This is a genomic window from Serratia sp. GW822-FHT06D09 (genome assembly GCF_058799515.1).
On the sequence record NZ_JBXALO010000007.1, the window covers coordinates 1 to 115,343 of the forward strand.

The 115,343-nt window shown below is 56.3% G+C and carries 103 protein-coding genes (1 of these 103 running past the window's edge); 57 read left to right on the forward strand and 46 right to left on the reverse strand.

The window, feature by feature from the left end:
• Positions 1 to 152 precede the first annotated feature (152 nt).
• Both AC1RKG_RS16925 and mdtD read left to right on the forward strand, forming a co-directional pair.
• Positions 153 to 842 (forward strand): FadR/GntR family transcriptional regulator, encoded by a 690-nt coding sequence (locus tag AC1RKG_RS16925; protein WP_020837687.1) that lies wholly within the window; start codon positions 153 to 155, stop codon positions 840 to 842.
• A 66-nt stretch (positions 843 to 908) separates the two neighbouring features.
• Complete coding sequence (gene mdtD / locus AC1RKG_RS16930; protein ID WP_041415120.1) at positions 909 to 2,324, forward strand: multidrug transporter subunit MdtD; 1,416 nt, start codon at positions 909 to 911, stop codon at positions 2,322 to 2,324.
• Here the strand turns inward: mdtD and rbsR are convergent.
• The 7 genes from rbsR to kup form a co-directional block, all read right to left on the reverse strand.
• Positions 2,321 to 3,322 carry a ribose operon transcriptional repressor RbsR gene (gene rbsR / locus AC1RKG_RS16935; protein WP_020837691.1) on the reverse strand — a complete coding sequence of 334 codons (1,002 nt, stop codon included), beginning with the start codon at positions 3,320 to 3,322 and terminating at the stop codon, positions 2,321 to 2,323. The genes mdtD and rbsR overlap by 4 nt on opposite strands.
• 5 nt (positions 3,323 to 3,327) lie before the next feature.
• Positions 3,328 to 4,254: a ribokinase gene (gene rbsK, locus AC1RKG_RS16940; protein ID WP_048759295.1), complete on the reverse strand. Its 927-nt coding sequence runs from the start codon at positions 4,252 to 4,254 to the stop codon at positions 3,328 to 3,330.
• A gap of 61 nt (positions 4,255 to 4,315) precedes the next feature.
• Positions 4,316 to 5,203 carry a ribose ABC transporter substrate-binding protein RbsB gene (gene rbsB, locus AC1RKG_RS16945; protein WP_041415747.1) on the reverse strand — a complete coding sequence of 296 codons (888 nt, stop codon included), beginning with the start codon at positions 5,201 to 5,203 and terminating at the stop codon, positions 4,316 to 4,318.
• Positions 5,204 to 5,227: 24 nt separating this feature from the next.
• The gene (rbsC, locus tag AC1RKG_RS16950) at positions 5,228 to 6,193 is read right to left on the reverse strand and encodes a ribose ABC transporter permease (RefSeq protein ID WP_020837695.1); all 966 of its coding nucleotides are present in this window, start codon (positions 6,191 to 6,193) and stop codon (positions 5,228 to 5,230) included.
• Between the two features lie 6 nt (positions 6,194 to 6,199).
• A complete protein-coding gene (gene rbsA, locus AC1RKG_RS16955; RefSeq protein ID WP_046374849.1) occupies positions 6,200 to 7,705 on the reverse strand; it encodes a ribose ABC transporter ATP-binding protein RbsA in 1,506 nt (501 codons plus the stop codon).
• 7 nt (positions 7,706 to 7,712) lie between these two features.
• Entirely contained in the window at positions 7,713 to 8,132 is a 420-nt protein-coding gene (rbsD, locus tag AC1RKG_RS16960) for a D-ribose pyranase (protein ID WP_493183509.1), read from the reverse strand.
• Positions 8,133 to 8,432: 300 nt separating this feature from the next.
• Positions 8,433 to 10,301, reverse strand: coding sequence for a low affinity potassium transporter Kup (kup, locus tag AC1RKG_RS16965; protein WP_020837698.1), 1,869 nt, complete (start codon positions 10,299 to 10,301; stop codon positions 8,433 to 8,435).
• A 283-nt stretch (positions 10,302 to 10,584) separates the two neighbouring features.
• On the opposite strand from kup, the gene ravA reads away from it, so the two are divergent.
• Both ravA and viaA read left to right on the forward strand, forming a co-directional pair.
• Entirely contained in the window at positions 10,585 to 12,093 is a 1,509-nt protein-coding gene (gene ravA / locus AC1RKG_RS16970; RefSeq protein WP_493183510.1) for an ATPase RavA, read from the forward strand.
• A 2-nt stretch (positions 12,094 to 12,095) separates the two neighbouring features.
• A complete protein-coding gene (gene viaA / locus AC1RKG_RS16975) occupies positions 12,096 to 13,559 on the forward strand; it encodes an ATPase RavA stimulator ViaA (protein ID WP_493183511.1) in 1,464 nt (487 codons plus the stop codon).
• Positions 13,560 to 13,562: 3 nt separating this feature from the next.
• Here viaA and asnA read toward each other — a convergent pair whose 3' ends face one another.
• Positions 13,563 to 14,555: an aspartate--ammonia ligase gene (asnA, locus tag AC1RKG_RS16980; RefSeq protein WP_020837701.1), complete on the reverse strand. Its 993-nt coding sequence runs from the start codon at positions 14,553 to 14,555 to the stop codon at positions 13,563 to 13,565.
• A gap of 155 nt (positions 14,556 to 14,710) precedes the next feature.
• On the opposite strand from asnA, the gene asnC reads away from it, so the two are divergent.
• The 23 genes from asnC to AC1RKG_RS17095 all read left to right on the forward strand — a co-directional run bounded on the left by asnC (position 14,711) and on the right by AC1RKG_RS17095 (position 37,485).
• Positions 14,711 to 15,172 carry a transcriptional regulator AsnC gene (asnC, locus tag AC1RKG_RS16985; protein ID WP_004950461.1) on the forward strand — a complete coding sequence of 154 codons (462 nt, stop codon included), beginning with the start codon at positions 14,711 to 14,713 and terminating at the stop codon, positions 15,170 to 15,172.
• A 97-nt stretch (positions 15,173 to 15,269) separates the two neighbouring features.
• Positions 15,270 to 15,710, forward strand: a complete 441-nt coding sequence (gene mioC / locus AC1RKG_RS16990; RefSeq protein WP_012147574.1) for an FMN-binding protein MioC — start codon at positions 15,270 to 15,272, stop codon at positions 15,708 to 15,710.
• Positions 15,711 to 16,091: 381 nt separating this feature from the next.
• On the forward strand, positions 16,092 to 17,981 hold the full coding sequence (gene mnmG, locus AC1RKG_RS16995) for a tRNA uridine-5-carboxymethylaminomethyl(34) synthesis enzyme MnmG (protein ID WP_020837702.1): 1,890 nt from the start codon (positions 16,092 to 16,094) through the stop codon (positions 17,979 to 17,981).
• A gap of 137 nt (positions 17,982 to 18,118) precedes the next feature.
• Positions 18,119 to 18,739 (forward strand): 16S rRNA (guanine(527)-N(7))-methyltransferase RsmG, encoded by a 621-nt coding sequence (gene rsmG / locus AC1RKG_RS17000; RefSeq protein ID WP_020837703.1) that lies wholly within the window; start codon positions 18,119 to 18,121, stop codon positions 18,737 to 18,739.
• A 638-nt stretch (positions 18,740 to 19,377) separates the two neighbouring features.
• Positions 19,378 to 19,761 (forward strand): F0F1 ATP synthase subunit I, encoded by a 384-nt coding sequence (gene atpI, locus AC1RKG_RS17005; protein WP_020837704.1) that lies wholly within the window; start codon positions 19,378 to 19,380, stop codon positions 19,759 to 19,761.
• Between the two features lie 21 nt (positions 19,762 to 19,782).
• Positions 19,783 to 20,559 (forward strand): F0F1 ATP synthase subunit A, encoded by a 777-nt coding sequence (gene atpB / locus AC1RKG_RS17010; RefSeq protein ID WP_020837705.1) that lies wholly within the window; start codon positions 19,783 to 19,785, stop codon positions 20,557 to 20,559.
• Between the two features lie 49 nt (positions 20,560 to 20,608).
• A complete protein-coding gene (gene atpE / locus AC1RKG_RS17015; protein WP_004093904.1) occupies positions 20,609 to 20,848 on the forward strand; it encodes a F0F1 ATP synthase subunit C in 240 nt (79 codons plus the stop codon).
• Between the two features lie 57 nt (positions 20,849 to 20,905).
• Positions 20,906 to 21,376, forward strand: a complete 471-nt coding sequence (atpF, locus tag AC1RKG_RS17020; RefSeq protein WP_004950476.1) for a F0F1 ATP synthase subunit B — start codon at positions 20,906 to 20,908, stop codon at positions 21,374 to 21,376.
• A 14-nt stretch (positions 21,377 to 21,390) separates the two neighbouring features.
• Positions 21,391 to 21,924, forward strand: coding sequence for a F0F1 ATP synthase subunit delta (gene atpH, locus AC1RKG_RS17025; RefSeq protein WP_020837709.1), 534 nt, complete (start codon positions 21,391 to 21,393; stop codon positions 21,922 to 21,924).
• 12 nt (positions 21,925 to 21,936) lie between these two features.
• A complete protein-coding gene (gene atpA / locus AC1RKG_RS17030) occupies positions 21,937 to 23,478 on the forward strand; it encodes a F0F1 ATP synthase subunit alpha (protein ID WP_020837710.1) in 1,542 nt (513 codons plus the stop codon).
• 58 nt (positions 23,479 to 23,536) lie between these two features.
• Positions 23,537 to 24,400 carry a F0F1 ATP synthase subunit gamma gene (gene atpG / locus AC1RKG_RS17035; protein ID WP_020837711.1) on the forward strand — a complete coding sequence of 288 codons (864 nt, stop codon included), beginning with the start codon at positions 23,537 to 23,539 and terminating at the stop codon, positions 24,398 to 24,400.
• 32 nt (positions 24,401 to 24,432) lie between these two features.
• On the forward strand, positions 24,433 to 25,815 hold the full coding sequence (gene atpD, locus AC1RKG_RS17040) for a F0F1 ATP synthase subunit beta (protein ID WP_020837712.1): 1,383 nt from the start codon (positions 24,433 to 24,435) through the stop codon (positions 25,813 to 25,815).
• A 20-nt stretch (positions 25,816 to 25,835) separates the two neighbouring features.
• On the forward strand, positions 25,836 to 26,255 hold the full coding sequence (locus AC1RKG_RS17045) for a F0F1 ATP synthase subunit epsilon (RefSeq protein ID WP_020837715.1): 420 nt from the start codon (positions 25,836 to 25,838) through the stop codon (positions 26,253 to 26,255).
• 296 nt (positions 26,256 to 26,551) lie between these two features.
• The gene (gene glmU, locus AC1RKG_RS17050; RefSeq protein ID WP_493183512.1) at positions 26,552 to 27,922 is read left to right on the forward strand and encodes a bifunctional UDP-N-acetylglucosamine diphosphorylase/glucosamine-1-phosphate N-acetyltransferase GlmU; all 1,371 of its coding nucleotides are present in this window, start codon (positions 26,552 to 26,554) and stop codon (positions 27,920 to 27,922) included.
• A 291-nt stretch (positions 27,923 to 28,213) separates the two neighbouring features.
• Positions 28,214 to 30,043 (forward strand): glutamine--fructose-6-phosphate transaminase (isomerizing), encoded by a 1,830-nt coding sequence (glmS, locus tag AC1RKG_RS17055; protein ID WP_493183513.1) that lies wholly within the window; start codon positions 28,214 to 28,216, stop codon positions 30,041 to 30,043.
• Positions 30,044 to 30,379: 336 nt separating this feature from the next.
• Entirely contained in the window at positions 30,380 to 31,420 is a 1,041-nt protein-coding gene (gene pstS, locus AC1RKG_RS17060) for a phosphate ABC transporter substrate-binding protein PstS (RefSeq protein WP_020837719.1), read from the forward strand.
• Between the two features lie 92 nt (positions 31,421 to 31,512).
• The gene (gene pstC / locus AC1RKG_RS17065) at positions 31,513 to 32,469 is read left to right on the forward strand and encodes a phosphate ABC transporter permease PstC (protein WP_044554283.1); all 957 of its coding nucleotides are present in this window, start codon (positions 31,513 to 31,515) and stop codon (positions 32,467 to 32,469) included.
• A 1-nt stretch (position 32,470) separates the two neighbouring features.
• Complete coding sequence (gene pstA, locus AC1RKG_RS17070; RefSeq protein ID WP_041415128.1) at positions 32,471 to 33,361, forward strand: phosphate ABC transporter permease PstA; 891 nt, start codon at positions 32,471 to 32,473, stop codon at positions 33,359 to 33,361.
• A 54-nt stretch (positions 33,362 to 33,415) separates the two neighbouring features.
• A complete protein-coding gene (pstB, locus tag AC1RKG_RS17075) occupies positions 33,416 to 34,186 on the forward strand; it encodes a phosphate ABC transporter ATP-binding protein PstB (RefSeq protein WP_369982368.1) in 771 nt (256 codons plus the stop codon).
• 11 nt (positions 34,187 to 34,197) lie between these two features.
• Positions 34,198 to 34,932 (forward strand): phosphate signaling complex protein PhoU, encoded by a 735-nt coding sequence (gene phoU, locus AC1RKG_RS17080; RefSeq protein ID WP_020837725.1) that lies wholly within the window; start codon positions 34,198 to 34,200, stop codon positions 34,930 to 34,932.
• A gap of 166 nt (positions 34,933 to 35,098) precedes the next feature.
• The gene (locus AC1RKG_RS17085; RefSeq protein ID WP_044554285.1) at positions 35,099 to 35,938 is read left to right on the forward strand and encodes an ABC transporter substrate-binding protein; all 840 of its coding nucleotides are present in this window, start codon (positions 35,099 to 35,101) and stop codon (positions 35,936 to 35,938) included.
• A 79-nt stretch (positions 35,939 to 36,017) separates the two neighbouring features.
• Complete coding sequence (locus AC1RKG_RS17090) at positions 36,018 to 36,743, forward strand: amino acid ABC transporter permease (protein WP_020837727.1); 726 nt, start codon at positions 36,018 to 36,020, stop codon at positions 36,741 to 36,743.
• A 1-nt stretch (position 36,744) separates the two neighbouring features.
• Positions 36,745 to 37,485, forward strand: coding sequence for an amino acid ABC transporter permease (locus tag AC1RKG_RS17095; RefSeq protein WP_116691523.1), 741 nt, complete (start codon positions 36,745 to 36,747; stop codon positions 37,483 to 37,485).
• Here AC1RKG_RS17095 and yieH read toward each other — a convergent pair.
• On the reverse strand, positions 37,478 to 38,143 hold the full coding sequence (gene yieH / locus AC1RKG_RS17100) for a 6-phosphogluconate phosphatase (RefSeq protein ID WP_116691522.1): 666 nt from the start codon (positions 38,141 to 38,143) through the stop codon (positions 37,478 to 37,480). The two genes, AC1RKG_RS17095 and yieH, sit on opposite strands and share 8 nt — an antisense overlap.
• Positions 38,144 to 38,492: 349 nt before the next feature.
• Between yieH and AC1RKG_RS17105 the strand changes: the two genes are divergently transcribed.
• Positions 38,493 to 39,830: an NCS2 family permease gene (locus AC1RKG_RS17105; protein WP_020837732.1), complete on the forward strand. Its 1,338-nt coding sequence runs from the start codon at positions 38,493 to 38,495 to the stop codon at positions 39,828 to 39,830.
• 37 nt (positions 39,831 to 39,867) lie between these two features.
• Here AC1RKG_RS17105 and AC1RKG_RS17110 read toward each other — a convergent pair whose 3' ends face one another.
• From AC1RKG_RS17110 to rpmH, 10 genes are all read right to left on the reverse strand, one after another.
• A complete protein-coding gene (locus tag AC1RKG_RS17110) occupies positions 39,868 to 40,917 on the reverse strand; it encodes an alpha/beta hydrolase (RefSeq protein WP_041415130.1) in 1,050 nt (349 codons plus the stop codon).
• Positions 40,918 to 41,013: 96 nt separating this feature from the next.
• On the reverse strand, positions 41,014 to 41,580 hold the full coding sequence (locus AC1RKG_RS17115; RefSeq protein ID WP_020837735.1) for an NADPH-dependent FMN reductase: 567 nt from the start codon (positions 41,578 to 41,580) through the stop codon (positions 41,014 to 41,016).
• 179 nt (positions 41,581 to 41,759) lie between these two features.
• On the reverse strand, positions 41,760 to 42,485 hold the full coding sequence (locus tag AC1RKG_RS17120; protein WP_122080492.1) for a 4'-phosphopantetheinyl transferase family protein: 726 nt from the start codon (positions 42,483 to 42,485) through the stop codon (positions 41,760 to 41,762).
• 96 nt (positions 42,486 to 42,581) lie between these two features.
• Positions 42,582 to 43,895, reverse strand: coding sequence for a lysine N(6)-hydroxylase/L-ornithine N(5)-oxygenase family protein (locus tag AC1RKG_RS17125; protein WP_128864785.1), 1,314 nt, complete (start codon positions 43,893 to 43,895; stop codon positions 42,582 to 42,584).
• A gap of 142 nt (positions 43,896 to 44,037) precedes the next feature.
• On the reverse strand, positions 44,038 to 44,838 hold the full coding sequence (locus tag AC1RKG_RS17130) for an MBL fold metallo-hydrolase (RefSeq protein WP_410529066.1): 801 nt from the start codon (positions 44,836 to 44,838) through the stop codon (positions 44,038 to 44,040).
• A gap of 154 nt (positions 44,839 to 44,992) precedes the next feature.
• Positions 44,993 to 46,357 carry a tRNA uridine-5-carboxymethylaminomethyl(34) synthesis GTPase MnmE gene (gene mnmE, locus AC1RKG_RS17135; protein WP_493183514.1) on the reverse strand — a complete coding sequence of 455 codons (1,365 nt, stop codon included), beginning with the start codon at positions 46,355 to 46,357 and terminating at the stop codon, positions 44,993 to 44,995.
• Between the two features lie 101 nt (positions 46,358 to 46,458).
• A complete protein-coding gene (yidC, locus tag AC1RKG_RS17140) occupies positions 46,459 to 48,096 on the reverse strand; it encodes a membrane protein insertase YidC (protein ID WP_020837770.1) in 1,638 nt (545 codons plus the stop codon).
• A 2-nt stretch (positions 48,097 to 48,098) separates the two neighbouring features.
• Entirely contained in the window at positions 48,099 to 48,356 is a 258-nt protein-coding gene (gene yidD / locus AC1RKG_RS17145) for a membrane protein insertion efficiency factor YidD (protein WP_012004505.1), read from the reverse strand.
• A complete protein-coding gene (rnpA, locus tag AC1RKG_RS17150) occupies positions 48,320 to 48,679 on the reverse strand; it encodes a ribonuclease P protein component (RefSeq protein ID WP_004950547.1) in 360 nt (119 codons plus the stop codon). Before rnpA ends, yidD begins: the two co-directional genes overlap by 37 nt.
• An 18-nt stretch (positions 48,680 to 48,697) precedes the next feature.
• The gene (gene rpmH, locus AC1RKG_RS17155) at positions 48,698 to 48,838 is read right to left on the reverse strand and encodes a 50S ribosomal protein L34 (RefSeq protein WP_003849659.1); all 141 of its coding nucleotides are present in this window, start codon (positions 48,836 to 48,838) and stop codon (positions 48,698 to 48,700) included.
• Positions 48,839 to 49,519: 681 nt separating this feature from the next.
• Between rpmH and dnaA the strand changes: the two genes are divergently transcribed.
• The 5 genes from dnaA to yidA all read left to right on the forward strand — a co-directional run bounded on the left by dnaA (position 49,520) and on the right by yidA (position 56,625).
• Positions 49,520 to 50,917 (forward strand): chromosomal replication initiator protein DnaA, encoded by a 1,398-nt coding sequence (gene dnaA, locus AC1RKG_RS17160; protein ID WP_041414068.1) that lies wholly within the window; start codon positions 49,520 to 49,522, stop codon positions 50,915 to 50,917.
• Between the two features lie 4 nt (positions 50,918 to 50,921).
• Complete coding sequence (dnaN, locus tag AC1RKG_RS17165) at positions 50,922 to 52,022, forward strand: DNA polymerase III subunit beta (RefSeq protein WP_020824632.1); 1,101 nt, start codon at positions 50,922 to 50,924, stop codon at positions 52,020 to 52,022.
• Positions 52,023 to 52,167: 145 nt separating this feature from the next.
• Positions 52,168 to 53,253, forward strand: coding sequence for a DNA replication/repair protein RecF (recF, locus tag AC1RKG_RS17170; RefSeq protein WP_046374834.1), 1,086 nt, complete (start codon positions 52,168 to 52,170; stop codon positions 53,251 to 53,253).
• A gap of 18 nt (positions 53,254 to 53,271) precedes the next feature.
• Positions 53,272 to 55,686, forward strand: coding sequence for a DNA topoisomerase (ATP-hydrolyzing) subunit B (gene gyrB, locus AC1RKG_RS17175; protein WP_020824633.1), 2,415 nt, complete (start codon positions 53,272 to 53,274; stop codon positions 55,684 to 55,686).
• A gap of 123 nt (positions 55,687 to 55,809) precedes the next feature.
• Positions 55,810 to 56,625: a sugar-phosphatase gene (gene yidA, locus AC1RKG_RS17180; protein WP_046374833.1), complete on the forward strand. Its 816-nt coding sequence runs from the start codon at positions 55,810 to 55,812 to the stop codon at positions 56,623 to 56,625.
• Between the two features lie 43 nt (positions 56,626 to 56,668).
• Here the strand turns inward: yidA and AC1RKG_RS17185 are convergent, their stop codons facing one another.
• Together AC1RKG_RS17185 and AC1RKG_RS17190 are read right to left on the reverse strand one after the other, a co-directional pair.
• A complete protein-coding gene (locus AC1RKG_RS17185) occupies positions 56,669 to 57,610 on the reverse strand; it encodes an ornithine cyclodeaminase family protein (protein WP_122080497.1) in 942 nt (313 codons plus the stop codon).
• On the reverse strand, positions 57,597 to 58,565 hold the full coding sequence (locus AC1RKG_RS17190; RefSeq protein ID WP_493183515.1) for a threonine/serine dehydratase: 969 nt from the start codon (positions 58,563 to 58,565) through the stop codon (positions 57,597 to 57,599). Before AC1RKG_RS17190 ends, AC1RKG_RS17185 begins: the two co-directional genes overlap by 14 nt.
• 171 nt (positions 58,566 to 58,736) lie before the next feature.
• Here AC1RKG_RS17190 and AC1RKG_RS17195 point away from each other — a divergent pair, with 171 nt between their 5' ends.
• A complete protein-coding gene (locus AC1RKG_RS17195) occupies positions 58,737 to 60,017 on the forward strand; it encodes a YidR family protein (protein WP_130016562.1) in 1,281 nt (426 codons plus the stop codon).
• Positions 60,018 to 60,053: 36 nt separating this feature from the next.
• On the opposite strand, the gene AC1RKG_RS17200 is transcribed toward AC1RKG_RS17195, so the two are convergent.
• Positions 60,054 to 60,398 carry a YceK/YidQ family lipoprotein gene (locus AC1RKG_RS17200; RefSeq protein WP_041414075.1) on the reverse strand — a complete coding sequence of 115 codons (345 nt, stop codon included), beginning with the start codon at positions 60,396 to 60,398 and terminating at the stop codon, positions 60,054 to 60,056.
• 303 nt (positions 60,399 to 60,701) lie between these two features.
• Here AC1RKG_RS17200 and ibpA point away from each other — a divergent pair, with 303 nt between their 5' ends.
• From ibpA to AC1RKG_RS17215, 3 genes are all read left to right on the forward strand, one after another.
• Positions 60,702 to 61,115 (forward strand): small heat shock chaperone IbpA, encoded by a 414-nt coding sequence (gene ibpA, locus AC1RKG_RS17205; protein ID WP_046374826.1) that lies wholly within the window; start codon positions 60,702 to 60,704, stop codon positions 61,113 to 61,115.
• 128 nt (positions 61,116 to 61,243) lie between these two features.
• The gene (gene ibpB / locus AC1RKG_RS17210) at positions 61,244 to 61,672 is read left to right on the forward strand and encodes a small heat shock chaperone IbpB (protein WP_020824647.1); all 429 of its coding nucleotides are present in this window, start codon (positions 61,244 to 61,246) and stop codon (positions 61,670 to 61,672) included.
• 224 nt (positions 61,673 to 61,896) lie between these two features.
• Entirely contained in the window at positions 61,897 to 63,555 is a 1,659-nt protein-coding gene (locus AC1RKG_RS17215; RefSeq protein WP_020824648.1) for a putative transporter, read from the forward strand.
• Positions 63,556 to 63,591: 36 nt separating this feature from the next.
• Here the strand turns inward: AC1RKG_RS17215 and AC1RKG_RS17220 are convergent, their stop codons facing one another.
• Together AC1RKG_RS17220 and AC1RKG_RS17225 are read right to left on the reverse strand one after the other, a co-directional pair.
• The gene (locus AC1RKG_RS17220) at positions 63,592 to 64,845 is read right to left on the reverse strand and encodes a valine--pyruvate transaminase (RefSeq protein WP_041415136.1); all 1,254 of its coding nucleotides are present in this window, start codon (positions 64,843 to 64,845) and stop codon (positions 63,592 to 63,594) included.
• Between the two features lie 134 nt (positions 64,846 to 64,979).
• A complete protein-coding gene (locus AC1RKG_RS17225) occupies positions 64,980 to 67,049 on the reverse strand; it encodes an alpha-amylase (RefSeq protein ID WP_493183516.1) in 2,070 nt (689 codons plus the stop codon).
• Positions 67,050 to 67,235: 186 nt separating this feature from the next.
• On the opposite strand from AC1RKG_RS17225, the gene AC1RKG_RS17230 reads away from it, so the two are divergent.
• Both AC1RKG_RS17230 and AC1RKG_RS17235 read left to right on the forward strand, forming a co-directional pair.
• The gene (locus AC1RKG_RS17230; protein WP_012004528.1) at positions 67,236 to 67,484 is read left to right on the forward strand and encodes a CopG family ribbon-helix-helix protein; all 249 of its coding nucleotides are present in this window, start codon (positions 67,236 to 67,238) and stop codon (positions 67,482 to 67,484) included.
• The gene (locus AC1RKG_RS17235; protein WP_493183517.1) at positions 67,474 to 67,761 is read left to right on the forward strand and encodes a type II toxin-antitoxin system RelE/ParE family toxin; all 288 of its coding nucleotides are present in this window, start codon (positions 67,474 to 67,476) and stop codon (positions 67,759 to 67,761) included. Before AC1RKG_RS17230 ends, AC1RKG_RS17235 begins: the two co-directional genes overlap by 11 nt.
• 47 nt (positions 67,762 to 67,808) lie before the next feature.
• On the opposite strand, the gene ghrB is transcribed toward AC1RKG_RS17235, so the two are convergent.
• From ghrB to AC1RKG_RS17275, 8 genes are all read right to left on the reverse strand, one after another.
• Positions 67,809 to 68,783, reverse strand: a complete 975-nt coding sequence (gene ghrB, locus AC1RKG_RS17240) for a glyoxylate/hydroxypyruvate reductase GhrB (RefSeq protein WP_128864791.1) — start codon at positions 68,781 to 68,783, stop codon at positions 67,809 to 67,811.
• Positions 68,784 to 68,949: 166 nt separating this feature from the next.
• Entirely contained in the window at positions 68,950 to 70,218 is a 1,269-nt protein-coding gene (locus tag AC1RKG_RS17245) for an MFS transporter (protein WP_020824654.1), read from the reverse strand.
• A gap of 109 nt (positions 70,219 to 70,327) precedes the next feature.
• Positions 70,328 to 71,287: a sugar kinase gene (locus AC1RKG_RS17250; RefSeq protein ID WP_046374822.1), complete on the reverse strand. Its 960-nt coding sequence runs from the start codon at positions 71,285 to 71,287 to the stop codon at positions 70,328 to 70,330.
• A 5-nt stretch (positions 71,288 to 71,292) separates the two neighbouring features.
• A complete protein-coding gene (locus tag AC1RKG_RS17255; RefSeq protein ID WP_493183518.1) occupies positions 71,293 to 72,045 on the reverse strand; it encodes a sugar phosphate isomerase/epimerase family protein in 753 nt (250 codons plus the stop codon).
• Positions 72,046 to 72,230: 185 nt separating this feature from the next.
• Positions 72,231 to 73,265 carry a LacI family DNA-binding transcriptional regulator gene (locus AC1RKG_RS17260; protein WP_020824657.1) on the reverse strand — a complete coding sequence of 345 codons (1,035 nt, stop codon included), beginning with the start codon at positions 73,263 to 73,265 and terminating at the stop codon, positions 72,231 to 72,233.
• Positions 73,266 to 73,393: 128 nt separating this feature from the next.
• On the reverse strand, positions 73,394 to 74,056 hold the full coding sequence (locus AC1RKG_RS17265) for an OmpA family lipoprotein (protein ID WP_020824658.1): 663 nt from the start codon (positions 74,054 to 74,056) through the stop codon (positions 73,394 to 73,396).
• Positions 74,057 to 74,322: 266 nt separating this feature from the next.
• The gene (locus tag AC1RKG_RS17270) at positions 74,323 to 74,757 is read right to left on the reverse strand and encodes an N-acetyltransferase (protein WP_170868541.1); all 435 of its coding nucleotides are present in this window, start codon (positions 74,755 to 74,757) and stop codon (positions 74,323 to 74,325) included.
• A complete protein-coding gene (locus AC1RKG_RS17275) occupies positions 74,754 to 75,320 on the reverse strand; it encodes a DNA-3-methyladenine glycosylase I (protein WP_020824660.1) in 567 nt (188 codons plus the stop codon). Before AC1RKG_RS17275 ends, AC1RKG_RS17270 begins: the two co-directional genes overlap by 4 nt.
• Positions 75,321 to 75,517: 197 nt before the next feature.
• Between AC1RKG_RS17275 and AC1RKG_RS17280 the strand changes: the two genes are divergently transcribed.
• A complete protein-coding gene (locus tag AC1RKG_RS17280) occupies positions 75,518 to 77,506 on the forward strand; it encodes an autotransporter outer membrane beta-barrel domain-containing protein (RefSeq protein ID WP_493183519.1) in 1,989 nt (662 codons plus the stop codon).
• An 18-nt stretch (positions 77,507 to 77,524) separates the two neighbouring features.
• Here the strand turns inward: AC1RKG_RS17280 and AC1RKG_RS17285 are convergent, their stop codons facing one another.
• A complete protein-coding gene (locus AC1RKG_RS17285) occupies positions 77,525 to 78,865 on the reverse strand; it encodes an MFS transporter (RefSeq protein WP_401424044.1) in 1,341 nt (446 codons plus the stop codon).
• A gap of 261 nt (positions 78,866 to 79,126) precedes the next feature.
• On the opposite strand from AC1RKG_RS17285, the gene glyQ reads away from it, so the two are divergent.
• The gene (glyQ, locus tag AC1RKG_RS17290; protein ID WP_020824663.1) at positions 79,127 to 80,041 is read left to right on the forward strand and encodes a glycine--tRNA ligase subunit alpha; all 915 of its coding nucleotides are present in this window, start codon (positions 79,127 to 79,129) and stop codon (positions 80,039 to 80,041) included.
• A 9-nt stretch (positions 80,042 to 80,050) separates the two neighbouring features.
• Positions 80,051 to 82,120: a glycine--tRNA ligase subunit beta gene (gene glyS / locus AC1RKG_RS17295; protein WP_020824664.1), complete on the forward strand. Its 2,070-nt coding sequence runs from the start codon at positions 80,051 to 80,053 to the stop codon at positions 82,118 to 82,120.
• Positions 82,121 to 82,158: 38 nt separating this feature from the next.
• On the opposite strand, the gene AC1RKG_RS17300 is transcribed toward glyS, so the two are convergent.
• Entirely contained in the window at positions 82,159 to 83,124 is a 966-nt protein-coding gene (locus AC1RKG_RS17300) for a Fic family protein (RefSeq protein WP_238387489.1), read from the reverse strand.
• A gap of 277 nt (positions 83,125 to 83,401) precedes the next feature.
• Here AC1RKG_RS17300 and AC1RKG_RS17305 point away from each other — a divergent pair, with 277 nt between their 5' ends.
• The 4 genes from AC1RKG_RS17305 (at position 83,402) to AC1RKG_RS17320 (ending at position 88,512) form a co-directional block, all read left to right on the forward strand.
• Positions 83,402 to 84,121 (forward strand): DUF3053 domain-containing protein, encoded by a 720-nt coding sequence (locus tag AC1RKG_RS17305; RefSeq protein ID WP_122080507.1) that lies wholly within the window; start codon positions 83,402 to 83,404, stop codon positions 84,119 to 84,121.
• A 533-nt stretch (positions 84,122 to 84,654) separates the two neighbouring features.
• A complete protein-coding gene (locus AC1RKG_RS17310) occupies positions 84,655 to 86,574 on the forward strand; it encodes a PTS mannitol transporter subunit IICBA (protein WP_201895875.1) in 1,920 nt (639 codons plus the stop codon).
• Between the two features lie 58 nt (positions 86,575 to 86,632).
• Positions 86,633 to 87,787 (forward strand): mannitol-1-phosphate 5-dehydrogenase, encoded by a 1,155-nt coding sequence (locus tag AC1RKG_RS17315; protein ID WP_493183520.1) that lies wholly within the window; start codon positions 86,633 to 86,635, stop codon positions 87,785 to 87,787.
• A gap of 173 nt (positions 87,788 to 87,960) precedes the next feature.
• Positions 87,961 to 88,512, forward strand: a complete 552-nt coding sequence (locus AC1RKG_RS17320; protein WP_020824669.1) for an MltR family transcriptional regulator — start codon at positions 87,961 to 87,963, stop codon at positions 88,510 to 88,512.
• Here AC1RKG_RS17320 and AC1RKG_RS17325 read toward each other — a convergent pair.
• On the reverse strand, positions 88,509 to 89,117 hold the full coding sequence (locus tag AC1RKG_RS17325) for a LysE family translocator (RefSeq protein WP_122080509.1): 609 nt from the start codon (positions 89,115 to 89,117) through the stop codon (positions 88,509 to 88,511). The genes AC1RKG_RS17320 and AC1RKG_RS17325 overlap by 4 nt on opposite strands.
• 140 nt (positions 89,118 to 89,257) lie before the next feature.
• Here AC1RKG_RS17325 and AC1RKG_RS17330 point away from each other — a divergent pair, with 140 nt between their 5' ends.
• Together AC1RKG_RS17330 and AC1RKG_RS17335 are read left to right on the forward strand one after the other, a co-directional pair.
• Positions 89,258 to 90,724, forward strand: a complete 1,467-nt coding sequence (locus AC1RKG_RS17330; RefSeq protein WP_020824671.1) for an aminotransferase-like domain-containing protein — start codon at positions 89,258 to 89,260, stop codon at positions 90,722 to 90,724.
• A 71-nt stretch (positions 90,725 to 90,795) separates the two neighbouring features.
• Positions 90,796 to 91,158 (forward strand): YibL family ribosome-associated protein, encoded by a 363-nt coding sequence (locus AC1RKG_RS17335; RefSeq protein WP_020824672.1) that lies wholly within the window; start codon positions 90,796 to 90,798, stop codon positions 91,156 to 91,158.
• 32 nt (positions 91,159 to 91,190) lie between these two features.
• Here AC1RKG_RS17335 and AC1RKG_RS17340 read toward each other — a convergent pair whose 3' ends face one another.
• From AC1RKG_RS17340 to fdhD, 5 genes are all read right to left on the reverse strand, one after another.
• The gene (locus AC1RKG_RS17340; protein WP_020824673.1) at positions 91,191 to 91,970 is read right to left on the reverse strand and encodes a methyltransferase domain-containing protein; all 780 of its coding nucleotides are present in this window, start codon (positions 91,968 to 91,970) and stop codon (positions 91,191 to 91,193) included.
• A 113-nt stretch (positions 91,971 to 92,083) separates the two neighbouring features.
• Positions 92,084 to 92,755 carry a 6-hydroxyaminopurine reductase gene (gene yiiM / locus AC1RKG_RS17345; protein ID WP_259220029.1) on the reverse strand — a complete coding sequence of 224 codons (672 nt, stop codon included), beginning with the start codon at positions 92,753 to 92,755 and terminating at the stop codon, positions 92,084 to 92,086.
• A 91-nt stretch (positions 92,756 to 92,846) separates the two neighbouring features.
• Complete coding sequence (locus tag AC1RKG_RS17350) at positions 92,847 to 94,775, reverse strand: methyl-accepting chemotaxis protein (RefSeq protein WP_122080513.1); 1,929 nt, start codon at positions 94,773 to 94,775, stop codon at positions 92,847 to 92,849.
• 124 nt (positions 94,776 to 94,899) lie between these two features.
• The gene (gene sodA / locus AC1RKG_RS17355; protein WP_041414081.1) at positions 94,900 to 95,520 is read right to left on the reverse strand and encodes a superoxide dismutase [Mn]; all 621 of its coding nucleotides are present in this window, start codon (positions 95,518 to 95,520) and stop codon (positions 94,900 to 94,902) included.
• A 110-nt stretch (positions 95,521 to 95,630) separates the two neighbouring features.
• Positions 95,631 to 96,476, reverse strand: a complete 846-nt coding sequence (gene fdhD / locus AC1RKG_RS17360) for a formate dehydrogenase accessory sulfurtransferase FdhD (RefSeq protein WP_046374813.1) — start codon at positions 96,474 to 96,476, stop codon at positions 95,631 to 95,633.
• A gap of 145 nt (positions 96,477 to 96,621) precedes the next feature.
• Here fdhD and fdnG point away from each other — a divergent pair, with 145 nt between their 5' ends.
• From fdnG to selB, 8 genes are all read left to right on the forward strand, one after another.
• On the forward strand, positions 96,622 to 99,669 hold the full coding sequence (gene fdnG / locus AC1RKG_RS17365) for a formate dehydrogenase-N subunit alpha (RefSeq protein WP_104410929.1): 3,048 nt from the start codon (positions 96,622 to 96,624) through the stop codon (positions 99,667 to 99,669).
• Positions 99,670 to 99,681: 12 nt separating this feature from the next.
• The gene (gene fdxH, locus AC1RKG_RS17370) at positions 99,682 to 100,581 is read left to right on the forward strand and encodes a formate dehydrogenase subunit beta (RefSeq protein WP_020824680.1); all 900 of its coding nucleotides are present in this window, start codon (positions 99,682 to 99,684) and stop codon (positions 100,579 to 100,581) included.
• Entirely contained in the window at positions 100,578 to 101,213 is a 636-nt protein-coding gene (fdoI, locus tag AC1RKG_RS17375; protein ID WP_013810963.1) for a formate dehydrogenase cytochrome b556 subunit, read from the forward strand. Before fdxH ends, fdoI begins: the two co-directional genes overlap by 4 nt.
• A complete protein-coding gene (gene fdhE, locus AC1RKG_RS17380) occupies positions 101,213 to 102,142 on the forward strand; it encodes a formate dehydrogenase accessory protein FdhE (RefSeq protein WP_020824681.1) in 930 nt (309 codons plus the stop codon). The genes fdoI and fdhE overlap by 1 nt, the downstream gene beginning before the upstream one ends.
• Positions 102,143 to 102,370: 228 nt before the next feature.
• On the forward strand, positions 102,371 to 103,018 hold the full coding sequence (locus tag AC1RKG_RS17385; RefSeq protein ID WP_020824682.1) for a DcrB/PsbP domain-containing protein: 648 nt from the start codon (positions 102,371 to 102,373) through the stop codon (positions 103,016 to 103,018).
• 33 nt (positions 103,019 to 103,051) lie between these two features.
• Positions 103,052 to 103,657, forward strand: a complete 606-nt coding sequence (locus AC1RKG_RS17390) for a glutathione S-transferase (RefSeq protein WP_116691495.1) — start codon at positions 103,052 to 103,054, stop codon at positions 103,655 to 103,657.
• A 66-nt stretch (positions 103,658 to 103,723) separates the two neighbouring features.
• Positions 103,724 to 105,115, forward strand: coding sequence for an L-seryl-tRNA(Sec) selenium transferase (selA, locus tag AC1RKG_RS17395; RefSeq protein WP_493183521.1), 1,392 nt, complete (start codon positions 103,724 to 103,726; stop codon positions 105,113 to 105,115).
• Positions 105,112 to 106,959, forward strand: a complete 1,848-nt coding sequence (gene selB / locus AC1RKG_RS17400) for a selenocysteine-specific translation elongation factor (RefSeq protein ID WP_493183522.1) — start codon at positions 105,112 to 105,114, stop codon at positions 106,957 to 106,959. Before selA ends, selB begins: the two co-directional genes overlap by 4 nt.
• A gap of 476 nt (positions 106,960 to 107,435) precedes the next feature.
• Here the strand turns inward: selB and AC1RKG_RS17405 are convergent, their stop codons facing one another.
• Positions 107,436 to 108,683: an MFS transporter gene (locus tag AC1RKG_RS17405; RefSeq protein WP_128864800.1), complete on the reverse strand. Its 1,248-nt coding sequence runs from the start codon at positions 108,681 to 108,683 to the stop codon at positions 107,436 to 107,438.
• Positions 108,684 to 108,902: 219 nt separating this feature from the next.
• On the opposite strand from AC1RKG_RS17405, the gene AC1RKG_RS17410 reads away from it, so the two are divergent.
• Positions 108,903 to 109,895 (forward strand): acyltransferase, encoded by a 993-nt coding sequence (locus AC1RKG_RS17410; protein ID WP_493183523.1) that lies wholly within the window; start codon positions 108,903 to 108,905, stop codon positions 109,893 to 109,895.
• Here AC1RKG_RS17410 and AC1RKG_RS17415 read toward each other — a convergent pair.
• The 5 genes from AC1RKG_RS17415 to xylA all read right to left on the reverse strand — a co-directional run.
• Positions 109,890 to 110,813 carry a GlxA family transcriptional regulator gene (locus AC1RKG_RS17415; protein ID WP_493183524.1) on the reverse strand — a complete coding sequence of 308 codons (924 nt, stop codon included), beginning with the start codon at positions 110,811 to 110,813 and terminating at the stop codon, positions 109,890 to 109,892. The genes AC1RKG_RS17410 and AC1RKG_RS17415 overlap by 6 nt on opposite strands.
• 2 nt (positions 110,814 to 110,815) lie before the next feature.
• On the reverse strand, positions 110,816 to 111,367 hold the full coding sequence (locus AC1RKG_RS17420) for a cysteine hydrolase family protein (protein WP_129982596.1): 552 nt from the start codon (positions 111,365 to 111,367) through the stop codon (positions 110,816 to 110,818).
• A 99-nt stretch (positions 111,368 to 111,466) separates the two neighbouring features.
• Positions 111,467 to 112,861: an amidohydrolase family protein gene (locus AC1RKG_RS17425; RefSeq protein ID WP_493183525.1), complete on the reverse strand. Its 1,395-nt coding sequence runs from the start codon at positions 112,859 to 112,861 to the stop codon at positions 111,467 to 111,469.
• 146 nt (positions 112,862 to 113,007) lie between these two features.
• Positions 113,008 to 114,459, reverse strand: coding sequence for a xylulokinase (gene xylB / locus AC1RKG_RS17430; RefSeq protein ID WP_493183526.1), 1,452 nt, complete (start codon positions 114,457 to 114,459; stop codon positions 113,008 to 113,010).
• A gap of 42 nt (positions 114,460 to 114,501) precedes the next feature.
• Positions 114,502 to 115,343, reverse strand: partial view of a xylose isomerase gene (gene xylA, locus AC1RKG_RS17435; protein WP_020824691.1) — the 3' portion only. Its footprint extends 478 nt past the window's final position; only the last 842 of its 1,320 coding nucleotides appear in the window; its start codon lies beyond the right edge, outside the window; the stop codon is at positions 114,502 to 114,504.

Genomic DNA, 115,343 nt, shown 5'->3' on the forward strand with positions numbered 1-115,343 from the left:
CCCCTAAATGCAAAAAACTTTTCAAGCGCGGTATTTTTCGACAAAACGCTGCACAAGCCAGCGTTTTCGTCACTTTTTCCGGAAATCAGCGACAAAAGCTGGCGATCCGTAGAGTAAAATAAGAGTAACAATGTCAGTAAGGACTCGCAGCCATGCAATTTAATGCTCAACAACAGGCCGCCCAACGCAATCTTTCTTATCTACTTGCAGAAAAACTCGGCCAACAAATTCTGGCAGGCGATTATCAGGCCGGCAGTATCCTGCCCGGGGAGATGGAACTCGGGGAACAATTTGGCGTGAGCCGCACCGCGGTACGTGAAGCGGTGAAGATGCTGGCCGCCAAAGGCATGCTGCTCCCCCGTCCGCGCATCGGCACTCGGGTCATGCCGCAAAGCCAGTGGAACTTTCTCGATCAGGATTTACTGACCTGGTGGATGACCAAAGAGAACTTCGATCAGGTGATGCAGCATTTCCTTATCCTGCGAACCTCGCTGGAACCTCAGGCCTGCTCATTGGCGGCTGCCAACGCCAGCACGCAGCAAACGGCGCGGTTGGCTGAACTGATGGCGGAAATGCGGGCACTGCATGTTCAGTTTGACCGCGAGCACTGGATCCAGGTTGATACCCAGTTCCACCAGCTTATCTATGAGGCCAGCGGTAATCCGTTTCTAACCTCATTCGCCAACCTGTTCAGCTCGGTGTATCAAAGTTACTTCCGCGCCATCACCGGTAACGAAGTGATTAAGCTCCAGAACCATCAGGCCATTGTCGATGCGATACTCGCCGGCGACGGCGCAGGGGCATTAGCCGCCTGCCAGATCTTGCTCAGAGAGAAAGACTAACTCATGCCCTACTTATATATAGAAGAACAATGAAGGGACGAATACGACAGTTAACCGGGAATCATAATGACTAAATCCGCGCGCAGTATGGCAGGGCTCCCCTGGATCGCCGCAATGGCATTCTTTATGCAGGCGCTGGACGCCACCATCCTCAACACGGCGTTGCCTGCGATAGCGCAAAGCCTGGAGCGCTCGCCACTGGCGATGCAGTCTGCCGTAATCAGCTATACGTTGACGGTTGCCATGCTGATCCCGGTCAGTGGCTGGCTGGCAGACCGTTTCGGTACCCGGCGGGTGTTTATCTTTGCGGTTTCGCTATTTACTCTCGGTTCGCTGCTGTGTGCGCTTTCCCCAACGCTAAGCGTGTTGGTGACCTCACGCGTCATTCAGGGCGTTGGTGGTGCGATGATGATGCCGGTAGCGCGTTTGGCCCTGTTGCGCGCCTACCCGCGCAGCGAGCTGTTGCCGGTTCTGAACTTCGTGACCATGCCCGGGCTGGTTGGCCCGATCATGGGGCCGATGCTGGGGGGATGGCTAGTCACCTACGCCACCTGGCACTGGATTTTCCTTATCAACATCCCGATTGGCCTGCTCGGCATCTTCTATGCGCGCAAATATATGCCGGACTTCACCACGCCCAAGCGTCGGTTCGATTTCCTCGGCTTTATGCTGTTTGGCCTGAGTCTGGTGCTGGTTTCGACCGGGCTTGAGCTGTTTGGCGAACAGGTGCTGGCCAGCTATATCTCACTGGGTATTCTGCTCAGCGGCGTGGTGATGCTGTTCGGCTATATCGCTCATGCCCGCAGGCACCCTCAGCCACTGATTGGTTTGGATTTATTCCAGACTCGCACCTTCTCCGTGGGGATCGCCGGCAATGTCGCTTCACGCCTGGGTACCGGCTGCGTGCCGTTCCTGATGCCGCTGATGCTGCAGGTCGGTTTCGGTTACTCGGCGATTATTGCGGGCTGCATGATGGCACCGACGGCCATCGGCTCACTGATGGCGAAATCCACCGTGACTCAAGTGCTGCGCTGGTTCGGCTATCGCAAAACGCTGGTTGGCATCACGTTGATTATCGGCGTGCTGATCGCCCAGTTTGCATTACAAAGCCCGGGAATGCCGCTGTGGTTGATGATCCTGCCGCTGTTCGTGCTGGGGATGGCGATGTCTACACAGTTCACCGCCATGAATACCATCAGCCTGGCGGATTTAAACGATGCCAATGCCAGCTCCGGCAACAGCGTGCTGGCGGTTACTCAGCAGCTTTCCATCAGCTTCGGCGTGGCGATCAGCGCAGCAGTGCTGCGTTTCTATGAATCTATGTCGCTCGGCACCATGGTCGATCACTTCCACTACACCTTTATCACCATGGGGATTGTCACCCTGGCCTCAGCGTTTGTCTTTATGCTGTTAAAAAGGAAGGACGGTCGAAATCTGATCAGTGGCCGTGACAGCAAGAAAGAAGCCGAAGCTACCCGCTAGCGGCGGCCAACAGAAGCGCGTTCCACCAGCTCAGGGGTCAGTACCAGAACCTGAGCTTCACGTTCCGGATTCTGCAGGCGGTTGATCAACGCATCGATCGCCAATTCGCCCAGCGAATCTTTAGGTTGATGAATGGTGCTTAGCGGCGGCGCAAGGTATTTGGCCAGTTCGATATCATCGTAACCCATCACCGCCATGTCCTGCGGTACCGATAACCCAGCCTGATACAACGCCTGGTAAGCCCCCACCGCGACCGCGTCGTTACCGGCGAACACCGCGTGGGGTGGCTCAGCCAAGGCCAACAGCTGTTTCATGGCGATGACACCACCTTCAAATTCAAAATCGCAGTGCACTTCATACCCCGGCAGGATCGCCAGCCCAGCACGCTGCATGGCACTGCGGTAACCTTCCAGTCGGTGGCGTGCCGTGGTTTTATCCTGCGGGCCGGCGATGCAGGCGATTTTGCGATACCCGCGAGCGATCAGATGATCGGTCGCCATCTCGCCACCCAACAAAGAGTTGTCCTGGATGATGTCGTTAGCCCCTTCGAACGGCGCCCAGTCCATCATCACTATTGGTAGAGACGGGTAGCGACTCAACGCATCCTGCGATGGCCGATGGTTTTCGGTACACATCAACAGCAAACCGTCGACGCGCTTTTGCAGCAGCGTCTCCATATTGCGGTTCATGCGCGCGGCATCTTCTTCGGTATTGCACAGGATCAAACTGTAGCCACGTTCATAACAACTGCGCTCGACGCCACGCACCACCTCAGCATAAAAGGGGTTGTTGCTGGAAGTGACCAGCATGCCGATGGTTCGCGTCTGATTCAGTTTGAGACTGCGCGCCAGGGCGGAAGGCGCATAGTTCAGTTGTTCTATAGCCGCCATGATTTTGGCTCGCACGCTGTCGCTGACAAAGCGATTGTTATTAATAACGTGCGAAACCGTCGAGGTTGAAACACCCGCCAGGCGGGCGACATCTTTCATGGTGGCCAAGGGGGTTACTCCTGCTGCTGCAAGAAGGCGTCAATCTCTTCGCGCCAGGGCACGGAAGGTTGGGCGCCGGGACGGGTCACCGCAATTGCCGCTGCTGCATGAGCAAAGCGCACCGCATCCGCCATGGTTTTGCCTTCCAGCAACGCCGTGACCAGCGCCCCGTTGAAGGTATCGCCAGCGGCGATAGTATCGACCGCTTTAACCTTGAAACCGGGTACCAATTTGCCGTTGCCGTTCTCACTCAGCCACACGCCACGGCTACCAAGGGTGATGATCACCGTTGCGATACCTTTATCGTGCAACGCCTGAGCGGCGCGCGCGGCATCATTATCGTCATTGACCGCAATACCGGTCAGGCGCTGAGCTTCGGTTTCGTTTGGCGTAATCATATCGATAGTCGCCAGTAGATCGTCCGGCAGCTCACGAGCAGGTGCCGGGTTAAGGATAACCTGCGTCTGATGCTGTTTCGCCAGGCTGGCGGCTGCGATAACGGTTTCCAACGGAGACTCGAGCTGCATCAGCAACGCGTCGGCGTCGATAACCTTTTGCTGATAACGTGCAAGATAATCGGGGGTCACTGCGGCATTGGCACCCGCATCGATGCCGATCACGTTCTCGCCTTCCGCATTAACGAAAATCAGCGCGACGCCCGTGGTGCTGTCGGCAATAGCTTCTATCGGTTGGGTATCAATGCGATCGCTTGCCAGTTGCTGACGTACGCGTTCACCGATGTCATCGGCACCCACGCAGGCGATAAAAGCGATATCTGCACCGCTGCGCCCAGCCGCCACCGCCTGGTTTGCGCCTTTGCCGCCAAACGCCACTTTATACTGTTTCCCGATCACCGTTTCGCCCGGGCGAGGAAACTGCTCAATATTAAGGATATGGTCGGCATTGATACTGCCCAGAACCACCAGCTTACCTGTTGCCATCGCATTGATTCCTGAATTACGCGCCATCATAAACGCCCCGTTTTGATGGCGCTGGTATGACTTATTGGGTGACCAGTTTCAAATCCACCGGAATGGTAGCCGACACTTTCTCGCCTTTCAGCACTTTATCGGCGGTTTCTACGCCGATCACGCCGATCTGATCCGGACGCTGCGCGACGGTAGCCGCCAGTTTGCCGCCTTCAACCGCTTTCACGCCGTCGGCAGTGCCGTCGAAGCCTACCACGACCACGTCGGTTTTACCGGCGGTTTGCAGCGCACGCAGGGCGCCCAGCGCCATTTCATCGTTCTGGGCAAACACTGCCTGCACATCTGGGTGAGCGGTCAGCAGGTTCTGCATCACGTTCAGGCCTTTGGTACGGTCGAAATCTGCCGGTTGGCTGGCCAACAGTTTGAATTTGTTCTGATCCAGTGATTGTTTAAAGCCTTCGCCACGCTCACGGGCAGCGGAGGTACCGGCGATCCCTTCCAGTTGGATCACTTTAGCGTCTGCGCCCACTTTTTTGGCAATGAAATCACCGGCCATTTTGCCGCCAACGCGGTTATCCGAAGCGATATGGCTGACCACTTCGCCCTTGCTCGCCACGCGGTCCAGGGTGATGACCGGGATCTTGGCCTGATTGGCCATCTTGATGGCGTTACCGACCGCATCAGAATCGGTTGGGTTAATCAGCAGCAGCTTAGGCGCCTGCACCATCAGATCCTGCACGTTAGCCAGCTCTTTCGCCGGGTTATTCTGCGAATCCAGCACCACCAGGTTGTAACCCAGCTTGTTGGCTTCCTGCTGCGCCCCCTCTTTCATTGAGACAAAGAACGGGTTGTTCAGCGTGGAAACCACCAGCGCAATGGTGTCTTTCGCCAGCGCGTTAGCGCTCAGGGTGGCGCTCAGTGCGAAGGCTGAAGCCAAAATTGCCAGTTTTTTCATTTTCATCATCGTGATTCCTGTAGGGGGAGATTATTTGTTGCTTTTGTTCTCTACCAGAACCGCCAGCAGTATCACCACTGCCTTCACGATCATTTGGTAGTAAGAAGAAACACCCAGTAAATTCAATCCGTTGTTCAGGAAGCCAAGGATCAGCGCCCCGATCAGGGTACCAACAATGCGGCCCTTGCCGCCCGCCAGGCTGGTACCGCCCAGCACCACTGCGGCAATGGCGTCCAACTCATAGCCGGTGCCGGCGGTCGGCTGCGCGGAAGACAGGCGCGCCACTTCGATCACGCCCGCCAACGCCGCCAACAAACCACAAAGCGAATAAACGATAATCTTCACTTTATCGACGCTGATACCGGACAGGCGGGTCGCCGCCTCGTTGCCGCCCAGAGCATAAATATAGCGGCCCAGACGGGTATGGTGCAGCATGTACCACGCAGCGATAAAGACGATCGCCATGATCCAGATCGGGGTTGGTACGCCCAGCGGCCGGCCGATACCGAACCAGCCGAAAGTATCGGCCACGTCGGTAAAGCCGGTGTTCACCGGGCTGCCGTTGGTGTACACCATGGTGACGCCGCGCAACAGCAGCATCATCACCAGGGTCGCAATAAATGCCTGCACCTTGCCTTTGGCAACGATCACCCCGGTACAGGCGCCGACCGCGGCCCCCAATGCCAGTGCCGCCGCCACGGCCACCACCGCGTTAACTTCAAAGCCCACGATCGATGCCGCTACCGCACCGGTCAACGCCAGTAGCGATCCCACCGACAAATCGATGCCGGAAGTGAGGATCACCAGCGTCATCCCCACCGCCATAATGGCGTTAACCGAGGTTTGCTGCAGAATATTGAACAGGTTATTTAGGGTGAAGAAATTCGGGCTCATTGAAGAGACCACGGCGATCAGCACCAGCAGAGCAATCAGTGATTTTTGCTCTAACAGCCACTCTTTACTGAACCAGCGCTTTGCCACACTCTGGGAACTCATATCTGATTACTCCTGCTTTACGCCGTATTGCTTGCCAACGGCCGCAGCCATCAACGCTTCCTGGGTGGCCTGTTCAATCGGGAACTCGCCGCTAAGGTGTCCTTCGTGCATCACCAGAATGCGGTCGCTCATGCCCATGACCTCCGGCATTTCCGACGACACCAGAATGATGCTCAGACCTTCCTGCTTGAACTGGTTAATTAACTGATAGATTTCTTTTTTGGCACCGACGTCGACACCGCGTGTCGGTTCATCGAGGATCAACACCTTTGGCCGCGTCATCAGGCCGCGGGCGATTGCCACTTTTTGCTGATTGCCGCCGGAGAGCAGGCCAATGGGCTGTTCCATCGACGGCGTCTTGATATTGAACAAGCGGATGAAATCCCCCACCGCCTGCTGTTCTTCGGCCTGTTTCAGGCTGCCGCCGGCACGGCTGAAATAGCGCAGCGCGGTCAACGACATGTTTTCCTTCACCGACATCCCCAACACCAGACCATCGCGCTTGCGGTCTTCGGAGATATACACAATGCCGTTCGCCAAACCGTCCTGTGGAGAATGAGTGACCACCTGGCGGCCATCGAGGCTGACCGTGCCGGCCTTGCGCGGTGCTGCCCCGTAGAGAATTTTCATCAGTTCGGTTCGCCCGGCGCCCATCAACCCGGCAACGCCAAGAATTTCGCCACGGTACAGCGTAAAGCTGACATCATGCACACCCGGACCGGAAACCTGACTGACCTCCAGCCGTTTTTCACCGCGCGGCTGGTTGAGGCGCGGGTATTGTTCTTCCAGCTTGCGGCCGACCATCATTTCTATCAGCGAATCTTCCTGCAGCTCACTGACCGGACGCTCGGCGATAAACTGCCCGTCACGAAACACCGTGACGTCATCGCAAATTTCAAAAATCTCTTTCAGCCGGTGGGAGATGTAAACAATCCCTCGCCCTTCGGCCTTCAGTTCATTGATCACTTTAAATAAAGAGGCCGTCTCGGTATCGGTCAACGCATCCGTCGGCTCATCCATAATGATGACTTTCGATTCGAAGCTCAGCACCTTGGCGATTTCCACCATTTGCTGATCGCCGATCGACAGTTCCCCCACCAGCCGGTGGCTGCTGTAACTCAGGTTCAGTCGTGCGAGCAGTTTGTCTGCTTCGGCATACATGCGCTTCCAGTCGATGCGGCCGATACGGTTAACGAACTCACGCCCGAGGAAGATGTTCTCCGCAATGGTCAATTGCGGGATCAGGTTCAGTTCCTGATGGATGATGCCGATGCCCGCTTCCTGCGAATCCTTTGGGCCGTTGAACGCCACCTCTTTTCCGAGAAAGTACTGACTGCCGGCGTCTTTGTTATAAATGCCGGTCAGCACCTTCATCATGGTGGATTTCCCGGCGCCGTTTTCCCCCACCAGCGCCATCACCTTGCCCGGGTACACGCTGAGCGCAGCGCCGGAAAGCGCCTTCACGCCGGGAAAGGCTTTATCGATCCCTTTCAGTTGCAGTAAAGGTTGCATAGGTGCCTCAGAAAGTTACGCCGGCGCAAAGGATCACGTTCGCGTAGGGCGAACATTCCCCGCTGCGGATCACCGCACGGCAGTGTTCCGTTTGTGCTTTAAAAGCCTGGTGGCTGATATAGCTCAGGCTGATGCTCTTTCCCTGGCGTTGGCCAAGTTCGGTCATCTGAGCCAATAACGCGCTATGAAGCTGTGGATTTTGCTTAACGATCTCTTCCGCCAGAATGGCGCTTTCGACCTGCATCTCCTGCGTCACGACCTCGAGTACCTGTAGAAAAGTCGGCACCCCCTGAGTCAGCGCCAAATCGATGCGCTGCGTGGCCGCCGGAATAGGCAGCCCGGCATCACCGATAGCTATCTGATCGGTATGCCCGAGACGGGAAACCACGGCAGAGACATCAGCATTCAGCAACACGCCTTTTTTCATCTTGTTCTTCTCATTCCGCCAGCGAAACGTTTCGCTTGTGTCTGGAGTTTAAAAAAACGTCAGTAGAAGGCAACCGGGATAATGCAGAAGTGTGATCGTCATCGAAACGTTTCGCTCGTGTTACCGAGAACAGATACCCTAAATAATTGACGTTGCATCGCGGCGGCAAGCCTGCGAATTCCCGGGAGCATAGTCCACTATGTGACCGGGATGAGCTGGTGCAGCCAACAAAGAGGCAGCTTCAAGTATGACGGGGTTAAACAGAAAGGGCCCAGCGGTGGCTGAGCCCTTGAGGGGGAGTTAAATCTCGACCTGGGTTCCCAGCTCGATCACCCTATTGGGCGGGATCTCAAACTGGTCCGGCGCGCGTAGCGCATTGCGGCTCAATGCAATAAACAGCTTGCCGCGCAGGAACAGGTACCACGGCCGTTTGGTCAGGATCAACGACTCGTGCGACATAAAGAACGAGGTTTCCGTCATCCGGCACGGCAGCCCTTCCAGCCCGCAGCGGTGGAACACTTCTTCAACGTTCGGCGTTTCACGCCAGCCATAGCTGGCCACCACCCGCCAGAAGGTCGGTGACAGCTGTTCGATGGTCACTCGCCGCACGTTGTGAACGTAAGGTGCATCCTCGGTACGCAACGTCAACAGCACCACGCGTTCGTGCAGCACCTTGTTGTGCTTTAGGTTATGCAGCAGCGCAAAAGGGATCACGTTGATGGCGCGTGACATAAAGACCGCGGTGCCAGGCACCCGCACCGGCGGCGATTTTTCCAGCGAGGCGATCATCGCCTCCAGGGAATTGCCGTGCTCGTGCATGCGGCGCAGCAGGCGGAAACGTTCGCTCTTCCAGGTGGTCATGATGATGAACATCACCAGCGCCAACATCAGCGGCAGCCAACCACCCGAGAACAGTTTCAGGGCGTTGGCGGAGAACATCGGGATGTCGATAATCAGCAGGACAACCAGAATGCCGACGGCGAAGAAGCGATTCCAGTGCCAGTTTTTAATCGCCACCGACGTCACCAGAATACTGGTCAGCACCATGGTGCCGGTCACGGCGATGCCGTAGGCCGCCGCCAGATTACTGGAGTGCTCGAAACCGACAATCACCAGCACCACCGCGATATACAGCGTCCAGTTGATCACCGGAATGTAGATTTGGCCAGATTCCATTTCAGACGTATGGATGATGCGCATTGGCGACAGGTAACCCAGGCGCACCGCCTGACGGGTCAGGGAGAACACGCCGGAGATCACCGCCTGCGAGGCGATAACCGTGGCCAGCGTCGCCAGAATTAATAGCGGGATCAGCGCCCAGTCCGGTGCCAACAGGAAGAACGGGTTCTTGATCGCCTCCGGATTTTTCAGCAACAGAGCGCCCTGGCCAAAATAGTTCAGCACCAGTGAAGGCAGCACCACGGTGAACCAGGCCAGGCGAATAGGGAATTTGCCGAAGTGGCCCATATCGGCGTACAACGCCTCAACGCCGGTAATCGACAGCACCACCGCACCCAGCGCAAAGAACGAAACCTTCTTATATTCAATAAAGAAGTTCAGCGCCCATTTCGGGTTCAACGCCTGCAACACTTCCGGGTTAGCCATAATGCTGCGCGCCCCCAGCACCGCCAGGACGATAAACCACAGCAGCATCACCGGTGCAAAGAGCTTACCGACGCTGCCGGTACCGTGTTTCTGGATGGCGAACAGCAGCGTCAGCACCAGAATCGACAGCGGAACGATATAGCCATCGAGCGACGGAGCGGCGATTTCCAACCCTTCTATCGCGGACATCACCGATATCGCCGGGGTGATCACCACCTCGCCATAGAAGAAGCTGCCGCCAATCAGGCCCAGGATCACCAACACTGCGGTAGTGCGCGCTGAAGTATTACGCCCGGCCAACGACATCAGCGTCAGGATCCCGCCTTCGCCGGCGTTATCTGCCCGCATGACATAAGTGAGGTATTTAAGGGAAACAATGATGATCAGCATCCAGAAAATCAGCGACAGGAAGCCGAAAACTACGTCTGGACGAACATCGAAGCCGTAATGGCCGGAGAAACACTCTCTGAGAGTATAGAGAGGACTGGTGCCGATATCACCGTAAACCACCCCAATTGCCGCCAGGGTTACCGCCGATAAGGACTGTTTATGCTCTGTGCTCATAATTCGTTTCTTTATTAGAACATCCGTTAGCGATGCATCCGCATCAGCCAGAGATACGGGCTCTAAGATCCGTTACGCCCACTAAAAGGCGCACAGTATGCACGATTTATACTGCTTGCCTACTCTTATATCAGACCCAAAAAATAAACAAAATGTGAACCGGCCGCTCTTTTGATAATAGAAAGATTTTACTAATCAACAAGCTATACCATTAAAAATAATGGTGGTTTATCATCGGATTATCCACCAAGATTGGCTAACTCTCGGACAACACGACAATAATATGGCGCCATCATCACTTCTTGCAGAACGGATTTCCCGCCTCAGCAGCGCGCTGGAGAGCGGTCTTTATGAACGTCAGGAAGCCATTCGCCTGTGTCTGCTGGCGGCGCTCAGCGGTGAAAGCGTGTTCCTGCTCGGTCCACCGGGCATTGCCAAAAGTCTGATTGCACGCCGGTTAAAATTCGCCTTTCGGCATGCGCGCTCCTTTGAATACCTGATGACACGCTTCTCGACGCCAGAAGAGGTGTTCGGCCCGTTATCCATCCAGGCGTTAAAAGACGAAGGCCGCTATCAGCGCCTGACCGCCGGCTACCTGCCCGAAGCGGAAATCGTATTTCTGGATGAGATCTGGAAAGCCGGCCCGGCAATCCTCAATACCCTGCTGACCGCGATCAACGAACGTCGCTTCCGTAACGGCAACGCGGAGGAACCGATCCCCCTGCGGCTGTTGGTTACCGCCTCCAATGAATTACCGGAAGCCGACAGCAGCCTGGAAGCGCTGTACGACCGCATGCTGATACGCCTGTGGCTGGACAAAGTGCAGGACAAGCAGAACTTTCGCTCGTTGCTGGTCAGCCGCCAGAACGAGAATGAAAACCCGGTGCCGGAAGCCCTGAGCATCACCGACGAGGAGTATCACCAGTGGCAATCGCAGATCGACAAAATCAAGCTGCCTGAAAGCTGCTTCGAACTGATATTCCAACTGCGTCAGCGGCTGGATGCGCTGGACCATGCTCCTTACGTTTCCGATCGCCGATGGAAAAAGGCATTGCGCCTGTTGCAGGCCTGCGCCTTTTTCAGTGGTCGCGACGCCGTGGCCCCGATCGACCTGCTGCTGCTGAAAGACTGTCTGTGGCACGATCTCACCTCGCTAAAACTGCTGCAGCAGCAAGTAGAGCAGTTGCTGAACGAGTCGGCCTACCAACAGCAAACGCTGCTGATCCAGCTGCAACAGATCCACACCCGCTGGCTGCAGCACCAACAACAGCAGAGCGACAGTCAGGCGATCACACTGGTAAAAAAAGGCGGCATGTTCAGCCGAAAGTCGCAGTTTGCCCTGGCCACGCCGCTCGGCACCGGCTCCCTGACACTGTTGCTGCAAAAACCGCTGCAGCTGCATGATATTCAGGTCAACCATCTGAGTATTGAAAACAGCGTACTGGAAAACTGGCTGCAAAAAGGCGGCGACGTACGCGCCAAACTGAACGGCATCGGCTTTGCCCAGCAGATCGATCTGGAAGTGGACGAAAAACTGCATCTGACGGTACTGGACGTCAGTCGTCAGCCTTCGCTGCTGGCCCTGCCCGGTATAAAGACCGGGGGAACGCCTCAGGCAATGCTCGACGAAATGGACCAGTTGGCTCAGCGTCTGGCGGAACAGCGTCGGTTGTTCAGTCAGCATCAGCCCTGCCTGTTTACCCCGGCCGCCAGGCTGGCAAAAATTGAGGCCAGCCTGTTGCAGGTGGCGGAACAAATCAAACAGCAGCACCAGCAGATGCGCTGTCAGTAAGCATGCTCAGCCTGGAAACGCTCGATCTGCTGCTGGCGATCACCGAAGGTGAACTGATCGAGGAGATGATCATCGGTATGCTGGCGGCCCCGCAGCTGTCGATTTTCTTCAAGAAGTTTCCGGCGATCCGCCGGGCGCTGGATCGCGACCTGCCGCGCTGGAAGCTGCAACTGAAACAGCGTCTGCATGAAGCCATGGTGCCGCCTGCGCTGGCGCAAGAATTTTACCGCTATCAACAGTGCCAGTTAGAGAACAATACCCAGTTCTTTCATAACCTCAATGACACTCTGGACCTGCTGCGCCAGCTGGTTTCTCCTTTCTATGAGCAGGCCCGCTCGCTGGTGGACGCCGCCGATCTGCCCAATAATCCGCTGGACGACAGTTTCCAGACCCTGTTTTTACAACGCTGGCGTATCAGCCTGACGCTGCAGGCCACCATGATGCACCACCAGTTGCTGGAACAGGAACGCGAACAGCTGATGGCAGAGCTGCAGGAGCGTCTGGCACTGAGTGGGGCGCTGGAACCGCTGCTGTCGGAAAACGACACCGCCGCCGGGCGACTGTGGGACATGAGCAAAGGCCATCTTCAGCGCGGCGATTATCAACGGCTGGTGGAATACGGCAACTTCCTGCAGCAACAGCCGGAACTGAAAAAGCTGGCGCAGCAGCTTGGGCGCAGCTATCAGGCCAAAGCGGTACAGCAACAAGATGCTTTGCCAGAGCCGTTTCGCGTCATGGTGCAGGTACCCGCCACGCTGCCGGAAGAGGTCAGCGGTATTCATCAGAGCGACGATATTCTGCGCCTGCTGCCGCCTGAGTTGGTCACGCTGGGTATCGAAGAATTGGAATTTGAGTTTTACCGACGCCTGCTGGAAAAGCAGTTATTGAGCTACCGCCTGCAGGGCGATGTCTGGCAGGAACAGATAACGATCCGGCAGGTCACCCACCAGCAGCAGGATCAGCAGCCACGCGGCCCGTTTATCGTCTGTGTCGATACCTCAGGCTCCATGGGTGGGTTCAATGAGCAGTGCGCCAAGGCGTTTTGTCTGGCGCTGCTGCGCATTGCGCTGGCGGATAACCGCCGCTGCTACATCATGCTGTTTGCCAACCAGATAGTGCATTACGAGCTTACGGCCGCCAGCGGAATTGAACAGGCAGTGCGTTTTCTCGGTCAGCAGTTTCGCGGCGGCACCGATCTGGCAGCCTGCCTGAACGCCACGGTGAGTAAAATGGCGGAGAGCGGCTGGTTCGACGCGGATGCGGTGATCATTTCTGACTTTATTGCCCAGCGGTTACCGGAGGAGGTCATAAAGAAGGTCAAACAGCAGCAGCAGAACCACCAGCAGCGCTTTCACGCGGTGGCAATGTCCAGCTATGGCAAACCCGGCATCATGCGCATCTTCGATCATATCTGGCGCTTTGATACCGGGTTAAAAAGCCGCTTGATGCGCCGCTGGCGGCGCTGATTTTTACAGAAGCCCTTCGACCGCGTCACGCACTTGCGGTGACCACACGCCACACTGCACCTGACCAATGTGCGACAGTTGCAGCAACAGCATCACCAGGCGTGACTGGCCGATACCGCCACCGATAGTCTGCGGCATATCGCCACGCAGCAATGACTGATGCCACTCCAGCGCCAGACGATCTTCATCGCCGGTTTGCGCCAACTGGCGCTTCAGCGCACTGGCGTCAACGCGAATCCCCATAGAAGAAAGCTCGAAGGCATCCTGCAATACCGGGTTCCAGACCAGAATATCGCCGTTCAAACCAGCCAGGCCTTCTGCCGCCGGTGTCGTCCAGTCATCATAATCCGGCGCACGGACATCGTGTGATTTGCCGTGCGACAGCTTACCGCCGATCCCGATCAGAAATACCGCGCCCAGCTCTTTGGTAATCGCCCGCTCACGGCCTTTGGCATCCAGTTCCGGGTAGCGTTGCAACAGGGTTTCACTGTGAACAAAATGAATCTGCTCCGGCAGGAACGGCGTTAAGCCATATTCGCGGCTCACTTCGACTTCAGTGGCCTTAATCGCCGCATAAATACTGCTCACGGTGCTTTTCAGGTAATCCAGGCTGCGCTCACCATCCCCCATCACCCGCTCCCAGTCCCATTGATCGACGTAGACCGAATGGATCGCGCTCAGACGATCTTCATCAGGACGCAATGCTTTCATATGGGTATACAGGCCTTCACCGGCGCCAAAATCGTAGCTGCCCAGCGTTTTACGTTTCCATTTCGCCAGTGAGTGCACCACTTCGAAAGTGGCTTCCGGCAGGGTTTTGACCTTTACCTGCACCGCTTTCTCACTGCCTGACAGGTTATCCTGGGTACCGTCACCCAGGCGGCTGAGGATCGGCGCCTGCACTTCGATCAGGCCAAGCTGCTGTTCCAGCTGGCGTGAGAAGAAGGATTTAACCAGGCTGATTTGTTGTTGTTTTTGAATAAACTGTTTTTTCATTGCCGTATCTCTTATAAACCTGTCTCTGTTGCCAACGATTAAGCAACAGAACGGCACAGTAATTCAATATCCACTAATCAATATTGCCTTTTCACTTTTAATCGTTCATTTTGAAGCGGTAATAATTCAACAATCAGCAATTAGTGGGGGATTAAATGGCTGAAAATTATCAGATCGATAATCTCGATCGCGGCATTCTTAACGCTTTGATGGAGAATGCCCGCACGCCTTACGCCGAACTGGCCAAGAACTTTGCCGTCAGTCCCGGTACCATTCATGTGCGAGTAGAAAAGATGAAGCAGGCCGGTATCATCACCGGTGCGCGGGTAGACGTGAACCCCAAACGCCTGGGTTACGATGTCTGCTGTTTTATCGGCATTATATTAAAGAGTGCTAAAGACTATCCTTCGGCACTGAAAAAGCTCGAAAGCCTGGAAGAAGTGGTTGAGGCTTACTACACCACCGGCCACTACAGCGTGTTTATCAAAGTGATGTGCCGCTCAATAGATGCGTTGCAACAGGTACTTATCAACAAGATCCAGACCATTGACGAGATCCAGTCCACCGAAACGCTGATCTCGCTGCAGAACCCCATCATGCGTACCATCACGCCCTAGCCAATTAATTACTATACCCATATTATCCACAGGTAGATCCCAGCCGATTCACAGCGTACAATGCTGCCACTTTGAGAAGGCTGGGATCATTCATTTCATGGCAGACATTACTCTGATCAGTGGCAGTACGCTTGGCAGCGCCGAGTACGTAGCCGAGCACTTGGCTGAAAAACTGGAAGCTGCGGGTTTTACGACCGAAACCCTGCACGGCCCTGAATTGGATGAACTGACCCTGTCCGGGCGCTGGCTGGTGGTGTCTTCTACCCACGGTGCCGGCGATTTACCGGATAACCTGCAACCGCTGCTGGAACAAATAGAAGAACAGCTTCCTGACTTATCCCAGGTGCAGTTCGGCGCAGTCGGTTTGGGTAGCTCGGAATACGACACTTTCTGTGGTGCGATCCAACGGATCGACGATCTTCTGATCGCTCGCGGGGCGAAAAGGATCGGCGATCGGCTCGAGATCGACGTGACTGAACACGAAATTCCTGAGGATCCGGCAGAGGAATGGGTGAAAAATTGGATTAATTTACTCTAATTTGTTCAAAGATCACCCGAACGATTGTGGATAACTATGCTTAAAAGCAGGGTAAAAGCGGTAGTTATCCCAATAACAACCTTAGGTCGCTTTTTGTCCTGTGCATAACATGCCATTTAGATCCCAGCTTATAAGCTATAGGATCACCGATCATTCACAGCTAACGATCCTCCTTAATTCGCTGATCTCAATCACGAATAATCACTTATCCACAGAAGATCGCGATCCTAATAAGAGATCTAATAAAGAGATCTTTAAATAAAAAAGATCTTCTTTTAATTACCGACGATCCTGACCACTTGGTCGATCGACTAAACTTGAGTAGAATCGCCCTCCCCAGGGCAAACAACGATCGTTCGCAATACGGCGAGGTGCAGTTCCATGTTTTATCCAGAGCAATTTGACGTCATCATCATCGGTGGTGGCCATGCCGGTACCGAAGCCGCAATGGCTGCGGCACGCATGGGGCGTCAGACTTTATTATTGACACACAATATCGATACGCTGGGGCAGATGTCTTGCAACCCGGCGATTGGCGGTATTGGTAAAGGGCATCTGGTTAAGGAAATTGATGCACTTGGCGGCCTGATGGCCACGGCGATTGACCATGCCGGCATCCAGTTTAGGATACTAAACGCCAGCAAAGGCCCGGCGGTGCGAGCCACTCGTGCCCAGGCTGACCGCGTACTGTATCGGCAGGCTGTACGCACCGCCCTGGAGAACCAGCCGAACCTGACTCTCTTCCAGCAGCCGGTCGAAGATCTGATTGTGGAAAACGATCGCGTTGTCGGTGCGGTAACCCAAATGGGGCTGAAGTTCCGTGCCAAAGCGGTGGTACTGACCGTCGGCACCTTCCTGGATGGCAAGATCCATATCGGTCTGGAAAACTACAGCGGAGGCCGCGCCGGGGATCCTCCGTCGATCTCGTTGTCACAGCGCCTGCGTGAATTGCCTTTGCGCGTTAATCGCTTGAAAACAGGTACGCCACCGCGTATCGATGCACGCACTATCGATTTCAGCGTTCTGACGCCGCAACACGGTGATACACCGATCCCGGTGTTCTCGTTTATGGGTAATGCCGGGCAACACCCGGAGCAAATGGCGTGCTACATCACCCATACCAACGAAAAAACCCATGACGTGATCCGCAATAACCTCGATCGCAGCCCGATGTATGCCGGGATCATCGAAGGGATCGGCCCACGCTATTGCCCATCGATCGAAGACAAAGTCATGCGCTTTGCCGATCGTAACGCTCACCAGATCTTCCTTGAACCGGAAGGCCTGACCAGCAACGAAATTTATCCTAACGGCATTTCCACCAGCCTGCCGTTTGACGTACAGATGCAGATCGTTCGTTCGATGGAAGGGATGCAGAATGCCCGTATCGTTCGTCCGGGTTATGCTATCGAGTATGATTTCTTCGATCCGCGCGATTTAAAACCGACGCTGGAAAGCAAATTTATCCAAGGCTTGTTCTTCGCCGGTCAGATTAACGGCACCACCGGCTACGAAGAAGCCGCTGCACAGGGCCTGCTGGCCGGTCTGAATGCCGGACGTTATGCCAACGAAGATGAAGGCTGGTCACCACGTCGCGATCAGGCTTACCTCGGCGTGCTGGTGGACGATCTCAGTACCCTGGGTACCAAAGAACCGTATCGCATGTTCACTTCACGCGCCGAATATCGCCTGATGCTGCGCGAAGACAATGCCGATCTGCGCCTGACCGAAAAAGGCCGCGAACTGGGTCTGGTGGACGATGCCCGCTGGGCGCGCTTTAGCGAAAAGCTGGAGCACATCGAACAAGAACGTCAGCGCCTGCGCGACATCTGGATGCACCCGCATGCGGAGAATGTCGATCAGGTCAACGTACTGCTGAAAGCGCCGCTGTCGCGTGAAGCGAATGGCGAAGAGTTGCTGCGTCGCCCTGAAATGGATTACCAACAGCTGACCTCCGTAGCCGCATTTGCGCCGCCGTTGGCCGATACCCAGGCCGCAGAGCAGGTTGAGATCCAGGTAAAATACGAAGGCTACATTGCTCGTCAGCAGGAAGAGATCGAAAAACAGCAGCGTAACGAAAACACCGTGCTGCCGTTGGATCTCGATTATCAGCAAGTTTCCGGCTTGTCGAATGAAGTGATTGCCAAATTGAATGACCATAAGCCGAACTCGATCGGCCAGGCTTCACGCATCTCCGGCATCACACCGGCGGCGATCTCAATTTTGCTGATCTGGCTGAAAAAGCAGGGTTTGCTGCGCCGCAGCGCATAAATCTTGTTTTTGTGCGACCGTTTGTCTACTTGATAGACAAACGGTCGCTGACATCGTCCCGTGCCTGAATTATCATGCTTGGCTTCTTGGCCAGCCCCAATTTGGCTAGTCGTTCCACGCCAGTCAGAGGACCCGTTGTGCAGAAAAAATTAGACTCGCTGCTCACTGCAGCAGGCATTGCGCTTCCCGATCAGCAAAAACAGCAATTGCTGGGCTATGTCGGCATGCTGGACAAGTGGAACAAGGCTTATAACCTCACCTCGGTGCGCGATCCTCAGCAAATGCTGGTACGCCATATTCTCGACAGCATCGTGGTAAACCCGCATTTGCAGGGCTCCCGTTTTATCGACGTAGGCACCGGCCCCGGTCTGCCGGGCATTCCGTTGGCGATCGTTCGTCCTGATTCCCATTTCACCTTGCTGGACAGCCTGGGCAAGCGCGTACGCTTCCTGCGTCAGGTGCAGCACGAACTGGGCCTGACCAACGTTGAGCCGGTACAGAGCCGCGTTGAGGAGTTCCCGGCCGAACCACCGTTTGACGGTGTGATCAGCCGTGCTTTTGCTTCGCTGCAGGACATGCTGTCCTGGTGCCACCATTTGCCGGCGAAAGGGCAGGGGCGTTTCTACGCGCTGAAAGGGGTTCGTCCTGATGAAGAGCTGACGCAACTGCCGGAAGGTATCGAACTCGAGTCGGTGGTGCGCTTGCAGGTGCCGGAACTCGAAGGCGAACGTCATTTGGTGATACTTAAAGCAAACTGAGTTTGTTTTTGATCAAATAAGCGTGAATTAAAAGATAGTGTCTAGAGTAAATGTAAGCAGGCTAATCAAATAGCGGTTTTTTTAGTTAATTTACTTTTTATTAACACAAAAATAGCCGCCAATTAGCGACAATAGAGTAATTGCAATTCGAAATAGTCACGTTAGCAACGATAAGTTAACGATTCTGCTTTGGCGCTAATGTTAATTGGCTGTTGTAATATTACGCGACAAGCTGTCAATAAAAGGTTTTTACCGAGTAGATGGATTGTTTTTGAACGGTTAACTTGTAATATTTTGATTTATAATGTTTTTTGATCACTCAATTTGCTAAAGACGGTTTACACGTCGGTGAGTTATAAATCAGAAAGAGGCATTATTGTGAGCGGTTCGACGTTTCGTACTGTAACGCTGGAATAATCAGACAATTTAATGCGCCCTATATTCCGACCGTTTTCTTGTGAAAATAGCCTGAAATGGGGGAATTTAAATAATTGTTCACCTTTTCGCTACTTATCGATTGAATTCGTTGGTATGCCCCGTATAATTTGCTCGTTTTTTGCTGCTTGACTCAGATCAGTAAAAACAGTTTTATACGTCACTCAGCATACCCCCTCTGGGGTACGGAGAGAACAAACGTCATGTCTGTGTCCCTTTACAGCGGAAAAGTTGCTCGTAAATTGCTGTTTCTGCAGTTAATGACTTTTGTTTTGATCAGCGCTGCCTTCGGTCTGAAAAGCCTGGAATGGAGCGGTTCGGCACTGGCGGGCGGTCTCGCAGCCTGGTTGCCGAGTACCATGTTTATGCTGTTTGCCTTGCGTCATCAGACGCAGACGCAGGCACCCGGTCGGGTCGCCTGGTCATTCGCCATCGGCGAGGGGTTAAAGGTCTTGATCACCATAGTTTTGTTGATCGTGGCGCTTGGGGTGTTCAAAGCGGAGTTTATACCGCTTGGCCTGACCTATTTAGCGGTGTTAGCGGTGCAAATTATCGCACCCGCCGTGATTAACAGTTACCGAAATTAACTAAATAAGGGTAGAGGCATCATGTCTGCAGAGGGATACAACAGTCCACAGGAGTATATCGGTCACCACCTGACGCAACTTCAGGTCGGGACTGGTTTTTGGTCGATTAACCTCGACTCGATGTTTTTCTCCGTTGTCCTCGGGGTTCTGTTCCTGGTGATTTTCCGCCGGGTTGCCAAAAACGCCACCAGCGGCGTACCGGGTAAGCTGCAAACCGCAGTGGAACTGGTCGTCGGGTTTGTCGACAGCAGCGTACGCGATATGTACCACGGCAAGAGCAAGGTAATTGCTCCGCTGGCGCTGACGGTGTTTGTCTGGGTATTCCTGATGAACATGATGGACCTGATCCCGGTCGACTTCCTGCCATTCATCGGTGCCCAGCTCGGTCTGCCGGCACTGCGTGTGGTGCCTACGGCTGACGTGAACGTCACCCTGTCGATGGCGTTGGGCGTATTTATCCTGATTCTGTTCTATAGCATTAAAATGAAAGGCGTTGGTGGGTTCGTTAAAGAGTTAACCATGCAGCCGTTCAACCACCCTGTATTCATTCCTATCAACCTGATCCTTGAAGGTGTCAGCCTGCTGTCCAAGCCTGTTTCACTGGGCCTGCGACTGTTCGGCAACATGTATGCGGGTGAGTTGATCTTCATCCTGATTGCCGGCCTGTTGCCGTGGTGGTCACAGTGGGTCCTGAGCTTGCCTTGGGCTATTTTCCACATCCTGATCATTACGCTTCAAGCCTTTATTTTCATGGTTCTGACGATTGTCTATCTCTCGATGGCATCTGAAGAGCACTGATTTTCTTAAAACACTTGCACTTTTAAACTGAAACAAACTGGAGACTGTCATGGAAAACCTGAGTATGGATCTGCTGTACATGGCTGCCGCTGTGATGATGGGTTTAGCGGCAATCGGTGCTGCGATCGGTATCGGCATCCTGGGTGGTAAATTCTTGGAAGGCGCTGCTCGTCAGCCTGACCTGATTCCTCTGCTGCGTACACAGTTCTTTATCGTTATGGGTCTGGTTGACGCCATCCCGATGATCGCTGTTGGTCTGGGTCTGTACGTGATGTTCGCTGTCGCGTAAGTAGAGAATTTCTCTACACTGAAACCACACTATTAACTTTTAAAGAGGCATTGTGCTGTGAATCTTAACGCAACAATCCTCGGCCAGGCCATCGCGTTCGTTCTGTTTGTCTGGTTCTGCATGAAGTATGTATGGCCGCCGATTATGGCAGCCATCGAGAAGCGTCAGGGAGAAATTGCTGACGGTCTCGCTTCTGCAGAACGTGCCAAAAAAGATTTGGACTTAGCGCAAGCCAATGCGACCGACCAGCTGAAAACTGCTAAAGCAGAAGCTCAGGTGATCATCGAGCAAGCAAACAAACGCAAAGCTCAGATCATGGATGAAGCGAAAGCCGAAGCCGAGCAGGAACGTAACAAAATCGTGGCGCAGGCTCAGGCTGAGATCGAAGCCGAACGTAAGCGCGCTCGTGAAGAGTTGCGTAAGCAAGTCGCGATGCTGGCAATTGCCGGCGCCGAGAAGATCATCGAACGTTCCGTGGATGAAGCTGCTAACAGCGACATCGTTGATAAACTGGTCGCTGAACTGTAAGGAGGGAGGGGCTGATGTCTGAATTTGTAACTGTAGCTCGCCCCTACGCCAAAGCAGCTTTTGACTTTGCCGTTGAGCATCAAAGCGTAGAGCGCTGGCAAGATATGCTGGCGTTTGCTGCTGATGTCACTCGCAATGAACAGATTTCTGAACTGCTGTCTGGCGCTATGGCGCCAGAGACGCTGTCCAAGACGTTCATCGCGGTATGTGGCGATCAACTCGACGAACATGGCCAGAACTTTATCCGTGTAATGGCCGAAAATGGACGTTTACTGGTTCTTCCTGCCGTGCTGCAGCAGTTCAACGAACTGCGCGCCTTGCTGGAATCCACCGTCGAAGTCGACGTGCTCTCTGCGAGCGCACTGAGCGACAAACAGCAGGCTAATATTGCCGCTGCGATGGAAAAACGTCTGTCACGCAAAGTTAAGCTGAATTGCAAAATTGACAAGTCTGTACTGGCCGGCGTAATTATCCGTGCTGGCGATATGGTGATTGATGGCAGCGTTCGCGGTCGTCTTGAACGCCTGACAGACGTCTTGCAGTCTTAAGGGGACTGGAGCATGCAACTGAATTCCACCGAAATCAGCGAACTGATCAAGCAGCGCATTGCTCAGTTCAATGTGGTGAGCGAAGCTCACAATGAAGGTACTATTGTTTCCGTCAGCGACGGGATCATCCGCGTACACGGTCTGGCCGAAGTTATGCAGGGCGAAATGATCGCACTGCCAGGCAACCGTTACGCAATCGCATTGAACCTGGAGCGTGACTCCGTAGGTGCCGTGGTTATGGGTCCGTACTCGGATCTGGCCGAAGGCATGAAGGTAAAATGTACCGGCCGTATTCTGGAAGTTCCGGTTGGCCGTGGCCTGCTGGGCCGTGTAGTTAACACCCTGGGTGCACCTATCGACGGTAAAGGCCCGGTTGATAACGACGGTTTCTCCCCGGTTGAAGCTATCGCCCCTGGTGTTATCGAGCGTCAGTCCGTAGATCAGCCGGTTCAAACTGGCTACAAATCTGTCGACGCCATGATCCCAATCGGCCGTGGCCAGCGTGAGCTGGTGATCGGTGACCGTCAGACCGGTAAAACCGCTCTGGCTATCGATGCGATCATCAACCAACGCGACTCCGGCATCAAATGTGTTTACGTGGCTATCGGCCAGAAAGCGTCTACCATCGCTAACGTGGTGCGCAAGCTGGAAGAGCACGGCGCACTGGCAAACACCATCGTTGTGGTTGCTACCGCGTCTGAATCCGCTGCACTGCAATACCTGGCGCCTTATGCCGGTTGTGCGATGGGCGAATACTTCCGTGACCGCGGTGAAGATGCACTGATCGTTTATGATGACCTGTCCAAACAGGCCGTTGCTTACCGTCAGATTTCCCTGCTGCTTCGTCGTCCACCAGGTCGTGAAGCTTACCCAGGCGACGTATTCTACCTCCACTCCCGTTTGCTGGAGCGTGCTGCGCGTGTTAACGCCGACTACGTTGAAGCCTTCACCAAAGGTGAAGTCAAAGGCCAAACCGGTTCACTGACCGCTCTGCCGATCATTGAAACCCAGGCAGGTGACGTTTCCGCGTTCGTTCCGACCAACGTAATCTCGATTACCGATGGTCAGATCTTCCTGGAATCCAACCTGTTTAACTCCGGTATTCGTCCGGCGGTTAACCCGGGTATCTCCGTATCCCGTGTGGGCGGTGCAGCGCAAACCAAGATCATGAAAAAACTGTCCGGTGGTATTCGTACCGCGCTGGCACAGTACCGTGAACTGGCTGCGTTCTCTCAGTTCGCTTCCGATCTGGATGATGCGACCCGCAAACAGCTGAGCCACGGTCAGAAAGTGACCGAGCTGCTGAAACAGAAACAGTATGCGCCGATGTCCGTCGCACAACAGTCTCTGGTGCTGTTTGCCGCAGAACGTGGCTACCTGAACGACGTTGAAGTCGCGAAAGTCGTGAGCTTCGAAGCCGCGCTGGTTGCTTACGCAGACCGCGAGCATGCCGAGTTGCTGAACCACATCAACCAAACTGGCAATTTCAACGATGAGATCGAGGGCAAACTGAAAGCCGTCCTCGAGACCTTCAAGAAAACCCAGTCCTGGTAACGCTCAGCGGCCTGCAGTTGAAAGACAGCAGGCCGTCTGGCAATGAGGAGAAGCAGAGATGGCCGGCGCAAAAGAGATACGTAGTAAGATCGCGAGCGTGCAAAACACGCAAAAGATCACTAAAGCGATGGAAATGGTCGCCGCCTCCAAAATGCGTAAATCGCAGGAACGCATGGCGGCCAGCCGTCCTTATGCAGAGACCATGCGCAAAGTGATTGGTCACCTTGCGTTGGGTAATCTGGAATATAAGCACCCGTACCTGGATGAGCGTGACGTTAAGCGCGTCGGGTATCTGGTGGTGTCTACTGACCGTGGTCTCTGTGGCGGCTTGAACATCAACCTGTTCAAGCGTCTGTTGGCAGAGATGAAAGGCTGGTCCGAAAAAGGCGTTGAAGTTGATTTGGCGCTGATTGGCTCTAAAGCGGCCTCTTTCTTTGGTTCCGTGGGCGGCAACGTGGTTGCCCAGGTTACCGGCATGGGGGATAAACCTTCCCTGTCGGAACTGATCGGTCCGGTGAAAGTGATGCTGCAAGCCTACGACGAAGGTCGTTTGGACAAGCTGTACATTGTCAGCAACAAATTTATCAATACGATGTCCCAGGAACCACAGATTATTCAGCTGCTGCCGTTGCCGCCTTCCGATGACGGTGAGCTGAAGAAAAAATCTTGGGATTACCTGTATGAACCCGATCCAAAAGTGCTGCTTGATACCTTGCTGCGCCGCTATGTGGAATCGCAAGTTTATCAGGGCGTCGTGGAAAACCTGGCCAGCGAGCAGGCCGCACGAATGGTAGCGATGAAAGCCGCAACCGATAACGGCGGTAGCCTGATCAAAGAGCTGCAGTTGGTATACAACAAGGCTCGTCAGGCCAGCATCACTCAGGAACTCACCGAGATCGTTTCGGGAGCCTCCGCGGTTTAAGCTAGGTTTACGAATTACGTAGAGGATTCAAGATGGCTACTGGAAAGATTATCCAGGTAATCGGCGCCGTAGTGGACGTCGAGTTCCCTCAGGATGCCGTACCAAAAGTGTACAATGCTCTTGAGGTAGAAAACGGTACCGAGAAGCTGGTGCTGGAAGTTCAGCAGCAGTTGGGCGGTGGCGTAGTTCGCTGTATCGCGATGGGGACCTCAGATGGTCTGCGCCGCGGTCTGAAAGTGAACGATCTGGAACACCCAATTGAAGTACCGGTAGGTAAAGCTACCCTGGGCCGTATCATGAACGTATTGGGTGAACCAATCGACATGAAAGGCGACATCGGCGAAGAAGAACGTTGGGCGATTCACCGTCCGGCGCCAAGCTACGAAGATTTGTCCAACTCCCAGGATCTGCTGGAAACCGGTATCAAGGTTATGGACCTGATTTGTCCGTTCGCTAAGGGCGGTAAAGTTGGTCTGTTCGGTGGTGCTGGTGTGGGTAAAACCGTAAACATGATGGAGCTGATCCGTAACATCGCGATCGAGCACTCCGGTTATTCCGTGTTTGCAGGCGTGGGTGAGCGTACTCGTGAGGGTAACGACTTCTACCACGAAATGAACGACTCCAACGTACTGGACAAAGTATCCCTGGTTTACGGCCAGATGAACGAGCCACCGGGTAACCGTCTGCGCGTTGCTCTGACCGGTCTGACCATGGCGGAGAAATTCCGTGACGAAGGCCGCGACGTTCTGCTGTTCGTTGATAACATTTACCGTTATACCCTGGCCGGTACCGAAGTGTCCGCACTTCTGGGCCGTATGCCATCTGCGGTAGGTTATCAGCCAACGCTGGCGGAAGAGATGGGCGTTCTGCAAGAACGTATCACCTCTACCAAGACCGGTTCTATCACTTCCGTACAGGCCGTTTACGTTCCTGCGGATGACTTGACTGACCCGTCACCAGCCACCACCTTTGCTCACTTGGATGCAACCGTGGTACTGAGCCGTAATATCGCTTCTCTGGGTATCTACCCGGCCGTTGACCCGCTGGATTCCACCAGCCGTCAGCTGGATCCGCTGGTAGTTGGCCAGGAGCACTACGATGTAGCGCGTGGCGTGCAGTCTATTCTGCAACGCTACCAGGAACTGAAAGATATCATCGCAATCCTGGGTATGGACGAGCTGTCAGAAGATGACAAACTGGTCGTATCCCGTGCGCGTAAAATCCAACGCTTCCTGTCTCAGCCGTTCTTCGTGGCAGAAGTCTTCACCGGTTCTCCGGGCAAGTTCGTATCGCTGAAAGACACCATTCGTGGTTTCAAAGGCATTATGGACGGCGACTATGACCACCTGCCTGAACAAGCGTTCTACATGGTTGGCGCCATTGAAGAAGCAGTGGAAAAAGCCAAGAAACTGTAACGCCTTGAGAGGAGGGTGATATGGCTATGACTTACCATCTGGATGTAGTCAGCGCGGAAAAACATATGTTTTCCGGCCTGGTGCAAAAGATCCAGGTGACAGGTAGCGAAGGCGAACTGGGGATTTTCCCTGGCCATGCGCCGCTGCTGACTGCCATCAAGCCTGGCATGGTGCGTATTGTTAAACAGCACGGTGAAGAAGAGTTCATCTACCTGTCCGGCGGTATCCTTGAGGTACAGCCGAGCGTGGTCACCGTGTTGGCGGACACTGCCATCCGTGGAACGGACCTCGACGAAGCGAGAGCGCTGGAAGCTAAGCGTAAAGCTGAAGAGCACATCCGTAGCTCTCATGGCGATGTCGACTATGCTCAGGCATCTGCGGAACTGGCGAAAGCGATCGCAAAACTGCGCGTTATCGAGCTCACCAGAAGAGCGATGTAACATTTTGGCGCGTGCATAACGCAACCAAAATTAAGAAAGCGGCCTATTTGGTCGCTTTTTTTTTGCTTTAAAATAAGCGTTTCAACCCGGTGGGCATTGTGATGTATAACCCTCGAGAGAGGCTAAAAATGTCTCCGATCGCCGACAGTTCCACCCAGACTGGGGTTATCTGAATGTTAACTGTGGCGCGCCTAGTGCCCCATGGCCTGCGCCGGGTTCGTGCAGAGAAATATGTAGTAATATCGTCACTAAAGAGTTCTACTTTCGTCTATCAAAATGGAGTTATCAGGTTGCTTATGTCGAACAGCGCAATGAGTGTGGTGATCCTCGCCGCGGGCAAGGGAACACGCATGTATTCCGATCTTCCCAAGGTGTTACATCCATTGGCCGGTAAGCCGATGGTGCAGCACGTCATTGATGCCGCGATGAAACTGGGCGCGCACAACGTCCATTTGGTCTACGGCCACGGCGGTGAGTTGCTGAAAAAGACCCTGACCGACAGTGCGCTGAACTGGGTGCTGCAGGCCGAGCAGTTGGGGACCGGCCACGCCATGCAGCAGGCTGCACCGCATTTTGCCGATGATGAAGACGTGCTGATGCTGTACGGTGACGTTCCGCTGATCTCTGTCGATACCCTGCAGCGCCTGCTGGCGGCGAAGCCACAGGGCGGTATTGGTCTGCTGACCGTAAAACTGGCTGATCCAAGCGGTTACGGTCGTATCGTGCGCGAGCAGGATACGGTGGTGGGAATTGTTGAGCACAAGGATGCCAGCGAAGCCCAGCGTCAGATCAATGAAATCAATACCGGTATCCTGGTGGCCAACGGGCGCGATCTGAAGCGCTGGCTGGGGATGTTGAACAACGACAACGCGCAGGGTGAGTTCTATATCACCGATATCATCGCGTTGGCACATGCCGACGGCAAGAAAATTGAGGCGGTCCATCCATCTCGCCTGAGTGAAGTGGAAGGCGTGAATAACCGCCTGCAGCTGTCGCGACTTGAGCGCATTTATCAGGCAGAACAATCTGAAAAGTTGCTGCTGGCCGGCGTAATGCTGTTGGATCCGGCGCGTTTTGATCTGCGCGGGGAACTTGTGCACGGTCGCGACATCTCTATTGATGCCAACGTGATTATTGAAGGTTCGGTCAAGCTGGGCGACCGCGTGAAAATCGGTGCCGGCTGCGTGCTGAAAAACTGCGTAATTGGCGACGACTGCGAGATCAGCCCGTATAGCGTATTGGAAGATGCGGTGCTGGCAGCGGAATGCACCGTGGGGCCATTCGCCCGTCTTCGTCCGGGGGCAGAGCTGGCGGTGGGCGCCCATGTCGGTAACTTCGTCGAAATGAAAAAAGCACGCTTGGGCAAAGGTTCCAAGGCGGGCCATCTGAGCTATCTGGGCGATGCCGAGATTGGTGACGATGTGAATATCGGCGCCGGTACTATCACCTGTAACTATGATGGCGCCAACAAGCATAAAACCATTATTGGCGACGGCGTGTTTGTTGGTTCCGATACCCAACTGGTGGCACCGGTCTCCGTCGGCAAAGGCTCTACCATCGCCGCTGGCACTACGGTTACCCGTGATATCGGCGAGGACGAACTGGTGCTGAGCCGCGTTAAGCAGGTGCACATTCAGGGTTGGCAGCGTCCGGTGAAAAAGAGATAGCCCTTCATCTTTCGAGCTGCAGCGTTGTTGGCTTCATGCCAGAACCCCAGTCACTTACTTGAGTAAGCTCCTGGGGATCCTGACATTTGCCGCCTAGCTGCAACTCGAAATCTATTGGGCGGCAGCATGTAGTAGAAAGAATATGTTTTGTATTGCGCTCCAATGTAGAGCCCAATACAAAACATAATAATCCCCATTCTCTACAGGCTCGGGGACGCACGGTAAAAACCGGCAAAATCAGGTCAAGACATCGAAAGCGCCCCGAAAGGCGTTTAATTAGGAATACAACTGATGTGTGGAATTATAGGCGCAGTAGCGCAACGTGATATTGCAGAGATCCTGTTGGAAGGTTTACGCCGCCTTGAGTACCGTGGCTATGACTCAGCCGGTTTGGCAGTGGTGGATGCGGAAGGCAACGTTAACCGTTTACGCCGCGTGGGCAAGGTCAATAAACTGGCCGAAGCCGCGGAACAACATCCCTTGCACGGCGGCACCGGTATTGCTCACACCCGCTGGGCAACGCACGGTGAACCTACCGAAGCGAATGCGCACCCGCATGTTTCTGATTACATTACCGTGGTGCATAACGGCATCATCGAAAACCACGAACCGCTGCGTGAATTGCTGATCGAACGGGGCTATCACTTCAGCTCCGAGACCGATACCGAGGTGATTGCTCACCTGGTGCATTGGGAACAGCGCCAGGGCGGCAGCTTGCTGGAAGTGGTGCAGCGCGTGATCCCACAGCTGCGTGGCGCCTACGGCACCGTGGTAATGGATAGCCGCGACCCGAGCGTGCTGGTGGCAGCGCGTTCCGGCAGCCCGCTGGTGATCGGCCGCGGCGTGGGTGAAAACTTCTTGGCATCCGACCAACTGGCGCTGCTGCCGGTGACCCGTCGCTTTATCTTCCTGGAAGAAGGCGACGTGGTGGAAATGACCCGCCGCACCGTCAACATTTTCGACAAACAGGGTAACGCCGTTGAACGCCCTGAGATTGAATCTCAAGTGCAATACGACGCCGGTGATAAAGGCGCTTACCGCCATTACATGCAAAAAGAGATTTACGAACAGCCGCTGGCGCTGAAAAACACCCTGGAAGGGCGTTTCAGCCATGGCCAAATCAACCTGAGCGAGCTGGGCCCGCGAGCCGATGAGCTGCTGGCGAAGGTGCAGCATGTGCAGATCATTGCCTGCGGTACGTCATACCACTCTGGCATGGTTGCTCGCTATTGGTTCGAATCTCTGGCCGGTGTGCCTTGCGACGTCGAGATCGCGTCTGAATTCCGTTACCGCAAATCTGCCGTGCGTCCGGGCAGCCTGATCATCACGCTGTCACAGTCCGGCGAAACCGCCGATACCCTGGCGGCGCTGCGCCTGTCGAAGGAATTGGGCTACCTCGGTTCGTTGGCGGTGTGTAACGTGGCCGGTTCTTCGCTGGTGCGTGAATCCGATTTGGCGCTGATGACCAAGGCCGGGACCGAAATTGGCGTGGCCTCTACCAAGGCCTTCACCACCCAGTTGGCGGTGTTGTTGATGCTGGTGGCGCGTTTGGGCCGTCTGAAAGGCATGGCGGAAAGCGTTGAGCATGAAATCGTACACGGCCTGCAGGCGTTGCCGGCGCGTATCGAACAGATGCTGTCGCTGGACAAAAGCATTGAAGCGCTGGCGGAGGGCTTCTCCGACAAGCACCACGCGCTGTTCCTCGGCCGTGGCGATCAGTACCCGATTGCCATGGAGGGTGCGCTGAAGCTGAAAGAGATCTCCTACATTCACGCGGAAGCCTATGCGGCCGGTGAATTGAAGCACGGCCCGCTGGCGTTGATCGATGCCGATATGCCGGTGATCGTGGTGGCGCCGAACAACGAACTGTTGGAAAAACTGAAATCCAACATCGAAGAAGTTCGCGCGCGCGGTGGCCAGCTGTACGTGTTCGCCGATCAGGATGCCGGTTTCGTCAGCAGCGAAGGGATGACCATCATTCCATTGCCGCACGTAGAAGAAATCGTGGCCCCTATCTTCTACACCGTGCCGTTGCAGCTGCTGTCTTACCATGTGGCGTTGATCAAAGGTACCGATGTTGACCAGCCGCGTAACCTGGCTAAGTCTGTCACCGTAGAGTAATCCGCTGCTGTTAATCTCTAAAAGCCGGCCACTGTGCCGGCTTTTTTCATAACGGGATCAAATATGACAAGAGTGCTACAGCGGAGATAAAAGTTGTCATATTCAAACGGATAGCGGCGATGGAAAGGGTTTTTTTATTGATTAATTACTGAGTGGTTTTATGTTTAATGGTTTGATTTTTATAGAGTAATCACATCCGTGCTCTCACTGTAATATAACTGTCATATTTCGTACATTTTACTGTCACCAAACTGTCCTATTTTCCCTCCTGCAGCAATACTTACTCTGATGAAAACGACTCAAAGTCGATTTTTGAATATCCCATTAGGAGGGATTATGAAACTGATGCGTACCACCGTCGCCAGTATTGTGGCAGCGACTTTCTCCCTGACCGCCGTGTCCGCGTTCGCTGCTGCTAGCCTGACCGGTGCAGGTGCGACATTCCCCGCTCCGGTTTATGCCAAGTGGGCAGATTCTTATCAGAAAGAAACCGGCAACAAAGTTAACTATCAGGGCATCGGCTCTTCTGGTGGCGTGAAGCAAATCGTCGCCAATACCGTTGACTTTGGTGCCTCCGATGCACCTTTGAGTGATGACAAGCTGGCGGCCGATGGCCTGTTCCAGTTCCCTACCGTGATCGGTGGCGTGGTGCTGGCCGTTAACATCCCGGGCATCAAATCCGGTGAGCTGACCCTGGATGGGAAAACCCTGGGTGATATCTACCTGGGCAACGTGAAAAAATGGAACGACCCGGCGATCACCAAGCTGAACCCAGGCGTCAAGCTGCCGGATCAGAACATTGCGGTTGTTCGTCGCGCGGACGGTTCAGGCACCTCTTTCGTGTTCACCAGCTATCTGTCTAAAGCCAACGCGCAGTGGAAAGAGAAAATCGGTGCAGGTTCTACCGTTAACTGGCCAACCGGTCTGGGCGGCAAGGGCAATGACGGCATCGCCGCATTCGTACAGCGTCTGCCAGGCTCCATCGGTTACGTTGAATACGCGTATGCCAAACAAAACAACCTGGCCTACACCAAGCTGATTTCTGCCGACGGCAAAGCGGTTAGCCCAACAGAAGAGAGCTTCAGCGCCGCCGCTAAAGGCGTTGACTGGAGCAAAACCTTCGCCCAGGACCTGACTAACCAGAAAGGTGACAACGCCTGGCCAATCACCTCCACCACCTTCATCCTGGTGCACAAAGAGCAGAAAAACCCGGCTCAGGGCACCGAAGTTCTGAAGTTCTTTGACTGGGCGTATAAAACCGGCGCCAAGCAGGCTAACGACCTGGATTACGCCACGCTGCCGAACGAAGTTATCGAGCAGGTGCGTGCAGCATGGAAAACCAACGTAAAAGACAGTTCCGGTAAAGCGCTGTACTAACAACGCAGGGGCGCGTGATTCGGCGCGCCCCACTCAGTTTTTCAGGGCTCAATTCAGGTTGGGCCTGCCAGGGTTAACACAGAGAGTGATCTATGGCTGAGTACAAGCCGACCATTAAAGCACCGAGTAAAAATGGTGACGTCATCTTCAGCGCGCTGGTTAAACTGGCGGCGCTGATTACCCTATTGTTGCTGGGCGGCATTATTGTTTCGCTGATCTTCGCCTCCTGGCCGAGCATACAGAAATTCGGTTTCTCCTTCCTGTGGACCAAAGAATGGGACGCGCCTGCTGAGCAGTTTGGCGCCCTGGTACCGATCTACGGCACCGTCGTCACCTCGCTGATCGCATTGATTATCGCCGTACCCGTCAGCTTCGGCATTGCGCTGTTCCTGACCGAGCTGGCACCAAACTGGCTGAGGCGCCCGCTGGGTATCGCCATTGAACTGCTGGCGGCGATCCCGAGTATCGTTTATGGCATGTGGGGCCTGTTCGTGTTCGCCCCGCTGTTTGCCGAATATTTCCAGACCCCGGTTGGCGAGGTGCTGTCCGGCATTCCGATTGTCGGTGAGCTGTTCTCTGGCCCGGCGTTCGGTATCGGTATTCTGGCTGCCGGGGTGATCCTGGCGATTATGATTATTCCTTATATCGCCGCCGTAATGCGCGACGTGTTCGAACAAACCCCGGTGATGATGAAAGAGTCGGCCTATGGCATCGGCTGCACCACCTGGGAAGTGATTTGGCGCATCGTATTGCCGTTTACCAAGAATGGCGTGATTGGCGGTGTAATGCTCGGCTTGGGCCGTGCGCTGGGGGAAACCATGGCGGTGACCTTCATCATCGGTAATACCTACCAGCTCGACAGCGCTTCACTGTATATGCCGGGCAACAGCATCACCTCTGCACTGGCCAACGAATTCGCCGAAGCGGAGTCGGGCGTGCACACCGCCGCGTTGATGGAGTTGGGGCTGATTCTGTTTGTTATCACCTTTATCGTGCTGGCGCTGTCGAAGCTGATGGTGATGCGCCTGGCAAAGAGTGAGGGACGCTAACGTGACGACTATGGATATGCAAAATAGCGTAGCGCTGCTGGAAAGCCGCCGCAAAATGCAGGCCTGGCGCCGCCAGAAGAACCGACTGGCGCTGTTCCTGTCGATGGCGACCATGGTGTTTGGCCTGTTCTGGCTGGTGTGGATCCTGTTCTCCACCGTGACCAAGGGCATCGACGGCATGTCGCTGGCGCTGTTCACCGAAATGACTCCGCCGCCGAATACCGCGGGCGGTGGCCTGGCAAACGCCATCGCCGGTAGCGGCCTGTTGATCCTGTGGGCTACCGTGTTCGGTACGCCGCTGGGCATCATGGCGGGGATTTACCTGGCGGAATATGGCCGTAAATCCTGGCTGGCGGAAGTCATCCGTTTTATTAACGACATTCTGTTATCGGCACCGTCGATTGTTGTGGGCCTGTTCGTGTACACCATCGTGGTGGCGAAGATGGAACACTTCTCCGGTTGGGCCGGGATCATCGCGTTGGCGCTGTTGCAGGTACCGATCGTGATCCGTACCACCGAGAATATGCTGAAGCTGGTGCCGGATACGCTGCGCGAAGCCGCTTATGCGCTGGGCACGCCGAAATGGCGCATGATTTCCGCCATCACGTTGAAAGCCTCGGTCTCCGGCATCATCACCGGCGTGCTGCTGGCGATTGCGCGTATCGCAGGGGAAACCGCACCGTTGCTGTTTACCTCGCTGTCGAATCAGTTCTGGAGCACCGATCTGATGCAGCCGATCGCCAACCTGCCGGTGACCATTTTCAAATTCGCCATGAGCCCGTTCGCCGAATGGCAAGAGCTGGCCTGGGCCGGGGTGCTGTTGATAACCCTGTGCGTACTGCTACTGAATATCCTGGCGCGTGTGGTTTTCGCCAAGAAAAAGCATTCATAAAATTTTGAGCGCTGCCGTGGCGGCGCTGATAAAAAGAGAGAAGTCTTGATGAGTATGGTTACTGACGCTTCCAGCAGCAAAATTCAGGTACGCGATCTGAACTTCTACTATGGCAAATTCCATGCGCTGAAAAACATCACGCTGGATATCGCCAAGAACAAGGTCACCGCGTTTATCGGCCCGTCCGGCTGCGGCAAATCTACCCTGCTGCGCACCTTCAACAAAATGTATCAGCTGTACCCCGAGCAGCGTGCCGAAGGTGGCATTCTGCTGGATGGGCAGAACATTCTGACCGACAACTCGGATATCGCACTGCTGCGTGCCAAGGTCGGCATGGTGTTCCAGAAGCCGACGCCGTTCCCGATGTCGATTTACGACAATATCGCCTTCGGCGTGCGCCTGTTTGAAAAGCTGTCACGTGCCGACATGGATGAGCGTGTGCAGTGGGCCTTGACCAAGGCGGCGCTGTGGAACGAAACCAAGGACAAGCTGCACCAGAGCGGTTACAGCCTGTCGGGTGGCCAGCAGCAACGTCTGTGCATCGCCCGCGGCATTGCCATTCGTCCGGACGTGTTATTGCTGGACGAACCTTGCTCGGCGCTGGATCCGATTTCCACCGGTAAGATTGAAGAGCTGATCAGCGAACTGAAGTCTGACTACACCGTGGTGATCGTAACCCACAACATGCAGCAGGCCGCGCGTTGCTCCGACTCCACGGCATTTATGTATCTGGGCGAACTGATCGAGTTCAGTGATACTGATAACCTGTTCACCGCGCCACAGAAAAAACAGACCGAAGACTACATCACCGGCCGTTATGGTTGATAGGATGCATCATGGATAACCTGAATTTAAATAAGCACATTTCCGGCCAGTTCAACGCAGAACTGGAGCATATCCGCACCCAGGTATTGACCATGGGCGGGCTGGTGGAACAGCAACTGACCGACGCTATCACCGCGATGCACAATCAGGACGGTGAATTGGCCAAACGCGTGATCGAAGGCGACGCCAAGGTCAATATGATGGAAGTGGCGATTGACGAAGCCTGCGTGCGGATCATCGCCAAACGCCAGCCGACCGCCAGCGACCTGCGTCTGGTGATGGCGATCATCAAAACCATTTCCGAGCTGGAACGCATCGGCGACGTGGCGGACAAGATTTGCCGCACCGCGCTGGAGAAATTCTCGCACCAGCACCAGCCACTGCTGGTCAGCCTGGAGTCGCTTGGTCGCCATACCGTGCAGATGCTGCACGACGTGCTGGACGCCTTCGCGCGCATGGATTTGGATGAAGCTATCCGCATTTACCGCGAAGACCGGAAGGTCGATCAGGAATATGAGGGCATCGTACGCCAGTTGATGACCTACATGATGGAAGATACGCGTACTATCCCAAGCGTGCTGACCGCGTTATTCTGTGCCCGTTCGATCGAGCGTATCGGTGACCGCTGCCAGAACATTTGCGAATTTATCTTCTATTTCGTCAAAGGTCAGGACTTCCGTCATATCGGTGGCGACGCGCTGGAAAAGCTGCTGTCATCCGACGGAAAAGACGATAAAAAAGAGTAATTTCCCCCGAGAGTTACCCCTGAAGGCGCAGAAAACTGCGCCTTTATGCTGTTTAAAACCCTTAAAGACAAAAAGGTTATAAATATAGCTTTTTATATTATTTCCTGACCTAAGAGGGTCTTGCTAGCTTAGCAGCCAGCAGGACATCAACCCTTAGGAGCTCCCCATGAAACATCGCGCTTTGGCCTTAACCTTATTAGCCAGCCTGACCAGCCTCGCCACCGGTGCCGCGCATGCGGACAAACTCGACGACATCAAGAAAGCCGGCGTAGTGCGTATCGCGGTGTTCGACAGCAATCCGCCGTTCGGTTATATCGACCCGCAAAGCAAAAAGCTGGTGGGTTACGATGTGGATGTCGCCGATGCGATCGGCAAAGCGCTGGGCGTGAAGGTTGAGCTGCGAGCCACCAACCCGGCCAACCGTATTCCTTTGCTGGTCTCGAAAAAGGTCGACCTGATTGCCGCTAACTTCACCATTACCGACGAGCGTGCCAAGGAAGTGAACTTCAGCGTGCCGTATTTCGCCACCGGCCAGAAATTTATCGCCCATAAAGGCGTACTGAAAACCCCGGAAGACATCAAAAAGCTGCGCATTGGCGCGGACAAAGGCACGGTGCAGGAAATTACCCTGCGTGAACATTATCCGACGGCGAAAGTGATCTCTTACGACGATACCCCGCTGGCGTTCGTGGCGCTGCGTAACGGTAACGTGCAGGCGATCACCCAGGATGACGCCAAGCTGGTGGGCCTGCTCGGCAACCTGCCGGCCGCCCAGAAAGCTGACTTCGAGATCTCGCCGTTCAGCATTACCAAAGAGTACCAGGGAGTCGGCATTCCCAAAGGCGAAGATCGCCTGACCGCCAGCGTTAACGACACGCTGATCAAACTGGAAAAAGACGGCGAAGCGGTGAAAATCTACAATCGCTGGTTCGGGCCGGAAACCAAAACGGCTCAACCGCGCGGCGATTTCACCATCGCACCCCTGGATCAGCAGCCTAAGGCCTGATTCTGCGGGGTCGTGAAGTCAGAACGGAGGGGCGCAGCTTGCTGCGCCCTTGGCGCATGGTGCAAAACAAGGATTAGGCATGAATCTGCAACAACTCTCAGACTGGCTGCTGGCGCCGCAGTATCTGAGCTGGTTATGGGATGGCTTCCTGCTGACGCTGTGGCTTTCCGCCTGTGCGAGCCTGGCAGCCACGCTGTTGGGGTTTTTACTGACGGCGATGCGGGACAGCCGCCTGAGGGTGCTGCGTTGGCTGGCGGTCGGTTACAGCTCATTGTTTCGCAATACGCCGCTGCTGGTGCAGCTGTTCTTCTGGTATTTCGCCGCCGGGCAGATTTTGCCGTCTGCCGCCATGCAGTGGCTGAATACGCCACACCACATCGGCCCGCTTGAGTGGCCCTCATTTGAATTTCTGGCCGGGTTCTTCGGCCTGACGCTTTACTCCACCGCTTTTATCGCTGAAGAGATCCGCTCCGGCATCCGTGGTGTCGCCAGCGGACAAAAGTACGCCGCCAACGCGCTGGGGCTGACCGGATGGCAGGCCATGCGTTATGTGGTGCTGCCGCAGGCGCTGAAAATTGCCATGCCGCCGCTACTGGGCCAATACATGAACGTAATAAAAAACTCCTCGCTGACCATGGCGATCGGCGTCGCTGAACTTTCCTATGCTTCGCGTCAGGTAGAAACCGAGACGCTACGCACCTTCCAGGCCTTTGGCGTGGCGACGGTGTTGTATATCGCCATCATTGCGCTATTGGAAGGCTGGGGCATGTGGCGGCAGCAGCGTAAACCGCTGGGAGGACATTAAGATGGATTTCAGCATCATTTACGACAACCTGGGATATCTGCTGTGGGGCACCTGGCCGGATGGGCCGCTGGGGGGCGCGGCGCTGACACTGGCTATCAGCCTGATGGCGGGGGTGGCTTCGGCTATTCTCGGTACGCTGTTGGGGGTGGCATTGGCGATGTCACGCGGCGTGGTGGCCGGGCTGTTGGCGGCGGTTTTGGGCTTTTTCCGCGCAATTCCGGTGATCATGCTGATTTTCTGGACCTATTTCCTGCTGCCCATCGTTTTTGGCGTAGATATTCCGGAAATTACCACGGTGGTTTGCGCTCTGGCGTTGATCGCCTCCGCCTATCTGGCGCATGCGGTGAAAGCCGGCATTGCCGCCATCGGGCCGGGGCAGTGGCAGGCCGGGTTATCGTTGGGGCTAACCCGCTGGCAAACGCTGTGGTTGATAGTGCTGCCGCAGGCGCTGCGCATGATGGTGCCGTCGTTTATCAACCAGTGGATTTCGCTGATCAAGGACACCTCCCTGGCCTATATCGTTGGTGTCAGTGAGCTGACCTTTCTGGCGACACAGGTCAACAACCGCAGCATGGTGTATCCGATGGAGGTATTCCTGTTTATCGCGTTGGTGTACTTCGTGTTCTGCCTGGCGTTGGATCTGCTGGCCAATGCGATCAATCGCCGCTACAGCCCGCAGACCCGGGCTGTAAAACGGTCATGGCGCTGGTGGCGCAACAAACCGCCGTTGCCGGCTAGTTAGTCAGCTGCCAGCCGCGTTCACGCCAGAGCGCCGGCAATTGCGCCAGATTGTCGAATACGGTGACCAAGGGGTGATCGATAGGTTTATTGTGCGGATCGGCGCAGAAGTAAAACACCGGGATCCCGGCGGCGATCCCTGCCTGTGCTCCGGCGGCGGAATCGTCCACCAGGATGCAGCGCTCCACCGGCACCTGCATTTTTTCGGCGGCGTGGAACACAATGGCCGGATCCGGCTTCCAGCGTTGGATGTCATAGCCGCTGAACAACCGGTCATCAAAATAGTGCAGCATATCGGTCAGGCCGAGCGAGTGTTGCATTTTGCTGACCGGGCCGTTGGAAACGGTGCACATCGGCACCTTCACCTGCGCCAGCAGTTCACGCGCCCCGGCGATTTGTTGCAGCTCGCTATCGAACAAGCGGGCCACTTCCTGGCGGTACAGCGGTTCAAGCTCTTCCTTTGCCAGCGTGGTGCCCTGTTCTGCATTAACCTGTTCGATAATTTCGTACAGCTTCACTCCTTTGAATCTTCTGAACACGTCGTCCAGCGACAGGTGGATGCCGAAGTGGGCAAACATGTGCACATAGGCTTTGCTGCACAGCACTTCGCTGTCCACCAGCGTGCCGTCGCAATCAAACAAAATACAGTCAATCTGGTTCATCAGCGTCAGTGTCCTTCGAGTCAACAGCGATAATGCCACTTTAACCGCATCAGGCAGGATTGCGACTCCTGAATCCTGGTTTTCCGATGAATATCAGCAAATACAACCTGTTGGGGTTTATAGCCGTAAAGACGGCGAAAAAAACCTGTGATCAGCATCAAAACCCTGACTTTTTGTTATATACCCGGCATACTTGAAACCGCATCTGTGTTGGCTGCGAACGCTCACCCCAGTCACTTACTTGAGTAAGCTCTTGGGGATTCGCGTTCTTGCCGCCGTGATGCGACTCCAATTATTTTGGGTATAGGATAGCTGGCGACTGTCCATTCCCCTCTTCGGAATTCTGATAATGAGCAAACCAGTATCTGGCCTTGACGTCGAGCAAGGCTTGCTTGGGCGCGTGTTTAAACTCAAGCAACATGGCACTACGGCGCGTACGGAAACGATTGCCGGTATTACTACCTTTTTGACCATGGTGTATATCGTGTTCGTTAACCCCCAAATCCTGGGCGCGGCGGGCATGGATACGCAGGCGGTGTTCGTGACAACCTGTCTGATTGCCGCTTTCGGCAGCATTTTCATGGGCCTGCTGGCGAACCTGCCGGTAGCGCTGGCACCGGCGATGGGCCTCAATGCGTTCTTCGCGTTTGTGGTGGTCGGTGCAATGGGCATCTCATGGCAGATCGGCATGGGTGCCATTTTCTGGGGGGCAGTCGGTTTATTGCTGCTGACCATTTTCCGCGTACGCTACTGGATGATTGCCAATATTCCGATGAGCCTGCGGGTGGGCATTACCAGCGGTATCGGTCTGTTTATCGGCATGATGGGGCTGAAAAATGCCGGTATCGTGGTGGCTAACCCGGACACGCTGGTGACCATCGGCAGTCTGACATCGCACAACGTGCTGCTGGGTGCGCTGGGCTTCTTTATCATCGCGGTATTGTCTTCACGTAACTTCCATGCGGCAGTGCTGATTTCTATCGTGGTGACCACGCTGATCGGCTGGGCGTTGGGCGATGTGAAATACGGCGGCGTATTCTCGATGCCTCCTAACATCACGTCGGTAGTGGGTCAGGTTGATCTGGCCGGGGCGCTGAATATTGGGCTGGCCGGGGTGATTTTCTCCTTTATGCTGGTCAACCTGTTTGACTCCTCTGGTACCTTGATTGGCGTAACCGACAAGGCCGGGCTGACTGACGACAAGGGTAAGTTCCCGCGCATGAAGCAGGCGCTGTATGTCGACAGCATCAGTTCGGTAGCCGGTTCCTTTGTCGGCACTTCTTCGGTTACCGCCTACATTGAAAGCTCCGCCGGGGTGTCTGTCGGCGGCCGTACCGGCCTGACCGCTGTGGTAACCGGTATCCTGTTCCTGTTGGTGATTTTCCTGTCGCCGTTGGCGGGTATGGTGCCGGCTTATGCCGCAGCCGGCGCGCTGATCTACGTTGGCGTGCTGATGACATCAAGTTTGGCGCGGGTGAAGTGGGATGACCTGACCGAAGCCGTTCCGGCGTTCGTCACGGCAGTGATGATGCCATTCAGCTTCTCGATCACCGAAGGCATTGCGCTCGGCTTTATTTCCTATTGCGTGATGAAGCTGGGGACCGGTCGCTGGCGCGAAATCAGCCCATGCGTGGTGGTGGTGGCGCTGCTGTTTGTGCTGAAAATTGTGTTTGTAGACGGCCATTAATACGGCAAGGGCCGACGCTGGTCGGCCCTGTTATCTTTTAGGCACCCGGCGTTGCGTCGGGCGCCTGCTGCAACATCCACTGTAAAGGCCGTTTAAAACGGGCCTGCCAGCCGCCGTCAGGGTTCTCTCCCTGAGAAAAATGCAGCGTTTCTACCTGGTTATTCTCACTGAACAAATTGGCGAAATGCATCGCCAGCGCCTGATCGCTGAAGTTTTGCCGATCGTAATACGCCACCACCAAGCGCTTATTGGTCGCCAGCGATTGCTGGGCCTGCTTGATCTCACCATTGGGGGCGATCAGCATCGCGCCGGCATATAGCTGGGGATATTTGGCCAGCAGATTGGCCGCGTGCAGCGCTCCTTGCCCACGGGCGGTGAGGTAGACCTGCTGCGGGTTGAGTTTTAGTTCTGCGGCCGGTTGCAAAGCCCGCCGGATCGCGCTTTGGGTGCTTTCGTCACTGTAATTCGACCAGCGGAAGCTGTTCTCCGACAGCATCTGGGTACCGTTGATCTCAACATAGGCCACGCCCATCTCGCTAAACAACAAACGCTCTTCGGGGGTGATACCGGCGCTCTTGCCGTAGGTATGCAGGTACACCACCGTTGGCCAGCCGCCGGCAGGCGGTGTGCCTTCAGGAATGGCGTAGCTGGCTTTGCCTTCGTACCAATGCGCATGTTGCAGGTAGCGGGCTTTGGTGACCGCCAATATTGATTGATAGGTCCTGCTGTGCTGAATGCTATTGAAAGCGTCGTCCTCCAACAGGTTGTAGTAATACCACAACCCGCGATCGGCACTCAGCTGCAGATAGCGCTCCGCAAGTTCGGTTTGGCCCTTTTCCGCCGAAGAGGCCGCCAGTTGATAGGGGGCCCATATGTTCCGCCCGTCTTCGCGCATCAGCGTCAGGTACAGCGACATGGCCGCGATCTTTTTGTCTTCCTGGCCCTGGGCGGTGCGTGGGTATTGGGCATTCAAAGGGCTATGTACCGGCAGCTCGATCGGCTCTTCTCCGGCGGGATAACGCATTTCTGCGGCTGATAATGGTCTGGTGATGAAAGCCAGTAATATGGCTAAAATGAGAAAATACATAATTTTATGACTTTAATTTTAATGGGTTATAAAGTGATCTCTCATAAGAATGACGCCTTCAGTCAATTTTCTGCCGAAGGCGTCTGTAAAATAATCTTACTTCAGTCGACGAATATAATCACTGAATGCGGACAGCTGGCCGGTGAGGAAGTCCAGCGTGCCCTGATCAATCAACTCCCCAGCCTGAGCATCCACTTTATTCTGGATCACGCCGCCCATAAATTCCGGTTTGTTCATCACCATGGCATCGAGAAACACCAGGATCTGGCGCAGGTGATACTGGCAGCGCGCGCCGCCAATCGGTCCCATAGAGCTGGTCTGAATGGCTACGGGTTTACCGGCTAACGGCTGGTTCGGCAGGCGAGACAGCCAGTCGATGGCGTTTTTTAACCCGCCCGGCACCGAGTAGTTATATTCCGGGGTAACGATGATAACGCCGTCCGCCTGACGGATTTGCTCTGCGATCGCTTCCACTGCAGCAGGGAAACCTTCTTCCTGTTGCACATCGGCATCATACAGCGGGATATCACGGATTGAAGGAAGCGCTTCGATGGTGACGCCTTGTGGCGCAAGGCCCGGTAGGGCATTGGCGACCATGGCGTTGTACGAGCCTTTACGCAGGCTGCCGAGCAGGGTAACGATTTTTAATGCTTGGTCTGACATGGTGATTCTCCCTTTCGAATGAACAGATTCAGCTTAGAACATCAGGAGATAGTAGGGCAAAGCTGCAGGAGAGAATAGATGATTGCTGAATATTTAGCTGACTTTACAGTTTAATGCAGGAATTTATGCGTTAAAGAAAGTTTTATCTCAGGGGTTCGTCGCAGGGTAAGCGGCCGATGTCAGCGGTGAAGTGCCAGGCTGGTCAGTTTGATAAAGCGGGTGGAACTGGCCGGTGCTCGTGGAGAGATCTCGCCGTTTTTCTGCAGGCCTTTATTGGCTTCATACTGCCAGCATACCAGACGTTCCAGGCTGGGTTCGCGCGCGCAAGCCCAGCTCAGATATTCGTCGGCATCGCTCATCACCTGAACCTGGGGGGTGATGCTGGATCGCAGGTGGCCGGAAAAAGGGTGCAGCAGCAGCGACGATTGCCCGCTGTTACCCAGGCCGGAAATTTTCAACACGCTTTGACGGATGCTCCACAGCTGCGTTTCCGCCTCCAGCCGATCGTATTGCGCACTGATCCAGGCACTTTCTGCCGGCGTTTGAAATTGGTCTTGCAGCCTTTTCTGTTGCCCGCCCCGTGCGCGCATGACTTCAATATCCAGCCCCACCCTGCCTTCATCGCTTAACAAAACCCCTACCGTATCGCTGGCGTAGGCCAGGCTGAAATCGGGCAGGTGGTTGTCGACAAAACAGGGACGGCCGGTAGGTGTGGTAGCGATGGGGGGCAATGTCGGCAGACCGTAGAGATAAAACATCATTTCGGCGAGCAGGATGCGCCCCTGCAGAAAGCGTTGGCGGCGTTTAATGGAAAAAGCGGTGGTAGCAGCAACGACCTCGGCGGAGAGCCTCCGGGTATCCAGTGCGGTGGACGTGGGGATCCATCGGGCAAAATGACACGCCATTATTCACTCCATACCAGAGGGGTCGCTGAAAACGCAGGGGAGTTAGATTAAGCATAAGTCGAGGATTTATCATCAAAAAACAGTATGCGTTTTATCCTATTTATTTGTTTGAGTAATATCATCGTCCGGGGCAGCGCCGCTCCACCATTGGATCAGCGAGGCGTTTGGTGCCAGATCAAAATGGGGTTTACCGAGCAGATGATTCAGAATGCGTGCTGAGCGCCAGGCCATCAGGCTGAGCCCGCCTTCCGCGCTGCCGTGGCTGTGGATACCGGCATTCACCGCATAAATGCGATTCTGCTCAGGCCCCTGCCATTCGAGGTTAAAATCGGGCAGTAACGGCAAGTGTTGTTGGTCGTCGAAAGGAATGCGTGGCAACAGGGGTTTTAAATAGGCAGGGAGTGAAGGGCGATAACCGGTTGCTAAAATGACGACATCGGCATTGAATCCTTCCTGGCGATTTTCAAGACCGTGTCGGGTGCGCAATTGGAACCCTTTGCCTGTCGGCTCGATCGCCAGCAGAGTGCGATGCGGCAAAAGACGCACGTTGCGCGGCTGGTGCATCACATCGAAACGCATATAAAGCTCCCGGTACAAAGTACGTAGCGTATGGTTACTAATACCGTCGGCCGGCAGTTTCTGAGTCTTGAGTTCGCGCTCGCGGATATCCTGCGGCAGCGTATAAAAATAATCGACGTACTCCGGGGTGAAATATTCATTGGTGAAGGCAGACTCGTCCAGCGGCTGAAAATTGGGCCGACGGGAAATCCAGTCGAGCTGTGCCGGTTCGCCCCAGTGCCCCCGCAGCGCGTTCAGAAAAATATCGGCACCGCTTTGGCCGCCGCCAATCACCGCCACCCGCTTACCGGTCAGATCCGGATTACGCAGGCCGATTTCGGCGGCATGCAGGCAGTTTTCACCCAGCGCCGGATAAAACTCCTCAGGCAGCCAGGGGTCGTGGCCGGTGCCCAGACAGATATTCTTCGCCCACAGGGTTTGGTCGCGGGTGCGTACTTTGAACAGCTGTTTTTCATCGTCAAAATCGATGCTTTCAACCGACTGCGAAAACTGTAACCCTTCTAATCTATTACAGGCCCAGCTCAAATAGTCGGAGAACTCTTCGCGGCTGATAATTTGCTGTTCGGTAATCAGAAAACGATAAATTTTTTTCTGCTCGACCAGGTAATTGATAAAGGAGAATTGGCTGCGAGGCGTTACCGCCGTAACCAGGTCCTGCAACACATAGGTCTGCATATAGGCGGAAGGGAGCAGCATGCCGGGATGCCAACGGAAGCTGGCGTTGCGATCGAGAAAGGCATAATTCAGTGCACCACTTTCATAGGCCAACGCCGCCAGGCTGAGGTTGAAAGGGCCAAGGCCGACGCCGAGTAAATCCAGTGGTTCATTCATTTTTTCTTATCTCTTTGATGGAAATTGCTGAGATAAGCTTAGGTGAATTTTGGCAAGAAGGAGGAGAAAGCAGGCGTTTGTCGGGGGTTCTTCCTGCCAGATTCTGTGGCAGGAAGCGAAAACCAGCTGGCTTGTTAACGTCTTATTCCAGCACGAAAGTGTCTCCGGTCGCGGGTGACATCACCTCCGGTAGCCACAGGCGTCCCCAGGTTCCGGTGCAATGGCACCCCATTAATTTCTCTGGTTTTTGCTGATGAAGAAAATGTCTTACCCGCCATAGCGTGAGCGGCGACGCGCAGCGCAGATGAAAACCGCCGATCAAAGCGTGGATCCGATCGATCCCAGTGATTTTCTGGCAGTGACGCACGATGTGAATGATCCCGCGATGCCCGCAACCGGTAATAATCACCAGCCCGCGATCGGATTTATAAATCAGCACGCCTTCGTCGATGACATAGTCCACTCCTGCATTTTCCCCGACAATCACTCCATAGGCGCGCGGTGCGGGTACTGCGATTTCGCCTGACCACATAAAACGATCGCTGATAGACAGTGGTTTGCGGCTGTACTCCATGCGGTGGCGTGAGTAATCGATATCCAAAGAGAGCTTTTTGATTTTGCGGGTGTGGCCCAGTACCTTCAGCGCCGCATAGCGTTCGTCACCGATCTGCGGATGGCAGATAATGCGGCTGCCGTCAGGCAGCCAGGTGACGCCGCCGCAGTGGTCATAGTGGCCATGAGAGAGCACGGTTGCGGTTATTGTGGAGAGATCTACGCCCATCAGCCGCGCATTGTGCAGGAAACTGCCGTCAGGGCCGGTATCAAATAAAACGCTGGCAGTTTCATCCTGAAGCAGCAGGCTTAAGCCTGCCTTGGCCAGCAGTGACGGATTGGCGCTGGCGGCGCGGCGGTTTTCCAGCAGTACCTTGAAGGTTAATGCCATCTTTGCTCGTTCCTGAGAAGGATCCCTGACCCACCAGTATATCTAGGGAGTTATGACGGCTCTGTGAGCCAAGGCGCAGAGCGGGGCAAAGAAAAACGGCCAGAACAAAGGTTTGTCCTGGCCGTGAATAGGTCGCTTGTTACGTTACCGCCGCTTATTTACCGATGCAGAAGCTGGAGAAAATGCGTCCCAGCAGGTCATCTGAGGTAAATTCGCCGGTGATTTCACTCAGCGCTTGCTGCGCCAGTCGCAATTCTTCGGCCAGCAGCTCCCCCGCGTAAGCGCTCACTAACTGTTCTTTGCCCTCGACCAGATGCTGGGCTGCTTGCTCAAGCGCCTGCAGGTGGCGGCGACGTGCCAGGAAACCGCCTTCCATATTGCTGGTGAAGCCCATACTCTGCTTCAGGTGGTCCCGCAGCAGGTCGATACCTTCACCGGTGCGCGCCGACAGGCGAATAAGTGAGTGACCATTTACTTCTGTCATGCCCAAGGGTTCACCGGTGATGTCGGCTTTGTTACGTACTACGGTGATCGGCAGACGATGCGGCAGACGTGCCATAAACTCCGGCCAAATCTCTGCCGGCTCGGTTGCCGCGGTGGTGGTGCCATCGACCATAAACAGCACACGGTCGGCCTGTTCGATCTCGTTCCACGCACGTTCGATACCGATACGCTCCACTTCGTCGCTGGCTTCGCGCAGACCGGCGGTGTCGATGATGTGTAAAGGCATGCCGTCGAGGTGAATATGCTCGCGCAGCACGTCGCGAGTGGTGCCGGCGATATCGGTGACGATAGCCGCTTCGCGACCGGCCAGTTCGTTCAACAGGCTGGATTTACCGGCGTTAGGACGCCCGGCGATCACCACTTTCATCCCTTCGCGCAGCAGGCTGCCCTGACGCGCTTCTGCGCGTACGTTGGAAAGAGAGGCCATGACTCCGTTGAGCTGCGCCTCGATTTTACCGTCAGACAGGAAGTCGATTTCCTCATCCGGGAAGTCTATCGCTGCTTCTACATAGATTCGCAGGTGAGTAAGTGCTTCCACAAGCTGGTTGATGCGGGTGGAGAACGCCCCCTGCAGCGAGTTCATGGCAGAACGTGCCGCCTGCTCGGAACTGGCGTCGATCAGGTCGGCAATCGCTTCGGCCTGCGCCAGATCCAGCTTGTCATTAAGGAAGGCACGCTCGGAAAATTCGCCGGGACGGGCGATACGCACGCCGGGCAGCGCCAGTACGCGTTTGAGCAGCAAATCGAGGATAACCGGCCCGCCGTGGCCTTGCAGTTCCAGCACGTCTTCGCCGGTAAACGAGTTCGGGCCAGGAAACCACAGCGCGATGCCCTGGTCCAGAGTGGCGCCTTCGGCATCACGGAACGGCAGGTAATCGGCGTAACGCGGCTTCGGCAGTTTGCCGAGCAGGGCCTGGGCTACGTCTTTGGCGCCACGGCCGGAAATACGCAAAATGCCGACGCCGCCGCGTCCCGGCGGGGTGGCTTGGGCTACGATGGTATCGGTGGTGCTCATAGTGATTCTCTCTGACGATTCAATATGCAAAAAGGCGGTCTTAATGACCGCCTCTTATCTTTTGCTGCAAGGGTTCAGCGCGCCGAACCCCTACAATACGCTTAGGTCTTTTTCTTGTCGCGGCTGTGCAGGCCACGTTTTTCCAGGCCGCGGTAAATCAGCTGCTGCTGGAGGATGGTCACCAGGTTACTGACGATGTAGTACAGCACCAGACCTGACGGGAACCACAGGAAGAACACTGTGAAGATCACCGGCATAAAGGTCATGATTTTCTGCTGCATCGGGTCAGTGACGGTGGTTGGCGACATCTTCTGGATGAAGAACATCGTCACGCCCATCAGGATTGGCAAGATGTAGTACGGGTCTTGCGCCGACAGGTCATGGATCCACAGGGCGAACGGCGCATGGCGCAGCTCAACCGAGCCCATCAACATGTAGTACAGCGCCAGGAAGATTGGCATCTGGATAACCAGCGGCAAACACCCACCCAACGGGTTCACTTTCTCAGACTTGTACAGCGCCATCATTTCCTGGCTCATGCGCTGTTTGTCATCACCGATACGCTCACGCATCGCCTGCAGTTTTGGCTGCAGCATGCGCATTTTGGCCATCGAGGTGTACTGCGCTTTGGTCAGCGGGTACATGATGCCACGCACGATGAAGGTGATGATGATAATTGAGAAGCCCCAGTTACCGATAAAGCCGTGGATAAACTTCAGCAATTTGAACAGCGGCTGAGAGATGAACCACAACCAACCGTAATCCACGGTCAGATCCAGATGCGGCGCCAGTTGGGCCATCTGGTCTTGCAGTTCCGGACCCACCCACAGGGTGGCATTCAGCTGCTGCTGCGCACCAGGCTGCACCACTACCGGAGTAGATTTGAAGCCAATGGTGGACAGGTTATCGCCAGGTTTGGCGGTATAGAAGGTGTTGCTGCCTTGAGTTGCCGGCACCCATGCGGTGGCGAAGTACTGTTGCAGCATGGCAACCCAACCGCCCTGCGTGGTGACACTCAGGTTTTCGTCCTTATCGAACGCATACTTCTGATATTTGTCTTCGCTGGAAGAGTACGCCGCGCCACGGAAGGTGTGCAGAGCGAAGTTGTTGCTGCCGGTGTCACGGTGCTTAGGCAGCTCGGTCGTCTGCTTCAGTTGGCCGAACAGGGTCAGTTCCAGCGGGGTGGTGCCTTTGTTGTCGACGTTGTAGTCAACAGCAACCGCGTAATGATTACGCTTGAGCACGAAAGTCTTGGTGTAGATAGCGCCGTCTTTACCGGTAAAGGTCAGCGGAATGCGCAGCTCTTCCTGGCCTTCCGGCAGGGTGTAGCTGTCCTGCGCCGCCTGGAACAGAGGACGTTCGCCGTTTGCCGGGTTATCCGGGCCGTTTCTGCCGGTCAGGCCGCTTTGCGCCTGATAAACAAATGACGGTGTGGTTTCCAGCAGTTGGAATGGCGTCGATGAACCCAGAGTGTCCGGGTAAGCCAACAGTTTAGCCTGCTCGATATCACCACCACGGGTGTTGATGGTCAGCGACAGCACGTCAGTATTAACGGTAATCAGTTTACCCTGACCACTGGCTGGAACTGCTGAGCTTGCGGCATCACCGGTAGCAGTGTTCGAAGTCTGTTGCGTGGTCTGGGCGACTGGTTGCGGAGCATTGTCCGTTTGCCAGGCTTGCCAGATCATGAAAGACACGAACAGCAGAGCGATGAGGAGAAGATTGCGTTGCGAATCCATCGTTAGTGTTCTCTGTTATCGTCGGGTTTCGGCGGCACGGGATCATCGCCACCTGGGTTCAAGGGGTGGCATTTTAATACGCGTTTCAATGCTAACCAACTGCCTTTTATCATGCCAAACCTGCTTAATGCCTCAATTGCGTAATGAGAGCATGTCGGCTGGAAGCGACAACGAGGCCCAAGCAGCGGACTGATGACGAGCTGGTAAGCCCGCACCAGCCCGATCAGGATGCGGGAGCCTGGCGACAGTGGCGACGCCATAATTTTTCCAAAGCTTCCGTCAGCGCGCGGTTATCCAAATCCGCTATCCCTTTTTTGGCCACCACGACAAAATCCATCGCCGGTAACTCGTGCTGACGTAAACGGAAGCTTTCGCGGGTTAGGCGTTTGATCCGATTGCGTTCATGCGCGCGTTTGACGTGTTTTTTGGCGACGGTAAGACCGATGCGGGGATGCCCCAGCTGGTTCAGGCGGCCGAGGATGGTGATTTGCGGCGTGCCAGCCCGTTGTGGCTGCTGGAAGACGAAAGTGAAATGAGTGGGAGTTAACAAACGTAACTCCCTGGGAAAAGCTAGCTTAACCACTCAGCGGGTTAGCTTTTATTACTTAGAAACAGTCAGACGAGAACGGCCTTTCGCACGACGGCGGGCCAGAACTTGACGACCATTTTTGGTGGCCATACGAGCACGGAAACCGTGGCTACGGTTGCGCTTCAATACGGACGGTTGGAAAGTGCGTTTCATGGCGATTTCTACCTAAACTTAAATAATTACTGATCAGTAAACGCGTTTGGCTATTCGGCGTGAAGACGACCGACGCCTCAATCGCAATATATAAAGAAGCGGGATTGTAATAATTGTACAGTCCTGAGTCAATTCACATCGCGCTAGCCTACCTGGTTGTCTGCCAATACGGAGTAAAATCCGGTCTTGGCCCGTGGTCACCGCAGAATCCTGTCTGGTTAATGACACACCATTAAGGAACCAGGTACACACGTAGGGCGAAGATTATACGGACTCGGGGGTAAATCGCAAGGATCCCGACGCGATCCTTGTGGTTAAAGCCAAGGATCCGACGTGGATAACAGGGTATAACCGGTTGACAATGTAAAAAATACCGTTCATCAGGCGGTATTTCGCCTGCAATTTGGCGTGGCTGGCGAAAAGATCGCCGCAGGCCGGGGCCTGTGGATAAAATGGATCTAATCTGTGATGAAGGGGAGGATCTCTTGCGCGGATTGCGCTATGATCCGTCATTCCGATCGCGATCTCTCAAGCGGGGATCGTGAGGGACATAAACCGTGAAAGGCGGTTCGCATCCCCCACAGGCAAACAGCCGATGCCGGGTATGTGTCAAAAATCATGAGTTATAAAAAATTAGCCTGATTCTTTTCTTTTATTGATCTTGTTCGAGTGGAGTCCGCCGTGTCACTTTCGCTTTGGCAGCAGTGTCTTGCCCGATTGCAGGATGAGTTACCTGCCACAGAATTTAGTATGTGGATACGCCCATTGCAGGCGGAACTGAGTGACAACACCCTGGCGCTTTATGCGCCCAATCGTTTTGTGCTGGATTGGGTTCGCGATAAGTACTTAAACAATATCAATGGCCTGTTGAATGATTTCTGCGGTACGGATGCCCCCTTGCTGCGTTTTGAAGTGGGCAGCAAACCGATCTCCCAAATCATCAGCCAGACCGTTACCGCCAGCGTGAGTGCAAGCGCACCCAGCGCACCGGTAGCGCGCGCCGTGGCGCCGTCCCGCCCCAGTTGGGACAACGCGGCTCCTCAGCCTGAACTTTCCTACCGCTCCAACGTTAACCCAAAGCATACCTTTGATAACTTTGTTGAGGGTAAATCCAACCAGTTGGCGCGCGCGGCGGCCCGCCAGGTGGCGGATAACCCGGGCGGCGCCTATAACCCGCTGTTCCTGTATGGCGGCACCGGCCTGGGTAAAACTCACCTGTTGCACGCGGTAGGCAACGGCATCATGGCCCGCAAGGCCAACGCCAAAGTGGTCTATATGCACTCTGAACGCTTTGTTCAGGACATGGTCAAAGCCTTGCAGAACAATGCCATTGAAGAATTTAAGCGTTATTACCGCTCGGTCGATGCGCTGCTGATCGATGACATCCAATTTTTTGCCAATAAAGAGCGTTCGCAGGAAGAGTTCTTCCATACCTTTAACGCCCTGTTGGAAGGCAATCAGCAGATTATCCTGACCTCAGACCGCTACCCGAAAGAGATTAACGGCGTGGAAGATCGCCTGAAGTCGCGCTTCGGTTGGGGGCTGACGGTGGCGATCGAGCCACCTGAGCTGGAAACCCGCGTGGCGATCCTGATGAAAAAGGCCGACGAGAACGATATCCGTCTGCCGGGCGAAGTGGCGTTCTTTATCGCCAAGCGCCTGCGTTCCAACGTGCGTGAGCTCGAAGGGGCGCTGAACCGCGTGATTGCCAACGCAAACTTTACCGGCCGTGCCATTACCATTGATTTCGTGCGTGAAGCGCTGCGCGATCTGCTGGCTCTGCAGGAAAAGCTGGTCACCATCGATAATATTCAAAAGACGGTGGCGGAATACTATAAAATTAAAGTCGCGGATTTGTTGTCCAAGCGGCGTTCGCGTTCCGTTGCCCGCCCGCGCCAAATGGCGATGGCATTGGCAAAAGAACTCACCAACCACAGCCTGCCAGAAATCGGCGATGCGTTTGGTGGCCGCGACCATACCACGGTGTTGCACGCCTGCCGGAAGATTGAGCAGCTGCGTGAGGAAAGTCACGACATCAAAGAAGATTTCTCCAATTTAATCAGAACATTATCTTCCTAGCGCTATGAAATTTATCGTTGAACGTGAGCATCTGCTAAAACCGCTGCAACAGGTGAGCAGCCCGCTGGGCGGCCGCCCAACCTTGCCAATTCTGGGTAACCTGCTGTTGCAGGTGACGGAAGGCTCCCTGCTGCTGACCGGCACCGATCTGGAGATGGAGATGGTGGCGCGCGTTGCCCTGTCCCAGCCCCATGAAGCGGGCGCGACTACCGTCCCCGCGCGTAAATTCTTTGATATCTGCCGTGGTCTGCCTGAAGGGGCCGAGATCACCGTAACGCTTGAAAGCGAGCGCATGCTGGTGCGTTCCGGCCGCAGCCGCTTCTCACTTTCTACGTTGCCGGCGGCGGATTTCCCGAACCTGGACGACTGGCAGAGCGAAGTTGAATTTTCGCTGCCACAGGCAACGCTGAAGCGCCTGATTGAAGCTACGCAGTTCTCGATGGCTCATCAGGACGTGCGTTACTACTTAAACGGCATGCTGTTCGAAACCGAAGGGGAAGAGCTGCGTACCGTGGCGACCGACGGTCACCGCCTGGCGGTGTGTTCGATGCCGATCGGCCAGGAATTGCCGTCGCATTCGGTGATCGTGCCGCGTAAAGGCGTGATGGAGCTGGTGCGTCTGCTGGACGGTGGCGAGACCTTGTTGCAACTGCAGATCGGCAGCAACAATATTCGCGCTCACGTCGGTGACTTTATCTTCACCTCCAAGCTGGTTGACGGCCGTTTCCCTGATTATCGCCGCGTATTGCCGAAGAACCCGGACAAAACGTTGGAAGCCGGCTGCGACTTGCTCAAGCAGGCGTTTGCCCGCGCGGCCATTTTGTCGAACGAAAAGTTCCGCGGCGTGCGCCTGTACGTTAGCCAGAACCAGCTCAAGATCACCGCCAACAATCCGGAACAGGAAGAAGCGGAAGAGATCCTCGATGTCAGCTACGACGGCACCGAGATGGAAATTGGTTTTAACGTCAGTTACGTGCTGGACGTTTTGAACGCGCTCAAGTGTGAAGATGTGCGTCTGCTGCTGACCGACTCGGTTTCCAGCGTGCAGATCGAAGACGGTGCCAGTAAGTCTGCTGCTTACGTCGTCATGCCAATGCGTCTCTGATCTATGGCGGGCTATTTTACTTGCCAGCTTGGGATTGGGCAGTGCTCGCCATCCTCACGTACATTAAGTACGCTCCGGTGGCTGCGCGCTGTCCGCGCCCAATCTGTCTGCGACAATTACGCCCTCGATCATAAGAAATAGTCGTATGGCATTAACGCGTTTACTGATTAAAGACTTCCGCAATATAGAAGCGGCGGATTTGTCGCTGGCGCCGGGATTCAACTTCCTGGTTGGCGCTAACGGCAGCGGGAAAACCAGCGTGCTTGAGGCGGTGTATACCCTTGGGCACGGGCGTGCGTTTCGCAGCCTGCAGGCCGGCCGGGTGATCCGCCACGACCAGCCGGAGTTCATTTTGCACGGCCGTATTGACGGTGCAGAACGTGAAATATCCGTAGGATTAAGCAAGAGCCGTCAGGGTGACAGCAAGGTACGCATCGATGGCAGCGACGGCCACAAAGTGGCTGAACTGGCGCAGTTATTGCCGATGCAACTGATCACCCCCGAAGGTTTTACCCTGCTAAACGGCGGGCCGAAATTCCGGCGCGCCTTCCTGGACTGGGGCTGTTTTCATAACGAACCCGGTTTTTTCACCGCCTGGAGCAACCTGAAACGGTTACTGAAGCAGCGCAATGCCGCGCTGCGCCAGGTCAGTCGCTATGCGCAAATCCGCGCCTGGGATCAGGAACTGATCCCGTTGGCAGAGCGCATCAGCGAGTGGCGGGCAGCTTACAGCGACGCGATTGCCGCGGATATTACCGCGACGTGCGCGCAGTTTTTGCCCGAATTTGCCCTGAGTTTCTCTTTCCAGCGCGGCTGGGACAAAGAGAGCGACTACGGAGAGCTGCTGGAGCGCCAGTTTGAGCGCGACAGGGCGTTAACCTATACCGCGGTGGGGCCGCATAAGGCGGACTTCCGCATTCGTGCCGACGGCACGCCGGTAGAGGATTTGTTATCGCGCGGTCAGCTTAAATTGCTGATGTGCGCATTGCGCTTAGCGCAGGGTGAGTTTCTCACCCGGCAGAGCGGGCGGCGTTGCCTGTATCTGATTGATGATTTTGCCTCCGAGCTGGACACCGGCCGTCGCCGGTTGCTGGCCGATCGCCTGAAAGCCACCCAGGCCCAGGTCTTTGTCAGTGCCGTGAGCGCTGAACAAGTGACCGATATGGCCGGTGAAAAGGGCAAGATGTTCCGCGTGGAACAAGGTAAAATAGAGGTTCAACCACAGGACTAAAATGAGCGAGAAACGTTGATGTCGAATTCTTATGACTCCTCAAGTATCAAGGTATTAAAAGGGCTGGACGCGGTGCGTAAGCGCCCGGGCATGTATATCGGCGACACCGATGATGGCACCGGTCTGCACCACATGGTATTCGAGGTTGTGGACAACGCTATCGACGAAGCACTCGCTGGCCACTGTAGTGACATTCAGGTGACCATCCATGCCGACAATTCCGTTTCGGTACAGGATGATGGCCGCGGTATCCCAACCGGTATTCATGAAGAGGAAGGGGTTTCCGCAGCACAGGTGATCATGACCGTGCTGCATGCCGGCGGCAAATTTGATGACAACTCCTACAAGGTCTCCGGCGGTCTGCACGGCGTGGGCGTCTCCGTTGTTAACGCCCTGTCTGAGAAGCTGGAACTGGTGATCCGTCGTGAAGGCAAGGTGCATGAGCAAACCTATGCCATGGGCGAGCCATTGTCGCCGCTGAAAGTGGTCGGTGAAACCGATCAGACCGGCACCACGGTCCGTTTCTGGCCGAGCTATGAAACCTTCACCAACAATACCGAATTTGAGTACGACATTCTGGCCAAGCGCCTGCGCGAACTCTCTTTCCTGAACTCCGGCGTGTCTATCCGCCTGAAAGACAAACGTACCGACAAAGAAGACCACTTCCACTACGAAGGCGGTATCAAGGCGTTTGTTGAATATCTGAACAAGAACAAAACCCCGATCCACCCGAACGTGTTCTACTTCTCGACCGTCAAAGACGACATCGGTGTGGAAGTGGCGCTGCAGTGGAACGACGGTTTCCAGGAAAACATCTACTGCTTCACCAACAACATCCCGCAGCGTGACGGCGGTACCCATCTGGTCGGTTTCCGTACCGCGATGACCCGTACCCTGAACAGCTACATGGATAAAGAAGGCTACAGCAAAAAGGCCAAAATCAGCGCCACCGGCGACGATGCGCGTGAAGGTCTGATTGCCGTGGTTTCGGTGAAGGTGCCCGATCCGAAGTTCTCTTCTCAGACCAAAGACAAGCTGGTGTCTTCCGAGGTGAAAACCGCGGTTGAAACGCTGATGAACGAGAAGCTGGTCGATTATCTGATGGAAAACCCGGGCGATGCGAAAATCGTCGTCGGTAAAATCATCGACGCAGCGCGTGCTCGTGAAGCGGCGCGTAAAGCGCGTGAAATGACCCGCCGTAAGGGCGCGCTGGATCTGGCCGGCCTGCCGGGCAAGCTGGCGGACTGCCAGGAACGTGATCCTGCGCTGTCTGAACTGTACCTGGTGGAAGGGGACTCAGCGGGCGGCTCTGCCAAGCAGGGACGTAACCGTAAGAACCAGGCAATCCTGCCGTTGAAAGGTAAAATCCTCAACGTAGAGAAGGCGCGCTTCGACAAGATGCTGTCTTCGCAGGAAGTGGCGACGTTGATCACCGCGCTGGGCTGCGGCATTGGCCGTGACGAGTACAACCCGGACAAACTGCGCTATCACAGCATCATCATCATGACCGATGCCGACGTCGATGGCTCGCACATCCGTACGCTGCTGTTGACCTTCTTCTACCGTCAGATGCCGGAAATCATCGAGCGTGGCCATGTGTTTATTGCTCAGCCGCCTTTGTACAAGGTGAAAAAAGGCAAGCAGGAACAGTACATCAAAGATGACGAGGCGATGGATCAATACCAAATCGCCATCGCGATGGACGGCGCAACCCTGCACACCAACGCCAGCGCCCCGGCACTGGGCGGTGAGCAACTGGAAAAACTGGTTGCCGAACACTACAGCGTGCAGAAGCTGATCGGTCGTATGGAGCGTCGCTACCCGCGCGCGCTGCTGAACAACCTGATCTACCAGCCGACTCTGCAGGAAGAAGACCTGAGCGATCAGTCCAAGGTTAAGACCTGGATTGATTCTCTGGTGAAACTGCTGAACGACAAAGAGCAGCACGGTAGCAGCTATGACTCGGTGATCTTCGAGAACCGCGAGCGCCAGATGTTTGAGCCGGTGCTGCGCATTCGTACCCACGGTGTGGATACCGATTACGCGCTGGACTTCGACTTCATCCACGGTGGCGAGTACCGCAAAATCTGCGTGTTGGGCGAGAAACTGCGCGGCCTGATCGAAGAGGGGGCCTTCATCGAACGTGGTGAGCGCCGTCAGCCGATTGAAAGTTTCGAGCAGGCATTGGAGTGGCTGGTGAAAGAGTCACGTCGCGGCCTGGCGGTACAACGCTATAAAGGTCTGGGCGAGATGAACCCAGAGCAGCTGTGGGAAACCACCATGGATCCGGAAAGCCGCCGTATGCTGCGCGTGACCGTGAAGGACGCCATTGCTGCAGACCAATTGTTCACCACCCTGATGGGTGATGCGGTCGAACCTCGTCGTGCCTTTATCGAAGAGAATGCCCTGAAAGCGGCAAATATCGATATCTAACGCATTGATGGCTGTGAAAATCCGCGCCGGGCAACCCGCGCGGATTTTTTTACGCCGTTTTTGACGCTGACACGGCGGGCTGAAACGCGTTAGCATGGAAAAAAACCACTGGGAGAGGATCGAATGGCTATTGAACTGATTGCGATTGATATGGACGGCACGCTGCTCAACCCGCAGCACCAAATTACGCCGGCGGTAAAGCAGGCAATCACCGAGGCGCGCCGCAAAGGGGTGCATGTGGTGCTGGCCACCGGGCGGCCTTACGTCGGCGTGCAAGACTATCTGCGTCAGTTGGACATTCAGGGTCCTGGTGATTTTTGTATTACCTATAACGGTGCGCTGGTTTTGAAGGCGGTAGATGGTGCCTGCATTCTGCAGGAAACGCTGGGCTTTGAGGATTATCTCTACTTCGAGCAGATGGCGCGCGAATTCGGCGTTCACTATCAGGCGTTTGATTTCGATACGTTGTATACACCGAACAAAGATATCGGCAAATACACCGTGCATGAATCGGAGATGACCGGCATTCCGCTCAAGTACCGCAGCGTGGAAGAGATGGATCCGGCGATCCGTTTCCCTAAGTTGATGATGGTTGACGAGCCTGAGCTGTTGGATCGTGCCATCGCCCGCATCCCGGCTGAAACGCGGGAGCGTTATACCATCCTGAAAAGCGCGCCGTATTTCCTGGAGATCCTGCATAAGAATGTGGATAAAGGGACCGGCGTGAAAATGCTGGCCGATCATCTCGGTATTGCACAGCAAAACGTGATGACGTTGGGCGATCAAGCCAACGACACCGCAATGATCGAGTATGCCGGCGTTGGCGTGGCCATGGGCAATGCCATTGAGGAACTGAAGGCGGTGGCGCAGTTTGTGACCACCACCAATACCGAAGACGGCGTGGCACGCGCCATCGAGAAATTTGTGCTGAATGCCTAACGTTGTTTTGCATCAGGGGGCGCAGTTGCGCCCCTTAATCCCGTTATAACCGCGCTAAAATTCCCTTCACAATCTGCACATCCTGAATCGCCAAGCCGGTCAGATCGGCCAGGGTGATTTGCTCCGGATCGCTGCGCACCTTCTTTCCTTGCGCCAGAACGGTACCTAATTCGACGAGGGGTATCGAAGCCAACAATCCCTGCCGATAAGCCATGGCGATTTCGCCGTATTCTGTACATTGAGACACAGAGTCTGCCAGCAACACATCCGCCCTGGCCACCAGACCGCTCTCCAGTTCCTGCTTGCCATGGGAATCGGCGCCTACCGCGGTGATGTGGGTGCCGGGCCGAATATCCGTCGCCCGCAGAATCGGCTCTCGGCTGGGCGTGGTGGTGATAATCAACCGGCAGTGTGCCGCCAGTTCTGCCGCATCCTGGGTTGTATGCACCCGAAATCCTTCGGCCTCGGCACTGTGGCGGTAGGCTTGCAGTGCCGACTCGTTGCGGCCCCATACCCAGACTTCACGGCAGGCGGTCAGAGGTTTTAGCTGTTGCAACTGCAGCAGGGCCTGCATGCCGCAGCCGACGATACCTATGGCCGGGATCTCCGTCGGTGCGCACAGTTCGGCGACGATGCGCCCAGCCAGAGCGGTGCGTAATGCGGTTAACCAGCCTTCGTCCAGCAACAACGCCTGCGGTTCACCGGTTTGTGCTGAGAAAGCCATCATCAGCCCTTGATTGCTGGCCAACCCCTGCGCTGGATTACGGTAAAAACCGGAGGAAACCTTGAGGACAAATTGCTCGTCTCCTTCCAGCCACGCCGATTTAATACAGCAGTCGCCGGCTGCCTGCTCAAACAGAAAATGTTGTACCGGCGGTTGCTGTACCTGCCGTTTTGAATAGGCAATAAACCCTTCTTTTAGCAGTAACGTGGTGGCATCTGCGTCGAAAGCTTCAAGTATCTGCCTTTTGTTAAGGATTTTCATCGGCGATCGCCTTGAGGTATTTCTCGAGCACGATGTTTTTTCCGCACAGGACGACGGCCACTTTTTTCCCCTGAAATTCCGGTGCCAGCTTAATGGCGGCGGCTAAGGCTACCCCGGCCGCCCCTTCGATAATCCAGCGATCGCTGACGGCAATTTGGCGCATAGCCTGCTTGATTTCAGTTTCACTGACCAAGACTTTTCGGTCGATCAGCTGCTGACACAGAGGGAAGGTAATGGCGCCTGGCTCCACGCCCCCGGCAGTGCCGTCGGACAGGGTATCTTGCTCTTCCACCGGGAAAATGTGGCCGGCTTCCAATGCGCTGTACATGCTGGTGGCGTTTTCTGGCCAACAGGCAATTAGCTGCGTTTTCGGCGATAGTTGCTGCAAAACGCTGCCAATGCCCGAAATATAGCCGCCACCCCCCACCGCGACAAACACCGCATCCAAATCCGGCTGTTGTTCGACCAGCTCCATGCCGCAGGTCCCCTGACCGGCGATGACCTGCTCGTCATTATAGGGAGAGACATAAACCTTCCCTTGTTTCTGCGCCGCCTTTTCCCCCGCCTGCTCGGCATTTAGCGCATCGCCCGCCACCAGCTCTACCTGGGCGCCCAGAGCGCGAATGGTGTCGAGTTTTATCGCCGCTGCCGTTTCCGGCGCATAAACCTTGACCTCAACGCCCATCAACTTTCCCGCCAGCGCCATCGCCTGGCCATGATTGCCGCTGGAGGCGGCGATCACTCCGCGTTTGCGTTGCTCTTCACTCAGTAGCCGCAGTTTATTACTGGCGCCGCGAAACTTAAAAGAGCCGGTAGGCTGCAGGTGGTCGCATTTCAGGAACAGTTCGCAACCCAAGCGTTGCGACAACAGTACGCTGCGTTCCAGTGGGGTGACGCGAACCTGTGGGCGCAATTGTTGGTGGGCGGAAACAATTGCATCGAATAAGTGGCTCATGACGGCTCCAGTAAAGAAGATGATATAGACTTTAAAATCCAGTTTGTACTTTTTAGTATTTTATGTAAACCCCTATCTGTCTATGGGAGAGTATGTCGATGGGTGATGTGAAACGCGTCGGGTGATCCGGTAAGATGGCGGCTCAGTGCCAGCATGCGCAGGGGAGCCGCCATGAGCCATCGGGAAAAACAGCTGACTTTTGACCCACGTGGGCATCAGTTAACCAATATTAATGTCTGGACGCCGGACAGCCAGTGGCTGGCTTACGACGTACGCCCGAACGGTGCCTCCTTCACCGGTCTGAGCATCGAGCGGGTGAATGTCGATACCGGCGTAGTCGAAGTCGTGTATCGCGCCCAACAGGGCGCCCACGTTGGTGTAGTGACCGTCAGCCCGGATGAACCCGCCCGCTATGCTTTCATTCATGGGCCTGAACACCCGGACAGCGTCTGGCATTACGATTTTCACCATCGCCGCGGGGTGATCGTCAGCGAACCCGACCGCGAACTGGCCATTACCCTTGATGCGATGGACATCACTCCCCCTTATACGCCGGGCGCACTGCGTGGCGGCACTCACGTACACGTGTTCAGCCCGGACGGCAGCCGCCTGAGCTTTACCTATAACGACCACGTCATGCACGAACTGGATCGGGCGCAGGACCTGCGTAACGTTGGCGTGGCCGTACCGTTACAGGGAGTGAACCCGCCGAAGCAGCATCCTCGTGAATATGACGGCAGCCATTACTGCGTGCTGGTGAGCGAGACTACGCCACAACCCCAACCCGGCAGCGATCAGATTAACCGCGCCTATGAAGAGGGCTGGGTCGGGCAAAGGGGCTATGTACGGCCCGATGGGCGTCAGCAGCGCTGGGCGCTGGCATTTATCGGCGACACTCTTTCTCATCACGGTGAAAAGTTGCCGGAAGTATTCATTGTGGATTTGCCGCAGGATGACGCGGATTACGCCAGGGCAGGTTCCCGGCCGCTGCAGGGGACCGCAAACAGCTTGCCTGCGCCACCGCGGGGCGTGCACCAACGGCGGTTGACCTTTACCGGCGAGCGTCGTTATCCAGGCGTGGTAACCGCCCCACGTCACTGGCTGCGCAGCTCGCCCGATGGCAGCATGATTGCCTGTTTAATGAAGGATGATGCGGGTGTGGTACAGCTGTGGACGGTTTCGCCAAACGGCGGTGAATCGCGGCAGGTCACTCGTGGTGAACAGGGGATCCAATCGGCGTTCAGTTGGCACCCACAGGGTGGGCGAATTGCGCTGGTGTGTGACAACAGCCTGATGCTGTGCGAGGTGGCCAGCGGCCGCATGCAGCGCCTGACTCAGCGGACGGCGCTACCCCCATCGGGCGATGCTATCGTATTTTCACCGGATGGAAACAAAGTGGCCTTTATGCGCGAGGTCGACGGATTCAGCCAGATTTTTGTGGTTGAAGTCTGATCGAGGGTGCGGGCGAGAAGCCCGCATCAGAATATTTTACTGGGGTGTGGTCGTAGCGGCATGGGCCGGATCGCCGCTGGCGGCCAGGTTCTGCTCTTCGCCGCGCAAAATACGCGCTTTAGGTGAGTCCGCGGTACTGTCGCTGCCGGAGCGCATGTAGTCGTAAGGCAGTAATACGGTATCCATCACCGCCGAGAATGGCAGGTCCAACGCCACCAGCGGCATCATTGCCCAGCTGGTATTGTCGTCCTTCAGCATATCCACGCTGGCACGGGTGCCAGGATAGTAACCCTGATTAGGGCCGGTATGGCTCATTACGCTGGAGCAGCCGTTGGTCGCTAACAGCATGCAACTGGTTGCTATGACTCTTATCGTTTTCATTTTCCATCCTGCAGGGTGCTGTTCCCCAAAATCTGCTGATCTATAACATCCTCTGGATGTTTTAAAAGGAGCAAGGACCCGCTCTGTGGCGGTTGTCTCACTTTATTGTAAGGGATAAAAAAACTTTCGCCGAACTGATTGTCATTTTTTTGATCGTGGGCGGTTGAAATGGTGAAAGCGACCCCCATTTTCTTATCAAGGCCAAATTAAGAATTTGCCGTAAGGGAATTCTGGCTATTTAGTCTGTCCATGATGGAAGGCTTAATTATTCAACCTCGCTGAAGTGCCTTAGGAGGCTGTTTTATGCGTAACTTTGATCTTTCACCGCTTTACCGTTCCGCTATTGGGTTTGACCGTTTGTTTAACGCGTTGGAGGCAGGTCAGAGCCAAAGCAATGGCGGTTATCCACCCTATAACGTTGAGCTGGTCGATGAAAATCATTACCGCATTGCGATCGCGGTGGCCGGATTTGCCGAACAGGAGCTGGAAATCACTACCCAGGACAATCTGCTGATAGTCCGTGGCGCTCATAATAACGATCCAGCGGAAAGAACCTACTTATATCAAGGTATTGCCGAGCGAAACTTTGAACGTAAATTCCAGTTGGCCGAGCATATCCAAATTAAAGGCGCCAAACTGGAAAACGGGTTGCTGTATATCGATATGGAACGCCTGGTACCGGAAACATTAAAACCGCGTCGTATAGAAATTAAATAATTCATATTTCATCGGCGAAACGTCTCGCTGGTGAAATGTTAATGCCTGCCGACAGGGGGCATACCTTAATTTACCCTATGAATTTCAAGCTACGGGTAAAATCTCGCTTCATAGAAGGAGTTTACATCATGCGTAATTACGATCTTTCACCTTTGCTTCGTCAGTGGATTGGTTTCGACAAATTGGCCAGTTCAATGGGCGGCCAGGAGCCACAGGGGTTCCCGCCTTACAACATAGAGAAAAGCGACGACAACCATTACCGCATTTCTCTGGCGTTAGCCGGGTTTAAACAAAGTGAGCTGGATATTGAAGTAGAAGGCCCACGCCTGACCGTACGTGGCAAGCCGACACCGCCAGAAAAACAGGTGGAATACCTGCATCAGGGGCTGGTGTTCAAAGACTTCAACCTGACCTTCACGCTGGCTGAACACCTGCAGGTCTCTGAGGCCAAGTTTGAAAACGGCCTGCTGCATATCGATCTGGTGCGTCATGTCCCAGAAGCTCTGCAGCCACAGCGTATCGCCATCGGCACCACGCCGGGGTTGGAATCAAAATAACGCTTTGAAAAATTCATAGTTTTACCTATGCATTTCAGGCCGCAGAGGTTCGTACGGCGGCCTGAAAGAGGAAAGGTATCGACGGGGGAAGTCCAAACGGGCTTCCCCCGTTGCATTATGTGGCTTAACCCACAGTCGCGTTTTCCTACCTATGCCAAAATCCCTGTTAATTGTGTGACTTTGACCGCAAACCGGTTGTTAAACTTCTGGCAAGGATGTGACCTATGAGCGAAATCGCCCTGACCGTGAGTATGTTGGCGTTGGTGGCCGTTCTCGGGCTGTGGATGGGTAACTGGAAGCTGTATGGGGTTGGGTTGGGGATTGGCGGGGTGCTGTTTGGCGGCATTATCGTCGGGCATTTCGCCCAGAGTTGGCAGCTCAGTCTGAATGGCGACATGCTGCACTTCATTCAGGAGTTTGGCCTGATCCTGTTCGTTTACACCATAGGTATTCAGGTCGGGCCCGGTTTCTTCTCTTCCTTGCGGGTATCCGGATTGCGGCTCAACGGCTTCGCCATTTTGCTGGTGCTGGTGGGCGGGGTGGTCGCGGCGGTGGTTCACAAGCTGTTTGACGTCCCGCTGCCGATCATTCTTGGCGTGTTCTCCGGTGCCGTCACCAATACTCCCGCACTCGGCGCCGGGCAGCAAATTCTTACCGATTTGGGCTCAGATCCGGCCATGGTCGATCGTATGGGGATGGGCTATGCCATGGCCTATCCGTTCGGTATCTGCGGCATTCTGCTGGTGATGTGGCTGATACGCCTGTTTTTCCGCATCAATATCGAACGGGAGGCTCAGGCTTTTGAAAGCAGCCTGGGCAACCAGCGCGAGCTGCTGCAAACCATGAATATCGCGGTGCGTAACCCGAACCTGCAAGGGATGGCGATCAAGAATGTGCCGCTGCTGAACGGTGAGGATATTATCTGTTCACGCCTGAAACGCGGTGAGTTGCTGATGGTACCGGCGCCGCTCGAGAGGCTGGAGCTGGGCGACTATCTGCATCTGGTGGGCAAACGCGAAAGTCTGGAAAATGCGCGGTTGGTGATTGGCGAAGAGGTCGACGTCTCGCTGTCAACGCGGGGGACGGAACTGCAGGTGGTGAGGGCGGTGGTGACCAATGAAAAAGTCTTGGGCAGCAAAATCCGCGATCTGAACCTGAAGCAAAAGTACGACGTGGTGATCTCGCGCCTCAACCGCGCGGGGGTTGAACTGGTGGCAGGCAGCAATGTCACGCTGCAATTCGGCGACATCCTCAATCTGGTTGGCCGCCCGGAGTCCATCGAGGCGGTGGCGGCCATTGTCGGCAATGCCCAACAGAAGCTGCAGCAGGTGCAAATGCTGCCGGTGTTTATCGGTATCGGTTTGGGGGTACTGTTGGGATCTGTGCCGCTGTTTATTCCGGGTTTTCCTGCTGCGTTGCGCTTGGGCCTGGCCGGTGGACCGCTGGTTGCGGCCTTGATACTCGGGCGTATCGGTAGCATTGGCAAGCTGTATTGGTTTATGCCGCCCAGCGCTAACCTGGCGTTGCGTGAACTGGGTATCGTGCTATTTCTGGCGGTGGTGGGGCTGAAGTCGGGCGGCAACTTTGTCGATACCCTGATTAATGGCGAAGGGTTGGCGTGGATTGGTTACGGTGCACTGATCACCGCAATTCCGTTGCTCAGCGTTGGCGTATTGGCGCGGATGGTGGGTAAGATGAATTATTTGACGCTGTCCGGCATGCTGGCAGGTTCAATGACCGATCCGCCAGCGCTGGCCTTTGCTAACGGTCTGCACCCGACCAGCGGCGCTGCCGCGCTGTCTTACGCCACGGTATATCCGTTGGCGATGTTCCTGCGCATCATGTCGCCGCAGCTGCTGGCGGTGCTGTTCTGGGCAATGTAAGGCTTTGGGGCGCTGTCTGAGCGCCCCTTATTCAAATCAGCCCGCTTCCTGGTGAGCACGCTCGATCTCTTCCGCCAGTATCGCCACGCCACGTTCAATTTTCTCCGGATCCGGCACGTAGTTCATCCGCATGCACTGATGAGTATGCGGCCATTCATGCTCCAGCCCCGGGAAGAAGTAGTGGCCTGGCACCATCAGCACGCCGCGCTTTTTCAGGCGCTGATACAGCAGCTCGGTGGTGATCGGCAGATCCTTGAACCATAACCACAGGAAAATCGCCCCTTCCGGTTTATGGATCAGGCAGCGTTCCGGCGACAGATAGCGGCGGATAATGCCGATAGTCTGCTCGACGCGCTGCTTGTAGAACGGACGGATCACCTCGTTTGACAGTCGCAACAGGTCGCCACGTTCGATCATTTCCGTTGCCATGGCCGGCCCCATGCTGCCTGGCGACAAGCTGATAATGCCGTTCATGTTGGTCAGGGCGCCGATGGTTTTCTCATCGGCGATCACGATGCCGCAGCGCGAACCGGGCAGGCCAAGCTTCGACAGGCTCATGCACAGGATAATGTTCGGGTTCCACAGCGGCGTAGCGTCGCTGAAGATAATGCCGGGGAAGGGCACGCCGTAAGCGTTATCGATCACCAGCGGGATATTGCGCTGCTGCGCCAGCCGATCGAGTTTCATCAGCTCTTCGTCGGTGATCACGTTACCGGTCGGGTTGGTTGGGCGCGACACGCAGATCATGCCGATATCGTCGCCGATATTCAGATGTTCGAAGTCAACGTGATACTTGAACTGACCTTCCGGCAGCAGCTCAATGTTGGGCTTGGCCGAAACAAACAGCCCCTCGTCCAACCCGGCATCGGCATAGCCGATATATTCCGGCGCCAACGGAAACAGCACGCGGCGACGGCTGCCGTCGGCATAGCGCCCGGCAAACAGGTTAAACAAGTAGAAAAATGCGCTCTGGCTGCCATTTGTCAGTGCAATGTTCTGTGGCGAGATCTGCCAGCCCAGCTCATCGCGCAGCAAATTAGCCAGCGCTTTCAGCAGGGCGTCTTTGCCCTGCGGGCCGTCATAGTTACACAGCGCCTCGGTCAGTTTGCCCTGATCGAGCATGTCCTGGCACAGTTGTTTGAAGTAGCTTTCCATCTCTGGAATTTGCGCCGGATTACCGCCGCCGAGCATGATGGCACCGGGGGTGCGCAGGCCTTCGTTCAGGTCATCCATTAAACGGGTAATGCCCGCGTAACGGGTAAATTTGTCGCCGAAAAGTGAAAAAGTCATAGGTGCAACTGTATTGTTTTTAGCAGGTAATACCCCACCATACCGCCAGACAATTTCCGGTGCAATGCGGTTCATAAAACAACCACCGGGAGTAAACTTCACCCGATGGTTTTTTAGCAGCATATCTCTCTGAATTATTGTGACCGATCGCCGACCCAGGCCACTATCACTTTATCGTCGCCGAGCCGACGGCTGAAAGCATAGTAGTGTGCCGTTTGCTGCGACTGCTGTGTGCCGGCACCGATCGCCGGGTGACGAGCGCGGAATTGACCCAGCCGCTGCCAGTGTGCCAACAGAGGAGCTTTGCTACCCTGCAACTCGGCCCAGTTCATATCGGAACGGGTACCCTGCAACGGATCTGAGCCGGTAGGGCCTAGATCACGGCCACTTTCATCGCCGTAGTAAATCTGCACCGCACCGGGTGCCAACAGCAACAGATCGGCAGCGCGCTGCTGCAGCGTTAGCGACCCTTTAGCATCGCTGGCAAAGAACAGCCGGGTATCGTGCGAGGAGATGTAGCTCAACACGTTGAAATCCTGCAGCTTGTCGGCCATCTGTCGGTAGGTGGCATCGATGTTGGAGAAGCAAGCCAAGGCCTGGGAAGCCTGATCCTGGAAGTCAAAATTGATCATCGCGTCGAAGCCGTTCTGGTAATAGTCGCTTTTCATCACGCCATGGCCCCAGGCTTCGCCGGTCATCCAGAAAGGAGCATCATCCAGCGCCTGTTGTGGATGGGCGGCTTTCCACTCTGCCAGAGCTGCGGTGGCGCGCTGTTTCAATAGCGCCAGCGTTGGTTTTTCTACGTGCTTGGCGGTGTCGACGCGAAAACCGTCAATGCCATAGTCACGTACCCACTGGCTAAGCCAGGTGGTCAGGTAGTCGCGTGTGGTGGCGCCGGGAATCTCCCGCGCAGCGGTATCGGGTTTATGGCGGTAAAACAGGGGCAGACCACTGGCTCCGGGCGCTTCAGTTTTGATGTCCGGAAGGAAAGCCAGCGACATGGTGAGATCGTTATAGCCGGGTGGATCGTAGTCACCGATATCGGTACGGATCCAGTTTTTGCCCCACCATGAACTCCAGCCCGCTTTATCGCTGAAGTTGATGTAATCGTTGAAGCTGTGCCAGTTTTGACCTGGGCCTGGTCGCCAGTCGCCCCAATGTTTACCCAACGTTTTTTCGATTTCTCCCTCCTTCAGATACAGCGAGCCGAATTGGAAGGTCTGCATATCTGCCAGCGTGGCGTAGCCGACGTGATTCACTACCACGTCAAACAGAATGCGGATACCGCGTTGGTGCGCCTGATCGACCAGCGTGCGCAGGTCTTGCTCGCTGCCCATATTGGCATCGAGTCGGGTCCAGTCCAGCGCGTAATAGCCGTGGTAAGCGTAATGCGGGAAGTCTCCTTTGGTGCCGCCGCCGACCCAACCGTGGATTTGCTCCAGCGGCGAACTGATCCACAGCGCATTGACGCCAAGCTGTTGCAAATAATCCAGTTTGTTCGTCAGGCCAGCCAGATCGCCGCCGTGGAAGGTGCCGATCTCCTGCATGCCGTCGCTGCGGCGTCCGTAGCTATGGTCGTTGGCCGGGTTGCCGTTCTCAAAGCGATCGGTAAGGGCAAAATACACCGTGGCGTTGTGCCAATTGAAGGGCGCCGGTTTTTCGCTATCGGCAGATTCCAACAACAGCAATCCACCGCTACCGACGGCGGGTTGCAGGGTGATTTTTCCCTGGCTGACCTTTGCCGTTTGGCCTGAATAGAAATCGCGTACCAATTCGCCTTCGTCAAAGGTTGCCGCGACGTCAAGGGTGATCGGTTTACCGTCCCAGCGTTGGCAGGTGCGCGTGGCGGCGGCAGTGGCGATTTCCGCTGCGGTTTTCAGACTGAGTTGTAACGTCGGCGTGCCGCTGCGCGTGTCGATGCGCACCTGATATTCCCCGGTGCGGAACAGCCGCCAGTTAACCGGCGGGTTATCGCCGCAGGGTTGCAGTGACAACGTCTGGTTCAGTTTGACCGGCGCAGTTGGCTGCCAGCATTGCTGGTCTTGGTAAATTTTCAGCGGCAGTTCGCCTTTGGGCAGCGTGGCGTGGCTGGTGAACAAGCCGTCGGCGGAAGTACCGTCAAAGGCTGGGAAGCTTTGCAGCGTCCAGTTTGCCATTGCCGCAGGCGACAGCAGCATCAGCAGGGGAAGGGGCAGGCGTTTCATGGCTCTCCTTACGCGTGGCAGGAAGCGTTTTTATCGTAGGGTAACGCCCAGTGTGACGAACGATGAAAAAATAGCCTCATCCCGGCGCGAGATTTTCGGGGAGGAGAAGGCAGGGGGAGGTGAGGCTGTTATCCGGTGATTTTTTAATCTATATTACAATGTATACATTGTAGTGTGAGGTGATCTATGAGCGTGATGTCCGTTCGACTATCGGAAGATCTCAGTGAGCAGCTCGAAGCTTTGGCCAAAGCGACCGGCAGGACTAAATCGTTTTTGGCCGGGCAGGCCATCCGAGATTTTATTAACCGTGAAGCCTGGCAAATTGCTGAAACTCAGCAGGCAATTATTGAGGCGGATCAGGGAGATTTTGTTTCTGACGATGAAATGGAAGCCCGCTTCAAGAAGATGGGGGTGATTGTTAACGATGAAAATTAAATGGCTAAGGAAAGCCGCAAGCAATTTTGATGACGAATATGATTTGTTTTATCAAGAGAGTCCTCAGGTTGCGACAGAGTTTGCCAGGGAGGTTTTTCGCTTAGTGAATTTGCTGGTTTCAAACCCGGCCCTCGGCAGGGCAGGCAGGGTGATGGGCACCCGGGAAATTGTGATGAAAACCTTCCCGTACCTGATCCCGTACAGAATTAAAAACAATGAAATACATATCCTGAGAATATTTCATATGCGCAGGCGTCCGCCCAAAAGGTGTTGGTGATTTTGCATGGATGCCAGTTTCTTGCTTACTGGCACCCATGAAAGTTACTACTTCAGTAGCTGCGGGTTAACGCAGTTTTCTGTGACCTTGCCGGTCAGCGCGGCGATCAGGTTGTCCACGGCGCAGGCGGCCATGCCATAACGGGTCTCATGGGTCGCAGAACCGATATGCGGCAGCGCTACTACGTTCGGCAACGTCAACAGCGGTGAAGATACCGGCAGCGGTTCCTGTTCGAACACGTCCAGCCCGGCGGCATGAATAGTGCCGTTTTTCAGCGCCTCAACCAGTGCCGCTTCATCCACCACCGGACCACGGCCGGCGTTGATCAGAATACCGCTCTTTTTCATCTTCGCCAGTTGGTCACGGCTGATCATATGGAAAGTTTCGTCGGTCAGCGGTAGCGTAATGCAGATGAAATCGGATTCGGCCAACAGGGTATCCAGGTCACAGCGGCGGGCATTAAAACGCTGCTCTGCTTCTTCATGAGTGCGGCGGGCGTTATACAGCACCGGCATGCCGAAGCCGAAATGAGCGCGTTGCGCCAGCGCCAGACCAATACGACCCATGCCGAGGATGCCGATAGTTTTGTGGTGCACGTCAACGCCAAACCAGTCTGCCCCAATGCTGCCTTGCCATTCGCCGGCCTTCACTCGTTCGGCTACTTCTACCACGCGACGAGCTGTCGCCAAAACCAGGCTCATGATGGTGTCGGCGACGGTTTCAGTCAGCACGGTTGGGGTGTGCATCAGCAGCACGTTATGGGCATTAAGCGCGTCAACGTCGAAATTATCGTAACCGACGGAAATGGTTGAAGCCGCGCGCAGTTTGGGGGCCTGCTGCAAGAAAGCCTCATCAATTTTGCCGCCGGAACCGATGATCCCTTCTGCCTGTTGCAGCGCCTGGCGCAACTCATCGCGGTTTTCCGGGTTTAGCCCGTTGAAGGCATGCACGGTGAAGTGCTGTTCCAGTCGTTCACGCAGATCGGTGGGAATGCTTTTGTATAACACGATAGAAGGCTTCATCACTTACTCCAGCAATACCCTTCGTCTTTCAGACTGCAGCGTTGTTAACTGCTCGAACTTCCCCCAGTGACTTACTTAAGTCAGCGCCTGGGGGAAGTTCGTTTGTCGCCTGGCTGCAGCCTGAAATCCATTGGGTATATTCAACAAAAAATAAATTATAACGAGACTAAGCCAGTTGTGGGTGAGCCTCGTTGCGAGCGGGCTTGACGATCAGCGTCACCACCACGGCCACCAGCAGCGCAATGGCCATAAACATATACGAAGCTGCCGGGCTGCCGGTTGCGCCGTTGAGGTAACCGACGAACCAGGAACCGAAGAAGGAACCCAGCGCACCCATGCTGTTGATCAATGCCATGGCACCGCCGGCGACGTTTTTCGGCAGCATCTCGGGAATGATGGCGAAGAACGGCCCGTAAGGGGCGTACATTGCCGCACCGGCAATCACCAGCAGGGCATAAGAGATCCAGAAATGGTTGGCGCCTACGGCATAAGAACCAAAGAACGCCAGCGCGCCAATCAGCAGCAGTGGCCAGACGAACAGCTTACGGTTTTGCATTTTGTCCGAAGCCCAGGACACCAGGATCATGGCAATGGTCGCCGCCAGGTAAGGCACCGCCGACAGCCAGCCGGCCTCCACCATGCCCATTTCCATGCCGCTGCGCAGGATAGAAGGCAACCACAGCACGAAGCCATACACGCCAATGCTCCAGGCGAAGTACTGGACGCAAAGCAGGATCACGTTGCGTGAGCGGAAGGCTTCGCTGTAGTTACGCACCGCCTTGATGCCTTTCTGCTCTTCTTCCAACTGCTGCTGCAGGGCCAGCTTTTCGTCATCGCTTAACCATTTGGCCTGCGCCGGTTTGTCTTTGACCAGCACCCACCAACAGAAGGCCCAGATCACCGCCGGAATGCCTTCAAAGATGAACATTTCACGCCAGCCGTAGGCATGGATCAGGTAGCCGGAAACCACCGACATCCACAGCACGGTGACGGGGTTACCGAGGATCAGGAAGGTATTGGCACGCGAACGTTCGGACTTGGTGAACCAGTTGCTGATGTAAATCAGCATTGCCGGCATCACCGCGGCTTCCACCACGCCGAGGATAAAACGGATGGCCGCCAGCATCGGGATATTGCTAACCATGCCGGTCAGCGAGGCGCAGGCGCCCCACAGGATCAGGCACCAGAAAATCAGTTTTTTAACGCTGCGGCGTTCGGCATAGATCGCCCCCGGGATTTGGAAAAAGAAATAGCCGAGGAAAAACAGCGCGCCCAGCAGCGATGACATGCCTTTGGTGATGCCCAGATCGTCATTGATGCCAGCCGCCGAGGCAAAGCTGAAGTTGGCTCGGTCGAGATAGGCCAGGCTGTAGGTGATAAACACGATGGGCATGATGTACCACCAGCGTTTAGCCGCGATAGTCGCTTTGGTCATGTTCAGATTCCTTCAGTGGTGTCGTGGTGCTCTCCCGGCGGATCTGGTTGTAGGGCCAGAGACATCAGCCGTTCGGAGAAGGCTATTAACTGATATTGTTTTGTTATATTTATTCAGCCAGTGCCGCGCGGGTCGGCAACCCTTCGCTGTCACCGATGGCCTGAATGGCCAGCGAGCCGATTTTATTGCCGCGTTGCACCGCCTGTTTCAGCGTTTTGCCTTCCAGCAGGGCGCTGATGGTCCCGACGGCAAAGCCGTCTCCTGCACCTACGGTATCCACCACATTGCTGACTTTGATTGCGGCTACCGCCGCCTGATCGCCCGCTGCGGTTTTAAACCAGGCGCCGTCCGGGCCGGTTTTAATGATCACCGCCTGTACGCCGCGCTCCAGATAAAAATCGGCAATCCCTTCCGGTGTCGACTGGCCGGTAAGAATTTGCCCTTCTTTCAGCCCCGGCAGCACCCAGTCGGCGGCAAACGCCAGCTTGTTCAGCTGCTCGATCATCACCTGTTGGCTGGACCACAACACCGGGCGCAGATTGGGGTCAAATGAAATGGTTTTGCCCATCGCCCGCATCTCGCGCGCCGCGTGGTTGCACAGCGCCAGCGATTGACCGGACAGCGCTGCCGCCACGCCGCTCAGGTGCAGGTGGCGTGCGGAACCAAAGTAATCGCGGTTGAAGTCGTCGACCGACAGGTGGCTGGCCGCCGAGCCTTTGCGGAAATACTCCACACTGGGATCGGTACCATCGGAGGTTTTAGATTTGATCTGAAAACCGGTCGGATAATTAGCATCCACCGTCACTTGCTGGGCGTTGATGCCTTCTTTTTTCAACTGCTGCAGGGTGAAGCGGCCGAAAGTGTCGTTGCCGACGCGGCTGACCCAGCCGACGTTCAGCCCCAGACGAGCCAGGCCGATTGCGACGTTCAGCTCGGCGCCGGCAATGCGTTTGGTGAAGTTGTCCACTTCCGCCAGATCGCCGGTTTGGGTTGCCACGAACATCGCCATGGCTTCACCCAGAGTGACGACGTCCAGTTGCGCGCGATGCGCGGTAGTCAGCGTTGTCATGATGTTTACTCCGCGCGCAAAAGGTTAACGTAGTAGCGGGTCACGTCTTCCAGACTGTCACCTTGCAGTGGGAATTCAATGCCGCGTGGTGCGTCCAGCGGCAGGCGAGTCAGCAGATCGCGCCATTTGCCATCGCTGTCATCCAGCGCCACGGCACGCCAGCCTTTCAGGCTATGAGTTGCGGCTTTAACGTGAACGTAGCTGACGTGGCGGGCCAGGCGATCGGCGGCGGCGAAGGCGTCTTGCCCCACCCAGTGCCAGTTGGCCATGTCGAACGTCATGCTGACCGGCAGACGGTTATCTTCTGCGGCGTGGAAAAAGGCGTTGAGCAGCGACAAAATCCCGCAGTCAGGCGTTTGATCGTTCTCGACCACCAGGCTGACCGGATGTTGCTCCAGTGCCACTTTCAGTTCGGTAAAGTCGAAGCCCGGCTGGTAATGTCCAAGCGAGAGTTTCAACTGACGCGCGTTCAGCGTTTGGGCTTCCGCCAGCAGTGCCGGCAGGTTCGGGTTGAGCGTATGTTGTGGAGTGAACAGAGCCTCAGGCGCAGAGTAAACGGCAAACAGCTGCTGTTGTTCGATGGCCTGAGCCAGTGCCGGCAGGTTTTCCAGCTCCTGGGCAGAAAACAGTTCGCGGCGGATCTCTACACCGTCGGCGCCGGCATCGGCAATGATCGGCAATAATGCGGCCTGGCCGCCGAGCTGTTGGACGGTATCGGTGCCGTAGGCACCGGTCACCACGATAATTTCTCTTGTCATTTTTTGCTCCTGAGGTGGCGTTATCCCACCGCTGCTGTTAACCACACGTTAAATGGTACCGGTTCCAGGCGAAAGCGACAGAGTGTAAAAATATGATCGCAATCACGAACATGAGCAAAAAATAGTCTGAGGAGGATGTGGCTGGGGCGCCGTATGTCGCGCCCTGAGCGGGAAAGAAGGGGGGATTATCGGGTGGTGGAACCGCGCACGATCAGTTCACCGGGGAACATCTGCTCGCTGATGGGGGTATCCAGACCCTGAATGCGTTGCACCAGTTGTTCTAGCGCGGCGTGGCCCATCTGATAGGTCGGCTGTTTCAGCGTGGTGATGCCTACGCCGGCCAGTTCGGCCCATTCCAGTTCGTCAAAGCCCAGCAGGCCGATATCGCTGCCCCATTGGATACCCAGTCGACGCATGGCGCGCGCTACCTGCAGGGTCAGGGCACCGTTGGCGGAAATCACCGCTTTGCGCATGCCGCGATGGCGAGTATTGAAGTCGCCGAGCACCCCTTCCAGCAGCTTGACGTCGTTCAGCGGAACTTCGGCCTGTTCTGCCAACAGACCGGCATGTTGCGCCATGGTTTGGTTAAACGCGTGCAGCCGCTCCAGGCGGGTATTGACCGTGCCAATGGGCTCGCTGAGAAACAAAATGGCTTCGAAACCCTGTTGCAGCAGGTGTTCCGTGGCGGTCGTCGCGGCCTCGTGGTTGTTGAGGCCCACCACATCGCAGGCGAAATCATGAATTTTTCGGTCGATCAGTACCATCGGCAGCATGGATTGTTGCAGCGTCGATAACGCCTCTTCGCGCATACCGACGGCGTTGACCACAATGCCCTCTACCCGGTAGCTGCTGAGCAGTTGCAGGTAGTGCTGTTCCTGATTGACTTCGTTGTTGGTGTTACACACCAGCAGGGTAAAGCCGTGCTGACGGCAGGCGGCTTCGATGCCGCGCATCACGTCCACCGAATAGGGGTTGGTTATATCGGCGATGATCAGGCCAATCAGCCGCGTCTGTCCGCCTTTCAGGCTCCGCGCCATCTGGCTTGGGCGGTAGTCGAGCTGGAGGATAGCCTGCTCGATGCGCTGTTTGAGATCGTCAGAAAGCAGGTGCTGCTCACCATTCAAGTAGCGCGATACGCTGGTTTTACCGGTCTTGGCGGTTTTCGCCACATCGCTGATGGTGGCCCGCCCCGAGGCGCGTATTGCCTTAACACTGCTCACAACCGATCTCCCCTGAGGTTAATTGCCAAGGAGACTATCACACAGAATGTATAGCCGGGAATGTTGAATGGGATAAGGGAAGAGGATCGACAGGATAAAAATGGCGGGGCATTGTGCCCCGCTCGGGATTATTGCAGCGGGCTGAGGGTGATCTCGACGCGACGGTTTTGCGCCTTGCCTTCTGCCGTGCTGTTGGAGGCGATCGGATTATCCGGACCTGCCCCGGTGGTGCGAATGCGGTTAGCCGCCACGCCCTGGGTGATTAACGCGCTGCCAACGCCGTCGGCACGCTGCTGCGACAGGGTCATGTTCAGTGAACGGGAGCCGGTGCTGTCGGTGTAGCCGACCACGTTAACCGCCGTTTTCGGGTATTCCTTCAGTACCATGGCAACGCCGGTCAGGGTGTTGGCACCCGCCGGTTTCAGGGTGGCGCTGCTGCTGTCAAAGGTGACATTGTTCGGCATGTTCAGCACGATATTGTCGCCCTGACGGGTAACGCTGACGCCGGTGCCTTTCATTTTGTCGCGTAGCTTGGCTTCCTGCACGTCCATGTAATAGCCGGCACCACCGCCCAATGCTGCACCTGCCGCTGCGCCGATCAGTGCGCCTTTGCCGCGGTCTTTTTTCGACGAGGACAGCACGCCAACGCCGGCACCCAGCGCGGCGCCCAGGCCTGCGCCAATCCCGGATTTACCGGCTTCGGATTCCCCGGTGTACGGGTTGGTGGTACAGGCTGACAGCGTGAGCGCCACGCTCACCGCGCCGGCAATAATCGCAATGCGTTTTTTCATCTTTTTTCCTTTGTGGCATCAGAATCTGGGTGCGCCAATCCAATTGGGGGCGCTAAAAAACCGTTGTCGGCATGCCAAGACGTGCCGAGGCGCTACTATGACGCGGATACTTTCCGGCAGTTCCGGAAAAAAACGTGACAAAATATAAGCGGATAACGGGCTTGAGCCTGTTATCCGGCAAAAAGCGAGGGAATACCATGCAGCGGATTCTGAATTGAACGCATCCCGGTGCGGGATGCGCCTTTTTTAGCCGGAAGTGACAAGATTTAAACTGCGGACGGCCAGTTCATGATTAAGGTATAGGCCTGAGTTTCTTCGTTAAACAGACGCTGCGTCACCTGAAACCCCAGCTTGTGGTAGAACGCGCAGGCGCGCAGGTTTTGCTCATACACCTCCAGGCTTAGCTGGGGATAGCGCTGTTGTACGTGCGCCATCAGCGCCTGTCCTACGCCATGGCCGTGAAAGGCCTGTTCAACGAACAGTGCGCCAATAAAGCGTTGATCCAACACGCTGATAAACCCGACGATTTCCCCTTGATGCCAATAGGCCCAGCTTTGCGCTCGCGGCAGATAGTTTTCCCGCACCAGCGTCGCGCTTTCTTGCCAGTAGCTTTCCTTGACGAACGGATGCGCAGCAATGGTGCTCGGCAACCACAAGGCCATTAACCGCTCCATATCTGCCGGGTGGCAGGGGCGGATCACTGCGGCTTTGGGTAGCAGAGGCATCCTGTGAGATGATCGTTCACCAGCCCGCTGGCCTGCATAAAGGCGTAACAGGTGGTGGAGCCGATAAATTTGAAGCCGCGTTTTTTCAGTGCCTTGGACATCGCGTCCGAGCGTTCGGTTTTCGCCGGCACCTGGTTCAGTTGCTGCCAACTGTTGAGCTGCGGTTCGCCGTCGACAAATGACCAAATGAAAGTGACAAAATCTTCCCCGGCCGCTTCCATGGCCAGATAGGCTTTGGCATTGGCGATGATGGCTTCAATTTTGCCCCGGTGGCGGATAATGCCGCTGTCTTGCAACAGCGCGGCTATCTCTTGTTCATCGATAGCGGCCACGCGCAGCGGATCAAAATTGTGGAAGGCGCGCCGGTAATTCTCACGCTTTTTCAGCACGGTGATCCAGGACAGCCCGGCCTGCTGGCCTTCAAGGCATAGCATTTCAAACAGCTCGCGCGCATCGGTGGTTGGTGCGCCCCATTCCTTGTCGTGATACTCGAGATATAACGGATCCGCCGTCACCCAACCGCAACGTTCATTGGCCATACTGACTGTCCTTGTGCTGTGTTTATTTACAGTAATCATTACCTGAAGTGGTGAACTTGGCAAGCCCCTGATTGTTTTATCATCAGTCGGCTTGACGTGGGGGAAAAGCCAGCAATATTTACTAGATGGCCGGCAGGTAAAAAGGCCAATGATAAAAACGTATTTTCCTTCATTTGCTGGCTCTCAGGAGTCTATTCATGCCTCTTAAAATAACCTGTCTGCCCCGCCCGGCGGTGCTTGCAGTGGCGATATTATGCAGTATGACGACCCCGGTGCTGGCTTATGACCAACTCTACGTCTTCGGTGACAGTCTGAGCGATACCGGCAACAATGGCCGCTTTACCTACGACAGCAATAAACATCTGTTATACGACGAAGTACTGGCGCAACGCATCGGCGCGGCGTTAGTGGCTTCGGACGATGGTGGCAATAACTACGCCGCCGGCGGGGGCGTGGCGGTGCCGGCGCTCAACCCGGCGGACAATACGCAGGATCAGGTGCAGAGCTACCTCGGTCAGGTCAATGGACGGGCTGACGGCGATGGCCTGTATATACACTGGATTGGCGGCAACGACCTGGCGGCGGCGGCATTAAACCCGACGACCGCGCCGGGCGTAGCCTACAACAGCGCAGCGGCGGCGGCCGCGCAGGTTCATTCATTGCTGAATGCCGGTGCCGGTACGGTGATCGTGCCGACGGTGCCGAATATTGGTTCCACGCCGCAGTTGATGGAGCTGATCATCCAGCAGGCGTTGACGCCGGTGCAAAACGCAGCGGTTCAGGCGGCCTACGCCACCCTGAATTCGCTGGCCACGCCGGATAACGCTTCGCGTACCGAGGCTATCCACCAGGCCCTGACGGCGGCAGCGGCGCAGGGCAGCGCGATCCCCCAGGTGCAGCAGGCGATTGCCGCACAGCTGATTGCTGCTTATGACAGCCTCAGCGCGCAGGCGGCACAACTGACCGATTTCTATAACCAAAGCGAAGACCACCTGCTGGCGCAGGGGGGCGGGAACATCGTCCGGGTTGACGTGAACAAACTGTTTGGCGAGGCGATTGCCAACCCGGCGCAGTTTGGCTTTACCAATACCGCAGGCATGGCCTGTCCGCCGGGCGTCTCCTCTGCGGTGTGTCGTTCTACCATGCCGGGTTTTGATAGCAGCCAGGCCTACCTGTTCGCCGACCATTTCCACCCCAGCCCGCAGGCGCATCTGTTGATTGCCGATTACATTCAGGCGGTGCTCGATGGTCCTGCGCAGGTGGTGGCGCTGAATCAGGCGACGGCGGCCATGGCGCGTGACAGCCGTGCTACCCTCGACAGCCGTTTTCAACAGCTGCGCAGTGGCGAAAACCCGCAAGGATCGCTGGGCGTGTTCGGAGGCTATGCCGGGCAACACTATGATTATTCTTCCAATCTGGCGGCGAGCGACGGCAATGCCACTACTCATAATCTGACGGTAGGGGTGGATTACCAGTTGACCGACGGCTGGCTGATCGGCGCGCTGATTTCCGGCTCCAATGACGATCAACAGCCCTCCAGCCGCTACGACTACAAAGCGCGTGGCCTGCTATTTTCCGCCTTTACCGCTCTTGAGCTGTTTGAAAACGGTTGGGTGAATGCCGATTTGCACTATGCGACGATGAATTACGATGATATTCGCCGCAGCATGCAGCTTGGGGCGTTAGCCCGTACCGAGACCGGCAGCACCGACGGCAAGCAATGGGGAGCGCGGATCACCGCCGGTTACGACTTCCCAGTCACCTCTTACCTGACCACCGGACCGATGGCACAGTTTGCCTGGGATTACAGCAACGTCTCCGGTTACAGCGAAGACGGCAATGACAGCACCGCCATGCGCTTTAACGATCAGACCTACCATTCGCAGATCGGTGCGTTAGGTTGGCGGTTGGACAGCAAGTTCGGCCTGTTTAATCCCTATGCCGAGGTGAGCTATCAGCGTCAGTTTGGTGATGACGTTTACCGTGCCGGCGGTGGCCTGAAGTCCACGCAGACTTCGTTCACTCGCGACAGCGCCAGCCAGGATAAAAACTGGGTGGATGTGACGCTGGGGGCGAATATGCCGTTGACCGATCAGGTGGCGGCGTTCGCCACCGTTTCTCAGACCGGCGGCCTGAGCAGTGGCGAACAGTTTATGTATAACGTCGGGGTCAGCGCCCGCTTTTGAGTGCCGATGCCCGATCGCTTAGGGGGCCGTTTGCTGCATACCTGGGCGGTTGGGCAGCGCGATATCTGCCATAATCTTTTTTTCCGGCTGTAGCAGCGTCATGCACAGCATGCTGCAGAAAGACACCACGGCGGTGGCGAAGAACATGGCGCCATAGCCGTGATGCTGTGCCAGCCAACCACTCAGCATCGGCGCGGTGATCGAGGCAATATTGGCGATCGCCAGCGTCATGCCGCTGTAAGCCCCCACCGAAGCTTTCGGCGTGACGTCTATCACCACCGACCAATACACGTTATTGACCAGCGCATTCAGCGCATTGCCCAGCGTCATCAACAAAATGATTTCGGTCGGCGTGCTCATAAAGGGGATCAAGACGAAGCAGGTGGCGGTCAGCAACAAGGTGACTGCCGCAAACAGGTTGCGCGCCAGCCGCAAGTTGCCAAAGCGTTTCAACAGCGCATCGGCGATGCGGCCGCCGAGCAGCACGGTGAAGCAGGCACCGCTCCACGGGATCATCGCCACGTACCACAGCGAATGCAGATCGTAGTTAAAAGTATCCTGCAGGTATTTGGGGCCCCAGGTCACCAATACAAAGGTGACGTAAAGGAATGAGAAGTAACCCAGCGCGTTAAACACCAGCGTGCGGTTGGTGAAAAACGCCCACCATGGCAGAGGTGCTTGTGCGTTATCGGCTTCCTGATCGGCGCTGATGATGGCCAATTCGGCGGCGTTGACTTCAGGATGCTCCTGCGGCGTGTCGGTGAAGAAACGGGCAAACAGCAAAATGGCGATCAGCGAAAACAGGCCCAGCAGCATGAACATGCTGCGCCAGTCATCGGTCAATAGCAGTAACCCCACGGCCAGCGGCGCGGTCAGCAGCGAACCCACCTGGGTGCTCAGCAACCCGATACCCAGCGAAAAGCCACGCTCTTTGCGCGGCGCCCAGTTGGCGATGGTTTTATTCATCAGCGCGTAGGCCGGACCTTCGGCAAAGCCGAACATGATCCGCAGTGCGGCAAACCCCATAATGGCGGAACCGCCGAACAGCGCCACGCCCAGTTCGCCAGCCCAGGCGGTCGCAATTTCCAGCAGCGACCATAGCGCCCCGGCGATCAGCCAGACTTTTTTGGTGCCGATACGGTCGGCCAGAAAACCGCCGCACAGCGAACCGAACAAATAGCCAAAGCCAAAATAGCCCAGCACGGCGCCCAGCTGCGCCTTGTTGAAGTTGAATTCATGGGAGATATCGTTGGCGGCGAAGGACAGTGCGCCGCGATCGACGTAGTTGATCAGTGCAATGAAGAACACCATGGCGAAAATGCGGTAACGATAGCGGCTGTCGGTTAAGGCGGTTGTCATCAGCGAATCTCCTGAAAGGGGGATATCAGGACGCTAGCAAGGTTGGTGCCAGCCTGAGTGACGCCTTCTGGCCGGGGAATTGGGGGGATTATGACGCTTAAACGGCGCTACAGAGGGGCATTTGCCCCGTTTTAGTGCGCGAAAAGACCGCGCTTCTTTGATGATTCACACTTGTTGCGGGATTCTGGCTGTATATCTTACGGTCAACGGGTATACTGGCCCATCCCATTTAAATCCACTTGTATCGCGTGCGAATTCAACATGCAAAAGTTTGATACCAAGACCTTTCAGGGCCTGATCCTGACACTGCAGGACTATTGGGCGCGCCAAGGCTGCACCATCGTTCAACCACTGGACATGGAAGTCGGCGCGGGAACCTCTCACCCGATGACGTGCCTGCGCGCGCTGGGGCCGGAGCCAATGGCTACCGCCTACGTGCAGCCGTCCCGCCGTCCGACTGACGGCCGCTACGGTGAAAACCCGAACCGTTTGCAACACTACTATCAGTTCCAGGTGGTGATTAAGCCATCGCCGGACAACATTCAGGAACTGTACCTGGGCTCGCTGAAAGAGCTGGGTCTGGATCCGACCATTCACGACATCCGCTTCGTGGAAGATAACTGGGAAAACCCGACGCTTGGCGCCTGGGGCTTGGGCTGGGAAGTTTGGCTCAACGGCATGGAAGTGACGCAGTTCACTTACTTCCAGCAGGTTGGCGGCCTGGAGTGCAAACCGGTCACCGGCGAGATCACCTACGGTCTGGAACGTCTGGCGATGTATATCCAGGGCGTGGACAGCGTATACGATCTGGTGTGGAGCAACGGCCCGCTGGGTGTGACCACCTATGGCGACGTGTTCCACCAGAACGAAGTGGAGCAGTCCACTTATAACTTCGAATACGCCGACGTGGACTTCCTGTTCTCCTGCTTTGAGCAGTACGAGAAAGAAGCCCAATCGCTGCTGGCGCTGGAGAAACCGCTGCCGCTGCCGGCTTACGAACGTATTCTGAAGGCCGGCCACACCTTCAACCTGCTGGATGCGCGCAAGGCGATCTCGGTGACCGAGCGTCAGCGTTATATTCTGCGTATCCGCACGCTGACCAAAGCCGTTGCCGAGGCCTACTATGCTTCCCGCGAAGCGCTGGGCTTCCCAATGTGCAAAAAGAACGAGAACTAAGAGGCAGCCATGACTCAACAGACTTTCCTGGTGGAAATCGGCACGGAAGAGCTGCCGCCGAAGGCTCTTCGTTCACTGGCAGAATCCTTTGCCGCGAATTTTACCGCCGAGCTCGACAGTGCCAATCTCGAACATGGCGAAGTGAGCTGGTTTGCCGCACCGCGCCGTCTGGCGCTGAAAGTGGCCGACTTGCGCGCTGCGCAGGCCGATCGCGAAGTCGAAAAGCGCGGCCCGGCCATTGCCCAGGCGTTTGACGCCGAAGGCAAGCCAAGCAAAGCGGCCGAAGGTTGGGCACGCGGTTGTGGCATCACCGTCGATCAGGCCGAACGCCTGGTGACCGATAAAGGTGAATGGCTGCTGTATCGCGCCCATGTTAAAGGCCAGCCTGCGCAAGCGCTGCTGGCGGGCATGGTCAGCAATTCGTTGGCCAAGCTGCCGATCCCGAAACTGATGCGTTGGGGTAATTCTGACGTGCAGTTCGTGCGTCCGGTACACACCGTGACCCTGTTGCTCGGTGAAGAACTGATCCCGGGCACCGTGTTGGGCATCGATTCTGGCCGCACTATTCGCGGTCACCGCTTTATGGGTGAAGCCGAACTCACCCTCGACAACGCTGACCAATATCCGCAGATCCTGCTGGAACGCGGTAAAGTGGTGGCCGATTATGAAACCCGCAAGGCGCTGATCAAGCGCGATGCGGAGCTGGCTGCGCAGCAGCTTGGCGGCAAGGCCGATCTGAGCGAAAGCCTGTTGGAAGAAGTGGCCTCGCTGGTGGAATGGCCGGTGGTGCTGACGGCTAAATTCGAAGAGAAATTCCTGGCGGTGCCGGCGGAAGCGCTGGTCTACACCATGAAGGGCGATCAGAAGTATTTCCCAGTGTATGACGCCGCGGGCAACCTGATGCCGAACTTTATCTTCGTGGCCAATATCGAATCCAAAGATCCGCAGCAAATCATCTCCGGTAACGAGAAGGTGGTGCGCCCGCGTCTGGCCGATGCCGAGTTCTTCTTCAATACCGACCGTAAAAAACGCCTGGAAGACAATCTGCCGCGTCTGGAAACCGTGCTGTTCCAACAGCAACTGGGAACCTTGCGCGACAAGACCGATCGCATCCAGGCGCTGGCGGGCTGGGTTGCCGGCCAAATTGGTGCCGACGTTAACCACGCCACCCGCGCGGGCCTGCTGTCGAAGTGCGATCTGATGACCAATATGGTCTTCGAATTCACCGACACTCAGGGCGTGATGGGCATGCACTATGCGCGTCATGACGGCGAAGCGGAAGACGTTGCCGTTGCGCTGAACGAGCAGTATCAGCCGCGTTTTGCCGGCGATGCGCTGCCGGAATCGCTGGTGGCCTGTTCGCTGGCGATCGCCGACAAGATGGACACCCTGGCCGGTATCTTCGGCATTGGGCAACATCCGAAAGGTGATAAAGACCCGTTCGCACTGCGCCGTGCCGCGCTGGGCGTGCTGCGCATCATCGTTGAGAAAAACCTGCCGCTGGATCTGCAGACCCTGACCGAAGAGGCCGTGCGCCTGTACGGCAGCAAGCTGACCAACGCCAAGGTCGTCGACGAAGTTGTCGAATTCATGCTGGGCCGTTTCCGCGCCTGGTATCAGGAAGAAGGTCACGCCGTCGACACCATTCAAGCGGTGCTGGCACGTCGTCCGACCAAGCCTGCGGACTTCGACGCACGCGTCAAGGCGGTCACTCACTTCCGTACGCTGGAAGCGGCTACGACGCTGGCGGCGGCCAACAAGCGCGTCTCCAACATCCTGGCCAAATCTACCGATACGCTGAACGATCGCGTTCACGCTTCGGTGTTGAAAGAGGCGGCTGAGATCCAACTGGCGACCCACCTGGTGGTGCTGCGCGATAAGCTGGAGCCTTTCTTTGCTGAAGGCCGCTACCAGGATGCGCTGGTGGAATTGGCGGAGCTGCGTGAGCCGGTCGATGCGTTCTTCGACAACGTGATGGTGATGGCTGATGACGAGGCGGTGCGTGTAAACCGTCTGACGTTGCTGAGCAAGCTGCGTGAGCTGTTCCTGCAGGTCGCGGATATCTCCGTACTGCAATAAGCGGTTCTGTCGTGAAAAGGCGCCTTAGGGCGCCTTTTTTATTGCCGTCGGTGCAGCGAAACACCTTGAGCGGTTAGTCGGTATTTTTGCAGGCGACTGTTGGGTTTTTCGGGCAGGGTCATTTCAATTAGCCGCGCGTTTAGCGCAGGACGTAAATAACGCTCACTGAAAGATTTTCGATCCTGCAGTTGCAGCGCATGCTGAATTTCCTCGCGTGACATCTCGCCTTTAAGTATCGCCAATAGTTCGGCGACTTGGGGGGTGACTTGGGGGGTGACTTGGGGGGTAAGGCTATGTTCTAGCGCTCGCAAGATCATGCCCAGCATAAATTCGACAAAGGGAGCGCAGTCACTCTGTTGGTTACTGGTGTTCAGCGCCTGGTAATAACCGGACTGATTGTCATGTACCAGGCTTTCAACCGGCACGTTGGCAAACAAGGGCTCCCAACGTGACAGGATCAGCGTTTGCCACAGTCTGCCCATTCGTCCGTTACCATCGGCGAAAGGGTGGATAAACTCAAATTCGTAATGAAATACACAGCTTGCGATCAGCGGCGGTAGGTCGGTCTCTTTTAACCAGAGCAGCAGTTGCCGAATTAACGGGCAAACCCTTTCCGCAGGTGGCGCCATATGAATGACGGTTTTACCGTTCATCACCCCGACACCGCCATGGCGGTAATGTCCGGCATCTGGCAATAGGCCAGCCATTAGCAGCCGGTGTGCAGCGAGTAAATCCTCCTCCTGCATGGGACGCCAGTTGTTCAAGTTTCCATAGCAACGAATAGCATTGAGCGCCTCCTGAATATCGCGAGGTGGCGCAATGATACGTTTACCTTCGATGATGGCGGTGATCTGCTCTTCACTTAAAGTATTGCCTTCGATAGCCAAAGAGCCCTGAATGGTACGGATGCGGTTGATGCGGCGTAGCCGTAAGGCATGTTCTTGCTCAGCCTGCATTTTTAAACGCGCAAGCCGATCGCCAACATCGGTTACCAGATGCAGCATGCGTGAGCTGATGGTCAACGGTGGCTGATAGGATGACATGCGCAGCTTGGCCAGGTGATAAATGATACAAAAGTGTATCATGCCCCTGAGTCGGTACAGTAGCCCCTTGCCAGCGCGTATAGCGTCTTGCATGTTGGCCTTTCGCCCAAGAATAACCACCAAAAGGTGAATCGCGTATCGGATCGCATTCAGTTGATCTATTCTTATAGGCGCAAGGAGTGCAGCAAAAGGGACGGAGTCCGATGAAAAAGCAGGTTTATAACAGGAGTTATGTCACATGGCGGTAGGGATCAAGAGCAGAGTTTTCGCGCGTTGGTTGGCCCCGGTATTGGCATTGTTGGTGGTCATGCAATTGACTGCCTGCGGCGATAAAGAGCCGGAACAACGCAAGGCGTTTATTGATTACATCCAGAATACGGTGATGCGCAGCGGCGCGAAAATCCCGACGCTGAGCGAAGATCAGAAACAGAAGTTCGGCAACTATGCCGGTGATTACGCCATCCTGGTCGGTTTTTCTCAGCAACTGTCCAAATCACTGGATGCCAGCCTGACGCCGGCGTTGGATCAGATTAACCAGATCCGCACCGCACAGGACTACATGAGCAAGCGCGATACGCTGCAACAGTCCGTTGGGGCGCTGAACCTGCTGGGGCAGCAAATCCAGTCAGCCAAGTCGCAGGCGGATACTGCCCGGACAGCGCTGAAGCAACCTGACGATCTGAAAGCCGTGTACAACCAGGCGTACGACAAGATTGTTACCGGGCCGGCCAATGCGCTGATGCCGGTGATTCCGACCACGGCCAGCTTCGTTCAGGATCTGGTTCAGGTGGGTGATTTCCTGCGTGCCCAGGGCAATCAGGTGGCCTTTAATAATAACGGCGTGCAGTTCCGTACTTCCCAGCAGGCAACGCAGTACAACACCATGATGTCGAATCTGGTGGCCAAGCAGCAGGATTTACTTAACGCACAGAAAATCGTCTCCAGCGTTAATCAGTAATCTCCAAACGCAGAAGCCGGCAGTCCGGCTTCTGCCATTCCCTTCTGACTTTCCAACGGCTTGCTCACTTCTTGCACCACGCATCTGTACTACACTTCAATTAATCATCTATTTCCGACATGTAGTTTTCTTTCATTCATCGCACCGCTATTTCCCGACGGGATGAATGCTCACAGGGAAGACCTTCTTCAAGCCAGGATTCGGTAGCCACTGAAAAATAGATTGTGATCACCATCACAATTTAAAAACAAACGTGCATCAATTAAATGTGACTCAAATCACATTTAATTGGGTTTTAGGCGAATTTTGTTCTCGTTGTGGCTTTTTTAAACTGAGTAACTGTGATCATGATCACTATAAGTGCCCCAATAATGGGGGTGTTAGTGTGATGTTTGTCACAAAAATTCCGTGAAGTTCGCACGGTAAAAACTGCGTGATAGAGTCCATTTCGCATACAGCAACAACACGGCTGGATCGTAACAACAATAATCACGCGCTCTTATTGTCAGCGCGTAACAATAGGGGTGTGTTTTATGTTTTCACCAGACATCAAAGTCAAAGTTCAAAACTTTGGCCGCTTCTTAAGCAACATGGTGATGCCTAACATTGGCGCCTTTATCGCCTGGGGTATCATCACCGCATTATTCATTCCTACCGGTTGGCTGCCGAACGAAACCTTAGCCAAACTGGTTGGCCCAATGATCACTTACCTGCTGCCGCTGCTGATCGGTTTTACCGGTGGCCGTCTGGTGGGAGGCGATCGCGGTGGGGTGGTGGGTGCTATCACCACCATGGGCGTGATTGTCGGGGCAGATATGCCGATGTTCCTCGGCGCCATGATTGCCGGTCCGCTGGGCGGCTGGGCCATCAAGCATTTTGACCGCTGGGTAGACGGCAAAATCAAAAGCGGCTTTGAGATGTTGGTGAACAACTTCTCCGCCGGCATTATCGGTATGCTGCTGGCTATTCTGGCATTTATGGCCATTGGCCCGCTGGTTGAAGGGTTGTCACATATCCTGGCGACCGGCGTGAACATCATGGTGACCAACAACCTGCTGCCGCTGGCGTCAATCTTCGTGGAGCCGGCGAAAATCCTGTTCCTGAACAACGCCATCAACCACGGTATCTTCTCGCCGTTGGGCATTCAGCAGGCGACCGAAACCGGTAAATCCATCTTCTTCCTGATTGAAGCCAACCCAGGCCCGGGTATGGGCGTACTGATGGCCTACATGTTCTTTGGCCGCGGCAGTGCCAAGCAGTCTGCCGGCGGTGCCGCGATCATCCACTTCTTCGGTGGCATCCACGAAATTTACTTCCCGTACGTGCTGATGAATCCACGCCTGCTGCTGGCGGTGATCCTGGGCGGTATGACCGGCGTGTTCACACTGACCCTGCTGAACGGCGGTCTGGTGTCTCCGGCTTCTCCGGGTTCGATTCTGGCGGTATTGGCGATGACCCCTAAGGGCGCTTACTTCGCCAACCTGGCGGCGATCGCCGCAGCGTTCGTGGTGTCCTTTGTGGTTGCCGGGTTCCTGCTGAAAACTTCGAAAGCGAAAGAAGAGGATGACCTGGAAGAGGCCACTCGTCGCGTACAGGCGATGAAATCCCAGTCTAAAGGCGGTGCTGCGGCTCATGCAGCGGTGGATGGTGACCTGACCACGGTGCGTAAAATCATCGTTGCCTGCGATGCGGGCATGGGTTCCAGCGCCATGGGGGCCGGGGTACTGCGCAAAAAAGTGGCGGACGCCGGGCTGAAAAATATCTCCGTGACCAACAGTGCCATCAACAACCTGCCGGATGATGTGGATCTGGTGATCACTCACCGTGACCTGACTGAGCGCGCGATGCGTCATGCGCCGCAGGCACAGCACATCTCGCTGACCAATTTCCTCGACAGCAAGCTGTACAACGATCTGACCGAGCGCCTGGTGGCGGCCAATAAAACCACCGATAACCAGCAGAAAGTCATCAGCACGCTGGACGACAGCTTTGAGGCCACCGAGCAAAACCTGTTCAAACTGAGCGAAAGCAACGTGTTCCTTAACCTGCAGGCCAGCGACAAGGAGCAGGCGATTCGCTTCGCCGGCGAGCAGTTGGTCAAAGGCGGTTACGTTGAGCCGGAATACGTCGCGGCGATGCTGGAGCGTGAAAAACTCACCTCAACCTACCTGGGTGAGTCAATCGCCGTGCCGCACGGCACCATCGAAGCCAAGGACCGGGTGTTGCGCACCGGCGTGGTGTTCTGCCAGTACCCGCAAGGCGTGCGCTTTGGCGATGAAGAGGACGAGGTGGCACGACTGGTTATCGGTATCGCCGCACGCAACAACGAACATATCCAGGTGATCACCAGCCTGACCAATGCCCTGGACGACGACGGCGTCATCGAGCGGCTGGCGAATACCACCAGCGTACAGGAAGTGCTGGACCTGCTTAGCGGCAAAAAAGCCGGATAACAGAATCATTTTAAGGGGTGCAGCTTGCTGCACCCTTCGACATTAGAAAGGTAGGAATATGAAAGCATTACATTTCGGTGCGGGAAATATTGGGCGTGGTTTTATCGGCAAACTGCTGTCGGACGCGCAGGCCGAACTGACTTTTGCCGATGTTAACCAGACGGTGTTGGATCTGTTGAACAGCCGTAAAAGCTACCAGGTTCACGTGGTCGGCGAACAGGAGCGGGTCGAGCCGGTCAACAACGTCAGCGCAGTGAACAGTGGCAGTGAAGAGGCGGTAGCGCTGATCGCCGAAGCGGATATCGTGACGACCGCCGTGGGCCCGCAGATCCTGGGTAAAATTGCCGGTACTATTGCCAAAGGGCTGATCAAGCGTCATCAACAGGGCAACAACCAACCGCTGAACATCATTGCCTGCGAAAACATGGTGCGCGGCACCAGCCAGTTAAAACAACATGTGTTCGATGCATTGCCGCAGGACGAGCAGGCGTGGGTCGAGCAGCATGTTGGTTTCGTCGACTCGGCGGTTGACCGCATTGTGCCGCCGGCGGAAGCGGGCAGCAGCGATCCGCTGGAAGTGACGGTGGAAACCTTCAGCGAGTGGATTGTCGACCAGACCCAGTTCAAGGGCCAGCCACCGGCGATCGCCGGCATGGAGCTGACCGATAACCTGATGGCGTTTGTCGAACGCAAACTGTTCACGCTCAATACCGGTCATGCCATCACCGCTTATCTTGGCCAGCAGGCCGGTCTGCAGACCATTCGCGATGCCATTCTGGACCCGGCGATCCGCCGCGTGGTGAAAGGGGCGATGGAAGAGAGCGGAGCGGTATTGATCAAACGTTATGGCTTTGACGCCGCCAAGCATGCCGCTTATATCGACAAAATCCTCAGTCGCTTTGAGAACCCGTATCTGCACGACGACGTTGAGCGTGTGGGGCGCCAACCGCTGCGCAAGCTGAGCGCGGGCGATCGTCTGATCAAACCCCTGTTGGGCACTTTGGAATACGGCCTGCCGCACGCGAACCTGATTCAGGGCATCGCCGCCGCCATGAGCTACCGCAGCGAGCAGGATCCGCAGGCCAAAGAGCTGGTGGAACTGCTGACTGAACTGGGGCCAAAAGCGGCGCTGGCGCAAATTTCCGGGCTGCCGGCGGAAAGCGAGGTTGTAGAACAGGCCATTGCTGTGTATAACGCCATGCAGCGCCAATAGGCTATTTTACTTGCCATTTTACGGTTGGGCAGTGCTCGAATTCCTCACGTACTACGTGTACGCTCCGGATTCTGCGCGCTGTCCGCCCGCAAACTGGCTGCGACAATAACGCCTATGGTATTAAATTAGTGGCCGATACAGCATACCCCTCCCACGCCATTCGAAAAGCGACGATGGAAGAAGCACAGGCATTTGAAAATAAGGTTCTGGAAAGGCTGAACGCAGGCAAGACGGTGCGCAGTTTCCTGATAGCGGCGGTAGAGCTGCTGGCGGAAGCGCTCAACGTACTGGTGGTGCAGGTGTTTCGCAAGGACGATTATGCGGTGAAGTATGCCGTCGAACCGCTATTGTCCGGTGCCGGTCCGCTGGGGGAGTTGTCGGTGCGCCTGAAGCTGATGTACGGGCTGGGAGTGATCTCCCGCCACGAATACGAAGATGCCGAGTTGCTGATGGCGATGCGCGAAGAGTTGAATCACGACGGCACAGAATACCGCTTTGTCGATGATGAAATCCTCGGGCCGTTCGGCGAGTTGCACTGCGTGACCGCGTTGCCGCCGGTGCCGACTTTCCTGCAGCCCGGCGAAGCGGAAGAGTCGCTGATCGCCATGCAGCGCCAGCGCTATCAACAGGTGTTGCGTTCCACTATGGTGCTTTCCGTCACCGATCTGATAGCCGGTATCGGCGCCAAACAACCGTCCCGGCTCTCTCCTCTCGGCCGCAGTTAGGCAAAGGCCGCGCGCCACTCGTCGAACAGCAGCCACAGTGCCGTGGCTGCCATCAATCCCGCCATCACGCCGTTAAACAACCGCAGTTTCCAGGTCACTCGCAGCGCATCACGCAGGCGATCGCCCAATATCGCCCAGACCAAGACGCAGGGAATGTTCAGCGCGGTAAAGGCGGCGATAATCATCAACGTATGACCGAGGCTGGCGCCTTCCCGCGGGGTGAACAGAATGGCGACGTTAATGGCCATTAGCCAGGCTTTGGGATTGACCGCCTGGAACAACGCCCCGTTGATTAAGCGCATTGGCTGCGCCTGCTGTTTGCCGTCCGGCGATGCCGCTTTGAACAGCTTCCAGGATAGCCACAGCAGATAGGTACAACCGATCACCGCCAGCGGAAAACGGATCATACCGGCCCAGCTCAAAATCAACGCCAGCAGGGTGGTGGTCAGGGCCAGCTGCACTGCGCAGCCGACGCTGATGCCAAAAACCATCGGCAGAGTGCGGCGCAGGCCAAAATTGACGCCGGATGACGCCAGCAGCAGGTTGTTGGGGCCTGGGGTGATCGACATGACGGTGACATAACTGATAAAGGCGGAGTCCAGCATAATGGGTTCCTCACAGGGCTGGGGGAGCAAGGGAACCAGCATAAAACCTGCCGATGGATGGTGACAGAACCAAAAACCAGTTATTGTTATGGATACAGTTATACCAATATTAAACTGTACCCATTGCCTGGAGACAAACTGTGACCCTGCTCGATGAAATGCCGGAAACGCGCTACCAACAGCTGGCGGATACGCTGGCGGAAGCCATTCGCCGCGGTACGCTGCTGCCCGGCAGTCGTTTACCCTCGGTACGTCGCTGCGCGCAAACCCACAGCGTCAGCATCAATACCGTGGTCGCGGCTTACCGCACGCTGGAAGATCGCGGATTGATAGAGGCGCGGCCACAGTCGGGGTTTTATGTGTGCAACACTCTGCCGGCGTTGAAGGCCGCTTTGCCGACCAGCAGCCGAATAGAGCCACCGGCGGACGATGTGCTGGCCTTGATCGACACCGTGTTTGCCGCCCAGCAGAACCCGGCATTCACCAACCTTTCGCTGGCCTGCCCGCAGACCTCGGATTTTTACCCCGGCGGGAAATTGGGGCGGATGCTTTCATCGCAGCTGCGTCGCCAGCCGAACCTGATCGGTCAGTACGCGCTGCCGCCCGGTAGCCTGCGGCTGCGTCAGCAGATCACGCGTCGCTCGATGACGCTGGGTATGCTGCTGGAACCGGGCGATATCACGCTGACGCACGGCTGCATGGAGGCATTGCAACTGGCGCTGCGGGTAACCACCAAACCGGGCGACTGTATCGGGCTGGAATCGCCGACCTATTTTTACCTGCTGCCGCTGCTGGCCAGTCTGGGGCTGAAAGCGCTGGAAATCCCCACCGATCCGCAACACGGGCTGTCATTGGACGCGCTGGAACTGTTGCTGAACGAGAAACGACTGAACGCGGTGATCGCCATGCCGACGGTGCAAAATCCGTTGGGTTGTACCATGCCGCTGGCGGCGAAAAAACGCCTGGCTCGGCTGATGAACGATCATCAGGTGCCGCTAATTGAGGACGGGTTGTACGCGGAGATCCAGTTCGGTGGCGCACTCTCCCCGGCGGTGAAATCATTCGACCGCGACGGTTGGGTGCTGTTTTGCTCCAGCTTTACCAAGACGCTGGCGCCGGATTTTCGCATCGGTTGGATCAGCGGCGGACGTTTCAACGATGCGTTGCGCAAGCTGAAGGCGGTGTCGTCAATGTCCGAGTCACAGTTGCTGTCGGAAACTCTGGCGATGTTCCTGGAAACCGGTGGCTACGATCACCATCTGCGCAACCTGCGCAAGCGCTATGCCGCCCAGGTGGATGAGGCGCGAGGGTTGATTGCGCGTCACTTTCCACGCGGTACGCGAGCCACGCAACCGGCGGGGGGATTTGTGTTCTGGGTGGAATTTCCGGACGGGGTCGACAGCGTAGCGCTGTTCCACCAGCTGTTGGAGGAGCAGATCTGCCTGACGCCTGGCACGCTGTATTCTCCCAGCGGCCGCTATCGTAATGCGTTGCGGCTCTCCTGTTGTTATCCGTTTAATGCACGCTACAGCCAGGCGCTGGCACGCGTGGGGGCTAAAGCCTGCGAGATGAGTGGCTTGCCGCCGGGCATTGCGCAAGACGGGTAACGACGCGCGCATTTTGCTACAATGTGGGCATCATTGATTAGCGTGCCGACAGGCACAACAGGCCAGAAACCATGAAAGAGATAGAAAAGGCAGAGATTAAGCGCCTTAGCGACCTGCTGGACGCACTGAACCACAAAGACACCCTGGTGATCCAACAGGGCAATCCCGATCTGATTGCCCAGCACACCAAAGAAAAAGAGAAGCTGGCGGCAGAAATCGAGCGCCTGAAAGGCGTACGTGTTGAAAAGCTGAGCGCAGAAGCGCAAAAGCTGAGCCAACTGCCGTTCAGCCGTGAAATCACCAAGAAAGAACAGGCGGATATGGGCTCGTTGAAGAAAAACGTGCGCGGCCTGATCGTGGTGCACCCAATGACCGCTCTGGGCCGTGAAATGGGCCTGAAAGTGGTCACCGGCTACGCCAGAAAAGCTTTCTGATCGCCAGGGGCGCCGTCGATGGCGCCCCGTTTTCATAGCTTGGTGGTGAAATACGCCTTGGTCTGATAGGGCACGGTCAGGTTTTCTTTGCCCTGCAATTCCTCTTCTTCTGCCACCAGTTGGCGGATCTCATCGATCACTTCTTCCTGCTGCTGGGGCGGCAAGGCAGCGATAAAGCTGGTGGAACGCACCCGGTTATAAATCACATCTTCTGCCGCACCCTGGTGGGCGAGCATAAATACCTGCTCCTGCAGCGCATCCAGCCCTTTGAACGGGAAAAGTTTACGCCATTCTCCGGTGTAAAAACGCGGGGCGTCGCCTTCGTGACGGTCGACAATCTGGTTCAGCTTACGCACCCAACTTACGCGCGCATCGCGCATATTCCATACCAGGCCAAGCTTGCCGCCGGGTTTGAGAATGCGCTTTATCTCGGCCAACGCCTGCGGCGTGGCGAACCAGTGGAAGGACTGTGCGCAGACCACGGCGTCCACTGATTCATCCGGCAGCGGGATCGACTCCGCGGTGCCCGCCAATGTTTTCACCTGCGGCAGCGCAATCGACAGCTTTTCCAACATCTGCGCCACCGGTTCAACGGCGATCACCTGAGCGCCGGTTTCCAGCAGGCGGGGCGTGAATTTGCCGGTGCCGGCCCCGAGATCGATCACCGTCATACCGGCATGCAGGCCGAGGGTGTCGCGCAGCCAAGCGGCAACTTCCGGTGGGTAATCCGGTCGCCCTTTAACGTAGCGATCGGAATTGGCCTGATAGCCAGCGGCTGCGGCATGGTGGATCGAATGAGATGGGGAGGTCATAACTTTGCTCCTGCCTGAGAGAGGTTGCCGGTTGGGTTGCATCACAGTATAGGTCGGTAAAAAGGCTTAACGCAGTATTCTGCGCCACGTTTTTCCTTCCCGGCTGCTGTTTCTCAGCGGCCCAGCAAGCGGCGATTAAAGTCTTCAATACGGTGTTCACTGATACGCGTCAGCATGGTTTTACTCCAGCTGGCGGACAACCCGGCCACCGCCAGCAAGCGGCGATATTGCTCTTCATCAAACGGCATATGCCAGGCGATGCCAATCGCCTCGGCGACCGAGATATCGCTACTGCGTGTTACCAGTTCCAACGGGCGTTCGCCGCTGACTTTACCGGCGGAGATCACGCGGTACAGCCAGCCGCAGCGGCCGCTTTGTTGCATCAGCACCGAGATGTCGTCGATATCAAAATGGTAGTTGAGCTTGAAGCAGGGAGAGCGCGGTTGGGTGACCTGAATCAGCGCGTCGCCCCAACGGAAGATGTCGCCCATAAACACGTTGTGTTCGGTCAGCCCCAGAGTTGAAAGGTTTTCGCCAAAGGCCGGCGCGCTGAACTGTTCCGCCTGCGTCGGGAACTGTTCGCGCCAGTGTTGGTAATGTTCTCGGGGATAGTGGCACAGCGCGCGGTCCGGCCCGCCGTGATAGCTTTTCTCCGCCTGCTCATCGCCTTCCAGGCCGAGGGACGTCAGCTTGATGGCACCGTCCACCAGGCGCTTGGCGATACCGCTCGGCCGCCCGCCCTCGTAGGGTTGAACGGTACCGATATAAACCTCAGGATGATGCATATGCGCCTCCATGTCTCGCTTCGAAGGTTCAGCATAGCCTGAGTTAGCCGGGGGGAACAATAACCGCCCGAAAGGTTCGGGCGGGTAAACGTTAGAAGGTGGTCCAGTTATCTTCCGCTTCGGCGCTGGCTGCGGGCTTTTTCATCGCCGGTGCCTTGACCACCGTCCCTTTCACGGCGGCCGGTGCAGAAAGTTCCGCCAGACGGAATACCGAGACGCTTTGCAGTAGCATTTCCGCCTGTTCTTCCAGCGAGTCGGCTGCGGCGGCAGACTCTTCCACCAACGCGGCGTTCTGCTGAGTGGTGTGATCCATTTCCACAATCGCCTGGCCAATTTGGGCAATACCGCGGGTCTGCTCGTCGGAGGCGGCGGCGATCTCTGCCATGATGTCGCGCACATGGGTGACCGACAGGACGATCTGCTCCATGGTATTGCCGGTGTTTTCCACCAAAGTGGTGCCGGTCTGTACCCGGCTGACCGACTCGGTAATCAACCCTTCGATCTCCTTTGCCGCCTGGGCGCTGCGCTGCGCCAGGTTGCGTACTTCGCTGGCCACCACCGAGAAGCCTCGGCCCTGTTCACCGGCACGCGCTGCTTCCACTGCCGCGTTGAGCGCCAAGATATTAGTCTGGAAGGCAATACCGTTGATCAGGGTGGTAATTTCGGCGATTCGCTGCGAACTGCTGGAAATGTCGCGCATGGTGCTGACGACGCTTTCCACCAGTTTGCCCCCCTGCTGGGCGGTTTGTGAGGCGTCCGTGGCCAGCTGATTGGCGTGATGGGCGTTTTCGGCGTTCTGTTTCACCGTGGCGGTGAGCTGTTCCATGCTGGCGGCGGTTTCTTCCACCGCGGCGGCCTGTTGCTCGGTACGGGAGGACAAATCGGTATTGCCTGCGGCAATCTCCGCAGCGGCGGTGGACACCTGGCTGACGCCCATCTGGATTTTCTCAATCATGTCGCGCAGGTTCTGGCTCATCGCCGCCACGGCATTCAGCAATTGCCCCAGTTCATCGCGACGGGTGCTGGTCTGCGCCTGCCGCAGATCGCCACTGGCAATGCGTTCCGCCAGCGCCAGCGTACTTTGCAGCGGTCGGGTGATTTGCAGCGTGATGCGCCAGGCGATCAGCAGCCCGGCAATGATGGCAACCAGCGTGGTGATGCCCATTTGCAGCTGCGCGGCGTTGATATCGTTATGGGTTTGCGTCAGTTCGTCCTGCATAAAGGCGTTGACCAGCGTACCGACTTCCTGCGCGCTGTTGCCCAACTGCTGGCTGATGTTTTGCTCCTGTTGATAAGCCGGCAGGTAGGCCTGGATACGGTTCTTGTAATCATCAAGCGCGGTCAGCAGCGGTTGCAGCAGAGGACGCTGAGCGTCGTTGAGCCGCCGGCTGAGCGCGTTGGCCGCGCTACGGGCATCATCTATCGCCGCGACCAGTGGGGCTTCGGACTCGCTGCTCAGGCTCAACAGCAGGCCGCGCGCGCCGTAGCGCACCAGGGTCAGTTTTTGGTTCAACTGAATGAAGGCCAGCTGCAGGTCGCCATTGGTAAGCTGACGCTCTACCTGATTCAGGCTGTCTTGCACTTCCGACATGTTCCAGCTTTGGCGCACGGCATCCTTTGCCGCTACCGCCTTCTCGAAAGCGTTTTGCTGCTGCTGGTAGTGGCCGATCAACTCCATCAAACGCTGCAGGTCTTTGCGGCTTTGGGGATCCCAGTCCAGGTCCTGACCCTGGTTAATCATCTTCACCGCATTCTCGATGCTGGTGCGGTTATTTTTCAGGTATTCAGGCTTATAGGTTTGGCCGAACAGCGCGCGGTTGTATTTGGCTTGATTGATCTCGTCATTCAGCTTGTTACTGAAGTCGATGCGATCGGCGCGGGACTCGATGGTATGCAGATACTGTGCGCCGGTTCCGGCGATAATGGCCGTCAGTAACAGCATCAGGCCAAAACCGAGACCGAGCTTTTTACCCACGGTGAGATGAACGAACTTTCCTGCCAGTGTTTGCAATGCCGCCATAATGATTTTCCTTTCCGGGCGAACGTCAATTGAACAAATCATCGGCAAAGGGCGGTTAAACTTTAGCGGATTTTAGGCAAAAAAATGCCCGCATTACGCGGGCATCTTCAGTACCGGGGGCGAATTACTTCTTCGCAGCGAAGCGTGCTGCCGCTTCATCCCAGTTAACCACGTTCCAGAATGCCTTGATGTAATCTGGACGTTTGTTTTGATATTTCAGGTAGTAAGCGTGTTCCCACACGTCCAGGCCCACGATTGGGAAACCTGAAGCGCCGGCAACGGCTTCGCCCATCAGCGGGCTGTCTTGGTTAGCGGTAGATACCACGGCCAGTTTGTCGCCTTTCAGCACCAGCCAGGCCCAACCAGAACCGAAGCGGGTCGCTGCGGCTTTCTCGAACTCTTCCTGGAATTTCTCTACGCTGCCGAAATCACGCTCGATAGCGGCTTTCAGGGAGCCACCCAGCGTGGTGCCGGTTTTCAGGCCTTTCCAGAACAGGCTGTGGTTAGCGTGGCCGCCGGCGTTGTTACGCATGAAGGTGCGCTTGTCAGCAGGCACTTTATCCAGATCCTGGATCAGTTCTTCAACGCTGTATTGCGCCAGCTCTGGGTAGGCTTCCAGTACGGTGTTGGCGTTGTTAACGTAGGTCTGGTGATGTTTGGTGTGATGGATTTCCATCGTCTGCTTGTCGAAATGCGGTTCCAGTGCGTCGTAGGCGTACGGCAGGGATGGCAGTGAATAACTCATAATCATCATCTCCAGTGGTGTATGGGCGGCGCAATGTTGTGAGCACCGCGTAAGCAGTCGGATCATTATAGTTATTTAAATGATATTGAAAATGATTATCAATGCCCTACTTACAGTGTGGGTTTAATCTGATCAACCAGGCGCTGCGGGTGGGTAAACACCGTGGCGCGGCCGGGTTTGCTGAAGCCGACCAGCGTCAGATTACTGCGCTCGGCGATTTCCACGGCCAGCGAGGTTGCCGCAGACACCACGAACAAAATCTCCACGCCACACATCGCGGCCTTCTGCACCATTTCATAACTGGCACGGCTGGAGGTTAATACCGCTCCCTGAGACCAGCCCTGTTTGGCGCGTACGCCGAGCAGCTTGTCCAGGGCGACATGACGGCCCACGTCTTCGCATCCGCCAAGTACTTCACCCTGTGGGGATAACCAGGCGGCGGCATGGGTGCAACCGGTCAGTTGCCCAACTTCCTGTACTTCTCGCAGCTGTTTCAATGCGGAGTCGAGATTATCCAGGGAAAAAGTTTGGGTGAACGGCAGTGCAGGCAGCGGACGGAAAATGTCTGCCAGCTGTTCAATACCGCATACGCCGCAGCCGGTGCGGCCTGCCATGGCGCGACGGCGCTCCTTCAAACCGGCAAACCGACGGCTGGAGAGCTCTATTTGCACCTCCAGTCCGTTACAGGTTTGGTTAATCTCTATACTGTAGATATCGCGTGGCGATTCGATGATGCCTTCCGACAGGGAAAAGCCCAGGGCGAACGCCTCAAGATCTTTGGGCGTGCACATCATCACCACGTGAGAGATGCCGTTATAGACCAGCGCGACCGGAACCTCTTCCGCCAGCCAATCCGGCTGTGCGGTGGCGAGTTGCCCGCGTTGATAAACCTGAGCTTGGGTCACCCCTGTGAGCGAGGTCTCATTTATGTGTTGGTCTGAGTTTATATTGTTCACTTAACTGGCACCTGTTTGTAACAACCACATACACGCTGTGGTAATATTGCCACCGCAAAAACAACAGTAATTTTAGCGCTTCCCGCTTCGAGGGGGAAAGCGCCATTTGAAACAATGTGACAATCGAGAGTGAAAGGAGACCCCCATGCAGGTCAGCAGAAGGCAGTTCTTTAAGATCTGCGCTGGCGGTATGGCAGGAACGACGGTAGCTGCGCTGGGCTTTGCCCCGGAAGTGGCGTTGGCGGAAACCCGGCAGTACAAACTGCTGCGCGCGCGCGAAACCCGTAATACCTGTACGTATTGTTCCGTCGGCTGTGGGCTGTTGATGTACAGCCTTGGTGATGGCGCCAAAAACGCCAAAGAAAGCATTTTCCACATTGAAGGGGATCCGGATCACCCGGTCAACCGCGGTGCGCTTTGCCCGAAAGGCGCCGGCCTGGTCGACTTCATCCACAGCGAAAGTCGCCTCAAGTACCCGGAATACCGGGCGCCAGGTTCGGACAAATGGCAACGCATCAGCTGGGACGACGCCTTCACCCGCATCGCCAAGCTGATGAAAGAAGACCGTGACGCCAATTTCATCAAAACCAACGAACAGGGCGTTACCGTCAACCGTTGGCTGAGCACCGGCATGCTGTGCGCCTCTGCCGCCAGCAACGAAACCGGTTATTTGTCGCAAAAATTTAGTCGCGCTCTCGGCATGCTTGCCGTAGACAACCAGGCGCGTGTCTGACACGGACCAACGGTAGCAAGTCTTGCTCCAACATTTGGTCGCGGTGCGATGACCAACCACTGGGTTGATATCAAGAACGCGAATCTGATTATCGTCATGGGCGGTAATGCGGCGGAAGCGCATCCGGTGGGGTTCCGCTGGGCGATGGAAGCCAAAATTCACAATAAAGCCAAGCTGATCGTTATCGATCCGCGCTTTACCCGTACTGCATCGGTAGCGGATTTCTATACGCCAATCCGTTCCGGGACCGACATTGCTTTCCTGTCGGGCGTGTTGCTGTACCTGATGACCAACAACAAAATTAACCGCGAATACGTTGAGGCCTACACCAACGCCAGCCTGCTGGTGCGGGAAGACTTTGCCTTCGACGACGGCCTGTTCAGCGGCTATGACGCGGAAAACCGCAAATACGACAAAACCACCTGGAACTACCAGTTCGACGAGAACGGCTTCGCCAAGCGCGACGTCACGCTGCAAGATCCACGCTGCGTATGGAACCTGCTCAAGGAACACGTCAGTCGTTATACGCCAGAGGTGGTGACCAACATCTGCGGCACGCCGAAGGAAGACTTCCTCCAGGTGTGTGAATACATCGCCGAAACCTGCGTGGCGGATAAAACCGCATCGTTCCTGTACGCCCTGGGCTGGACTCAGCACTCGGTCGGCGCACAGAACATTCGTACCATGGCGATGATCCAACTGCTGCTCGGCAACATGGGCATGGCGGGCGGCGGTGTTAACGCGCTGCGCGGCCACTCCAATATTCAGGGCCTGACCGATCTGGGTCTGCTGTCGCAGAGCCTGCCGGGCTACATGACGTTGCCGTCGGATAAGCAACCGGATCTCGAGACTTACCTGAAAGCCAACACGCCGAAGGCGCTGCTGCCGGGCCAGGTGAACTACTGGGGCAACTACCCGAAATTCTTCGTCAGCCTGATGAAGAGCTTCTACGGTGACAAGGCGCAGAAGGACAACAGCTGGGGCTTTGACTGGTTGCCGAAGTGGGACAAAGGCTACGACGTGCTGCAGTACTTCGAAATGATGTCTCAAGGCAAGGTCAACGGCTACTTCTGCCAGGGCTTCAACCCGGTGGCGTCGTTCCCGAACAAGAACAAGGTCGTGGCTTCCCTGTCCAAACTGAAGTTCCTGGTGACCATCGATCCGCTTAACACCGAGACATCGAACTTCTGGCAGAACCACGGCGAGTTCAACGACGTCGATTCGTCGAAGATTCAGACCGAAGTGTTCCGCCTGCCGTCCACCTGCTTTGCCGAAGAAAACGGCTCGATCGTCAACTCCGGCCGCTGGCTGCAGTGGCACTGGAAGGGCGCCGATGCCCCTGGCGAAGCGCTGAACGACGGCGAAATCCTTGCGGGCATCTTCACCCGTCTGCGTGAGATGTACGCGCGTGACGGCGGTGCGGTGCCGGAACAGGTGTTGAACATGACCTGGGACTACCTGACGCCGGATAATCCTGCGGCCGAAGAAGTGGCGATGGAGAGCAACGGTAAGGCACTGGCGGACATTCTCGACGCCGACGGCAAAGTGTTGGCGAAAAAGGGTGAGCAGCTCAGCACCTTTGCTCACCTGCGCGACGACGGCACCACCGCCAGCGGTTGCTGGATCTTCGCCGGTAGCTGGACGCCGGCGGGCAACCAGATGGCGCGGCGCGATAACGCCGATCCGTCCGGCCTCGGCAATACGTTGGGTTGGGCCTGGGCATGGCCGCTTAACCGCCGCATCCTGTACAACCGTGCTTCGGCGGATCCGCAAGGCAAGCCTTGGGATCCAAAACGTCAGTTGCTGGAGTGGGACGGTGCCAAGTGGGGCGGGGTGGATATCCCGGACTACAGCGCCGCCGCACCCGGCAGTGACGTCGGGCCGTTCATCATGCAGCCGGAAGGCATGGGGCGCCTGTTCGCCACCGATAAAATGGCCGAAGGGCCGTTCCCGGAACACTACGAGCCGTTCGAAACGCCGCTCGGCACCAACCCGTTGCACCCGAACGTGGTGTCCAACCCGGCGGCGCGCGTGTTCAAGGACGACCTGGCAGCGATGGGCAAATCCGACAAATTCCCTTACGTCGGCACCACCTATCGTCTGACCGAGCACTTCCACTACTGGACCAAGCACGCGTTGCTCAATGCGATCGCGCAGCCGGAGCAGTTCGTGGAGATCGGCGAAAAACTGGCGGAGAAAAAGGGCATCCAGCATGGCGATACCGTGAAGGTCAGTTCCAACCGTGGCTACATCAAGGCCAAGGCGGTGGTGACCAAGCGTATCCGTACTCTGCAGGTGCACGGCCAAGAGGTCGACACTATCGGCATCCCGATCCACTGGGGTTACGAAGGGGTGGCCAAGAAAGGCTTTATCGCCAACACGCTGACGCCGTTTGTCGGCGACGCCAACACGCAAACGCCAGAGTTCAAGGCGTTCCTGGTTAACGTGGAAAAGGTGTAACGGAGACGAATTATGGCAATGCAATCTCAGGACATCATTCGTAAATCCGCCACCAATGGTTTCACGCCGGCGCCGCGCGCCCGTGACCACCAGGAAGAAGTGGCCAAGCTGATCGATGTCACCACCTGTATCGGCTGCAAAGCCTGTCAGGTGGCCTGTTCCGAATGGAACGACATTCGCGACGAAGTCGGGCACAACGTCGGGGTGTACGATAACCCCGCCGATCTGACCGCCAAGTCGTGGACGGTGATGCGCTTCTCCGAAGTGGAGGAAAACGGCAAGCTGGAGTGGCTGATCCGCAAGGACGGCTGCATGCATTGCGCCGACCCGGGCTGCCTGAAGGCCTGCCCATCGGAAGGTGCGATCATCCAGTACGCCAACGGTATCGTCGACTTCCAGTCTGAGCACTGTATCGGCTGCGGTTACTGCATCGCCGGGTGTCCGTTCGACGTGCCGCGCATGAACAAGGACGACAACCGGGTGTACAAATGTACCCTGTGCGTCGACCGCGTTGATGTTGGCCAGGAACCGGCCTGCGTGAAAACCTGCCCGACCGGCGCCATTCACTTCGGCACCAAGGAAGCGATGAAGCAGGTCGCCGCCGATCGCGTCAGCGAGCTGAACACCCGTGGCTATCAGAACGCCGGTCTGTACGATCCGGCGGGCGTGGGCGGCACGCACGTTATGTACGTGTTGCACCATGCGGACAAACCGCAGCTGTATCACGGTCTGCCGGATAACCCGAGCATCAGCCCGGCGGTCACGTTCTGGAAAGGCGTGTGGAAACCCCTGGCGGCCATCGGCTTTGCCGCCACCTTTGCAGCGAGCGTGTTCCACTACGTCGGCGTCGGACCAAACCGTGTCGAAGAGGAAGATAACGACGAGCTGCATGATGAGGAGACGCGCAAATGAAAAAGGAAAAGCGTATTCAGCGCTATAGCGCGCCGGAGCGGATTAACCACTGGATTGTGGCGTTCTGCTTTGTGTTCGCCGCCATCAGCGGGCTGGGGTTCTTTTTCCCCTCCTTCAACTGGTTGATGAACATTTTCGGTACGCCGCAGCTGGCGCGCATTCTGCACCCCTTTGTCGGCGTGATTATGTTTGCGGCTTTCTTGCTGATGTTCCTGCGTTATTGGAAGCATAATCTGATCAATCGCGAGGACATCGTCTGGGCCAAAAACATCCATAAAATCGCCATGAACGAGGAAGTGGGTGACACCGGGCGTTATAATTTCGGTCAGAAGTGCGTATTCTGGGCGGCAATCATTAGCCTGGTGTTGCTGTTGGCCAGCGGTGTGGTGATCTGGCGGCCTTACTTTGCGCCGTCGTTCCCGATACCGCTGATCCGCATTGCGCTGCTGGTGCATTCGCTGGCTGCGGTCGGTCTGATTATCGTGATTATGGTGCACATTTACGCCGCGCTGTGGGTAAAAGGTACCATTACCGCGATGGTGGAAGGCTGGGTGCCGGCGGCCTGGGCTAAAAAACATCACCCGCGCTGGTACCGAGAGGTCCGCGAGAAACAACAGGAAGACAAACCCTGATGAGCATCCGCATCGTTCCTAAAGAGCAGTTAGGGGCACAGCGCGAGAAGTCCACAACGGCGGAGACCATCCCGCCGTTACTTTTCGCTAATCTGAAAAGCCTGTACAGCCGCCGCGCTGAACGCCTGCGTAAGCTGGCGACCGACAACCCGCTGGGCGACTACCTGAATTTTGCTGCCCAACTGGCCGAAGCGCAGCACCATGCGTTGCACGACAACCCGCTGACGCTTGATCTTACCGAAGTCCTGCAGCAGGGTGCCGACAGTGGCAAGCCGCCGCTGGATCTGAGCGTTTTTCCGCGTAGCCAACACTGGCACCGGTTGCTGACATCGCTGATTGCCGAGCTGCGCCCGCAGGCGCCGGAGCACATTCTGGCGGTGCTGGATAACCTGGAAAAAGCCTCGGCGCACGAGCTGGAATTGTTGGCTGATGCGTTGCTTAACCAGGATTTCGCCAAGATCGGCAGCGAAAAAGCGCCGTTCATCTGGGCCGCGCTGTCGCTCTATTGGGCGCAGATGGCCAGCCTTATCCCCGGAAAGGCGCGCGCCGAATATGGCGAACACCGTCAATTCTGCCCGGTGTGCGGCAGCATCCCGGTTTCCAGCGTGGTGCATATCGGCACCGTCAGCGGCCTGCGCTATTTGCACTGCAACCTGTGCGAAAGCGAGTGGCACGTGGTGCGGATCAAATGTAGCAACTGTGAGCAGACCCGCGATCTCAACTATTGGTCGCTGGACACCGAGCTGGCATCGGTTAAAGCGGAGAGCTGCGGTGACTGCGGTACCTACCTGAAGATTTTGTATCAGGAGAAAGACCCGCAGGTCGAGGCCGTCGCTGATGATTTGGCCACGCTGGTGCTCGACGCCAAAATGGAAGACGAAGGCTTTGCCCGCAGCAGCATCAATCCATTCCTGTTCCCGGGGGAATGATGATCGGCTACCGGGCTGCGACATTTTAACCTTGGGCAGTGCTCGGCCTCCTCACGTACTGCGTGTACGCTCCGGGGCCTGCGCGCTGTCCGCACTCAAACTGTCCTTGCCCGCGACGCCTTTAAGGCCGTAAATACCATTAATTTCGGACGGGGATTCTGGCATTCGCCCGGGCGAGTTGCTACGTTTACGCAATGACGCGCGAAGCGAAAGGAAAAGGGACAGACGATGTTGAAGACCATTGCGAAATTCACTGCGGTTGCTGTTTTAGCGGCAGGGCTGGCAGCCTGTGACAACAAGGACGATACCAAGCCGGAGATACCGAAGCCGGATCCCAAACCGACCGTCACGCAGCCTGCACCGCCACCGCCGGCGGTCGAAACCCCGCCAGCGACGCCCCCGGGGCTGAAAGTCTCGATGCAAAAGGGCAAGATCACCTTTGAATTGCCGCCGGGCTTTAGCGATCAGACTGAGAACAGCGGCATCGTCAACGACAGCCAGTCCACCATTCAGCGCTTCCTCGACGGGAAATCACGCCAGAGCACCGTCTCTTCCGAAGTGATCCCGCCTGACGGCATGAAGCTCAACGGCAGCGATAAAATGCTCAAGGACCTGACGCAGAGCATGCTCACCGAACTGGCCGATCGCTATCAAAATATTCGGACCACCAAAGAGGAGAATTTCACCGTCGGCAAGCAGAAGTTCCATCGGCTGGATACCGAGCAGAGCGTCAGCGGGCAGAAGGTAGTGTCTACCATCATGTTGACGGTGTTCAACAAGCGGGTGGTGACGTTGCAAATGCTGTCGCCGGCCAAAACGCCGGAAGCGCACCAGGCGCTGGTCCAGAAGATTATCGACACGCTGGCGGTGCAATAACAACGTTGTGGTTTGCAAGCGAGGGGAAGACTGATGAAGCTTATTGGCAGTTACACCAGCCCTTTTGTCCGCAAGATTTCCGTGATGCTGCTGGAAAAGGGGATGGCGTTCGAATTCGTTAACGATCCGCCGTATGAACCGGGCAGCCGGGTGGTTGAGCTGAACCCCTTGGCCAAAGTGCCGGTGCTGGTGGCCGATGATGGCGCCGTATTTTACGACTCGCGGGTGATTGCCGAATACCTCGAAATGTTGTCCGTGGCCCCGGCGTTTTTGCCTGTCGAACGCGCCGCCGCGTTGCGCATACGCCAGGTGGAAGCCTTGGCCGATGGCGTGACGGAAGCTGCCGCCACGCTGTTTCGCGAGAGCAAACGGGCGTCGGAAAAACAGGACGAAAACTGGATCTTGCGCCAGCGAGACAAGCTGACGCACGGACTGGATGCGCTGGAAAAACTGGCGCAGGAAAAAACGTTGCTCAATGCCGAAGCGCTGACGCTGGCGGATATTGCTACCGGTTGTGCGCTGGGCTACCTGAATTTCCGCCGCATCATGCCCAACTGGTGCGTCGAGCGACCGGCGCTGATCAAACTGGCCGAGCGGCTGTTTGCCCGTGAAAGCTTTGCCCGCACCTTGCCCCCCTGATTTCCCTCACCCCGCTGCGGCGGGGTTTTACTTGATGCGAGACCTCTACACTGAAACCGAGCGACCATGAGCACTGAATCCCAGCTTCTTTACAGCCAGTTACCCGCCATCGATCGCCTGTTGCGCGATCCCGCTATCGAACCGCTGGTTACGCAGCACGGACAAACGCTGATTGGCGAGTTACTGCGTCAATTGCAACTGCAGGCGCGTGAAACCATTAAACACCACCAAAGGTTACCCGACTGGTGCGGTGACTGGGCACAGGCGCTCAGCGCGGAGCTGCAGCAATGGCAGCGTCCGGCTTTGGCCCCGGTATTCAACCTCAGCGGCACCGTGCTGCACACCAACCTTGGCCGGGCTCTGCTGGCGCAGCCGGTGATAGAAGCGGTGACGAATTCCATGGGCGCGGCGGTAACGCTGGAATACGATCTGGACGGTGCCGGTCGTGGTCACCGCGATCGCGCGGTGGCGGATTTATTATGCCAATTGACCGGCGCGGAAGACGCCTGCATCGTCAACAACAATGCGGCTGCGGTGCTGCTGATGCTGGCGGCGATCGCCCCCGGCAAGCAGGTGGTGGTATCGCGTGGCGAACTGGTGGAAATTGGCGGTGCGTTCCGCATCCCCGACGTGATGCGCCAGGCCGGTTGCCAGCTGGTTGAGGTCGGCACGACCAACCGCACCCACCTGAAAGATTACCGCAGCGCGATTAACGAACAGACCGGGCTGCTGATGAAGGTGCATACCAGCAATTACAGCATCCAGGGCTTTACCGCCGCGGTGGAAGAAGCCGAACTGGCGCAGCTCGGCGCAGAGCATGGCCTGCCGACCGCCACCGATCTGGGCAGCGGCTCATTGATTGATATGGCGCAATACGGCCTGCCGGCGGAACCCATGCCGCAGCGGTTGCTCGCCGCCGGAGTAGATTTGGTGACGTTCTCCGGCGACAAGCTGCTCGGCGGCCCGCAGGCCGGCATCATCGTTGGCAAAAAGGCGCTGATCGCCAAGCTGCAGCAACACCCTCTGAAGCGTGCGCTACGCGTTGGCAAACTGACGCTGGCGGCGCTGGAAGCGACTTTACGACTCTATCAACAGCCCGAACTGTTGGCACAACAGCTGCCGACGCTGCGGCTATTGACCCGCCCGCAGCAGGCGATGCAGGGTTCTGCCGAACGCCTGTTGCAGGTGCTGGCGCCACAGTTTGCCGGGCATTTCCAACTGCGTGCCGAACCCTGCTGGTCGCAGATTGGCAGCGGTTCGTTGCCGGTCGATCGGCTGCCCAGCTATGCGCTGACCTTTGCGCCGCGCGATGGCCGTGGCGCAACGTTGGAAGCGTTGGCAGAACGCTGGCGTCGGCTGCCGCAGCCGGTGATCGGCCGAATTAACGACGGCAGGCTGTGGCTCGATCTGCGCTGTCTGGAGCAGGAAGACGCGCTGATTGAGGCCCTGAGAGAATGATTATTGCTACCGCCGGCCATGTCGATCATGGCAAAACCACCCTGCTGCAAGCGATCTCCGGGATCAATGCGGATCGCCTGCCGGAAGAAAAACGCCGTGGCATGACCATAGATCTGGGTTATGCCTACTGGCCGCAGCCCGATGGCCGGGTGTTGGGCTTTATCGACGTGCCGGGACACGAGAAATTCCTCGCCAATATGCTGGCGGGCGTTGGTGGCATCGACCATGCCTTGCTGGTGGTGGCCTGCGATGATGGCGTGATGGCGCAAACGCGCGAGCACCTGGCGATACTGCGATTGAGCGGGCGTCCGGCGCTGACGGTGGCCTTGACCAAAGCCGATCGGGTGGATGAAGCGCGTGTCGAAGAGGTTCGACAGCAGCTTGACGAGGAGCTGACGCGCCAGGGGTGGCAACAGGCACCGGTGTTTGTCACCGCCGCGCCGCAGTCGCAGGGAATCGACGCACTGCGTGCGCATTTGCTGGCGTTGCGGCCTGACGAACATGCGGTAACGCGCCGCTTCCGCCTGGCGGTGGATCGCGCGTTCAGCGTGAAAGGCGCTGGTTTGGTAGTGACCGGTACCGCACTGGGTGGCCAGGTGGCGGTAGGCGACACGCTGTGGCTGACCGGCGCCGACGCGCCGGTACGGGTTCGCGGTTTGCACGCGCAAAACCAACCGGCTGAGCAGGCGCAGGCTGGACAGCGTATTGCGTTGAATATTAGCGGTGACGTCAGCAAAGATCAGGTCGCACGCGGCGATTGGTTGCTGGCGCAAAAGCCCCCGATCGCCGCCGAACGAATTCTGGTGGCGTTAGATAAGGATTTGCCGATAAAGCACTGGCAGCCGCTGCATTTACATCATGCCGCCAGCCATATTACCGGACGAGTTTCGTTGCTCAGTGATGGGCTGGCGGAACTGATCCTTGACCGTCCGCTATGGCTGGCCGAAAACGATCGGCTGGTGCTGCGCGATATTGGCGCACGCCAAACCCTGGGCGGCGCAAGGGTGCTGAGCTTGACGACGCCCAAACGGGGTAAGCGCCAACCCGAGTATTTGGCCTGGCTGGCGGCGCTGGCACAGGCAGACGATGACTGTCAGGTGCTGGCGCTGCATTTGCCCAAGGGCGCGCTGGATCTGGCGGCCTTTGCCTGGGCACGACAACTGACCGAGAAACCGCTGGCGAAGTTGTTGGCGAGTCATGAATTGCTGATTGCCGGTGGTAGGGCGTTGGCGCAGGATAATGCACAGCTGGATCAGCAGCGTCTGCTGCAGGTGTTGGCCGAGTATCACCAGCAGCATGCCGATCAGCTCGGCCTGGGGCGTGCTCGCCTGCGGCGCATGGCCGTGCCGCAACTGTCTGAGGCGCTGGCATTTATGATGATCGATCGGCTGCTGGCTGCCGGCTTACTTAGCAATACGCGCGGGTGGCTGCACCTGCCGGAGCACGGTTTGGCGTTCAGCGCCGAAGAGCAAATCCTGTGGGCCCGTATTGAACCGCTGTTCGGCGACGAAGCCTGGTGGGTGCGCGATCTGGCTGCCGAATTGGGCGAGGACGAGGCATGGGTGCGGACCACGCTGCGTAAAGCCGCTCAGTTGGGCCATGTCACGGCAGTGGTGGTGGATCGTTACTATCTAAGCCAACGGATAGAACAATTCGCCGCGTTGATCCGTGAACTGGATGAAACGCAGGGCAGTGCCAACGCCGCCGATTTTCGTGACCGGCTCGGCGTGGGGCGTAAACTGGCCATTCAGGTGCTGGAATTTTTCGACCGCAGCGGATTTACCCGCCGCAAGGGTAACCAACACCTGCTGCGCGACAGCGGACTCTATACCCGTCATACCTGAAGCTGCCTCTGCGTTGGCTGCCAGCACTCACCCCAGTCACTTACTTGAGTAAGCTCCTGGGGAGTCATGCTCTTGCCGCGTTACTCGGCAAAGCCTCGCCCCGTTGGGGCCAGCGCAAGCGCTGTTCAACAAAGCCGTGGCTTTGTTGTGATGCAACTCCAATTATTTTGGGTATAGCCGCGTATTCTGATTAAGTCGCGAGGTCATCAGGATGAATACTGAAGGTTTATCATCACTGACCATAAGAAAAGATGATGAAAAGTATGCCGGGTTTGTGCGAGAGAAAGAACAGAGGTGCTTGACGCTAGAGGCACTTAGTGACGTTGAACAGATGAATTTTATCAGCCATGAGGCGGTACTGGCATGGGCTATAAGTTTGAGAACTGATTCATCTGACTGATAGAGTTAAATCCAGTGTAAATCTTGAAACACGGAAAGAGATATCGTCTCTTCCCGTGTCGTTAGCTCGGCGCTTGTTATAACGCAGCGTTAGGCGTCGGCGTTGCATCGCCGCTGCGGCGTTTGCTGAGGAACAGCGCCACCAGTGCCAGCCAGCACAGGCCACTGAGCAGGTTGAACAGATTGAACAGCCCGCTGCCGCCCCACACGTAAGCCACTTTAGCCAGCTCGATACCGACGGTGAACACCATCATGCTCAACATGCCCATGGTGGCGGAGACCGTGCCTTTGCTGACGTTGCTTGAGAACAGCGTCAAACGGTACAGCCCGGCGTTGGCCAGCCCGATGCCGAAAGCGTACAGGCTGAGACCCGCAGTCATCCACAGATAGGCATGGCTGGAGAATATCGTCGCCAGCGCCGCGATCAGCAAACCCAGCATCATCGGCCCGGCACCCAGCTTGATCAGGCGCGGGACGCTGTTCTTGCCGGTGAGACGTGCCAGCGTCAGGTTGCCGAGGATCAGCGCACCGAACACCGGAATTTGCAGCAGACCGTAATCCAGCGTCGACAGCGACTCGCCGCTGATCAGGATCACCGGCGATTGGGCAATCCAGGCCAGCAGCGGCAGGCTGGCGAAACCGATGGCCAGCGCGCCGCAGATAAAGCGGCGGTTGGACAATACCTGACGATAGTCGCGCCACAGGTTGGCGGCCGAGAATTTCTCACCCTGCAGCGAAGCCGTCTCCGGCATGGCTTTCCACAGGCCGTAAAAGGCAAACGCAGCCAGTGCGGCGAACAGTACGAACATGCTCTGCCACGGCGCGACGTGGATCAGCGCGGCACCGGCCAACGGCCCCAGCAGCGGGGCAATCAGCGCCACGTTGGCCATCAGCGCGGTGATTTTGATGCACACCGACTCTTCAAACGACTCCTGGATGGTGGCGTAACCCACTGCGCCGATAAAGCACAGGCCAATCCCCTGCAGGAAACGCATAAAGATAAACTGTTCGATGCTGGTCACCAGCAAAATAGCCAGACAGGCGACGATAAAAAACGCCACGCCGGCCAACATGACCGGGCGACGCCCGCGCCGATCCGACAACGGCCCCAGCAGCCATTGCAGGAAAATACCGCCCGCCAGATAGGCGGTCATTGAGGTTGGCACCCACTCTTCTCCGGCGTTGAAATCGGCCACTACCGCCAACATGCCAGGTTGGATCATATCGTTGCCGATATAGGTGGCAAATTCGAACAGCACCAGACAAAGCGGGAATAAAAGCGCCTGTCGACCCAAGCGAGCCGCAGGTGGTAAAGTAGTTTTCATATTTATCGTACTGAAAGTAAAGAAGAAATAAGGAACTGCCAGGGCGGGAAGCGCAATCTGAGCGAGTTGTGGCGGCTATTTTGCCGCCAATTGTTCACCTTAGCAACGATAAGGTGTTGTTTCAGCACATTCTGATATTCGCCGTCAGGGTTGCCACCCACACTTTCGCTCTATAACCTTATTTTAACAAATCAAGATGACAATATTGCGGGCGATCTTTTGAGCAATAAAATTGGCTGGATAGATAACTTGCGCGCCGTAGCGTGCATGATGGTGGTGATGATCCACGCCACCACCTACTACGTCACCAGCGGGGTGGCGGTGGGCGAACATAACTGGGACATCGCTAACGTACTGAACTCACTGTCGCGCGTTTCGGTACCCCTGTTTTTCATGATTTCCGGCTACCTGTTTTTCGGCGAGAAAAGCGCCGGCAAAAAGCATTTCATCCGCATTGGCTGCTGTATTGCGTTTTACAGCGCGGTCGCGCTGATTTATATCGCGGCGTTTACCAAAATCGGTTTCTGGCCGTCGCTGCGCGGCATATTGTTAAAGCCGGTGTTCTACCATCTGTGGTTCTTCTATGCGATCGCGGTGATTTATCTGCTGTCGCCGCTGATCAACGTCAAGCCGGTATCACGCCGCTATCTGGCCAGCGTGTTGGTGATCCTGGCGGTGGTCGCCAATCCCAATACCAGCTCGCTGACCCTGGGTAACGCTCACCTGCTGCCGGTCAATCTGTATATCTACGGAGACACCTTTTACTACCTGCTGTACGCGTTGGCCGGCCGGGCGATTGGCATGATGGACACCCAGGGGCGAGGTACCAGTTGGCTGGCGATATTGGGGTTTGTGGCTAGCGTGGCGTTAATCGTTCAGGGCACCAAAAGCCAGATGTTCATCAACGGTAACTTTGCCGATACTTATTACATCTACTGTGGGCCGCTGGTGTTTATCGCGGCGGTATCCCTGGTGGTATGGTTTAAAAATTGTCTGCCCGAGCCTATTGGCTGGTTGGGCGTTTTTTCCCGACATTCGCTGGCAATCTACGGTTTTCACGCCATTATCGTCAATTTTATGCGCAGCCGTCACCTGACGCTGACCGCCCATCCGTTACTGGATATCTTCTGGGTATTCGGCGTGGCGTTGGCGCTCAGCCTGTTGTTGTCGATGGGGCTGCAGAAAATAGACTCTCGGCGGCTGGTGTCATAACGCGGTCGAGCCGCGCTGCTGGGCACGCCGCAGTTGACGACCGGAGGAAAACCCCGCCGCCAGCGCCGCCTTTTCCAGCCCATAGCCCTGTTGCAGCCGCTGCTGCGCCACCGCCAGCCGCAGCTGTTCATGGTATTCGCGCACGCTGATGCCGACATGGCTACGGAACAGCCTGGCCAGATGGCGACTGCTGACATGGGCCTTTTCCGCCACCTGCGGCACCGACCATTCGGCCTCGGGTTCGGCTGCCATCACGTCTTGCGCACGGTGCACCGCCGGGTGCAGATGGTTGCGGTAACGCAGCCAGGGGGAGAGCTGCGGATCATCGCCGGAACGGCGAAAATACACCACCATTTCGCGGGCAATCTCCATTGCCCGTATTGCACCGCATTGACGGTTAATCAAATGCAGCGCCAGATCGATACCGGCGGTAATGCCGGCGCTGGTGTACAGGTTGCGGTCTTCAACAAAGATACGGTTCTCTTTCACCTGCGCGGCCGGGGCCTGCTGACGCATGCGTTCGATCACATCATGGTGGGTGGTGCACTGATAGCCGTCGAGTAGCCCGGCCTGCGCCGCCAGCAGGGCGCCGGAGCAGATACAGACCAGCGTGATGCGCTGCTGCCGCAAATCGGGTTGCAGCGCCGCCAGCCAGTGGCGGGCCTGTTCGGCCGCCAGATGGTCAAAATCGCTGCGTGAATCGCGTGCGCCGGGTACCACCACAATAGCGCCGTCTTCCAGTCGGGTGGGCAGCGGCTGCAGCTGGCTCAACGTCATGCCAATCGAGCAGGTGATCTGCGGCAGTGGGCTGATGTAGCGCAGGCTGAATGCCCCGGCCAAACGCAGGGTTTCGGCCGGGCCGCTGACGTCCAGCGACAGCGCGTTGGGCAACATCAAAAAATAGACGGCCTGCGGCATGATTACTCCTGTGAGAGTTGCGCCAGCACTTCATCCACGCTGGCGAGCTGGGCGAAGCGGTCGACCAGCACCGTCTCAGTATGCCGCTTGAGTTGTTCGGTGGTAAAGACTTCTCCATTGGGATGCTGCATCGGGAAAGTCATCGTGGCCTCGGTGACGAAAGTCACCCGATAACCGAGATCGGACGCCACCCGGGTGGTGGTTTCGCAGCACTGTTCGGTGCGGATGCCGGAGATAATCAAGTGATCGATATCCCGTTGGCGCAGCCAGGCGTCCAGACCGGATTCGGTCAGTGCATTGTGCACCTGTTTATGAACGGTGACGTCTGCCTGATGGTTGAGGAACGGCAGCGGTTTTACCCAGCCGGATGCCAGCGAAAACGGCCCCTCCGGTGATACGTGGAAAACATCAACCAGGGCTATGCCCTGCCGGCGACAGCCTTCGATCAGCCGTGTCAGTGCCTGCTGGAAAGCGGGCAGATCTTCTTCCTGCCAGAATGGGCGATGCTGGAATGATTGTTGAACATCGATGATCAATAACGCGCTCTGTGACATTTTCGGCCCTCCGCCAATGGGTATGACGCCATACTGCGCCGTTACTTTGTCTGGCAGAAGGCCAAAAACGGCCATCATGGTGGCATCAACGGACCAGCATCAGGCTTTGTCGACCTGGCCAGCGACCAGCCGCCCCTGATGGAAAGTGGCCGTGCGCGCCGGCAGGCGTGCCACCGCCTCGGCGGAGCAACTGGCGTTGACCAGTACAAACTCTGCGTTGTCCCCGGCCTGCGGCCAGACGCGTTGGCCTTTGTCGTTCAGCGGCAGCACGCCACCGGTCGAGATTGCCATAGCACGGGAGAGGTGGAATTCGTCGGAGCCGCGGTAAAGTTGGGCGTAAAGGTTGGCTTTTTCCAGAATGTCACCGCTGCCGAACGGTGACCAATGGTCGATCACGCTGTCGGTTCCGGTCATCACAAATACCCCTTTTTCACTGAGCTGCGGCAGCGGCATCATCAGCCCGCCAATCGGCACCGTAGAGGCGATGGTGATTTGCTGCGCCGCCAGCCGGCTAGCGGTTTCCTCCAGCTCATTCGGGTTCAGCACGGTTAGGGCAAACGCATGGCTGATGGTGACTTTACCGCGCAGCGCCGGGTTCTTTTCTACGGTGGCGATCATGTAGTTGATTGCCGCTACGCCGGCGGGGCTGGTTTCATGCAGGTGGATATCGACGCCTTTGCCGGTGTCGAGTGCAATCTGGAACATCGCATCCAGCGACTTCTCCATGGCGCCGTCAACGTTGGTCGGATCCAGTCCGCCGACGTATTGCACCCCCATTTGCATGGCCTCGCGCATCAAGCCGTCGACTTTGGAATGCAGCAGGCCATGCTGCGGGAAGGCGACGATTTCACAGCTGAAGTCCGCCCGGTGGTTTTCCAGCGCACGTTGCAGGTGTTCCAGGCTTTTCAGCCCGCTGACCGGATCGATATTGCAGTGGCTGCGGGCTACGGTGCTGCCTTTCGATTGCAGCAAGGCGATCAGGTTTTCCGCACGCTGCTGCGAGGTGGGCAACAGCTTGGGGATCAAGGTCTGTTCGAGCGCGATCATGTCCATGATGGTTTTGCCCTGACGTGGGCGCGGTGCCTGCCATGGGCCGCTGTAGAAGGTTTTATCCAGATGGATATGCATGTCGCGAAACGCCGGCAACAGCAGTTGGCCCTGCGCCTGATAGCGCGCTACGCCGGCGGGAGGCGTTGCCTCTTTCGGGTGAACTGCGGCAATTTTTCCGTCTTTGATTTCAAGCTGATACAGCGCGGTGCGGGTGCCGATCACCGTCTCGCCATCGTACTCAAAACCGTCTTCCAGTCGAACGTCGCTCAGCCAGTAGTGGCTGTCGGTCAGGGTCATAGGTGTGCTCTCTGGTATACATGCGCTGCTCGCTGGCGCGGAGGCTTGCGCCACGCCCCCCGTCAGGCCAATGACTGCGCAGGCGGTGGTGAGCTTGCCGGTTTGGCTGAGGAAAGCTCTGCGGCTTTGTTGTTGGTTTTTTTCCACGTTCAATTCCTTAATCCAGAGGTGAGGTGCGTCAAAAGACAGCCACCAATTTAGGAGAGGAGCGCGTGGGTTGGCAGTGACATTTGCCACTGGCGACTATTCGATTTGGCAATAATAAGGGGGCGCTGTTTGGCCCCCTTTCGGTTTTACATCAACGGTAACAGACGGGAATAGAGCTCGCGGAAGGTGCTGCGCAGCGCGGTGTACTGCTGGTGGCACTCGGCATCCGGTGTATGTACCTGTTCCAGCGGCAATTCAGGCAACAATTCAGCCAGTGGGCGCTGCGGGTTCAGGGCAATCTGAGCCAAGCGAGCCGCTCCCAGCGCCGGGCCAACATCGCCGCCGGTGCGGTATTCCAGCCGCTGACCGCTGATATCCGCCAGCATTTGTCGCCAGAAGGGGCTGCGCGCGCCGCCGCCAATCAGGGTGATACTGGACGGCTGCAGACCGCTGGCGTGCAGTACGTCCATGCCATCAGCCAGGGCGAAACCAACCCCTTCCAGCATGGCGCGCGCCAGGTCGGTTGGCCCATGCTGGTGAGTCAGGCCCCAGAATGCGCCTTTGGCGTTAGGATTGTTGTGCGGCGTACGCTCGCCGGAAAGATAGGGCAGGAACCACAGCGGCGCTGCCGCCGGCGGTGCCTGTTCGACATTGCGCAGTAGGGTAGCAACGTCCTCGACGTTGGTTAGCTTGCACACCCAGTCCAGACAGGATGCGGCACTGAGCGTGACCGACATCAGGTGCCAGGTGTCGGGCAACGCATGGCAGAAACTGTGTACCGCGCTGGCCGGGTTACTGAGAAAACCGTCGCTGACGGCAAAATAAACGCCGGAGGTGCCGAGTGACAACATCGCCTGCCCCGGCTGATACAGGCCTACGCCGATCGCCCCGGCGGCATTATCACCGCCGCCGGCCACCACCGGCACTGGCGACATGCCCCAACGTTTGGCCAGTTCAATATGGGTCTGGCCGGTGATCTGATTGCCTTCGAGCAGCTGTGGCATCTGGCGGCGAGTCAGGCTGCATGCCGCCAGCATCTCCTCGCTCCAGTCGCGCCGCGCCACGTTCAGCCAGCCGGTTCCTGCGGCGTCCGACATGTCGCTGGCGAATTCGCCGGTGAGGCACCAGCGCAGGTAATCCTTGGGCAGCAGGACTTTATCTATACGTTTGAACAGCTCGGGCTCATGCTGCCGTACCCACAGCAGTTTGGGGGCGGTAAAGCCCGGCATCATCAGGTTGCCAGTGATTTGCCGCGACTGCGGCACCGCCTGTTCCAGCGCCAGACACTGTGCGGCGCTCCTGCCGTCGTTCCATAAAATCGCCGGGCGCAGCACCTGCTGACGTGCATCCAACAGCGTGGCACCGTGCATCTGACCGCTGAGCCCAATGGCTTTTACCTGCTGCAGGTTGTGTTGTTTGCCCAGCGCCAGCATCGCGCGGTCGGTGGCGTGCCACCAGTCCTGCGGGGCCTGCTCTGACCATAGGGAATGAGGACGGGAAATGGGCAGCGATTCACCGTGGCTGGCGAGCAATTGGCCCTGCTCGCTGAGCAAAATAACTTTTACGCCGGAAGTGCCGAGATCGATGCCGATATACATGGTTGAGGATCCTTAAAGGCGCGGCGTGTGCCGCGCGATCGGTTAGCCGAACAGATAGCGGTTCATCAGGTTTTCGAGCTGTTCCTGACGGCCGCTGACGTGCTGCGGCGCCAGTGCATGGCCTTCAGCGTACTGCGCCAAGGCTTCGAGCGACAGTTTGCCCTGCAAAATTTGCTGGCCCAATTCACCATTCCAGCCGGCATAGCGTTTCGCTACCTGCTGATGCAACTGGCCGTCAGTCACCATTTTTGCCGCGACCTTCAGTGCCAGTGCCATAGTATCCATGGCGCCAATATGACCATAGAACAGATCGTACTTGTCGGTGCTTTGACGGCGGACTTTGGCATCGAAGTTCAACCCACCGGTGGTGAATCCCCCGGCGTTGAGAATTTCGAACATCACCAGCGCGTTCTCTTCTACGCTGATCGGGAATTGGTCGGTATCCCAGCCCAGCTGTGGGTCACCCCGGTTGGCATCGACAGAGCCGAAAATGCCCAGCGCAATGGCGGTGGCGATTTCATGGTGGAACGAATGGCCTGCCAGCGTGGCGTGGTTGGCTTCGATATTCACCTTGATCTCTTTTTCCAGGCCGAACTGCTTAAGGAAACCATAGACGGTGGCGACGTCGTAGTCGTACTGATGTTTGGTCGGTTCCTGCGGTTTGGGCTCAATCAGCAGGGTGCCCTGGAAACCGGTTTTGTGTTTATGCTCCACCACCATCTGCATAAAGCGGCCAATTTGCTCACGTTCCTGGCGCAAATCGGTATTGAGCAAGGTCTCATAGCCTTCACGCCCGCCCCACAGCACGTAGTTTTCACCGCCCAGGCGCTGGGTGGCGTTCATGGCGGTGAATACCTGGGTGGCTGCCCAACTGAAGATTTCCG

Excerpts from the sequence above, each read along its gene's own strand:
- AC1RKG_RS16925 (WP_020837687.1), top strand. The coding sequence starts at position 153 with ATGCAATTTAATGCTCAACAACAGGCCGCCCAACGCAATCTTTCTTAT.
- mdtD (WP_041415120.1), top strand. The coding sequence starts at position 909 with ATGACTAAATCCGCGCGCAGTATGGCAGGGCTCCCCTGGATCGCCGCA.
- rbsK (WP_048759295.1), bottom strand. The coding sequence starts at position 4,254 with ATGGCAACAGGTAAGCTGGTGGTTCTGGGCAGTATCAATGCCGACCAT.
- rbsB (WP_041415747.1), bottom strand. The coding sequence starts at position 5,203 with ATGAAAATGAAAAAACTGGCAATTTTGGCTTCAGCCTTCGCACTGAGC.
- rbsC (WP_020837695.1), bottom strand. The coding sequence starts at position 6,193 with ATGAGTTCCCAGAGTGTGGCAAAGCGCTGGTTCAGTAAAGAGTGGCTG.
- rbsA (WP_046374849.1), bottom strand. The coding sequence starts at position 7,705 with ATGCAACCTTTACTGCAACTGAAAGGGATCGATAAAGCCTTTCCCGGC.
- rbsD (WP_493183509.1), bottom strand. The coding sequence starts at position 8,132 with ATGAAAAAAGGCGTGTTGCTGAATGCTGATGTCTCTGCCGTGGTTTCC.
- kup (WP_020837698.1), bottom strand. The coding sequence starts at position 10,301 with ATGAGCACAGAGCATAAACAGTCCTTATCGGCGGTAACCCTGGCGGCA.
- ravA (WP_493183510.1), top strand. The coding sequence starts at position 10,585 with ATGGCGCCATCATCACTTCTTGCAGAACGGATTTCCCGCCTCAGCAGC.
- viaA (WP_493183511.1), top strand. The coding sequence starts at position 12,096 with ATGCTCAGCCTGGAAACGCTCGATCTGCTGCTGGCGATCACCGAAGGT.
- asnA (WP_020837701.1), bottom strand. The coding sequence starts at position 14,555 with ATGAAAAAACAGTTTATTCAAAAACAACAACAAATCAGCCTGGTTAAA.
- asnC (WP_004950461.1), top strand. The coding sequence starts at position 14,711 with ATGGCTGAAAATTATCAGATCGATAATCTCGATCGCGGCATTCTTAAC.
- mioC (WP_012147574.1), top strand. The coding sequence starts at position 15,270 with ATGGCAGACATTACTCTGATCAGTGGCAGTACGCTTGGCAGCGCCGAG.
- mnmG (WP_020837702.1), top strand. The coding sequence starts at position 16,092 with ATGTTTTATCCAGAGCAATTTGACGTCATCATCATCGGTGGTGGCCAT.
- atpI (WP_020837704.1), top strand. The coding sequence starts at position 19,378 with ATGTCTGTGTCCCTTTACAGCGGAAAAGTTGCTCGTAAATTGCTGTTT.
- atpB (WP_020837705.1), top strand. The coding sequence starts at position 19,783 with ATGTCTGCAGAGGGATACAACAGTCCACAGGAGTATATCGGTCACCAC.
- atpE (WP_004093904.1), top strand. The coding sequence starts at position 20,609 with ATGGAAAACCTGAGTATGGATCTGCTGTACATGGCTGCCGCTGTGATG.
- atpH (WP_020837709.1), top strand. The coding sequence starts at position 21,391 with ATGTCTGAATTTGTAACTGTAGCTCGCCCCTACGCCAAAGCAGCTTTT.
- atpA (WP_020837710.1), top strand. The coding sequence starts at position 21,937 with ATGCAACTGAATTCCACCGAAATCAGCGAACTGATCAAGCAGCGCATT.
- atpG (WP_020837711.1), top strand. The coding sequence starts at position 23,537 with ATGGCCGGCGCAAAAGAGATACGTAGTAAGATCGCGAGCGTGCAAAAC.
- atpD (WP_020837712.1), top strand. The coding sequence starts at position 24,433 with ATGGCTACTGGAAAGATTATCCAGGTAATCGGCGCCGTAGTGGACGTC.
- AC1RKG_RS17045 (WP_020837715.1), top strand. The coding sequence starts at position 25,836 with ATGGCTATGACTTACCATCTGGATGTAGTCAGCGCGGAAAAACATATG.
- glmU (WP_493183512.1), top strand. The coding sequence starts at position 26,552 with ATGTCGAACAGCGCAATGAGTGTGGTGATCCTCGCCGCGGGCAAGGGA.
- glmS (WP_493183513.1), top strand. The coding sequence starts at position 28,214 with ATGTGTGGAATTATAGGCGCAGTAGCGCAACGTGATATTGCAGAGATC.
- pstS (WP_020837719.1), top strand. The coding sequence starts at position 30,380 with ATGAAACTGATGCGTACCACCGTCGCCAGTATTGTGGCAGCGACTTTC.
- pstC (WP_044554283.1), top strand. The coding sequence starts at position 31,513 with ATGGCTGAGTACAAGCCGACCATTAAAGCACCGAGTAAAAATGGTGAC.
- pstB (WP_369982368.1), top strand. The coding sequence starts at position 33,416 with ATGGTTACTGACGCTTCCAGCAGCAAAATTCAGGTACGCGATCTGAAC.
- phoU (WP_020837725.1), top strand. The coding sequence starts at position 34,198 with ATGGATAACCTGAATTTAAATAAGCACATTTCCGGCCAGTTCAACGCA.
- AC1RKG_RS17085 (WP_044554285.1), top strand. The coding sequence starts at position 35,099 with ATGAAACATCGCGCTTTGGCCTTAACCTTATTAGCCAGCCTGACCAGC.
- AC1RKG_RS17090 (WP_020837727.1), top strand. The coding sequence starts at position 36,018 with ATGAATCTGCAACAACTCTCAGACTGGCTGCTGGCGCCGCAGTATCTG.
- AC1RKG_RS17095 (WP_116691523.1), top strand. The coding sequence starts at position 36,745 with ATGGATTTCAGCATCATTTACGACAACCTGGGATATCTGCTGTGGGGC.
- yieH (WP_116691522.1), bottom strand. The coding sequence starts at position 38,143 with ATGAACCAGATTGACTGTATTTTGTTTGATTGCGACGGCACGCTGGTG.
- AC1RKG_RS17105 (WP_020837732.1), top strand. The coding sequence starts at position 38,493 with ATGAGCAAACCAGTATCTGGCCTTGACGTCGAGCAAGGCTTGCTTGGG.
- AC1RKG_RS17110 (WP_041415130.1), bottom strand. The coding sequence starts at position 40,917 with ATGTATTTTCTCATTTTAGCCATATTACTGGCTTTCATCACCAGACCA.
- AC1RKG_RS17115 (WP_020837735.1), bottom strand. The coding sequence starts at position 41,580 with ATGTCAGACCAAGCATTAAAAATCGTTACCCTGCTCGGCAGCCTGCGT.
- AC1RKG_RS17120 (WP_122080492.1), bottom strand. The coding sequence starts at position 42,485 with ATGGCGTGTCATTTTGCCCGATGGATCCCCACGTCCACCGCACTGGAT.
- AC1RKG_RS17125 (WP_128864785.1), bottom strand. The coding sequence starts at position 43,895 with ATGAATGAACCACTGGATTTACTCGGCGTCGGCCTTGGCCCTTTCAAC.
- AC1RKG_RS17130 (WP_410529066.1), bottom strand. The coding sequence starts at position 44,838 with ATGGCATTAACCTTCAAGGTACTGCTGGAAAACCGCCGCGCCGCCAGC.
- mnmE (WP_493183514.1), bottom strand. The coding sequence starts at position 46,357 with ATGAGCACCACCGATACCATCGTAGCCCAAGCCACCCCGCCGGGACGC.
- yidC (WP_020837770.1), bottom strand. The coding sequence starts at position 48,096 with ATGGATTCGCAACGCAATCTTCTCCTCATCGCTCTGCTGTTCGTGTCT.
- yidD (WP_012004505.1), bottom strand. The coding sequence starts at position 48,356 with ATGGCGTCGCCACTGTCGCCAGGCTCCCGCATCCTGATCGGGCTGGTG.
- rpmH (WP_003849659.1), bottom strand. The coding sequence starts at position 48,838 with ATGAAACGCACTTTCCAACCGTCCGTATTGAAGCGCAACCGTAGCCAC.
- dnaN (WP_020824632.1), top strand. The coding sequence starts at position 50,922 with ATGAAATTTATCGTTGAACGTGAGCATCTGCTAAAACCGCTGCAACAG.
- recF (WP_046374834.1), top strand. The coding sequence starts at position 52,168 with ATGGCATTAACGCGTTTACTGATTAAAGACTTCCGCAATATAGAAGCG.
- gyrB (WP_020824633.1), top strand. The coding sequence starts at position 53,272 with ATGTCGAATTCTTATGACTCCTCAAGTATCAAGGTATTAAAAGGGCTG.
- yidA (WP_046374833.1), top strand. The coding sequence starts at position 55,810 with ATGGCTATTGAACTGATTGCGATTGATATGGACGGCACGCTGCTCAAC.
- AC1RKG_RS17185 (WP_122080497.1), bottom strand. The coding sequence starts at position 57,610 with ATGAAAATCCTTAACAAAAGGCAGATACTTGAAGCTTTCGACGCAGAT.
- AC1RKG_RS17190 (WP_493183515.1), bottom strand. The coding sequence starts at position 58,565 with ATGAGCCACTTATTCGATGCAATTGTTTCCGCCCACCAACAATTGCGC.
- AC1RKG_RS17195 (WP_130016562.1), top strand. The coding sequence starts at position 58,737 with ATGAGCCATCGGGAAAAACAGCTGACTTTTGACCCACGTGGGCATCAG.
- AC1RKG_RS17200 (WP_041414075.1), bottom strand. The coding sequence starts at position 60,398 with ATGAAAACGATAAGAGTCATAGCAACCAGTTGCATGCTGTTAGCGACC.
- ibpA (WP_046374826.1), top strand. The coding sequence starts at position 60,702 with ATGCGTAACTTTGATCTTTCACCGCTTTACCGTTCCGCTATTGGGTTT.
- ibpB (WP_020824647.1), top strand. The coding sequence starts at position 61,244 with ATGCGTAATTACGATCTTTCACCTTTGCTTCGTCAGTGGATTGGTTTC.
- AC1RKG_RS17215 (WP_020824648.1), top strand. The coding sequence starts at position 61,897 with ATGAGCGAAATCGCCCTGACCGTGAGTATGTTGGCGTTGGTGGCCGTT.
- AC1RKG_RS17220 (WP_041415136.1), bottom strand. The coding sequence starts at position 64,845 with ATGACTTTTTCACTTTTCGGCGACAAATTTACCCGTTACGCGGGCATT.
- AC1RKG_RS17225 (WP_493183516.1), bottom strand. The coding sequence starts at position 67,049 with ATGAAACGCCTGCCCCTTCCCCTGCTGATGCTGCTGTCGCCTGCGGCA.
- AC1RKG_RS17230 (WP_012004528.1), top strand. The coding sequence starts at position 67,236 with ATGAGCGTGATGTCCGTTCGACTATCGGAAGATCTCAGTGAGCAGCTC.
- AC1RKG_RS17235 (WP_493183517.1), top strand. The coding sequence starts at position 67,474 with ATGAAAATTAAATGGCTAAGGAAAGCCGCAAGCAATTTTGATGACGAA.
- ghrB (WP_128864791.1), bottom strand. The coding sequence starts at position 68,783 with ATGAAGCCTTCTATCGTGTTATACAAAAGCATTCCCACCGATCTGCGT.
- AC1RKG_RS17245 (WP_020824654.1), bottom strand. The coding sequence starts at position 70,218 with ATGACCAAAGCGACTATCGCGGCTAAACGCTGGTGGTACATCATGCCC.
- AC1RKG_RS17250 (WP_046374822.1), bottom strand. The coding sequence starts at position 71,287 with ATGACAACGCTGACTACCGCGCATCGCGCGCAACTGGACGTCGTCACT.
- AC1RKG_RS17255 (WP_493183518.1), bottom strand. The coding sequence starts at position 72,045 with ATGACAAGAGAAATTATCGTGGTGACCGGTGCCTACGGCACCGATACC.
- AC1RKG_RS17265 (WP_020824658.1), bottom strand. The coding sequence starts at position 74,056 with ATGAAAAAACGCATTGCGATTATTGCCGGCGCGGTGAGCGTGGCGCTC.
- AC1RKG_RS17275 (WP_020824660.1), bottom strand. The coding sequence starts at position 75,320 with ATGGCCAATGAACGTTGCGGTTGGGTGACGGCGGATCCGTTATATCTC.
- AC1RKG_RS17280 (WP_493183519.1), top strand. The coding sequence starts at position 75,518 with ATGCCTCTTAAAATAACCTGTCTGCCCCGCCCGGCGGTGCTTGCAGTG.
- AC1RKG_RS17285 (WP_401424044.1), bottom strand. The coding sequence starts at position 78,865 with ATGACAACCGCCTTAACCGACAGCCGCTATCGTTACCGCATTTTCGCC.
- glyQ (WP_020824663.1), top strand. The coding sequence starts at position 79,127 with ATGCAAAAGTTTGATACCAAGACCTTTCAGGGCCTGATCCTGACACTG.
- glyS (WP_020824664.1), top strand. The coding sequence starts at position 80,051 with ATGACTCAACAGACTTTCCTGGTGGAAATCGGCACGGAAGAGCTGCCG.
- AC1RKG_RS17300 (WP_238387489.1), bottom strand. The coding sequence starts at position 83,124 with ATGCTGCATCTGGTAACCGATGTTGGCGATCGGCTTGCGCGTTTAAAA.
- AC1RKG_RS17305 (WP_122080507.1), top strand. The coding sequence starts at position 83,402 with ATGGCGGTAGGGATCAAGAGCAGAGTTTTCGCGCGTTGGTTGGCCCCG.
- AC1RKG_RS17310 (WP_201895875.1), top strand. The coding sequence starts at position 84,655 with ATGTTTTCACCAGACATCAAAGTCAAAGTTCAAAACTTTGGCCGCTTC.
- AC1RKG_RS17315 (WP_493183520.1), top strand. The coding sequence starts at position 86,633 with ATGAAAGCATTACATTTCGGTGCGGGAAATATTGGGCGTGGTTTTATC.
- AC1RKG_RS17320 (WP_020824669.1), top strand. The coding sequence starts at position 87,961 with ATGGAAGAAGCACAGGCATTTGAAAATAAGGTTCTGGAAAGGCTGAAC.
- AC1RKG_RS17325 (WP_122080509.1), bottom strand. The coding sequence starts at position 89,117 with ATGCTGGACTCCGCCTTTATCAGTTATGTCACCGTCATGTCGATCACC.
- AC1RKG_RS17335 (WP_020824672.1), top strand. The coding sequence starts at position 90,796 with ATGAAAGAGATAGAAAAGGCAGAGATTAAGCGCCTTAGCGACCTGCTG.
- AC1RKG_RS17340 (WP_020824673.1), bottom strand. The coding sequence starts at position 91,970 with ATGACCTCCCCATCTCATTCGATCCACCATGCCGCAGCCGCTGGCTAT.
- yiiM (WP_259220029.1), bottom strand. The coding sequence starts at position 92,755 with ATGCATCATCCTGAGGTTTATATCGGTACCGTTCAACCCTACGAGGGC.
- AC1RKG_RS17350 (WP_122080513.1), bottom strand. The coding sequence starts at position 94,775 with ATGGCGGCATTGCAAACACTGGCAGGAAAGTTCGTTCATCTCACCGTG.
- sodA (WP_041414081.1), bottom strand. The coding sequence starts at position 95,520 with ATGAGTTATTCACTGCCATCCCTGCCGTACGCCTACGACGCACTGGAA.
- fdxH (WP_020824680.1), top strand. The coding sequence starts at position 99,682 with ATGGCAATGCAATCTCAGGACATCATTCGTAAATCCGCCACCAATGGT.
- fdoI (WP_013810963.1), top strand. The coding sequence starts at position 100,578 with ATGAAAAAGGAAAAGCGTATTCAGCGCTATAGCGCGCCGGAGCGGATT.
- fdhE (WP_020824681.1), top strand. The coding sequence starts at position 101,213 with ATGAGCATCCGCATCGTTCCTAAAGAGCAGTTAGGGGCACAGCGCGAG.
- AC1RKG_RS17385 (WP_020824682.1), top strand. The coding sequence starts at position 102,371 with ATGTTGAAGACCATTGCGAAATTCACTGCGGTTGCTGTTTTAGCGGCA.
- AC1RKG_RS17390 (WP_116691495.1), top strand. The coding sequence starts at position 103,052 with ATGAAGCTTATTGGCAGTTACACCAGCCCTTTTGTCCGCAAGATTTCC.
- selA (WP_493183521.1), top strand. The coding sequence starts at position 103,724 with ATGAGCACTGAATCCCAGCTTCTTTACAGCCAGTTACCCGCCATCGAT.
- selB (WP_493183522.1), top strand. The coding sequence starts at position 105,112 with ATGATTATTGCTACCGCCGGCCATGTCGATCATGGCAAAACCACCCTG.
- AC1RKG_RS17405 (WP_128864800.1), bottom strand. The coding sequence starts at position 108,683 with ATGAAAACTACTTTACCACCTGCGGCTCGCTTGGGTCGACAGGCGCTT.
- AC1RKG_RS17415 (WP_493183524.1), bottom strand. The coding sequence starts at position 110,813 with ATGCCGCAGGCCGTCTATTTTTTGATGTTGCCCAACGCGCTGTCGCTG.
- AC1RKG_RS17420 (WP_129982596.1), bottom strand. The coding sequence starts at position 111,367 with ATGTCACAGAGCGCGTTATTGATCATCGATGTTCAACAATCATTCCAG.
- xylB (WP_493183526.1), bottom strand. The coding sequence starts at position 114,459 with ATGTATATCGGCATCGATCTCGGCACTTCCGGCGTAAAAGTTATTTTG.